Raw genomic sequence first — 84,623 nt, 5'->3', positions numbered from 1 at the left:
CAATTACTTAGACTCTGAGTAGGGGGTGCCGAAGTGGACATCACAGGTGCCGAAGTGGACGTCACTTAGCATAGCCAACCGCTAGAAAAGATCAAGAAAAAGGCAACTCAAATTCTTAAGGATACTAAACAAAAATACGAAGCTAGCCAAATAGATGAAGTTCCAAGCTCTAGCCAGAAGTCATTTATCAGAAGTCGTTTGTTTAAGCGATATCGATCAGCTAAACAGCCGTTGACTCAATGTGCGATCTCATACTTGCTCAAAAACAATTGTAAAATTCCCAAGCAACCCGAAGACCCACAAAAGTTTGCTCAACGGCGGCGTAAATCAGAATTACAAGTCAAACGTATTCAAGAACAACTTGAAGCAAGAATCCCCAAAGGACGAGATTTAACTAGTCAAGCGTGGCTATCAACCCTTTTGACCGCGACTTCTACGGTGCCAAAGGATAACCAAGAGCATAAACGCTGGCAAAGTCGCCTTCTAACCAAACCCCGCACTATACCCTTTCCAATTCTGTTTGAAACTAATGAGGATCTCTCATGGTCCTTAAATTCTAAAGGTCGCCTTTGCGTTCATTTTAATGGTCTCAGAGAACATACCTTCCAGATTTACTGTGATCAGCGACAACTCCCCTGGTTCAAGCGCTTTCTAGAAGATCAACAAACCAAACGCACTAGCAAAAATAAACACTCCAGTGCGCTTTTTACCCTTCGTTCTGCTCGTATTTCCTGGCAAGAAATAGATACTAAGGGCCATCCCTGGGATAACCACTGTCTAACCCTTTCATGTACCGTTGATAAACGCCTCTGGAGCGCAGAAGGCACAGAAGAGGTCCGCCAGGAAAAAGCAGCCGATACCGCTAAAATCCTCACCCGTCTCAATGAAAAAGACAGCCTCTCAAAGACTCAAGTAGCCTATGCCCGACGACTTACTTCAACTTTAGAAAGGCTAGAAAGTTCTTTTGACCGTCCCAGTCAGCCCCGCTATCAAGGACAATCTCAAATCATTGTCGGTCTCAGCTTAGGCTGGGATTCACCCTTAACCCTGGCTATTTGGAAATCCGATACACAGGAAATCTTAGTTTATCGAAGTCTTCGACAGCTATTAGCTAAAGACTATCCCCTCTTTCTCAAGCAACGACGAGAGCAACAAAAGCAATCCCATCAACGCCATAAAGCCCAATGTCAAGGCAAAGGGAACCAGTTTGGAACATCTAACTTAGGACAGCATATAGACCGATGGCTGGCAAAAGCTGTGGTTAAGACGGCTAAACAATACGATGCGGGCAGCATTGCCATTCCATCACTAGACAACATTCGAGACATTTTACAAACAGAAATTGATGCTAGAGCTGAGCAAAAAATTCCAGGATATGTAGAAGCCCAAAAGCGCTATACCAAACAATACAAGAAAAATATCCACAAATGGAGCTATGGCAGACTGCTGGACCAAATCACCAGCAAAGCTAGCCAGGAGAACCTTGCAATAGAAAAATCTAAACAACCACTATCAGGGACTTCCCAAGCAAAAGCTAAATCCGTTGCGATTAATGCTTACGAATCGAGAAATATAGTACATTAGAACCATAAAGCCTTATAATTGCTCTAACAATTCTTGTACTTTGAAAACTGAATCTCTAATAGCGCCGCGACTCATGCTCTGCCTCTGAGTCGTGTTAAATAAGGGTTAGTTTGACTGCCAGAAGGCAGTTTTGCTTTCTGACCCTAGTAGCTGCTCACCCTGATGCTGTCGGATAAGAAGCTTAGGCTTCTTAGAAGAGATTAAGTCTGATAGAACATTGCTTTCCTATTATGACGTAGGTGCGCTCCCAGCAACAAGGGCGCGGATATACTGCTGTAGTGGCTACTGAATCACCTCCGATCAAGGGGGAACCCGCCCCCATTCTTACTTTCAGCGTATCTGAAAGTGACATATCCTAGCGACGATTCGCGCAAGCATGAAACCCTTTATTTATAGGGGTTTATGATTCTTGCCATATTCGAGCAAATGGACTTACGAACAAAATCCAGGACGGCACAACCGATCCGCGCAAACATAGTCTGTAATGCTTATTACAAAAGGCTTTCAAATGCGTGGGGTCGCAAAACCTTACCCTGGCCAGGGTGGGTTGAAAGTGAAGCTAACCGACTACCCTGCAACCGACAAAGCGTCGCAAAACCTTACCCTGGCCAGGGTGGGTTGAAAGCACCCAGGTCGCCCGCAATGAGGCATACTCTAGGTGTCGCAAAACCTTACCCTGGCCAGGGTGGGTTGAAAGTCATCACTCTTATCAAAGAGATATTCGTAATACATGTCGCAAAACCTTACCCTGGCCAGGGTGGGTTGAAAGGAAGTGACCAGCGCAGGCGGCGCAACAACCTACACGTCGCAAAACCTTACCCTGGCCAGGGTGGGTTGAAAGTGGACAGAAGGATATTGCACCTGCAGTTGAACGCCCAGGTCGCAAAACCTTACCCTGGCCAGGGTGGGTTGAAAGAGATGATCAAATTGAGGAAAGCTACGACCTAATCCGTCGCAAAACCATACCCTGGCCAGGGTGGGTTGAAAGAATTCGTTCTAACTGGAGAACAGCAATGCCTTTCGTCGCAAAACCATACCCTGGCCAGGGTGGGTTGAAAGATCTGTTGGGGCTCCTTCTATTGGTTTGCTTAGCCGTCGCAAAACCATACCCTGGCCAGGGTGGGTTGAAAGACCGTAACCCAATGCAACAGAGATACTTTAGCCGAGGTCGCAAAACCATACCCTGGCCAGGGTGGGTTGAAATTGAACGATTTTAATATGTGGATATAATTGGCGGGTTGAAAGAGAGCGCATCGTTGACAACGATCAATGCGCCTGCTGAGTGGGATTTACTCCCGTATTGTTAGTAAATCGGATTACGATAAAGCGATTAAGCCTATGCATTTATTGAGTTTCAGAACATCCAAAGCAGTCACCTTTTCAAGTAGGAATCGTTTGCGTAAGTTTTTGGGTAGTCAATAAAAATGGAATTATTTTGGGTAGAATCTGCGCTAGGAAAAGAGTGGTACATAGATTGGGGCTTCTGCTTCATGGGTTACCTCAAATAAGGGGAGATCTGTATGACTCGTGATATCCCTGAGCCCACCTTTATTGAATTTGAGCAAACAGCGACCAACCCAGGGCGATTAGTCGAAGATTTGGGTTGGCAGCGGGTAGTAGAGTTTTTGCGATCCCGTGAACTATCCTCCAGTACCCTCAAAGCCTATGAACGGCAGCTGAAGCTCTTCTACACCTGGACCCAGAACAGCGATTGGCATAACATCACCCACCGAGACATTGACCGCTACAAGCAGCACCTGAAAAGCCGCCCCAGTAAGCGCGGGGGGACACTCTCTCCAACGACAATTAATCAGGCCCTGGCCACCTTAAAGAGTTTTTTTAAGTGGCTCACCGTCAAGGACTATATCACCCGTAATCCCACCCTCACCATTGAATTTCTCAAAGAACCTGCTAAACCCCCTCGGGATTTAGCTGAAACTCAGGTTAATCGACTATTTGAGTCCCTGGTCTATCGGGGAGATTCCGAAGTGCGAGACCGGGCAATTCTCCAGGTACTTAGCCATGGGTTAAGGGCTAGAGAGGTCTGTGGTCTGGATATCAGCGACTATGATGGACGGCGATTGAAGGTACGTGAAGCAAAGTGGGGCAGTGATGGCCTGGTCCCTCTGAAACCAGCCGCGATCTCCGCCTTAGATAGCTATTTGGGATGGTTAATACGCAATGGGTTTACCGCTAGCAAGGAAACTCCCTTATTTATCAGTTTGTCTAATAACAGTCGGGGGAAACGTCTGGGCTACAGTGGCATCTATGACCTGGTTAAGGATTTGGCTAAAGCCAGTGAGTTAGACGACATCCATCCCCACCGCATGAGACATACCTTTGCTACCTCACTCGTAGCAGCTGGCATGAATCCGTTGTTGGCTAAGCGAGCTGTCCGCATCCGTTCTGACAAGATTTTTGCCAGGTATAGTGACCGTGCCTTAGATATAAAAATGGAAGAAGCTTTTAAAGAGATTTATGGTGGCCTTGAAGAGTCGTGATTCTTTAAACTCACGTTGTGGGCACAGCCAAAAACGTAGAAACATATTCATTAAGACTTTGGAGCTCATAATAGAGTTGTGTTAGCCTGTAGTTATGCATTGACTATAATCTGTAAGCTATTTTGAAAGCTTTACTTTCGACCACAACAATACGTGAATAGTCTTGGACGACAACAATTAGTTTCGATGACACTAATTAGTCCCCGACGACAATAACGTGTCACTAATTCCAATTAAATGGACGTAACTGGATTCGAACCAGTGACCTCATCGATGTCAACGATGCGCTCTAACCAACTGAGCTATACGTCCTCAACGGCTTATAAGCATAACATAGCAACTCCAGGTGGAGCAACGCATTTTTAGAAAGATTGCAGAATATAGTCCCAAGGACGTACCAGTGTGACCTCATCGATGCGCTCTAGCCAGCTTAGGGTTGCCGAGTGACTGCCAAGGGGAGAAGACCGAATCATGGGAGCTGCTAAATTCATCTACGATAAGTCAGGATGTAGAGGACGGCTGAATTATGAACTGGCAAGAGGTGGCGGGCAATTGGCTATTAGTACCGCCCAATCCAGTGGGAATTATTCATTTTCTGGGGGGGGCCTTTGTGGCGGCGGCCCCCAGTGTCACCTATGGTTGGCTGTTGGAAAACCTCTACCACCATGGCTACATCATTGTGGCGACGCCCTTTATCAATACGTTTGACCACGGCGCGATCGCAACCGAAGTGCTCACCACCTTCGACCATGCCATGATATACCTGCGGCGCCAGGTCATCGGCGACCGCCACTTTCCCATCTATGGCATGGGCCACAGCATGGGGTGCAAAGTCCACTTGCTCATCGCCAGCCTGTACCGCGTAGACCGGGTCGGCAATATCCTCATCTCATTTAATAACTACCCCGCCCGCAAATCCATTCCCCTGCTAGAACAGTTTGTTCAGTTCGCCCCCGATTTTGACGTAGAGTTTACCCCCAGCCCCATACAAACATTAGATTTAGTCCGCGATCGCTACACCGTAGGGCGCAATCTGCTGATCAAATTTCGAAAAGACACCATCGACCAAACCTACAACCTCAGCGATGTGCTCCACCAGCGCTTTCCGCAGCACACCGCCATCCAAATCCTCAAAGGCACCCACACCACCCCCATCGCTCAAGATGTCCGGTGGCAGCCCGGCTCATCCTTTACCGCATTTGATGCCATCGGCCAGTTTGTAAAACAAGAGTTCTACAGAGACCTAGAACAGCTCAAAGAAACCGTAGTGCGGTGGCTCGGCTAAACGAATCCCAATTTTTAGCGTTAACGCGCCCCAAGTCTAATTAGAAACGACCACCTTAGATTTCCGCCTACTGCAGGACGACGGATTTAATATTTGTTGTTAGTGTAAATAAAATTCTTTTGCTCTATCCTATGCTGCTTCGTCTGCTCACCCTTGGAACTGTCTCATTTTTACTCATCTCATCAGGCCAGCTGGTGTGGGCCAATGTGCCGAGTGTGTTGGCCCAGGCAGAGGCAGAAACGATAGAGCCGGAGGCTGACGATGCCGCAGAAACCACCGCGCCAGAAGTTGTTCCTGCAGCAGAAAACACGGAGTCTGAGCCATCTGGTGAACAGGTGGGAGAAGAATCCCTAGACGCCGTGGATCAGCTGATATTGACGGGCCTAAGTCAATATGAAAATCGAGACCTGGCGGCGGCTAAAACCACATTAGAACAGGCACTGACGGCGGCCCGTGACAATGAAAACCAACCCCAGGAGGCCTTTACCCTCACGATGCTGTCGGTGATCACCGTCAATCAAGCCGATTATAATTCGGCCGCAGACTATGGCCAGCAGGCCACCACCGCCCTAGAGGGGGTGGACGATCCGCAGTCAGCGGTGGTGGCCCTCAATGTCCAAGCGCGAGCGGCCCAGGGGTTAGGCAACTTATCGGAGGCGGTTACCTACGGCCAAGAGGCCCTGCAGCTGGCGGAAAGCATTGAATTCGATTCGGGCAAGCTAAACTCCCTACACATTTTGGCCACCACCTTTGCCGCTGTGGACCAATACCCCCTCGCCTTAGAGGCGGCCCAGCAGGCGATTCCCCTAGCCCAGCAAGAACGAGACGGGGACATCCTGCTCAGTTCCCTGAATGTGGCTAGCTCTTCCCTGTTGGCCCTGGATGAGCATGAAACGGCACTGACGGCGGCGGAAGATGCGCTCAATATTGCCACCCAGCTAGAAAATGACCGGGGCCGTGCCTTTGCCCTAAATCATCAAGGCATTGCCCACTATCATCTGTCGAACCTAGATAAGGCGATTGAGCTGCAAACGGAAGCGCTCAAGCTAGCCGAAGACCTGGGGGTGGTCGATGTTCAGTTTACGGCGCTATATACCTTGGCCCTGGCTCATTACGACCAGGATGACGTGGATACGGCGATTAAGTTTTATCAGCAACGCCTGGACCTGAGCCGCGACGTGGAGGCCCTAGGGGCTGAACTGCAGTCGTTGCTGTGGCTTGGTTCGGCCTATTTGGATAGTGAACAATATCAGGCTGCGATCGCATCGTTTAATGAGCTATTAGACCTGTCTAAAGATCGTAACCAACCCCTATTCCAACGCTGGGGGCTATCGGGGTTAGGATTTGCCCATTTTCAATTAGCAGACTATCCCGTGGCCCAAGGACATTTCGAGCAAGCGTTAGAGCTATCCCAAACCATTGGCGACCGTGGGGCCGAATTTGAATTTCTGAATTTATTGGCCGAAGTACACCAGGCGCAGAATAATACCGAACAGGCCCAGACCTATGCCACTCAGGCCGAAGAACTACGCTCAGAAGTAGAGGCTGAAGCCAACGACGAAACCGACGAATAACTCTCACCCGTCGATAATAATTTAACAACAAGGAGAGGCTGGAGATAATGATTATCTCCAGCCTCTCCTTGTCAAGTAGTTATTTAATAACTGTTACCTAAAGTACTCACCCCTACAATTATTTCGGTTACTTTACTAACTTTATTTTGTTGCAGCCGTTGAAATATATTTATACTCAAGGCTGTTTGAAACGTCGTCTTCGAACATTTTTTGGATAGTATGCAAGTTTAAAATTTGGTTAGAGCAAAGATCATAATCGGAACAGATTAGGTCAGTGGTGCATTGGGCTGCCCTGGGCCTAGTTTCCGTAAGTTGTTATGGAACTCTTAAATCTGGAAGTGAGAACCGTGGATCTGCTTTTCGTAGACGACTTGCAAACCGCTGAAATTTATTGATGAATCAAGGAGTGTTAGGTTCAATGGCCCAGGTCATTATTGGTGAAAATGAGGGGATCGAGTCAGCGCTACGTCGCTTTAAACGACAGGTATCAAGGGCCGATATCTTTTCAGATATCAAGAAGAAACGTTATTTTGAAACTCCTATTGAAAAAGCTAAACGCAAAGCAATTGCCCGTCGTCGTAAACGTCGCTTTAAGACGAGTAGCTAATGTGACCAACAAGTCCGGGCAGCGGGCGCTTTAAGACGAGCACTTAACGCCAACATTAACTGGTCAGCGGGCGCTTTAAGACGAGTAGCTAATGACCAACAAGTCCGGGCAGCGGGCGCTGCAAGACGAGCACTTAACGCCACATTAATTGGTCAGCGGGCGCTTCAAGACGAGCACCTAGGGCAACCCTATAACAGCAACGGGGTGACGAAGAGTATCTTCGTCACCCCGTTGCCATAGTAAAAGCTTGTGCCTTTAAGCGGCGTTGCCTAGCATAATCCACCCCTTATAGGCGGTTTAGAAATAAGGTTTTTTCATATGTCCTAACTGTACTCCGCCTAAGTCTTTAGGAACGTGCGTGAAATCACATATTTTTAAGTTTCATGTCACAGGTTTTCTGTTATATGACAACAAATCCTTTTGATATGGTTGTTTCGGTTAAGTCGCCACGACAAATAAATTGTGGCAATTGCCGATATCGAGTGATCTCGGTGTCTGAAAATGGTCAATTTCGCCTGCTCGGCCTGGTCAAAATATTACTGTTCGTACAGTTCTAGGGGCAGACCATCGGGGTCCTGAAAAAATGTAAACCGTTTGCCCGTTAGTTCATCGACGCGTACGGGTTCAACGCTAATTTCATGGTGCTGTAGGTGGTCAATGCACTCGGTTAAATTGTCCACAGCCAGGGCTAAATGACGTAACCCGCAAGCTTCTGGACGAGTCGGGCGCTGGGGCGGATTGGGAAAGGAAAATAGCTCAATTTGGGCATTGCCTATGTGCAGATCCAGCTTGTAGGAACGGCGCTGCTCACGCCAGGTTTCGCAGATGATCTTGGCCCCTAGAATTTCACTGTAAAAGTGTTTAGAACGCCCGTAGTCCGAGCAAATGATGGCGATATGGTGAATGGCATTGATGCGCATGGTCAGCAGTCTCCATGGGTTAGTTTTGGTTAGCTTTGTCAACCCCATTTTTAGGATTATTGGCAAAACCTGACTTTAAAGAGCGTCTATCTACGACGATTCGTTCCAATCATTTTTTTTGATTGCATCGCCATGTCATTTGATGGTTTCCCCTGCTAACTTAGAGATGGCTTAAAAATGCTTGGTGCATTAAACAATCACAGCTAACTTGGCAATATTCCCCGATCCTGCGCGGTCGGGGTTTCACTTTTTTGGGACATATTCATCCCCCACCGCGGTCTGCAGCCACAGGCTGGTGTTGTTATCGATGCATTGGGGAGTGCCGTCAGGGGTGGTAGCGCTAAATGTTTGGATATAGCGCTGTACCTGGGGGGGAAGTTCTGGAAAATCGAATAGGGCATCGCCGCCGGCAATGCCGGCCCAGAAGTTACGAAGTATGTGGGCATACTGCTCTGCTTCGGTGGGCTCTAGATGTAGGGGGCGGCTGGTGAGCAGCTTCATCATAAAGGGAAAGGATCGATCCCCCATCCATTTTTGGGAGGTGGCTTGTAATGTGGGCCAGTCGGGCACGGCTTCAATCCGTTGGGAGGTGATGTCTAACCGATAATCGCTGCCATGGGTGGTGAGTTCGCAAAGACGATAGGGGTGCGGGTAGCTGACCAATGACCCGGTGGTAATTTCGTAGAGCCCATCGGCCTGGGCCACATCTTGCACATGCAGGTGCCCGGTAAACATTAGGGGCACATTCGCGGCCTGTAGTCGCCGGGTGAGTTCGGGGGCGTTGTTGACCATGTAGCGCTGCCCCATGCGGCTGCCAGACTGGCGGGGCAGGTGTTCTAGGGCATTGTGATGCAGCATCACCAAGGTTAGCTGATCCCTTAGCCCAGCTAGCTGGTCGTCGAGCCACTCTAGCTGGGCTGGGTCTAGGCAGCCGGTGTACAGGGGCTCACCATTGGGGTCAAACCCGTTGGAGTTGAGGCCAATGAGATGCAGCCCCGGCTTTAGCTGGTGGTGGTAGTAGGGCTGCTGGGGGTTGGTGTAGCCAAAGGCCTGATATAAGTGGACAAATTCGTCGATGGAAACGGTGCGATCGCAACCATCTCGCCTCACCACATCATGGTTTCCCGGCACCACATAGACCGGAAATGGCAACTGTCCCAGACGCTGAATCAACCACTCATGGTTTTCCCGTTCCCCATGCTGCACCAAATCCCCCGGCAGCAGCAAAAAATCAATGCCCACCTGTTCCAGGTGATCCAAAATTTGCTCCAATGCTGGAATGCTCACCTCAACTAGGTGAAAACGGGAAGGAGAATCCCATATGGTATGGGGTAAGGCAATGTGCAGATCGCTCACCACCGCAAAACGCGCCAGAATGGCCATAGGAGTTGATAAAGTAGGTAGTCGTTGGGCACTCTCGTCTAGCCTAGCCCCATACCTACGGGGTTTGCCAACCCTAACTCTGTTTCACCATGTCCCGTGTGCGCCAACACGTTAATCCCCTTAATATCCGATACAGCAAGCCAGTGACCCCACCGGCCTGGTCGGATATATTTGCCCACCCCACCCAGCCCCTTCACATCGACATCGGCTGTGCCAAGGGCTATTTCATTCGAGATATGGCCCAGCTGTGTCCAGACTGGAATTTCCTCGGTCTAGAAATTCGAGAGCCGCTGGTGGAACAGTCCTTAAAACACCTGGATCAGCTGGGGTTAAATAACCTGCATATGCTGTTCTGCAACGCTAACAACTCACTGCAGCCCTTACTTACAAGCCTGCCTCAGCCCCCCCAGCGGGTCAGTATTCAATTTCCCGATCCTTGGTTTAAAAAACGCCATCAAAAACGACGGGTGGTGCAGCCCCAGCTCGTGGCGGACCTGGCCGAGTTTATGTTGCCAGGGGCCTGGGTGTGGCTACAGTCAGATGTGGAAACCCTAGCTGAAGACATGGTGCTAACCTTTGCCGAAAATCCACATTTTCAGCGCTCCTTTGAGCCTCCCCATCCCTCACCCCCCGGCATAAACGGGCCCTGGCTAGCGGACAACCCCCTACCGGCGATGACCGACCGCGAACGGGTCACCCTAGACCAGGGGAAACCGGTATATAGGGCGCTGTTTATCAAGACCTAGAGCTGATATTTCCTCCAGGCCGATGCTCAACGGCTAACCAAGGCCTATTCGGCAATGGTCAAGTTATAGCGGTGGCGACCTGCCTGGTCAAACGAACCGACCCACACCTGGTAGGTGCCCTTGGAAAAGGGTCCACGGACTTCGGCATCACGGCTTTGGCGGGTGGCATTATCATTGCAATGAATCATGCCCGGTCCCTGCACCAGGATGGTGGTATCGGCGCCACCACTGTCCACAGCCATGGTTAACTGATTAAAGTCTTGCTCTAGGGTGACGATATAGTCGGGGGTGCGATCGGCGTAGCCCAAGCAAAATTCACCGTTGCTGTCACGGCTCGCAATATTGGCTAAGCCATAGGAGCCCACGGTTTCTCCACTAAGTTGAGTCGAGGCAAATCCTAAGGCCAGCTTCATTTCACCGGCCTGGGCGGCGGCGGCTAAAACTAGGGGCAATGCTACACCCGCTAATTTCAAGAACGTTGATTTCAACATGGTTGTACCTCAGGATCACACACAGGGGGAAAAAGTCATCATAGACGTCCATTACGGCTAGGCTATCAACGGGTCAGAAGACTTTACTCTCTTGGGACAAATTAAGGAGAGTGTTGCCACCTTAGTCTATGGAACGATGATCAGGGTCTAAAGCTAGATAGCTTTAAGGTATCGACTTTGTTGTTCGATTAAAACCAGATGATGACGCTTTTCAATACTGGTACAATCCTGCCATCATCAGGACAAAAATCAAAAATTAACAATGTTTTTTGATTGTTATATCCCCTGGGTTAGAGAGAAAAACCGCTCAAATTACCAAGAAGGGTGAAATGTTTGCCCAACAGCCGATAAAGTCGTTTTTTTCCATTGTTTTCTCGGCCTACAAGGTTGTTATGGCAACGCACACCATGGCGTATATTAATGGCTCATCAGATTTGGCATACCCCATGGCTGGGGTTATTCATTTTGGTCGTTGGCCGCAATATAGCCCCAGCTGTAGGCGGTGGGTCCAATGGACTGGTGTACGGTAAATTCAGTCACCGGCACATAGTAGTACGAGTCAAAATAAGCTTCAGACGTGGGCCATTCCCAGGGGCTAGGGTTCATTTCCGGGGCAAATTTTTTAATCGCCTCTTCCCAGTTGCCCGCATGGCCATTGGGATTTTGAACATCCATGGGGCCATAGACGGTAATTCCCGGCGGCGGTTCTTGCCCGGTGACGCGCACGTCAGCCATGAGCGGCATCTTAGGATTGCGATGCCCCAAACCGATGGTATACATCATGTTGCTTGGGTTGGCCCCGGCCGCGAACTGGGTGGCCAAAATGCCAAACCTGAGGTACGCTTCATCCCCCGTCAGACTGTGGGCATGGAACAGGGCCCGGGTTTTGGGGGTGGTCATAGAGCCCCAGCCAATGGCACTTTTGGGATCCGCATTCCACTTAAAGCCAGTACTTTCAATACTGTCCATATCTTTTTTAGCCGCCCGTAAAATGGCATCTATGGCGTTTTTCCGCACTGCTTCATTCACCGGACGTTGGGTGCGGCCATAGACAAATGCACTGTGGCTCTGGTCGTAGTGGCCGTGGGACGAAATCACGGCATCTGCGTTTTGAAACACCGTGGTGTTTAGAAATAGCTGATGCCATTTATCGTCGCCCGTGAGGCGATAGAGTTCGGCGGCGGCTAGGTTACGGTTGGAGCCAATAATTTCATGCTGTTCTTCGGTGGCGTTGGCTAGTTCTGCTTCGGCCCAGTCCATGGCTCGAATAGCACTGTCGCGATAGGTTTTGGCCAATGCCTTATCGTAGTTTTCTAATACGTAGGCAGCGCGGGCGGCCACATTGGCATAGAAATAGCTGGACCAAATGCCAGGACCGTACACCATCACATCCAGAGATTCTTGCCAACTGCCCTGGCCCTTTTTGGGATGCTCCGCGGATTCAATCCCCCCGGGGATGCCCCCAGCTTCTGTTTGTAAACGGCGAAATACATCCAACCCCCATAGGGCTTCATCTAAAATGTCGGGCAGGTTGTTGTTGGATTCTGGCAGGTTGAGCTTAAGGTCACCAAAATAGTCTGGATGGAGTTCCAGCAGTTCTAGAAACGACCGGCTCACATGCAGGTGTGGAATGCGTCGGTCCCAATCTCCGGCATCCATCCATCCGCCCCAAGCATTGGACACTTCCTGATCGGTTTTGGTATTAACCAACGATTCAAAGGCACTGGGGGCCTGATTCCCATAGAGAAAGCCCATGCGCGTCTCCATCAGCGGCACCGTGGATTGATGGACCACCATGCCATCCTCTGGATGGAACGATCTTGGCCGCTGGTAGTTCGTGTAGGGGGCCTCTAGGGCAATGCCGCTACGCTGGTGGTACATGCCTCGAGCAGAGACAAAAAAGCCGTCGCGCCAGGTATTTTCGCCAATTTCAAATTCGTAGGACGTGCCTACGCCATCGACGTAAATTTGGTACTGGCCCGCCACTGAAAAGTCGCTAAAGTCCATGATGAAGACATCGGTCTCATTATGGTTGCGTCCCTGGGAGTCGCGATAGTCTTTTGATTGGGACAGTTTGGTTTGGCCTTCGTATACCTTGTCTCCCGTGGCCACATCAATCAGCCAGAAGGGTTTGTTTTCTTCATAGTTCACCCCACCGCCATTGCCCATCCAGGTCGATAGAAATGCCACCTTGGCTGGGTCATCGGGGTCAAATCCCAGGTGGGAGATCTGGACAGCTTCGCTACGGGTTTGCTCTGGCTTATATATAAATGTAGTATTCTGTATTCCCTTTTTGCCAAAGTTGATTTTGTAGGTTTCCCCCACCACCAGGTCTTCGGGCAGTTCTAGATATAGGGTGTGCACCATGGGCCATTCAAACTTCCAGGAGGCCGTTTCGGCCATGGCCCGGATATTGCTTTTGCGATAGATATTTTTGGGTGTCAGCTTGGTGCGATCGCTGGTAATAACTTTGTAGCCTTTTAAGCTATCCACACAGTCGGTGTTGAGCTTTGGCCCCACATATTGATCGGCCAGCCAAATCGTATTGGGAACGTCGGGAACCAATTGACCGAGGGCTTTGCCCTGGCGCCATACCCAACCGTGGCGCTTGACGTTATCCCCAGGCTCGGCTTCGTAGGCAACCTGTTTACCCCGTATCAGTTCACCGGTTTCGATCCGTAAGGCCACGATATTTTTGCTTACGGTGTAAACATGGGTAACTGGGATAGTTAAATTGGCAGCATCGGCCGTCGAGGCGATACTGGCAACGGTGGTTTGATTGACTGAGCTGATGTTGGCACTACACTGGCCACCGTTAGTCCAACCAAGTAGAAATGAGAGAAGGGTTTCTAACATCGAAATACTTACGGGGTGGACGTTTAAAAATGGGTGCTGACACACACAATCTATGTGTCAAGTTTTATTATTGCAAAGTTCCCATTCGTTTCTAACAGCCGTAGTATTCGTCTTCAGGATAAATGCGTAAGTTTTATCAGTAGGCTTATACAAGGGTGCGATCGCCCACTGACTTACCAGGTTGCCCAGGGCTGGTTACCGCGCCTGTTGGGATAAGTTAAACGGCCCCCTTCAGCCCCTATGGGCCTGTTAAAAATTAAAATCATGGCCCTGGGCATTTACATGGCTGAAAAAGTTTTGCCGACTGAACCCGTGCAGTCGTTTCTTACCGGCTCCTAGGTTCATAAATTAGGAATACAGAGCTTTTTATGATCACAATCAGTAATTTGTCGTGATATTCCGCTCAATAAGTTGTTCAATCTATTAACGCCTCCGCATTAGTGCCTCAACTGCGGTTAAAAATTTGACAGACAGGGAGCCTTGCAGACTCAGCGAACTGTCTATTTAGAATTAGCGAATTTTGTTTTCAGGCATAATCTACATTAGTTGGGACCTATGGAAAGTAATATATTGGCAATCGTGCGCAAAGAAGTTGCAAGTAGCATCGTCGATAAATTGGTCGCATTAAGGGGCTATGACTATGCAGATGATGAGCAACGGTCAAATGCAATCAATAATTTTGCCCAATTGCTTAAAGTCAACCAAGAAGGTGTGCTCTTCAAAAGTTGCCTAATGTTAGTTCAACAAATTTCTATCAATCAGCCGTTTATTAACCAAGAACGGCTCAATGAATTTATTGCCGAGTGCCTGACCGCGCCATCTCGGTGCAAGACACCGGTTATTTATGGAAGGGCAGCTCAGGAACTCGAGAAATTGCACCGCATGTAACACACTGGCTTCAAATCCCATATTCAGAATTACCCTCTGGGGATGATTAAAAATTCTGTAAGCTTTTACCCACAAAGGGTTTAGACTCTACGAATAGTAAAGATTTTAGTAAATTTAGCCCTGCCCCAAACACTATTGGGTGGCTGCTTTTTTGCTCAAAGCTCTCCTAAGCAGCAGCATTAAATACATTTTTATTTAGCCACTATCAATACTCTCTTTTTCATCTACTATGGCCAACGTCCCAAGGGCGTTGGCTGTAGCTATTGAGCACATTATCCAAAGCCAATGTGGCCAACGCTATATAATTGGGCGTCCAGCGCTAAAAGAAATTTAAATGGCCCCATCTGTACTCCATGTTGTTGCCTATGCGGTGGTTGAGCAACAAAAACTGCTCACGGTGCGCAAAAAGAATACCCAGAAGTTTATGTTTCCAGGGGGCAAGTTCCAACCTGGCGAAAGTGCCGAGGCGGCCATTTACCGGGAAGTCAGGGAAGAACTAAGCTGTGAGATTGATGCCCATACCTTTCGGCCCTTGGGGGAGTTTGTTACCATCGCCGCCAATGAAGCCAACACCCAGCTAGTGGCAACAGTTTTTCAAGGGGGGTTGTTGGGCACCCCCACCGCCTCTAGCGAAATTGCCGAACTGCAATGGATCCCTATCCTGGCCCAGGACTATGCCATTGAGCTAGCCCCATTGCTAACGGACTGCGTTTTGCCCCGCCTTAGGCAGAGATTTTAACCCCCTGTAGGGCACAGCGTGCCCCCACAGACCTGACGGCCTACTGGCCAGCCTTATAAAACGGTTTCTTTACCACGGTGGCAAGCACTGTCTTTTGTCGAATTTGCACATTCACCACGGCCCCTACTTTGGCCATCTCCACTGGCACATAGGCCAGGGCCACCGGATAGCCCAAGGTGGGCGACAGGGTGCCGCTGGTGACAATGCCGACGGTTTCTTCGTTGTGCACAATGGGGTAGTCGTGGCGGGCAATATTGCGTCCTTCTAGCTGCAGCCCGACCAAACGCCGGGTAACGCCATCGGCTTTTTGCTTAGCCAGCACATCGCGGCCGATAAACTCTGACACCTTATCCAGGTGCACCAACCAGCCCAGCCCCCCTTCTAAGGGGGTGGTTTCGTCACTAATGTCTTGACCATAGAGGGCCATGGCCGCCTCTAGCCGCAGGGTGTCCCGTGCCCCTAGGCCACAGGGTTCTGCCCCCTGTTCTTGCAAGGCCTGCCAAATGGGGGCCGCTGCCGCCGCATCCACCATTACTTCAAAGCCATCTTCGCCGGTGTAGCCAGTGCGGGCTAAAAAGGCTGGATGGCCCAGCACGGTGCCACGGATATGGTTGTAGCGGGGGATGGCGCTGAGGTCAGTATCCGTTAGCCGCTGTAGGGTTTCCACAGCCTTGGGCCCTTGGACGGCAATAAGTCCCTGGTCCTGGGAGTTGTCCTGAAGGTCCACGTCGGTTAGGTGTTCTAGCAACCAGGCTTTGTCTTTGTCGGTGGTGGCGGCATTGACGATTAGGGTGACCTGGTTGTCGCCTTCGTCGTACACAATGAGGTCGTCGATAATGCCGCCCTGGGGATTGAGCAGAACTGTATATTGGGCTTTGCCTGGCACTAGTTTGCCCAGGTTAGATGGGACCAGTTGCTGCAGCGATCGCAACACGTTATCCCCCCGCAGGACAAACTTGCCCATGTGGGAAATATCAAAAATCCCCACCCCTGTACGTACGGCCCCATGCTCTTGTTTAATCCCGCTAAACTGCACCGGCATATCCCAGCCCGAAAAGGCAGTCATGCGAGCATTCGCTTGAACACATAAATCGTAAAGTGGAGTACGGAGCAGACCCATGGCAAAAGCTCAGGCTTAGTAAGACGGCATATTTCATCCTACTCTTTTCAGGAATGAAATTATTTCTAGTTACGGGCATACTTAGGACTCCTGGGTAAAACGCTCAGGTGCAGGGGGTTCGACTATGCCATCTATCCACTTATCGTCCTGGCTAATCCATCAGGTGCGATTACTGTTTGGTCCACGTCACTTGTCCGCCATGTCCCAACCAACCCATCGCTTTGTTCTGTTTGGTACAGAGTTTAGTGGAGGAAGACTAGTCATTGATTTACTGCGGCGAGTGGCAGACGCTCGCCATGGTCCCCTGCCCAGTAACTGGAAGGTGGAATCGCTACTAGCGCACCGCCACTTTTTTCCCTTGCGCCATATCCAGCATCACCAATTGGCCTGCCCCGACTACGCCTTTGGGTTTAAGCTATCGGCCGCCGACCTAATCGCCACCCACCAAATGTCTGAGCCCCATCGATTTATGGAACTGCTCCATAAACAGGGATATAAGGTGATTCACCTACAGCGTCGAGACCTTATGCGCCATGGCATTGCCGTCCTTAAGGCCCAGCAACCCAAAGTCCAAACCATTAACCCCACCGAACTGATTGCCACCCTCAAACATCTAGATGAGCAACGGGTAGCGGAAGCGGCCATGGTGGCCATGGTGCCCCACCTAACCATTACCTATGAAACGGATCTGTTAGACCCCAATGTTTATAAGGCGACGGCCGAGCGGCTGTGCCATTTCCTGGATCTAAAGCAGCGACAACGGGCGCAATATCCGGTGAAGCTGGTGCACCGGAGCATTACGGATTTAATGACAAATTACGATGAGGTACAAGCGGCCCTAAAGCAATCGGATTATGCCTACGTTTTGACCGGAGCTTCGGCCAAACTAGTGATGTAGTGGCAGTCAGCCTAGGGGGCTGTGGGCTTTTTACCCGGGTTCGCCATCGCCGCCATCGCATTTCGCCGCCACATATTCGGCTTTATCCGCCGCAGTGCCGATGCCGGAAACCGCTGGTTCCACTCTGCTTCAGTCAGTTGGGCCAACTCCTCCAGTTGGGGGGCCACATTCCCCGCATAGGGCTCAAATTCCGCCACATCCGTCGGCTGGGCAAAGCGCTGATTCCAGGGACACACGTCCTGGCAAATATCGCAGCCCGCCACCCAGTTGTTGAGGTTGGCCGCAACGGTCTCGGGCAGCTGTTCGCTGCGATTTTCAATGGTGTGGTAGGCAATGCAGCGGTCCGCATCCACCACCCCCGGAGCCCGAATCGCCTGGGTGGGGCAGGCGTCTAAACAGCGGGTGCAGGTGCCGCAGTGGCTGGTGTGGGGCTTGGAAGCGGGCAGCTCTAGGTTGGTCAGAATTTCCCCTAAAAAGACCCAGGAACCATAGTCGCGGGTGATCACATTACCGTTTTTGGCCACCCAGCCGATGCCCGCTTCCTGGGCCCAAAATTTATCTTGCACCGGCCCCGTATCGGCATAGTAGCGGGCCAAAATGCCCTCACCCTGCAGCCACAGGCATAGCTGCTTCAGCTTTTTGTGCATCACCCGGTGATAGTCTCGCCCCCAGCCATAGCGGGCAATTTTGCCATGGTCATTGCCCCCGGGCCGCTGGTGGGGGGTGTAGTAGTTGAGGGCCACGCAAATCAGCGATCGCACCTCCGGCATCACCCGACGAATGTTTTGCCGTTTAGGGTTTGCCATCCAGCCCATGTCGGCCTGGTACCCCTGGTGCAGCCAGTCCTGCAGACGACTTTCCATGGCCTGCTCCGGGGCCGTGGGCTCGGGGGGGACCGCCACAATGCCAAAGCGATGAAACCCCAATGCTTCGATCCGTTGGTCTAGATCCTTTAGCAATACGTCTCGGGCAGGGGGGGATTGATTCAAGAAATCTGACATTGCATTACCACGCGCACCTGACGACGAAAACCATGGCGTTCTTCATGGTTCACAATGGCACGAATGCTTGGAGTGTAGTTGCCCGGAACAACAATTTCAAACCCCAGGCGGCGGTAAAACGGAATCGTCCACGGCACATGGCGAAATGTGGTCAGGGTCACCGTCGATAAAGATTGCTCCCAGGCCGCGGCCATCACGTGCTTCATTAAAGCAGAGCCAATGCCTTGGCGCCCATAGCCGGGGGCCACATCCAGCTCCACCACAAAAAAGCCATTAACCAAACGCTCCACCACCACAAACCCCTTGGGTAGCGGATCCTTTGGCCAGGGCGAGACCGCCACCCAAAGATGCTGTTGGCATTGAGCCCGGTGCAGAAAATCAATGGGAACAATGTCTTCCAGGTTTTCTGGAGTCAGACCCAGCTGCGACAAATAGGGCAAATATCGTTGGGCCGCCGCCCTTTCAATTGGGGGTAAATGGGCAATGTCGGCGGCAGTGGCCAAACGAATGGAGTAACCCATAACTGGAAAAACACCAGAGGCAGTGACGGTTTTGCTGATGTGGGGACAGGGTCCAGCGGAAACGCTCAGCTACCGTTAAATATCGTTTTTGCGGTGGATAGCCACTGATCGAGCATTGAGTCTAAGCTATTGCCCTGAGGCTCAATGGACTCCGCCGTAGCCACCAATTCCTCAAACCAGTCTATGGCCGATATCTGGGGTGGGGCCTGGAATTCTTCAAGGGGAATTTCACCCGGGTTGGTTAGTTCAGGCTGAATCGGTAGGGCCTGGGCCTCCAGCTCCTGATTGGCCGGCGCTGCAGGTACAGCCAGTGCGGCGGATAGGCCAACACCGAACACGATGGCGAGACCCATGAGGCTAACTAAGGTGGACTTAACCCACCGGGCGGGGCTAATTGCTATTTTCATGACCCTGGTTTGCAGTTGCTGATTTCAAGGATGAACCGAGCCGTAAACCTGGCTATGGATCCAAAATTCGACAGATGAAAGTGTACCAAAAAGATAGTAATCTGCCCTTTTTTATTTTTCCAGACCAAATTGCCAGCTTTACTCGAACGTTGAACCGTCGATGGCTCTATTTATGATCTCCTTCCAAAGGTAAAAGCAGATTTCCTTATTAATAAAAGAATAATGCTGCTTTTTTTGACATATTGTTGCGAAGTTTTTACATCATCTTCAAAGTTGTTCATCAAAGGGGCGCCCTGGGTAATTTTGGTTCCAATATTTTTTGCCCAGAGAACGATGCCTAAAACTCAAAAATACGATGAAGTTATGGGGGGTTAGGGGCCATCATTGCTGATGAAAGTGCCGTAAACCCTGGGGTCTCCAGGTAAAGGATTGACAAAATATACACGCTATTTTGTCGCTAAATTATCGATAATTCTTTTTGGATTGCAAAAAATATTCTGTTATTTAAGTGTTGTTTGGTAGCACAATATACTTTCTGAAGGGGGGCAACCGTGAATACTGAACCCGACGACAACATTAGGTTTCTAGGGTTCCGGTTTAACGGTAGATCACCTTTCATAGGTTGTTTTTGTGTTAATCGTCTGGTCCGAGAGAAGCCGCCAGTTTTTTGGTACACGGCGGGATAAAAGCCCGGGAGAAGTCATTTTGCAGGTTTTGCCTGCTGCGATTTCTTCCGGGCTTTTGATGTTGTTGCTTTTTGCTACTGTGGGTGGCTTGTGGTTTGCCGGCAGTATCCCAAAGCCTGACGGTCTTTTCCGTATTGAGTTGGTTTTGTCGTTTAGTTTTTAGCGTTACACGTCGACATCATGAGTGATACGCCTACATTTCGTAATCCTGCTGACTCCGAGGCAAATCGTGCCTTGGAACGGGAGGCTCAGCTTCCCCTCACCGGTTGGCAACAGGAGGTTTCCCAAGGGTTAGAGTATGGCCTGGAGGCCGCCGCCAGCATTCGCGATCGCACCATTCCCACCTTCTCCCGGGGCGAGCTGCCCCACTATGCCGGCATCAACACCTTTCTCAAAGCCCCCTACATTGAAGATGTGCGCAAAGTAGGCAACTACGACATCGCCATTATGGGGGTGCCCCACGATTCCGGTACCACCTACCGCCCCGGCACCCGCTTTGGTCCCCAGGGCATCCGGCGCATTTCCGCCCTCTACACCCCCTACAACTTCGAAATGGGGATCGACCTGCGCGAACAAATTACCCTCTGCGATGTGGGGGACATTTTCACCATCCCCGCCAACAACGAAAAATCCTTTGACCAAATTTCTAAAGGCGTAGCCCACGTATTTAGTTCCGGCGCCTTCCCCATCATTCTCGGTGGCGACCATTCCATCGGGTTCCCCACCGTGCGCGGCGTATGTCGCCATCTCGGCGACAAAAAAGTCGGCATCATCCACTTCGATCGCCATGTGGATACCCAAGAGACCGATCTAGACGAACGCATGCACACCTGTCCTTGGTTCCATGCCACCAATATGAAAAATGCCCCCGCCAAAAACCTAGTGCAGCTAGGTATTGGCGGCTGGCAGGTGCCTCGCCAGGGGGTGAAAGTCTGTCGCGAGCGGGCCACCAACATCCTCACCGTCACCGACATTACCGAAATGGGGCTGGATGCCGCCGCCGACTTTGCCCTGGAGCGAGCCCTAGACGGCACCGACTGCGTCTACATCAGTTTCGACATTGACTGTATCGATGCTGGATTTGTCCCCGGTACCGGCTGGCCCGAACCCGGTGGGTTGTTGCCGCGGGAAGCCCTATATTTGCTAGGCAAAATCATTCGCAGTGCCCCAGTGTGTGGCCTAGAAATTGTAGAGGTATCCCCCCCCTACGACATCAGCGACATGACCTCCCTGATGGCCACCCGGGTAATTTGCGATGCCATGGCCCACCTGGTGCAGTCGGGTCAGCTGCCCCGCAGCAGTACCCCAGATTACATCCATGCCGAAGCCAATATGGATGTTGGCAGTGGCTGGCAGTAGGGGACGGTGAATCATGCACGAAACCGATATGACCAAAGCCTTAATTGGCACAATTCGAGACTGGTGGGATGCACAGCCAGAAAAACCGACGGTTCAAAAAGTTCACCTGATTGTTGGCACCTTTACCTGTGTAGAACCCGCTAGCCTACAGTTTGCCTTTGATGTGCAAACCCAGGGCACCTTCCTCGATGGGGCGGAGCTAGCGATCAAAGATGTGCCCTTGGTGGCCCACTGCCACACCTGCCATGCCGACTATCAGCCGGAGCTGGGCAGCCAATATGCCTGTCCCAGCTGCCATAGCCCCATGGAAGACATCCGCTCCGGCCGCGAATTGAAAATTGACCGACTGGAATGCGTTGCGGCTTGAAATGGCCATTATTTTGCAGAGGTGGGCCATGCCCACCCCGTTACCCATTGCCCGGTGGGCCATGCCCACCGTCTCCAATATGCACCAAACCTTTGACGCCGCCATCGAAATGAACCTGCTCCATGCCAATCAACGGGGGGCAGACCATAACCGCGCCCACTTTGATCAATGGGGCATTACCTGTATCAACCTGATGAGTAGCCCAGGGGCGGGTAAAACTCAACTTTTAGAAGCCACCCTCAAAAGCCTAGAGAATCTCCAAGTTGCCGTCATTGAAGGCGATATGACCACTGAATTAGATGCGGAACGCCTGCGTCAACACGGTGTTCCCGTCGTCGCCATCAACACCGGTCGCTCCTGTCATCTAGATTCAAAAATGGTTGCTGGCGGGATTCAACAGCTGCAGCAACACGATCCACAGAGCCTGGACTTGGTAGTCGTTGAAAACGTTGGAAATTTAGTCTGTCCGGCTGAATTTGAAGTGGGAGAGCATGCTAAGGTCGCCTTGCTCAGTGTTACCGAAGGGGAGGATAAACCGCTTAAGTATCCGGTGATGTTTCGAGAAGCGGACTGTTTGTTAATTACGAAAACCGATTTAGTGCCCCATTTGGACGTTGACCTTGCCCAAATTGAGGCCAATGTTCGGCAAATTAATCCCACGGTGGCCATCTTCCATGTGTCTGCAAAGACAGGGGAAGGGCTAGATGCGTGGTGTAACTGGCTGCAGCAAGCAGTGACTGTTCAATCAAACCGTTTACAGCTCACAGTATGACGATCTTAAGTCCTGTATAAAACAGAACAACTACTAGCTTGCAAAAATGTTCAACGATTTTTTCAGTTTATGAGGTACGTAATGCGACGACAACGATTTTTATCTACCTGCCTGGCCTTTGCCTTTGGTTTAGTGGTTGCTGTGGGCTGTGCCAGTAATGCACCGGAAACCGGCTCAGAACCGTCGGCTCCTGAGGTTGCCGCAGCAGATGCAGCACCGTTAGTCATTGGGTATAGCAACTGGCCTGGTTGGTTACCCTGGGCAGTTGCCGAAGAGAAAGGACTGTTTGCGGAGAATGGGGCTAATGTGGAGCTCAAGTGGTTTGATGGCTACTTGGCATCCATGGAAGCCTTTGCCGCTGGGCAGCTGGATGGCAATGGGCAGACCCTGAACGATACGATTTCGTTTGCCGCCGATGCCGCCAATGGGGAAGTGGCTGTGTTGGTGAACGATAACTCTGCCGGGAATGACAAAGTTATTGTCGCCGAGGGGATTAATAGCGTTGCCGATCTAAAGGGTAAAACCGTTGCCCTAGAAGAAGGGGTGGTGGGCGACTTTATGCTTACCCAGGCCTTGGAAGATGCGGGTATGTCTCGCTCGGACATTACGATCAAGAATTTAGAAACGGGGGCTGCTGCCGCTGCTTTTGCTTCTGGACAGGTGGATGCCGTTGCCGCATGGCCTCCCTTTTGGGGGATTGCCCTGGAGCGAGAAGGCAGTAAAGAGCTATTGTCGTCGAAGGATTACCCTGGGGCGATTCCTGACCTGTTGGTCATGAGCCAAAAGGTGATTGATGAACAGCCTGAACAAGTTCAAGCGATGGTCAATACCTGGTTTGCGACGTTAGATTACATCGCTAAAAATCCAGAGGAATCCAACAAAATCATGGCCGCTCGCTCGGGGGTAACTGTTGAAGAATACGAAAACTTTAAAGCAGGCACTCGGATTTTCACCGTTGAAGAGAACTTGGAAGCCTTTAGCGCCGGGGATGGCATGAAACATATGCCCTTCGCGTCTCAAAAGATGAATGACTTTATGGTGGATGTGGGCTTTATCGAAGCGGGGCCCGACGATCTCGGGGCCATCTTGGATGACAGTTTTGTTAAAGCCTATGCAGAGGGGTCTTAGATAGTTTCCGTCGGGGCATGCCATGGCATGCCCCGACCAGGCATCCGGTCTGTTTATATATATGCGTCTTAGAAAAATGACCCAGGCGTCCGAACTAGACGAGTTTCAGCCAACGACTAAAAGCCTTAAGCCCACTGTTTTTTGGCGTATTGCAGAAGATATTCCCGATAATCTTAACTGGTTGCTGATTGCGGTTTCGGTGGTGGTGCCCCTAACGGTGTGGTGGCTGGCGTCCAACTATGCGGACGTGAATCCGAAGTTCTTGCCTAGCCCCCAGGATGTGACGGTCGCATTTCAACGGCTGTGGGAAAAAGGATTTGTCACTCAAGATATTCTGGCCAGCTTTGGACGGGTGGCCGTCGGGTTTACCCTGGCGGCCATTGTGTCGGTGCCCCTGGGCATTAGCATGGGGGCCTTTGCCAGTATTCGCGCCATGATGGAGCCGATTATTGGCATTCTGCGGTATATGCCGGCCCCGGCATTTATTCCGCTTTTGATCATTTATTTGGGTCTGAATGAAGAACCCAAAATCGCCCTTATTTTTATTGGCACCGTATTCTATAACACCCTAATGATTATGGATGCGGTGAAATTTGTTCCCAAGGATCTGATTGAGACCACATATACGTTGGGGGGGAATCGCTGGCAGGTGCTGAGGTCGGTGATTATGCCCTATGTTATTCCCAATATTATTGATACGTTTCGCATTAACGTTGCCGCCTCTTGGAACCTGGTGGTGATTGCTGAGCTGGTGGCGGCGGAAGAAGGCCTGGGAAAACGGATTTTGTTGGCCCAGCGGTTTTTCAAAACCGATGAGATTTTTGCTTGCTTAATTATGCTGGGGGTGATTGGCTTCGCCCTGGATTTGGTCTTTCGTTGGGTGCTCAGAATCAGTTGTAAGTGGGCGTTTGATTAGTCATGCATCTTGAAATTTCTAAGCTATATAAGCAGTTCCCAACGGAACAAGGTCCGCTCTTGGCCCTGAAAGACATCAATATGCATGTGGACACCGGTGAACTGGTGTGTGCCGTGGGGGCCTCGGGTTCGGGCAAGTCAACTTTGTTGCGCCTGGTTGCTGGGCTAGACACCCCCACCGGTGGCGAGATTACGGTGGATTATGAGCGGGTTACGGGGCCTGGGGCTGACCGGGGCATGGTGTTTCAGAAGTACACCCTTTACCCTTGGATGACGGTGCAGCAAAATGTGGAGTTTGGCCTGAAGCTACAGGGCATGGCTAAGCAACAGCGCCGGGAACGGGCTAGCTACTATTTGGATGTGGTGGGTCTGACTAAGTTTGCTAAGTCACTGCCTAAGGAATTGTCGGGGGGGATGAAGCAGCGGGTTGCGATCGCACGTGCCCTGGCCTGTCACCCCAAAATTCTACTGATGGACGAACCCTTTGGCGCCCTGGATGTGCAAACCAAAGAAGCCATGCAGCTATTTTTGTTGGATCTTTGGAAGCGCACCCGCTGCACTATTTTAATGATCACCCACGACGTGGAAGAAGCCGTTTTCCTCTCCCAGCGGGTATATGTCATGACCGCTCGCCCCGGCACCATTCAGCGCGAGATTACCGTGGACCTGCCAGACAAGCGCACCTATGCCATGAAGCGAGAGCATCAGTTTCAAGCCTATAAACATGAAATCACTGACCTGTTGCGGGGTAAGCCCGATATGGCCAGCGTTTAGTGTGTCCTCCTTTTTTGAACCTGGGCAATGTTAGCGGAGCAACAACCATCCCCCCAACTGGTGAATCAGCGTGATTTACCCGCCCACTTCCTCCTCAGGGCGGATCATTACACCAACCCGGCCTGGTTGCCGATAGAGAAAAAACATATTTTTCAAAAAACCTGGCTCTACATTGGTGATAGTGCCCAACTGGCAGTGGGACAGGTGTGGGCCAAGCAGGTAGTGGGGCAGCCGGTGGTGATTACGTGCTTGGGGCCCGGTGAGTTCAAAGCGTTCCATAATGTGTGTCCCCATCGGGCGTCGCTGCTGTGTAACCAAACCGGCATCCACAGCCAAAAACATCTGGTGTGTCCCTACCATGCCTGGGTGTACGATTTGCACGGCAACCTGGTGGGCGCCCCCGCCCAGCCAAAATTTTCAGATACGTTTAAGCCAGAAAATTACCCCCTCTCACCCATTCGTCTGGAATCCTGGAGTGGGTTCCTGTTTATTTGTTTTAGCGATGATGCACCCTCGCTCCATGACTTTTTGGGCAGCATTCCCCAGCATTTGGGGCACCACCGTCGAGGCCAAACCCGGTTGTTGCTAAGCCAGCGCCAGGTGGTGAATTGCAACTGGAAAAACTTCCACGACAATACCCTGTGTGATTACCATGTTGCGATCGCGCATCGCCATACCCTCCACAAAGTCCAGGGGCCGATCAAACACTATTCACACCACCTGGAAACCTACACCAACTGTCTACGCACCCCAGTCACCCCCGATTGGCAAGCCGAAAATACGGCCCTCCCCGATTTACCAAAGCTAAGCCAGACAGCATTCTTCACCTATGGCATTTTCCCCAATCTCCATTTGCTGGGTCTTCCCAACGGGATGCTTGCCTGGCTCTACATCGCCCCCTTGACCAGCAACACCTGCGAACTGCGCTCAGAAGTCTACGGCATTCCCGAGCTCAGCCCATCCATAGCTACCCTAAAGGCTGATTTTGATGCCTTTACATCGGAGGATATTATCCTTACCGAAAATGTTCAAAAGGGCTATGCTAGCGGGGCTTACACCCCTGGCCCCGTAAATCAGCTAGAAGCCCGAATCGTACATCAGCAACAGTTGATTTTGGATTTTATCAGTCAAACATCTAACCCCACCCACTAACCCCACCCACTAAGGTCTAAAGATGGGGGCATAGTAATTGGGGCCCATCAGCCCATGGGCCCCAATTACGAATCTTGAAAAGGCTGTGAGCAAACCAATCAATAGCCTTAAGATTTTTTCCATAGCTTCTCAGCCAGCCTTCAGAAAGAACCTGTACCTTCAAACCTGTACCTTCAAATATGAAATCGACCAGGAGCAATAAATATGGCAGTTGAGTACGACCTTGTAGTTATCGGTGGCGGTTCTGCCGGGTTAGTGGCCGCTAGTGCCGGAGCCCAGCTCAATGCCCGCATTGCCCTAGTTGAAAAACATCTCCTAGGTGGGGACTGTCTACACTATGGCTGTGTACCCAGCAAATCCCTGATCCATGCCGGGCAGGTCGCCCACCATGTGCGCACCGGGTCCAAGTTTGGCATTTACACCGACCCACCCACCATTAAATTCGAAGAAGCCATCAACCACGTCCAAAATGTCATCGGCGTCATTCAAGAACACGACTCCACCGAACGCTTCGAAGCCCTTGGCGTCGACGTATTCTACGGTTCAGGCAAATTCACCGACGCCCGCACCTTTGAGATCAATGGCAAGCAGCTTAAAGGGCGCAATTTCCTGATTTCCACCGGTTCTCGCCCCGCACTCCCACCCATCGAAGGGCTCAAAGCAGCCGGCTTTTTGACCAACGAACAGGTCTTTTCCCTGAAAGAACGGCCCGACTCCCTGGCCGTAATTGGCGCTGGCCCCATCGGATGCGAGCTGGGCCAATCCTTTGCCCGCCTAGGGGCAGAGGTGACCATTGTCGCCAGTCGCCAGCAGATCATGCCAAAGGAAGAACCTGAAGCGGCGGCAGTGGTCCAAAAGCAGTTGGAATCCGAAGGTATCCGAGTCCTAACCCAAAGTCGGGCCCAGAAAGTGGAAGTCATCGACGGCAAAAAACACCTCTACGTAGGTGATCAAGTTGTCATTGTCGACGAGATTTTACTATCCACGGGCCGCGTGCCTAATGTGGAATCCCTAGGGTTGGATGCGGCCGGTGTTGAGGTGGGCAAAACTGGAGTCAACGTTAACGAAAAGCTCCAGACAAATGTGAAGCATATCTACGGCGCAGGGGATGTGATTGGGGGCTACCAATTTACCCACGTTGCCGGCTATGAAGCCGCCGTAGTCATTCAAAATGCGCTGTTTCTACCCACCAAAAAAGCAGACTATCGAGTTATTCCCTGGGCCACATTTACGGAACCTGAACTGGCCCGCGTAGGCTTAACCGAAGATCAGGCACGGCAGCGCTATGGCGACGATGTGGCCGTACTTAAGCACGACTTTAAAGATGTGGATCGGGCATTGGCGGAAGCGGCAGGGTATGGGTTTGCCAAATTTATCACCCGCAAAAATGGAGAAATTTTAGGCGCACACATTGTCGGCCCCCATGCGGGAGAGCTGATCCACGAAGTCGTGCTAGCAATGAGCTACAAAATGAAAATCGGTGCCATCAAAAGCATCATCCATGTTTATCCAACGCTGTCGGAAATCAATGCAAAGACCGCTTTGCAACTGACTAAACAGAGCTACGCCAAAAATGATCGACTACAAAATATACTTCGTCGTTTCTTTAACTGGCGGCGCTCCCTAGTTTAATGGGGAGAGGGGCGACAGCCAATATACTACTCACTAGTCACGGCGCTTAGTGTCGAAATCGCTTTATCAGTGTGATCACCGTCATCTTCACTGTAATTTTACTGGGTTACTATCAGCTTCATAGTTCCCAATCAGCGCATCTACTGAGTTTTAAGAGGGTTGCCCCATGCCTTTCATACCATTGTTCATCGTAATTAGTATCTTTTTAGCAACTAGTAAAATTCTGCAGCCCAATCAACAGCAGTTTCAGCCCGCTTCTAAAGATTATGACGACGATCGCATGTTAAATCAGGCTCTGATTGACTACATTGCTCGGGAATCACGCAGTCAGTCCAGGTCTGATTATGGCGATAAAAATCGTTCGAAAGGATCAAGACAAGGATCAAGTCATCGCAAGCATAGCCAACTCAAAAGATAAGCCTCAATAATCTTTTGTAGCGGTGTGGCTATCCTAGACCTTTAGCTAGGATAGCCACATTATTTCTATAAACTAATTCACCTTTTGCAGTGAAAACCCATCATTGATAACGAAACACCATTTACATTGGTCTAGCTTTTAAGCAATTTGATTTGAGTGCTTTGATCCGTTGGTATCGCAGACGGCTGAATGCTTAAGCCACCTGCGATACACATAACCTGTGCCCCTGGGGCCCTTTCGCAATTGTGAGATCGCTATACCGTGCATGACCACGCTCGGTAGTTTTTTTAATAACTGCAGGTGTTGTGCAGGGTTAAGCCCCAATGGAGTAACGCTGGTGTTCTTTTTGCCTATAGCCACGGCCCACTTCCCATCAACAATTGTTTAATTAATCTAAAGCTATTCCATGCACAAAAGATTTCTGTAGTTACCTTAGAAGATTGTTGTTTTGATGTGTGTTTACACTTAGAAATATTGGTCAAAAACTTTATGGTTCAAAGGATTAGCGGGTTTTCAACTTTTGTCTAAACTACTGAAAATGTCTTTGCAAAAATCTCATGCTGTCATAGGTACATGCACGGTTTTTTCTTAGGCTAGTCTATTTTAGAAAATAGAAAGGGAATACAGGTGTGGGACACTAGCGCTCCCTGCATATTTGTTTAAAATAAGATTTTAGTAGCTACTTAGTTTCGCATCTTTCACTCTAAGAGAAACTGATGGATGAGTCTTTCATTAGAGCTTTTTCATCAGAGCTTTGAATCTAGTGTCTCGATGGAAGACAATAGCATATAGGCCATTGGACTGCAGCACATTAGACCAGTTATTCGTATGACACTCACTAACCTTGCAATCAAGCCATTAGCTTCAAAATCCCATAAAACATGGGGAAGACGTCTGGGCATTATGGCCCTTGCTGCCATGTTGGGAGTAGTATCTTTTCCGGCTGTCTCCCATGGAGCCGATGATGAGGAAGTTCGTCAAGGATTGCCTGGCAGACGCATTAGTGGAGCATCCCGACTACCGTCATCTGCCTGTGCCCAAAACGCAGAGCCTTTGGTGGCGATTGTGCCTGAAACTAATTTGGGCAAAACGGCTGTAGATAAGCCAACGCTATGGCTAAGTGTGCCTGATGTGGCCAGTTCTAAACAGTTGGAGTTTTATTTGTTTGACTCCCAAGACGATATTATTTATCAAACAACAGTTATGGTTGAGCCAACTACCGATTTGGTAGGCCTAGACTTAAGTACCATGGCTAATGCGCCGACCCTAGAAGTTAATAGTCGGTATCGCTGGGCAGCATCCATTGTTTGTAACCCTGATAACCGTTCAGAAAATATTTCTGTAGAAGGCTGGGTTGACCGAGTAGCAGCTTCCAGCATGGAGGATCATATTCTTTGGTATGACCGCCTTGGGTTATTGGTAGAACAGCTACAAACCCAGCCACAAAATCAAGATGTATTAAGCCAGTGGCAGAGGCTAATGGCCTCAGCTAGACTAGAGCAGATTGTTCCACTCTCTGTGGATGCTAGCTCCGTAGACGTCACATCAACGGGTGAGTCCTAATCAACATAGGCCGTGCCCATCGCTTAGAACTGTACAACCCTTGAATGGTTCTCTAACCAGTATTTATGGGCAGGTTGCAATCAGTTGATTACAATTTTTTGCTGCATATTGGTGCTGCTGGTTTAGCGATCGTCCTTGTGGGTTTAGTTGAGCGTTCTGATGCTCAGGTAGTGCCGGCCCAGGATGCGATTGAGACTCAAGTTGTTCAACAGGGGCAGCGGTTTACCATTTCGGGCGGTACACCGACAGATAGTTCCAAACTTTTATTCCACAGCTTTGAACAATTTAATTTAGAGGATGCTAACACGGCTGAATTCCTTGTGAATTCAAATGTTGAAACTATTGTTAGCCGAATTACCAATGGTTTGCCCTCTAAAATTAGTGGTTTGATTGCAGTTAGTGGTGCCCCAGCTAGCCTGTACTTAATGAACCCAGCGGGGGTGCTGTTTGGTGCGGGCGCCGGGCTTAATCTAGGGGGCGATTTTATAACCCTGACGGCGGAACGGCTCGATTTTACCCACGGTTCGTTTGGCCTCGTGGGATATCCTGGCAATGTGCAGGGGAATGTATTAGAAATACATTTTGACCCCTATGGTCCTAGCTCCATTATCAATTTAGGCGATCTTAGGGTTGGCAATAGTAATGCCTTAGCTTTGATGGGCCATAGGGTCATTAACCAGGGGACACTGAGTGGGGGCGAAATTACCCTGGCTGCGGTGGGTCATCATCCCCAGGTAAGTTTAGGAAACGGCATTGCGTATACGCTTCCAGCGGCAATGGAAACGGTTTCTCCTTGGTTATTGCCAAACCGGGTGGAACATGCAACAGCGATGGAAGTCGATGGCAACGGCATGCTCCAATTAACGGGGGCGCAGTCTCTATCTGAGTTATCTCCAGGGACAGTCTTTGTTGGTGGCAATCTAACGACTAGCGGTAGTGACAGTAAAATTCAGGTATTAGGCGATTTTGTTGCTACAGCAGGCGCTACAGTACGGGCTGAACATGGCGGGACGATTTTAATTGGGGGCGATTACCAGGGGCGAGGGCCTTTGCCAACGGCTCAAACGACGGTAGTTGATGCTGCATCCAGCCTGCGGGCGGATGGCCAGATAGGCCATCCACAAACCGGCGGTCAGGTGGTGGTGTGGGCCGATGGGAGCACTCGGTTTCTAGGTAATGTGAGTGCCCGAGGCACCCAGGCTGGCGGTAGTGTGGAAATTTCGGGAAAACAGCACCTTTATTTCGATGGTCAGGTGGATTTGCGATCGCAGGGCACCCCAGGCACCCTATTACTCGATCCTGAAAATATTGAAATTCGTGCAGGGACAGATCCTGGAGGAGACAATAACCCAGGAATTCTCTACGAAAACACCCTAGAAACATCAATTACGGGTAACCCTAATTTAGTTATCCAGGCCGATGACAACATTACCATCAACCCATTAAGTGACGGTGTCCTTAACTTCCCAGGCAGTATTCGTTTTTTGGCAGATGCCGATAATGATGGCCAGGGAAGCTTTGCCATGGACCCTAACGATCAGTTGCGCACGGTAGGGCAAGCTATTGAAATTACCGCCGCTAACATCACTGTTGGCGACCTAAATACCAGTGCATTTTCAACCATTGACAATAATCTTGACGGCGGGGACATCAACTTAACTGCCACCCAAGGGGATATTGTGGCAGGCAACCTGAACAGCTCAGCCCGAGCCCCCTTGAACAACAATGGCAATGGTGGCAGCATAACCCTGTCAGCATTTGACGATATCGACGTTAAAGATATTCAGACAACAACCAATCAGATTTTAAACAACAATGGTAGAGCTGGAGACATCAGTCTGCTTGCTGAAACAGGCACTATTAATGCCGGTAATCTCAGCACAGCAATTTCTAGCAGCAGCAATACGGGTGCGGGTGGTGATATTAGCCTTAGGGCTGACGGCAATATTTTTACAGACAGCGTTGACTCCTCCATTAACGTCAATGCCAGTAACACCGAAAATGCCGGTGAGGTTTCGCTGACAAGTTTGACCGCCAATATTGAAACCGGGTCCATTGCCACAGACACAAACGCAGGTGAAACCAACCGTGGCAATGGTGGGGGCATTGCCATCAATGCTCCCCAGGGAACCATTCGCAGTCAACAATTAACATCCACAGCTCAAAGTCCTGATTTAGTAGAGCCCCAGGGAGGAGATGTTCGGCTCACTTCCATTGGCGATATTGTTGTCGATTTTATCGATGCATCGGCCCAAGGAAACGGTGGCAATATTGCCATTGCTAACCAACGATTTTTCCAGGCCCTTGACCGTATCCCCAATACCGATGTTAGCCTTCTGACCACGGGGGATAGTACTATCCGCTTAGCCTACAATAGCGCCTCCACAACTCCGTTTTTAGTGGGCGATAGCAGCATTCATGGCACCTCAGGCAGTCTGGTAACCGATGTAGATCAGCTAATTGGCCCCCAAAGCATTACTCAATCAGTTAGCTTCGATACCATTCAGCTGATTAACGCATTTCAGGTACCATCGCCTGATTCTCCGACGGTGGGCACAGAAACACCAAACATAACCACCCCCGCTTTGGCAACGGAAGATCCCCGTGCCAACACAAATGAGCTATTGCGAGAAAATAATGTTTTAGAGTTGGATAACAACGGCACCAGCGCTAACAGCGGCGAAGAACAAGACAACGTTCTCAATGCCAATAGCGAAGAATCGATTTTGGTGCAGATAGATAATACTTTTTCCGGTGAGTTTGCCAGGGCATTAAATTTACCCATGCCGGCTTCACCCACCTTAAGCATCCTGCAAGAAACCTTGCAAGAAGTGGCGCGCACTCAAGGTATTACCCCTGGCATCATGTACGTGCGCCTCAACAACAATCGTCTAGAACTGCTATTAATGAGTGGTGACGGTCCTCCGGTATATCACCCCGTAGATGTCACAGCTGTAGAGGTGCAATCTGTAATCGATGACTTGCACCGCACAGTCATGAACCCCCTATTGCGCCCTGCCCAATATTTGCCCCCCGCTCAGCAGCTTTACGATTGGTTAATTCGCCCCATGGTCGATGATCTGGAGATGGCTAATATTGACCACATCGGTTTCGTCCTAGATGCAGGCCTACGGTCCCTACCCATGGCAGCCTTGCACGATGGCGAACAATTTTTGATTGAGCAATATAGCATTGGTCTGTTACCCAGCGCTGGACTTACCGATTTAAGTCCTCCCCAGCAGGTGTTAAATCAGAACGATAGGACAAAGACTGATTCTGTTCTAGCCATGGGGATTGCGGATTTTACTCACCAGGCCGATTTAGAAGCCGTGCCTCTGGAACTGGAGTTGGCCGTTCAAGCCACAGGAGATAATTATTACCTCGACCACGAAACCACCCTCGCAGCCCTGCATCACCAGTTAGAGAAAAATCGCTTCACCAGTATGCATTTAGCTACCCATGCGGTGTTTGAAGCCGGTAATTTAGAAAATTCCTATGTGCAACTGTGGGACCGTAGCATTAGTTTGACCGAATTACAGGCACTCCCTCTGGATGCCATTGATTTTTTGATTTTAAGCGCCTGTGCCACAGCCCTGGGGGATGCCGATGCTGAGTTCGGTTTTGCTGGCTTGGCGGTTAAAGTGGGCGTGCGTACGGCATTGGCGAGTCTTTGGTCCATCAGTGATGAAGGCACCCTGGGGCTGATGGCAGAATTTTATCAAGCACTTGGGGCTACGCCCAGCCGTAGTGCCGCCCTGCGCCAGGCTCAGATCGCCATGCTGCGAGGAGACGTTGGTGTGCACCATGGGCAAGTTTACGGCCATGGAAATCGGGATATTGGCTATTTACCTGGGTTAGATGCCAGTGGAAGCTGGAATTTTAGTCATCCGGCCTATTGGTCTGGTTTTACTATGATTGGGAATCCTTGGTAAGCATGGTTGTGCGTGCAAATGTTCGTCACTCTAAATCTAGTTGACTGCCTAATTGGTAGGGGGACCCATTGCACTTTGGTCACTTTTATCGTCGAGTTTTTGGTTCTATAAAGTTGCGGCTTTGGCGACAGTTGCAGCGTTATGGGTATGTCCTCATTGCTGTGGGGATAGCGCTGCTGATCATAGGTCTGCGCCAGCTTGGGGGATTACAGGGGGCGGAGTTAAAAGCCTTTGACCGTCAGGTGCGCCATCACACCTCTAAGGATGGGCTATCTGAAGTGGTGGTGGTGGGGATTACGGAGACTGATATTCGCTCCTACAACCGTTGGCCCCTCAGCGATGGGACAGTGGCTGAGTTGTTGGCGAAATTGCAAACCTATGACCCTAAAGTCATTGGCCTGGATATCTATCGCGATATTGAACATCCACCGGGCCAAGGACGTCTCCAACGGCAGTTGGCGAAGGAGAATGTCTATGGTGTATATGATTTAGGCATTGGTGTTGACCCAGATAGCAGCAGTCCGGCCCCCATAGGAATGACGCCGGATCGTACTGGGTTTGCCGACTTTGTGGCCGATACGGATGGGGTGGTTCGACGCAATTTTATGTTTGCGTCTGTTAAACCGGATGATTTTTATTCCCTGGGGTTAAGGGTCAGTCTTCACGTTCTGCGAGATCGATATGGTCCTAATATTTTTGATCCCAAAGGCACGGGTTTAAACATTGCGGGCCAACTCTTTCCCACCTTGGATGCCAATACGGGGGGGTATCAAAATGAAGATATGGCCGGTTACCAGGTGCTGCTGCAATATAAAACCCAAAATGATGGGATTCGGCAGGTGTCCCTAAGGAATGTTTTGGATGATCAGGTGGATCCTGCTTGGTTCAAGGACAAAGTGGTGCTGATTGGGACGGTTGCCCCTAGCATTAAAGATATCTTTTTTACGCCGTTCACTAGGAATAGTAGCTCTGTGGGCATGACACCGGGTGTTGTCATTCATGCCCATGTGGTCAACCAAATTTTGTCGATTGTAGAGAAAAAGTATTCCCTGATTTGGACCTGGAACCAATGGCAAGAAAAGTGCTGGATCTTGCTTTGGTGTTTGATTGGTGGGGGGTTGGCCTGGCATATTCAGAGTTTGGTGCGTTTGCTGCTGACTAGCGCGATCGCAATGCTTACCCTGACTGCCATTGGCTGGGGGCTATTCGCCTTAGATGGCTGGATTCCGACGATTCCTCCAGCATTGGGCTTTTCCCTAGTTGCCAGTGCCACCATTGCCTATCAGGTGTTTTACCGCACTTTCTACGACTCCCTCACGAGCCTGCCCAACCGATTTTCCAGCATCAAACAATTACAGCATCACCTCGATCAGCAAAATGATAGCAAGGCCATGGTGGCCTTGCTACTAATCGACTTAGGCCGGTTTAAGGCGGTCAATGAAAGCCTCGGAGAAAAGGTAGCGGACCGACTACTGCAAATTGTTGCGGAGCGCATTGTGTACCATCTGCCGAAAGCCTCGGTAGCCAGGGTCGGTAGCGACCAGTTTATCGCGATTTTACCCTCCATCCACCATCCCCAAACAGCCACCGACATCACTGAGCACCTGCGCTCGAACTTGATGGATTCCATCTCTATCAATGGCAACCCCGTCAAAACAACCATTAGCATTGGCATCGCCTTTCACCCTAAAGGGAAAAACTATCCTGCCCATGCCCTGTTGCAAGACGCTTACCATGCCCTTGGTAAAGCTAAAAATAAAGGACGTAACTCTCAGGCAATCTTTCAAGAAGATATGCGGACCCATTCCGTATCGCAGTTTCAGTTGGAAATGGATTTACGCGATGCCGGAGAGGATCAACAGTTTCAGCTATATTACCAGCCAATTCTAGACCTCAATATCGGTAAAATTGCCGGATTTGAGGCGTTGATTCGATGGCAACATCCAAACCGAGGGCTGGTGCCCCCCATTGAATTTATCGAGATTGCTGAAGACACAGGCATGATTTTAGCCATGGGAGAATGGATCCTGAAGGAGGCCTGCTCTCAAGTACAACAGTGGCAGCAACAGTTTCCCCAACAGCCCCCTTTATTTATTGGCGTTAACCTTTCCAGTCGTCAATTTTTACAACCAAATTTAGCCACAACCATTGCAAATATTGTGCACCACTATCGGTTAGACCCCCGAGGATTAAAGTTAGAGCTAACAGAAAGTGTGGCGATGAACGACGTGGACTCGGCTATTCAACAGCTAACCTATTTGAAGGATGAGGGATTGCACATTAGCTTAGATGACTTTGGCACTGGCTATTCTTCCCTTAGCTACTTACATCGATTGCCCATCGACTCCCTCAAAATTGATAAATCATTTGTTGATCGTATGGAAACAAACCAGGAAAACGAGAATATTGTTGGCACAATTGTTACCCTTGCCCAGCGCCTTAATCTAGACATCGTTGCGGAAGGTGTTGAAACCATCGACCAGGCAAGACTTTTGAAAGGATTGCAATGTCAATATGCCCAGGGATACTATTTCTCCAAACCTGTGCCCAGAAACCAAGCAACAAAATTACTTTCGCAAAACAAAATTTGGCAAATCGATGATGTCTAATGAAAACATTCATTCTCAACCTTACCCCTAGCGGATTTAGTCACTACAAAACGCTCCCTGTGCAAGTTTGGCCAATTTAGTTATAAACTAATTGGGCTAATTGATTTGAACAGTCTACTATTGGTTTCTATTGATCTATTCTGCGGTTGGTGGTCTCTGCATATGGTCTGGGTGACACGGTGGTCGTTTCGTTTATGATGTTGCCCCAACTGTTTAAAGCGGGGACTTGTTATCGGTAGGTTGTATTAGGGCTATATATTTATGAAATCTCTTGGCCGTCACATTTTAGTCGAGTTCCACGGTTGCTCTTCCGAAATTCTCAATGATGTTCCTCGCATTGAGTCGAGCATGGTTAATGCTGCCAAAGAAGCAGGCGCTACCATTATTAGTTCCGTATTTCATCATTTTTCTCCCTTCGGAGTATCCGGGGTGGTGGTGATCCAGGAAAGTCATTTGGCAATTCACACCTGGCCCGAATATCGCTATGCAGCAGTAGACCTATTCACCTGCGGTGATTCCGTTAATCCATGGACATCTTATAAAATTCTCAAACAGGCATTCCAGGCAGAACATGGTTCCGCGGTCGAAATCAATCGAGGCCAGCTGGATCTTCTCGAAAAGGCCAGTATTGAATTGGGAGAACTGCGGGAGGATGCCACCCAGCAGTTAGTGGTACCTAAATATAGCCGTAGCGTATGGTTTACCGATCGCAATGAGAATATGGCTCTGTCCATTCGCCATAAGGGAGACTGTTTATTTCGCGAAAAATCACCCTATCAAACCGTTGAAGTATTTGACACCTTTGAGTATGGTAAGCTCCTGGCCGTTGATAAAATGGTCATGTGTAGCGAAAAGGATGAGAAAGGCTACCATGAGATGATTATTCATGTGCCCATGGTGGCCCAGCCGGATGTTAAAGATGTGCTGGTCATTGGCGGTGGTGACGGTGGCAGTATTCGGGAAATTCTGCGCTATGACCAAGTTAACAACGTCACCATGGTTGAAATTGATGAGGCGGTTGTCCGAGCGTCAAAGGAATTTTTGCCTAGCCTATCATCAGCGTTTGATCATCCCAAGCTCAAGCTAATTATTGATGATGGCATTGAGTATGTGAAACAGGCCTCTGCCGATAGTTTTGACATGATTGTTGTTGACTCATCGGACCCGGTGGGGCCTGCAGAAGGGTTGTTTTCTAAAGCTTTTTATCAGGATGTGTACCGTTGCCTCCGGCCGGGGGGCGTGATGACGGCTCAAAGTGAATCTCCCCACTTTAATCAGAAGGCATTTGTTGAACTCAACCACTGTTTACAGGATATCTTTAATCCTGATAGTGTCTTTTGCTATCTGGCATTTATTCCCACCTATCCTACGGGCATGTGGAGCTTTACCTACTGTACAAAGGATGGTAAACATCCATTAGAAGATTTTGATCGACAGCGATCGCAGGATATGGCCCAGATGTTTAATTTGCAGTATTACAACAGTGATATTCATAGTGCTGCATTTTGTTTGCCTACATTTATTCGCAACATGTTAGAAAAATAAGGCATTGAGGCAGAGTATGGCAAAACGGTCTAACCCCAAACGGAAAGGTGCTTATTCCCCATGCAGCATTGCCGAGCGAATTGCGAATTTTGACCCCGGGGGGGTGGGAGCAGTTAATGGCAATGTGTTTGGGTTTCCCCATGACTATGCCCACGCCAGCACTGTGGTGATTGGAGTGCCCTGGGATGTGACTACGTCCTATCAAGATGGAACCTGCCAGGGGCCAGCGGCCATTTTGCGGGCATCTCCCCAACTAGACTTTTATGATTTTGATCATCCTGAGGCGTGGCGACAGGGTATCTATATGTTGCCAATTCCAGCATGGCTATTGGCCCAAAATAAACGATTAAGGCCAGATGCGATCGCAGTCATTCGGGGTGCAGAACAAGGCATTAGCCCTGACGAGGCTCCGGAGCTAGGGGCCGCTTTAAGCCGCGTTAACCAGGGCTGCGACACCATGACCCGCTGGGTTCAATATCAAACCCAGGTTGCCCTAGACCAAAATAAAAAAGTCATCGTTATCGGTGGCGATCACAGTGTGCCCCTAGGCACCTTCAGGGCATTAGCTCAGCAATATGCTGATTTTGGCATTCTCCATGTGGATGCCCATGGAGATCTTCGCCATGCCTATGAAGGCTTTCAACAATCCCACGCCTCTATTATGTTTAATGCCCTGCAATTAGCTCAGATTTCTAAACTGGTGCAGGTGGGGATTCGCGATATTTCCCATGGTGAAATCAATTTAATACAACAATATGACGGCCGCATTGTTACCTATTTAGATACACAGATAAAACGCGCTACCTACGCGGGGCAGGGCTGGTTACAGCAGTGTCAGGCCATCGTGCGCCACCTGCCACAGCACGTCTACATTAGCTGTGATGTAGATGGCCTAGACCCTAAACTATGTCCCCACACCGGCACCCCAGTCCCCGGTGGGTTGAACCTGGAAGAAGTCTATTGCCTCTGGCGCGAAGTTGTTCGCAGTGGCCGCCACATTGTTGGCTGCGACATTTGTGAAACGGGCAACCACGAGTGGGATGGCAACGTAAGTGCCCGCATCCTGTACAAGCTATTTAGCCTAATGAATATGACAGTGGTCAGCAAGTAGACATCTAGCCAGGGCTATGAATCTTCTGATTGTGGCTGTTGAGCACAGTAGTTTTTGATGTCTGCAGGAGCCTTAGTATTGGTGCGGCGATAGCCTTCTAACCACTTGCAGCCTTGACTCAGCAAGAGATCTAACTCTTCCCGTAGATCCAAACTCCACAACAACAGTCGTTTATCTTCGCCCACCGTGGCCAATAATTCTTGGTCACGGCTGATGCTTAGGTGGTTGACCCGCCCTTCGTGTCCCCTCAGGGTCGTTAAGAGGGTTCCATCCATGTTCCATAGCTTGACCGTATGGTCATAGCTGCCGGTGGCAATTAAGTTCTTCTCTGGATTGTCTGGATTTTCACTAAACTGAACAGTCACCACCCCATCTTGGTGGGCCGCCAACGTATAAAGTAATTCACCAGAAGTATGCCAAATTTTAGCGGTGTTGTCGGAACTGGCGGTGGCGATAGTCTCCCCATCAGGGCTATAGGTCACCTCATGGATCCACCCCCGGTGGCCTTCCAAACGGTCTAGCTCTTCCCCCTCCAGCGTCCAGCGTCGGACAAAATGCTCCCACCCAGAACTGGCTAAGATTTTGCCGTCAGGGCTAAAGGCCAGACTCAACACATCCTTATCTAAATCCGGGATTTCGGTCACCAAGGTGCCATCTAATTTCCAAATGCGAATGGTGCGATCCGCAGCGCCAGTGGCTAGCAATTGACCATCGGGGCTAAAGGCTAAGGCATAAACAGGCCCCTTATGATCCGCCAGGGTGGTTAACACCTTGCCCTCACTATTCCAGAGTTTGACGGTGTAATCTGAGCTGGCGGATGCCAGGGTTTTGCCATCTGGGCTATAGGCGAGTTTCCAAATAACTGATGTGTGTCCCTTAAGCGCCTTTAGGGCTTTACCTTCTCGGTTCCACAGTCGAATAGTATTGTCGGCTCCGGCCGAGGCAATGGTCCCACCGTCTGGAGAAAAAACAACACTGTATACGCTTTCCTGGTGGTCCCGTAGCGAAGTAATTAGGGGTCGATCCAATTCCCATAGACGAATGGTGCGATCGCCCCCACCGGAGACCAGCTGATGGTCATCTTTTGAACCATTAAGGCTAATAAAGTCAACGCTGTGGATCTGAGCCGTGTGGCCATATACCGTGGTAATCGGTTCTCCTTTCAGCGTCCAAGTTTTAATGGTTTTATCCCAGCTGGCCGATGCCAAATATTTACCATCCGGACTAAAGCCCACATCATAAACCAGCGTGTTGTGGCCGCGAATGTCCCGAATCGATTCCCCCGTACTTTTCCAAAGACGCACAGTCTCATCCCAGCTAGCCGATGCCAGCATAGAGCTGTCGGGGCTAAAGGCAATGCCCTTTACCTGGGCCCTATGTCCCCGAAGGGTCTTCAAAAATTTACCGTCAGAGGTGTACAACCGCAGGGTGCTGTCATCTGCCCCCGTAGCCAACAGCTTACCATCGGGGCTAAACTCCACCGCCCGCACCGAAGCAATATGCTGCGTCAAGGTTTTTAAGGGAGTCCCATCCTTTTTCCAAAGGCGCACTGTTTTATCTTCACTAGCCGAAGCAATGATCTGACCATTGTGGGAAAAAGCGAGGTCAGTAACCGGATCGTCGCTGTGCCGTATGGTGGTAAACTTTCGCCGTTGTGGTTCTATTTGCCACAGCTCAATATCACCATTTTCTAAACCGATAGCTAACTGTTTCCCATCGGGGCTAAAGGCGACGCTGAGAACTTGAGTTTCGTCTACAACAAACGGATCTCCTAGCTGGCTACCATCCGGATTCCACAGCCGGGCCGAGCCATCTGCACTGGCCGAGGCAATCATCTTGCCATCTTTACGGATAGCCGTATCCCAAATAATGCCATCGTGTCCGTCAAATCGATTGCTTTCTCGTACCCAAAAAACTGCTTGTTGCAGAACCGTAATGACATCAACATGGAGTGCGTCTAGTTCCGAGACCATAGCATTTTCAGGCTTGTCTTCAGCTTTAGCCGCACCTCTTTTAGCCGTAGTTTTTTCCTCTTCTGCCTTAATCTCGCTTTCCTTAGCCCTAAGTGCGATGCCGGCATTCATAGCCTCTAGAAGCGCCTCAAAAGGCTGATCCGATTCAAACAAAGCCTCAGATGTTTCTGTGAGGGCTAAAGTTTGTTGTATTTCTGCCCTTTGTTGCTGTCTAGTGGCTCGTTCTTGTGCAGTTAGTGCTTTAGATTCTTGTTGTCTAGCATAGAGGCCCGCGCCGATGGCAATCACGGATATCAAACTAATCAACCCCATACCAACCCTCTGCAGTCGGATAGCTGAGCGCTGTCGACGAATTTCTTCAGAGGCAGATGCTGTGACAAAGTCCTGCTGCAGACTGGTGGGTTGGGGAGATTTATCCTTCGCCTCCAGCAACCAACTTTCTGTCTCTCGCCGGGCCTTGCCGCGCAGCAAAAGACTCTCGTCTCGATCTTGCTGATCCCATTCCAGGGCCTGAACCAAGAGCCGGGTGTGGAATCGCAGGTAGGCTGGATCGTTCTCTAGGGCCCGCAGCAGGGTACTAAAATTAGAATTAAAGTCATTCTTTTTGCTATTAAAATCAATCCACTGCACCGATGCTAAGGCAGGATGTAACTCCTTAGTATTGATGGGGCGATGCAATACCGTCAGCATACGCTTATTGAGGCTTTGGGCATACTCTACTTCTTCCGCACAATAGGGTGACTGAATAGAGCGAGGAGAGATAATAAACAAAAAGTGATCGGCGCTTTCAATCCCATTAAAAATTTCTTCCTTAAAATTAGCCGCACCAGCAACAATACTCTCTTGATCAAACCAGGTGGTCTTTCCCTGTAGCTGAAGAGCGTCATTGAGCTGTCGAGCAAAGTCAGAATCTGCCCGTGAATAGGAAACAAACACATCAATAGATTGATTGGGAGGCTGTCTCAGACTTTCTTGAATAAAGTCTTCCTGCAGCGTCAGAGGCTTTTGCTCTCCATGCTTGCGGGCCACCTTAAGCCAGGCTTCGGCATGGCTGAGATTATATCCCCTAATCAACAAACTAGGATTTTGCTGATTTTGCTGCCATTTTAGGGCTTTTACCAGTAAATGCTTATGCTGATGGAAGTAATCACTGTCCTCTTGTAAAAGCTTTACCAGCTTGTCAACATCCTTTTGATAGGCGACATTATCCCCCTCTGCATTATTGGAAAAATCAATAAACTGCAGTGACCTTAAGTCATCTGCCATGGTGTCCAAATCCACTGGACGCATCTTCAAGGGAATGATTTGTTTATTGAGTTGACGAGCGTACTCTAATTCCTGCTGACAAAATTTAGACGCTAGGGAATCTGGTGAAATCAGGTACACCATCCGACTAGCTTCTTCAATACCTTTGTTAATAGCGGCCTGAAAGTCACCGCTGACTCGAATATCTGTGCGGTTAATCCAGGTGGTAAATCCTTCACGCATTAAGGAACTACGCACTTGATCCATAAGTGCCCTATCCTTTTCGGAGTAGGACAGAAATACATCGGTCATAAGACCGTTGCCATTTTTAATGCTTTCGCAAATAAATTCGCATTGCAGCTCCGTCGGTTGGCAGGGTGCCTGCTCTTCAGTGAACTTTTGTTTTAGCCACTGCTCCGCCCGAATCCGGTTTTGACCAACTAGCAAATATTGAACCTGTCTTTGATGCCGCTGCCACACAAGTGCTTGGGATAACAAAGCCGTATGCTGTTCTACGTAATCTTGCTGACGTTCAAAAATGGTCAGCAAACCCTGGAATGAAGTTTGAAAATCATCCACACCCTCGCGGAAGTACACCCAATTGATTTTGCTGATAATGGGATGCATGTTGGGAAAGCTGGAATGGAGCCCATTAGCCTGGTAGTCTTTCCAATCGGCATCTGTGCCCTGGGGATTGCGCTGCTGCCAAATATCTTTGTCAATGGCTTCCACATGTAGCAGTGGAATAATACGCTTCCCCAACCGGAGCGCATGCTCGATTTCCAAACGGCAGTAGGCGGAGTTAACAGAGTGGGGCGCAATCACAAACAGAAAGTTTTTGCTGCGCTCAATGCCGTCATCAATTTGATTTTGATAGTCCACTCCTAGGGGAATGTCATCAAAGTCAAACCACACCTCTAGACCTTGATCGATCAGGCATTGATTTAACTTACTGGCAAATCCTTTACTATCGGCCCTTCCATAGGAAATAAAAGCATCCTGGAGGATAGTTGTAGCTGATGACATGGGATTTCAAGAAGCATTCCAGAACGTTCACCAAATCAGCAACAGCTGGTAGATGTGCTGATACATATTAAGCACATTGTGCCTTGACAAGGGTGCTATTTTTTACATTGATAGCGTGTTTGCTAGAAAACTCAACATTAGTCGAGTAATCTCTAAAGTGCTTTAACACATATAAAGGTTAGGGGAACTTTACTAGGTTATTTCCGTAGAGCATCGCCAGATTATGGATATCTATAAATTTCCCATCAAACATATTTTTCCTGTCATGCTGGCTGAAAATTGATAGACCCACTCTTGTACTGCCTTTCAGTACTCTCTTTATTGGCTACTGCAATGGCAGATCCGTAGCATTGATGATGTACGGCAGAGCCAAGCTATATATGCATTAGATAGTTGATGCGCCTGAAGTGATATCCAATGATTGCAGCGGGTATAGCAGCAATCATTTTTGGCCCAATGCCCCGTCTCGTATCGTTATCAAAGATACAAAACAAGGCAGAATGACAAGGCGCCCTACACGTTAGTGGGTAATTGGCTTTAAAGAAGAGTACGCCATTTCTATGAATTAGAACTTTTTGGTCACACTATTGATTTATCTCCCATCAGAATCCTCACACGATCAAGAAAAAAATTAAAGCCGCCTATGTACAAATCAAGCTTCAATACCAGGGATTATACGGAGCTCATTTCTTAAAGATTTTTCATCTTTCAGGAGATTCACCCACAGTTCAAAACCTTTTTATGAAGTGCATTCAAAGATGTTCTAGCTTGTATGTTTTTTCCCTATATGCAACGGCTAAAAACAACTTTTAAGCGACTGAGCAAACATCAACCACATGGTTAAAGCATGTTCTCGTATACGTATAACTACAATGGTCTAATGGGGCAAAAAATAGGAACATGTACGTAAGACTGCATACATCAACTGCGGTCATCTCCACAGTTTCGGAGCATGTGGAGAGCAAGAGTCCAGCTTAAGAACCTGTGAAATATAGTCTTCTTGTTTGATTTACAATCATGACCGTATCTACGTTCTACCAAACTGTTGTGGCTACTGGACTGGGTAGCCTGCTCGCATGGAATTTGGGCGCAATACCCAGTTTGGCCAATGCCGCTCACCAGTCTAATGATTCTCCTATCCAGGGGTTGCCAGGGCGTCGCCTAGGGGGGGGTACTCGCGGAGGTGGGTCTGTCGCACCGCCCTCCATGAATCAGATGCCTCTAACTGCCCTAATGCCTGAAACTAACCTGGGTGTCACAACAGCGGCTCATCCTTGCTTTCTGTTTTACCTACCCAATGCTGAAAATGTGCGAGAGGTGGAATACGTCCTACGAAATGAAGCCGACGAACTCGTATATGAAACAACCGTAGCTGTTGCTTCTGATTCAGGTATTTTTAGCATCGATCTAGCGAGTGTAGAGGGTTTAGCGCCACTCACAATCGATGAAAATTATCACTGGTATTTCTCTATTGTTGCGGAGGATCGGGCATATGATGTTTCTGTAGATGGATGGACCCGTCGAGTGAATTTAGAAACATGGCTGGCAGGGCGAGATTCAACCTCTGACCTAGCGTCTAAATTAGGGACGGCTGCTCCGTTAGAAAAGGCTCGATTGCTATATCAAGAAGCCTATCTGTGGCATGATGCCGCCCTAATTTTAGAAGAGCTGTATCAGGCAAATCCTCAAGATGAAGCAGTGGCTACCGAGTGGGCCAGCTTACTTGCAGCCGTTAACCTGCCTAACTTAACGTCAGCCTCAACAGTCAGGCTTTCTGCAATGGCCATATTCAATTAATTGCAGTGATTGCATCGGAAATCATTTTTCCCATCCAGCTATTAGTCGTTTCAGTACACAATACATTAGACCCATGATGCGAACTTACATACCGATTGGATTAGTCTTAGCTAGCACCCTAGGAGTGTTTGGCAATAGTTATGCCACGGCCCAAACGGCGAGAGAGTCCATAACGGTTGCCACTTGGCCCACCAATGACTGGTCTTTTTGGCCCGACAATGATGACCAAGCCCCCAAGCGTACGGTAAGTGGGGCTTCCCGTGATAGCTGTTCCAATCACCAAACAACAGCTTTGGTACCCACATCTCAATATGGCCTGACCAGCAAATCATATCCTGAAGTGCTAGTGGCAACGACTGCGAATACGCCTCGTCAAGCTTTATTTACCGTTCAATCCGAAGATAGCTATTACTATGAGACATATTTGGAACTACCAGAGACCCCCGGCATTGTCAGTATTAGCTTGCCAGAAGATGCACCTGCTTTAGCGGCAAATGAATTATATCAGTGGTCACTGATTATGATGTGTAACGACCAGCTGCGGCCTGATAGCCCATCCATGCATGGGTGGATTCAGTTACAGTCAGAAGATCCGGCCATTACGGCCGATGTGTCCATGGAACAAGCCGTTGCCTATCGCAACAACTATCTGTGGTACGACATGATTGCCATGCTAGCGGATCTCAAGCGGCAGCGGCCTAACGACCAATCTGTTCATGAGGCTTGGCAAAGTATTTTAGCCGGGGCTAATCTAACCTCTGTGGCCAACACTCCCGTCCTTGAGTAACGGCAGGCTGAATTGGCGGTGTATTTATGCAGGGGCGCTCTTCCTCGGGAGGATTGTATGGGTCCGATCCATACGGTGAGTCAACCTTGCAGATCGGTTGCTAAATCAGCAACGGCTATTTAGGCCTGATATGTTTGCATATTTGCGGATTACCCACATTTATTTGGGTAATCCATTTTAGTTTAAGGGCTTGTTAAAAATTAAAATCATGGTCTTGTTCCTTGAAATCATGACTTAACAAGCCTTTTTGGATTTTAAACTGTGAAGTAGTTTTTTAACAGCGCCTAAGCGTCTTGAGGGTAGGCCCAATGTGGTGGATTGGCCAGTAATGCTTCAGCTTTTTCTGAGGGTACGGGCCTGGAGAAAAAATAGCCTTGGCCGTATTCACAGTTCCAGGTTTTCAGCTTTTCAGCCTGAGCCGCTGTTTCAATACCTTCAGCAATAACGTCCATTTGTAAGCTGTGGCTCAAGGAAATAATTGTTTTCACAATGGCTTCGTTGTCTGATGCATCATGCATGCGCATGACAAAGGAGCGATCTACTTTAAGGGTATCCACGGGAAAACGATGTAGATAGCTCAAGGAAGAATACCCGGTGCCAAAATCATCAATACCCACCTTAATATTTATTTTTTTAAGACTCAGCAGCCCGTTTACCGATACTTCCACATCGTCCATGACCACACTCTCGGTGAGTTCTAATTTGAGGCTATGGGGTAGTAGGTCCACATCTTCGATAATTTTTTGAATGTTCTCAATCAGGTGAGGATCTCGAAACTGACGACCGGACAGGTTAACGCTAATAAATAAAGGAGTAGTAGCTTGGGGATAGGCCTGGTTCCAAAGCTGATTTTGACGACAGGCTTCTTTAAGTACCCAGTAGCCCAGGGGAACGATCAGGCCATTCTCTTCTGCTAAGGGGATAAAATCTCCGGGATAGATCAAACCCTTTTTGGGATGTTGCCATCGCACCAATGCCTCAAAGCCTTGGATTTTTCCGCTTTCAAGATGGATCAGGGGTTGATAGTGTAACCGTAGCTGATTTTGTTCAATCGCTTGGGGCAGATCTGAGTTGAGCGAAAATAACGTTGCGGACTGGGTGCGCATTTGGGCAGAGAATATTTCATAGCACGCTTTGCCCATGGACTTTGCTCGATACATGGCCATTTGGGCATCGCGCACGATGGCTTCGGCTTGCTTATGGCTACCCGCCTCGCTCATGGCGATGCCAATGCTAGCGGTCAATCGAAGATTTTGTCGTTTGAATGTAATCGGTCGCGAGATATTTTCTTGCATTCTGTCGGCTAGCTGAGAGGCTAATTTCAGGTTAGGACATTGTTTTAATACAACAACAAAATCGTCTCCATCTAGCTTGGCCAGCTTACTTTTAGAGGGTAGGCTGGCCCGCAATCGAGCCGTGATAATCCGTAATAGCTCGTCTCCGGCGGCACGTCCGAAATTTTCATTAATCAGTGTAAACTGATCGATGTCGATAAATAAAACAGCTATATTTATTTCTGCTTGTGCTTGTTTGCCTTTGAGCAGCTTTTCCAGATTTCGCATAAAGAATGTGCGATTGGAGAGGCCGGTTAATTCGTCAAAAAAGCTGCGATAAAACTCTTTGTAGACTAGGGCAATGGTGCCGGCCATGCTAAAGCTCAACAGCGGCATGGCACAGGGAATCCAAATGCCTTGGGTGAGGCTAAAAAGGGCAATAATGGAGATGCTACAGACACTTACAAGGCTGATGGCACTCAGAATTCTAGGCCGATCAAAACGGTAGATTAAGATGCTGCCGGCGAGGGCCCATAGGCCAATCCAAATAATTTCTATAAAATCTGGCCAAAACCGATAAAGGGAGCGTTCACCCAATGTGGCACTGATGATTTGACTCGTTAGATGGGCGTGCACAACCACGCCAGGCATCACTAGTTGGTTGGCTTCAGATGAACCATAGGGGGTATAGAAATAGTCTTTTTCGCTGAGGGCCGTAGTCCCAATTAAGACAATTTTATTGTTGATCCAGGCAGGGTCAAAATTGTTGTCTAGGATATCACTGATGGAAATTCTTTGAGCTGGCAAGTGGGGGGTGCGATATCTTAGGAGTAATTGATATCCTCCATTGTCAATGCCTTGGTAGGCTCCGGCATTAGCGCGAAGTCGCTTAAATTCTGTATTTCCTAAAGAGACAGCATTTGATGAAATTTCTAGCTCAGGGGAAATTTCTGGATGTTTTTTGGCTAGATAGAGTTGACTGAGGCGGAGGGATAGGGAGTAGTATTCTATTTCTCCCACCGTGGCAAACAGAAAATTTCGTCGCACGATGCCATCTGGATCGACGACGAAATCATTGAATCCTATTTGGTCTCTGGGCACGCCTTTGGGGGCTGGAACATGATAGGTATCTGGCCCACCTAATTTTTCGATGGAGATAACATTCGTTCTTTGTAGTTGTTGTTTGAGCAGTTTCTCGCCGGGGGGATGGTGAAAATCTCGATAGAGATCTAGACCAACGGCGGCGGGGTGATGCTGTTGTAGCTGGGATAGTAGGCGACCAATGAGCTCATCGCTGAAGGGCCAAGTTTGATGACGTTGGATATCACTTTCGGTGATTTCTACAATCAGAATGCGAGGATCGGGGGCAATGGCACGGTGCGATCGCAAAAACCAATCATAAATCGCCAACTCCAGCGGCTGGGACAACCCCAGTTGTCGCATACCCACCATGGTCCCCGTAACCACACAGGCAATTAATAACAGTGGCCATTGCCTGCGCCCCTTGGCAAACGGATAGGCCTTGAAAGGCACTTTAGCTGCCAAATAAATTTTCTTCAGGAGCACTAGGGACACAATCGAGGGCAAACAGTATCAGCGACCCCAGATTGCCCCCCCATAGGCGGGCAATAACGTTTTCACCCTGGCGCCTAGCCAAATTGGCACCTAGGCAAATTAGTACCTAGGCAAATTGGCACCTTAGGCAATCCCCCCTGAACCAGCGGCCCGATATGCTAGATGTATCGCCCTTAAAACCTTAGACTATGTCAACTGCCCCTACGCCCCTGACCCTGTTGCTCACCCCAGAAGTCCTAGACCGGCTGCGCACCTATCAACGGCAACAAGACATTACCTCAGTTTCCGAAGCCATCCTGACCATTGTGCACACCCATTTAGGCATTAGCGACAAACCCACACCGCCTTTTTCCAACAGCGCATCGATTTACGACGGTGTAGAAGATGGCCCCTGCGAAGTGCTCGGCGAATATCTCGATGCATAATGGCATCACCCCAGGGCATCCCACAAAAGCTTAGACGCCATCACAAAACACACCACCGCCACCACCGGGCGAATCAACCCGGCCCCCTTGGCCAGAACAATTCTGGCCCCAATAGACGAGCCAATCACCTGCCCCGCCAGCATCACCAGCCCCACCCCCCAATACACCTGGCCAAAAACAAGAAAATACAGCAGCGAGGATACATTGCTGGTGCAGTTAAGCACTTTTGTTTGGGCGGTGGCCTTAGTTAGATTGTGGCCCCGTAAACTCACCAGCGATAGCACCATAAACATGCCCGTGCCCGGACCAAAAAAGCCATCATAAAACCCCAATAGGGGGGCGATAAACCCAGCAAAAGGCCCGTGGGCCAACCGTTGTTTTTGGTCCGTGGTCCCCAGGGTGGGGGATAGGGCAAAATAGCCCCCCATGGCAATTAGCAAAAATGGAATAATCGCATTGAGGGCAGTGCTATTGATTTGCAGCACCAGCCAAACGCCCAACACCGCCCCCAGAAAGGTCATCCAAACCGTGAGCTGAATATCGCCTAGGCGCACGATTTGCTTACGCGCAAAATAGACGGACGCCACCAAGGTGCCGCCGCTGCCCTGCAATTTATTCGTAGCCAGGGCCACCGCAGGCGGTACGCCCACCATCAACAGTGTCGGCAGCACAATTAGGCCACCACCGCCCGCAATGGTATCCACACAGCCCGCCGCCATGGCCACCACAAACAACAGGGCCACCAAATCAAAGGTTAGGGGCATATTATTCTCCGAAAGCTGAATAAACTCGCAAAAGTCTGTAGGATAAGCAAAGCTACCTCATTTACCCTTCAAAGCAGGCCAATAAATAGATTCCATGGCCATGACTACCGACCCTCCCCGCGAAGCATTTATCCCTTATCCCCGTAAGGACATCATTAAATTGTGCCTGAGCGATGGGCATCTGACCGACGAAACCGCCAAGGAATTTGCCGCATTTTGCGAAATTCTAACCGCGTTTTACCACTTCAAATTCCATAGCACCCTGGACACCATTAAAGAGAACTACAGGGTGTTCAACCCCAATGCCGAGATCCAGCCCCTATACGAAACGTCCTTGCAGGACTACGAAGCCATGGGGCGTAGCCTGATGCAGGCATTTAAGCGCACCCTAGACCAGGCCAACTATTACCCAGTGCCTGAGGCCACCATTCAACAAGCACTCAATAGCCGCACCCTAATCAACCTGAAAACCGATGTGGATTTCAACGATTTTGAGCAGGTGCTCTGCTACTGCCGGGGGGATATTAACCAAACCATTAAAACCAAGAAATTTTTCTTCTGGGAAGCAGAACAAACCGTCGATATTCTAGAACGCTTAGTTTTGCTAATCCAGTTTAAGGGGGAGCGCTATTTCCAAGCAAAGGAAAAGCAGACTAAGCGAAAACGGGGCCAAGCAGAACGCAAGTTTGTCCCCGGCAAAATGTATGTCTATTTTTACAAAAATATTCCCAAATTTGATCTAGATTTATTGTTTCCCAATGTCAAAACCAGCATGACCCTGCGGGATCAGCTGATGCTGGCGGTGCCAGCCATTGGGGCCGCTATTCCTGTGTTGTTAAAGGCGCTGCCCAATATTTTGATTTTAGTGGCCGCTATTTTACTCACCCTCAATGCCGGGTCGGCGCTAGAATCCATCGATGTGGAGGAAGAACAGGCCCGCAACATTATGCCGGTGCTGGTGGCGACCCTCACCTTTGTGATTGCGTTAGGGGGCTTTGGCGTAAAACAATATAGCCAGTATAAAAACAAAAAGATAAAGTTCCAAAAGGACGTGACCGATACGTTGTTTTTTAACAACCTGGCCAATAACGCTAGCGTGTTTCAAATGCTGGTGGACATTGCCGAAGAGGAAGAATGCAAGGAAATTATTCTGGTGTATTACCATTTGCTCACCAGCGCAGAACCTCTGACGCCCCAAGCCCTTGATGCCAAGGTTGAGAAATGGATGGTGGAGAAAACGGGGACGGCGATCAATTTTGATATTGCAGGGCCGCTAAAGAACTTGCAGGGGCTGCGGGGATATGTGGGCGGTGTGGAGAAACCGTTAATGGACTATGACGACCAGGGGCGGTGTCGGTTGTTGTCGTTAAAGGATTCTATGGCGGTGTTGGATTATCTTTGGGACAATGCGTTTGATTATAGTGAGGGCTGAGCGCTCAAACCTATTTGATGCGGTGGAATCGCATCTTGAGCACGGCCCACCTTGGACTGAAAGTTCCAAGGCTAATTGAATCAAAACCCACTAAAGGGGGTAGAGGATCTGTGAAAGCTCCAAGTACAGAGCTATTAAGCGAATCTTGTCCCTTTAGTGGACAGCCTTCAATTAGCGTTGGGTTTTTAACCTAACGTGGGTTATAAGCTCAAAACCGATCTGGTGCAAGATCGCAGGCATAAAAAAAGAGGCAAGAAGTTACCTTGCCTCAAAACTAAATGCCATGGGATACAAGTAAATTCTATTTACTTGTTCAACAGCTTCTTCTAAAAAAACTACTTGATAAACAGCATTTCCTGGTAAGTGGGCAACGGCCAAAACTCATCAGAAATTTCACTTTCTAGCGTATCTACATATTCGCGCACATCATCCATCAAGGGACGTAGGGTGCTGGCACAGTAAGCCATGTGCTCACCAGCACCGCCAAAATCATGAGTCCCAAGGGCTTCACTCAATTTGGCAACAGTACTGGCCATGCCATTGGTCAGCTCCGCAATTTTTTCAGCGCTTCCCTTTTCCAGGGTGACGCCTAAGCCTTCCAAGCTTGAAATTGTAGACGACAGCTTAGCTAAGTAATCAACAGCGGCTGGATAGATCTTGGTCTTAGCCATTTCAATCACTAGCTTACATTCCACCTCAATGGAGAGAATATATTGCTCGGCATAGACCTCAAAACGACTTTCCAACTCAACCGGTGTCAATACACCTGTCTTTTGGAAAAGGTCGCCAATGTACTCCTCTTGCAACACCGGTAGGGCATCAGCTGTGGTAGGTAGGTTTGCCAAGCCCCGCTCTTCAACCGCCATTTTGTGCCACTCTTCGGAGTACCCGTTACCGCCAAAGACCACGGCACCATGTTGCTCCATCACCTCCTTGAGTACAGTGAGAATTGCGGTATTGAGTTCTGCCCCTCCCGAGAGTTCGGCCTCTAGGCGATTGCCGACCCAATCTAGGGAATCGGCCAGCATAGTATTTAGGACGATTAGGGGACCAGACACCGACTGGTTTGAACCGACTGCGCGAAATTCAAAGCGGTTGCCGGTAAAGGCAAAGGGCGAGGTACGGTTGCGATCGCCCGCATCTTTAGTCAAATAGGGCAGCACGTCTACACCGAGATCCATCACCCCTTTCTTTTTAGAGTCAGTTATGGAGCCGGTCTTGATTTGCTCAAAGACTTCTTCAAGCTGGGTGCCTAAATACACTGACATAATGGCCGGTGGTGCTTCGTTGGCCCCGAGGCGATGGTCGTTGCTGGCGGTGGCAATGGCTGCCCGCATCAGTGGTCCATACTTATGTACACCTCGAATTACAGCACCGCAGAACACCAAAAACTGGGCGTTCTCGTGGGGAGAATCACCGGGGTCCAGCAGGTTACCCTGGGTCGAGTTGCCCACTGACCAGTTGACGTGTTTACCAGATCCATTGATGCCCGCAAAGGGTTTCTCATGGAGTAAGCACATAAAGCCATGCTTTTTCGCCGTGTGGCGCAACACGGTCATAATCATCTGCTGGTGGTCGCTAGCCACGTTAGCCGCTTCAAAATAGGGGGCAATTTCAAACTGCCCTGGTGCTACTTCATTGTGGCGAGTTTTGGCAGGAATCCCTAGCTTATAGAGGGTTTCCTCCACATCCTGCATAAATACCTGCACCCGCTCTGGAATGGCCCCAAAGTAGTGATCGTCAAATTCTTGTCCCTTGGCGGGAGCCTTACCAAACAGGGTGCGTCCAGCCAACAGCAGATCGGGACGCTGGGTAGCAAAGTTAGCATCAATTAAGAAATATTCTTGCTCAGCACCACAGCTGGAGTTGACATGGGCAACATCCGTATTGCCCAAAAGCTTTAAAACCTTACTAGCGGCTTTGTCCATCGCCGCAATAGACCGCAACAGCGGCACTTTCTTATCCAGCGCTTCCCCCGTCCAAGAAACAAATACCGTGGGAATGCATAGGGTGGAGCCGTTATCCGTATCCATGATATAGGCCGGGCTGGTCACATCCCATGCGGTATAGCCTCGGGCCTCAAAGGTGCCACGGATACCACCATTGGGGAATGAAGAGCCGTCTGGCTCACCCTGAACCAATAGCTTGCCAGAAAATTCTGAAATGACCGTGCCGTCCCCTTGGGGCGCAATAAACCCGTCATGCTTCTCAGCAGTCTGGTTCGTCATGGGATAAAACACGTGGGCATAGTAGAGCGCGCCCTTAGATATGGCCCAATCTCTCATCGCCGTAGCGACCGCATCAGCCACCGAGGGATCTAATTTCTCCCCAGTCACAATTGTTTTTTTAATCGACTTAAAAACACCCTTGGGCAGAGTGGCCTTCATTTTAGGAAGGTTAAAGACATTGTCTGCCCAAATCTCTTCAAGGCTTGCCGGTGCCTTGGGGGGTAGCGGCTCCCGATTGACAATTTGACTAATGGCTTGAACCCGACCTGCATTTCCGCTCATAATTCCTTTATGGGGGACCAACTGTCTGATGGTACTGAACCCACCCACTTGAAATAGACAACAGAGATACCAAACGCCAACTATCTAGGGCTAATTGGGGCTAATTATTCCCTTGTATTCTTTATGCAACCCATAAAGTTCTTTCGATTCAAGAACTTGTCGAGCATTGACGACAATTGTGTGGTAAAGGTCTTTCTAAAAAAAGAGCGTTTCTGATTTCCAGAAATGGCGTTACAAAGACAGAAACCCTAACCATTGCCCCTAAGGTCTAGGGTCTTGGTGATGACACCTTGAACCCTATGGCGCAATAACGTTTGGACCTAAGCCTTTGTAACACCTCAAGCAAAGGAGTAATATTTTTGCATAATGCTTGATTGACATAGCGTAGGAGCAACAACGATGCGTTGCTGTACGACAAACTACAGTTAGCAAGAACTGGGTGGTTATACATGATGCCTACCGATATCTTTGTCAGGGATACCCTACCCAAGCTCCAGCAAATGTATGGATTCATTTATAACCACCTCAGCTAAGGATCAAGAAACCTATGAACGCATGGCTAACGCGATCGCATTTATTCGTCAGCATCACTTGGAGCAGCCTAATTTAGCCACCATTGCCCAGCATGTAGGCCTGAGTGACTATCACTTCCAACGGTTGTTTACCCAATGGGCCGGCATTAGTCCCAAACGGTTTTCCCAGTACTTAACCTTAAACTACGCAAAATCTAAAATTGCTGAGACCAATAGTCTTTTAGACCTAACCATGGACTCAGGCCTATCTAGCCCTGGACGTCTCCATGATTTATTTGTCACCTTAGAAGCGATGTCTCCCGGTGAATATAAGTCCGCAGGCGCTGGTTTACAGATTCGCTATGGTATTCACAATTCTCCGTTTGGAGATTGTCTCATTGCCATGACTGATCGGGGAATTTGTAATTTACACTTCCTTGATAACCCTAATCAGGCAGTGGCTGAACAACAGTTAAAAACAGAATGGCCGAATGCCACCATTAGGTATGAACAAAAGGCAACCGAGCATATTTGTGACCAAATCTTCCATAGGGCCAATCGATCTCCCCTAACGCTCCATGTCAAAGGAACAAACTTTCAAATTCAAGTATGGCAGGCCCTATTGAAAATTCCCTTGGGTGGACTGGCCACCTATCAAGGATTAGCAAAGTCCATGGGGAAACCCACAGCCGCCCGAGCCATCGGTAATGCTGTGGGACGCAATCCTGTCGGCTATCTCATCCCCTGCCACCGAGTGATTCGTGGTTCGGGTGAGCTTGGTGGTTATCGCTGGGGCCTGGATCGTAAAACTGTTCTGGTCGGTTGGGAAGCTAGTCAAATCGAGGCGCAATCCGCTTTCCTTAGAAACCCGGTTTCTGGAAAGTGCGGAACCTAGTGCATGACTTTTGCCTTAGAAACCGGGTTTCTGAGAGGGTTGCTGGAAAAACTGGTTTCTACCTACGGCTTAAACACCTGATTAATCTCAGCATTCATCAGGGCCACCTGAGGATCCCGCTGAATCGCTTCAAAATACTTAGCCGCCAGGGGCGTCGACGAATTCTCATTGGGCTTCATCATCAGCCGTCCCTTTTCCAACAAAATCGCCGCCGTCTCCTCGGGGTTCTCTGGAGGTTCTTTCGCCGTTAGAAACTCATCAATTTGCACAATAAACTGGGAAATGGGCCGCAGCCAACTAAACGCATCATCCCCAATCACCAACTGAAAAAATTCACCCTTATTTTTAATCGGGCCGTTGGTCTGTTCGTAGCGGATACGCTCCGATTCCAACAATAATTTGTGTAGTTGCAGCAGTTGATTACGAAAATGTTTAAGCCGTTGTTGATTAGAATCGGTGGAAGCAGCGGTCATAGTAATGCAATATCAGCAGTGCTTTATTCACCTTATCGCGTTTGCCTAACCGCCGTGATTGGATTGTAGGGCTATCCACATCAACCCCGGCCATTTCTATTAACTTGCTGTAGCCGCCGTCCATTCTTGGCAACTGACGTTAGAATCATCCCTAGCGTTCTAGACGGTTCCATGTTTACTCGTCCTCCCCGCCTTTCCAAGCGTAGCCGCTCCCGTAAATCTGATCGAAAAACTCGCAACTTTAGGCCGCTGCAGCCGTTGCGGATTTGGTCTTTATTTTCCATGACCCTGTTAGGGGCCGGTTTAGTGGTGGGCTCGGTGACGGCCTATGGGCTGTGGCGCACCGGGGATCAGTTTATGGATGGGGTGCAGCTGATGTTCACCCCTAAACCACCGGAAGATAAGGTGGATACGCGCACCCTGGTGGTGAATCAGGTGCAGGGCGCTAGCGAATTAACCACAGCCATTTTTTCCATGGAGGCGGTGGTGCCTACGGAGAGTAACCGCACCGTAGGTAACTATGTGATTGGGCAGACGAATTTGCTATACGTGGCCCATGGGGAAGTGCGCGCGGGCATCGACCTGTCGGCGCTGACGGAGGAGAATATTGAGGTGGTGGATGGTGCGGGGGAGTTGCCCCCCCGGCTGACGGTGACGCTGCCGGCCCCGAAAATTTTGGATAGTAAGCTGGATGTGAGCCGGTCTAAGGTCTATGACTATAGTCGGGGCTTTTTGAACCTGGGCCCCGATCGGGCACCGGAACTGCAAACCCTGGCCCAGCAGGAGGCCCTAAAGCGCATTCGTGAGGGGGCCTGTGATGAAGGCATTTTGAATATGGCCAGCGAACGGGCGGAGGTGACGATTCGCCAGCTGTTGAACCCGTTGGGCTACGACGATTTGACGGTGAAGGTGACGGCACCCGAGGGATGTTCTTAAGGGAGTTTTGGGTTTTGGACCGTGTTTTTTGAGCTATCAGGTAAGGGAGCAGAATTAGGAAATCGGAATTAGGAAATTAAAGTTCCGAACTTCGAATTCAACCTTCCGAACTCTGAACTCCGAACTTCGAATTCAACCTTCCGAACTCCGAATTCAATATGATTGAGCTATACCAGTTTGAGGCGTCCCACTATTGTGAAAAGGTGCGGCTGGTTTTGGATTATAAACAGCTGGACTATAGGACGGTGGAGGTAACGCCGGGGGTGGGCCAGGTGGACCTGTATCGGCTGTCGGGTCAGCGCCAGGTGCCGGTGATTAAGGATGGGGCAACGGTGGTGGCGGATTCTACTGCGATCGCACTCTACCTGGATAAGACCTATCCTGAACGGCCTGTGCTGCCTGGGGACGATGCGATCCGGGGTCTTTGCATGATGTTGGAAGACTGGGCGGATGAGTCCATTGGCCCCAATGGGCGCAAGGCCATGATCGGTGCCTTTAGCCAGCATCCAAGCTTTCGGACGGCGCTGTTGCCGGCCTCGACACCGGATGTGGTGAAAACCTTGGTGGGGGCGGTGCCGGGGGATGTGCTAAATCTGTTGGGAACGGGCATTGGCTTTGGGCCGGATGATATTAAGTCGGCGACGTTGAGCCTGCAGCAGGCCCTATCTTCGATTTGTGGGGTGCTGTCGGAGCATCCCTATATGGTGAGCGGTGAACCGACACTGGCGGATTTTGCGATCGCTGGGATTTCCATGTATTTAAAGTTTCCGACCCAACAATATGTGGACCTGCCGGCGGGTCTGTGTGGGAAGGGGGTGCCGGGGCTGGCGGACAATCCTGAGTATGAGCGGTTTTGGGCCTGGCGGGACCGGCTGTATGCGGATTATCGAAAGGTGCGATCGGGGCCACCGAGCGATCCGGGGAGTGGTCCGGTAAAGATTGGCATTGATTGATTTGATGCTGCCCTAACTACATATCAGCTGGCAAAGCCCTATAAAATGTAGAGCGCAGTTTGCGCGATGCTATGAGCCCCGATACTACGTTTCAATCGCTGCTTGGGTCTGGTCAGGTGGTGCCTTGGTCTCAGGTCGATGCCCCTCAAACTGAGGGCACCAATGACCCTCGATTTGAGGGTACTGAAGATCTGTGTATTATTTATCCAGAGTCGGTGGAACAGCTTTCGGCGGTGGTGCGCACCTGCTATGAACGGCGGTGGCGCATGGTTAGCTGTGGCCAGCGGACTAAGCTGCATTGGGGCGGTAGCCGGCTAAAGGATGTGGATGTGGTGATCAGCACGGCGCGGCTAAATCGGCTGTTGGATCACTGGATAGAGGATTTTACGACACGGGTGGAAGCGGGCCTTGGGTTTGCTGATTTGCAGTCCCAGCTGGGGTTGGAGAACCAGTTTTGGCCGGTGGATCCGCTCTATGGCGACCGGGCCACCATTGGGGGCATTGTGGCCACCGCCAATGGGGGTAGCTTGCGCCAGCGCTATGGCAGCGTCCGGGATACGGTGATTGGGGTGCAGTTTGTGCGCTACGACGGCGAGGTGGTCAAGGCCGGGGGCCGGGTGGTGAAAAATGTGGCGGGCTACGATCTGATGAAGCTGATGACCGGGGCCTATGGCAGCCTGGGGATTTTGAGCCAGGTGAATCTGCGGCTATATCCGGTGGCGGCGGTTTCGCAAACGGTGGTGCTGTCTGGGGCGGCGGATGAGATCGCGGAGGCCGCATTGCAAACCCGTCTCCAGGGCATTACCCCGGTGGCCATGGACCTGATTGGGGCCAGCAATGGTATGCGGCTGGTGGGGCGGTTTCAAGGCATTGCCGCTGGCGTAGACGAACAGGTGGAGCGGTTTCAGGCCATTGCCCAGGCGGCCGGTCTAGAAAGTAGTGCGGTGGAAGACAGTACGTTCTGGGCATCGCTGGCGCTGCAGTTGGCCAGCCCTAGCAAACTGTTGTGCAAAGTTGGCATCTTGCCCACCGAGCTGGTGCCGCTGTTGCAACTGTTGGCAGAGGTATCGGCGGATAATTGGCTGGCCCGCTTGCACAATGCCAGTGGGTTGGGGCTCATTGCCCTCAGTGCCGAGGCCCCTAATATTATTGATATTTTAAATAAGGTGCGATCGCATTGCTCTAATCACAAGGGCTATCTAACGGTTTTGCAAGCTCCAAATTCTTTAACGTTTGAGCCCTGGGGCTATACGGGCAATGCCCTGGGGATGATGAAAGCGATCAAGCAGCAGTTTGATCCCCACGATTTGTTAAATTCGGGGCGATTTGTGGGAGGAATTTAATTTTTTGGGTACATTCCCGCTTTGCGTACGTTCCCGCATAGAATAGTCAGGTCTGTTCGCGCCTAAAGTTTTGTGAAATTATTCGTTTACCACACGCCTGAAGAAACGCCGGTTGATAGCTTGCCTGCCTGCGCGATCGCTATTGATGTCCTCAGGGCAACCACCACCATGGCAGCCGCGTTTGCAGCAGGTGCTGAAGCGATTGAGGCCTTTAGTGACCTAGACAAGCTGGTTCAAGCGAGTGAAGAATATCCGCCAGAAAAACGACTGCTTGCCGGAGAACGCGGCGGTCAACGGGTGGATGGTTTTGACTTAGGCAATTCTCCCCGCGATCACTCTCCTGAGCAAACCGCGGGTCGTCGATTATTTATGAGCACCACCAACGGCACCCGGTGTTTGCAGCGAATTCAAATGGCCCCCAGCGTCATGACCGCTGCCCTAACCACTCGCCAGGCGGTGGTGGAAAAGCTATTGAGTAAGCAACCCGAAACAGTCTGGCTCGTCGGGTCTGGCTGGGAAGGCACCTATTCCCTAGAGGATACGGTGTGCGCCGGGGCAATTATCCACAGTCTGATGGCCGCCACGGGGCAATCTTTTGGGGACTGCATTGGCAATGACTCTGCCATCGCTGCCGTCGCCCTTTACGAGCGTTGGCAAGATCGGATGCTGGAGCTAATGCACACTGCCAGCCACGGTCAGCGCCTGCTGCGGCTCAACAACACCGCCGATTTAGAATACTGTGCCCGCTTAGACGTGATGGATATTGTGCCAGAACAGGAACGTCCAGGGGTGTTAGTTACCCCATAGGCCGTTGGCCCGATCCACCCTAACCTTTGTTGCCCCCAGTTCCACTGAGCGCTGTAGGGCAGCAGCCACCTTTAGGGAGTAGACGCTCTCTGCTGGGGTAACATACAGTTGTCGTTCCCTCAGCAAATAATCGACGACCCGTTGGGTATCTTTGTGGAATAGGCCCTGCCGGGGCGCAGCGCTAATGATTTGTTCCCCTTGGGCTGTGGTTAAACAACCTTGATTCCCATCAAATACCAGGCAACCTCGATCTCCCCTCACCTCTATATAGCGACTGCGCTGCCACACACCTTCCCCCTTGCCGTAGGTTAGCTCTGCTAAGGTGCCATTGCAAAACATCAGTTGCGCACTGTATAAACATCGATAAAAATATCGAGTGTCTGGCGGTTGCACACCGCCCTGACAGACAACAGTTTCCACCGGTCCCAACAAATTTGTTAAACGCTGAATGCGTGATAGGGCCGCCATCATAGGAAATCCCAACAACTCTAGGCAATAACTCCATTTGTGGGGGGCCGACTGTTTGGGTGCGAGGGTGCGATAGTTAACGTAGTGAGGTATGCCCACCGCCGCCAGATGCTCCTGCATAGCCACGTGCAGCCCGCCAATCAATTCAATATGTTCCACATGCAACAGCCGCTGACGTTGTTGTGCCAGGGCCATTAGCTGGGTTGCATGGCTGACATCTAAGGCCAGGGGGTATTCCACAACAACATGCTTATGATGTTCCAGGGCTTGCTGCACAAGCGCCCCATGGTCTGCATTAACCGTGCAGATAAAAACGAGGTGCAAGTCTGGTTCGCGCCATAGATCGTCCACATGGGAAAGTACATCCACCTGATATTTTTGACCCAGTTGCTGGACGCGCTCGGCATGGCGACTCACGATTTTGGTCAATTTAATGCCGGGGATTGCCCCTAGGGCTTCCGCCCGTTTGCGTGCCGCAAAACCAGTTCCAATGATGGCTGCATGGATGGTCATAAGCTAATTGAGGGATGCATGAACCAGGTTTTCAGAATAAACCCTGATGACTTTAAATCCGTAGTATCTTTAATTTTTGCCCCATTGCCGACCTGTTTAAACCAAATTTGCCTATCCCAAAAATGCTTCGGTCTCTCCTGCCTTTATAACAGCAGAAACAAATAATAAAGTGAGAATAACTATCAATAAACCAGGCTCTAAATAAACCATAAGTTTTTGTTATAAAAAGATTGATTACAAGCAATCTAACTGATGGCTTATGGAATGATTGTGGTTTCCAGTTAGATGTCAATGCCCTATACAGCAAAGAGTTCAGCTTTTACTATCAATATTCTCCAACGCTCGTCATCATAAGCAAAAGCAGTGGCAATGGCTAAGTTCGATTATTAAAACCATTCAGCAATAGCTTAGAAAAGTAGCGAAGCAGAATCATTTTCTCGTACTATCGAAAAAGAAGTTAGTTCAATAGATACCTTACGGACACTGTTTGTAAGGTATCTATTGAAGCTATCTAGACTAAATTACTAGAATTGTAGAGAGGATATTGACATGGCAACCTATAAGGTTACTCTGATCACCGATGGCAACAGCACCACAATTGAAGTTGATGAAGACGATACTATTCTTGATGCTGCAAACGACGGTGATGAAGTAGATGATCTTCCCTTCTCTTGCAGTGCGGGTGCTTGTTCCACCTGTGCAGGTAAAATCACCGCTGGTACTGTAGATCAAGAAGACCAGTCCTTCTTGGATGATGACCAAATCGAAGCTGGCTTTGTCCTAACCTGTGTAGCCAAGCCCACTTCTGACTGCACCATCGTTACCCATCAGGAAGAAGAGCTTTACTAAACCGTGCCATTGGATTCTATTTGCGCCACATGAGTCATGTAGAATCCATGGTCATTGAAAAAATGGGACAGGTTATCTAGGTAGCTTTTCCCATTTTTTCGTTTAGGGCTTGTTAAAAAATAAAGTCATGGCTTTGTTCATGGAAATCATGGCTTAACAAGCTTGTCAGGATTAAACCGTGAAGTAGTGTCTTAACAGCTCCTTAGCGATCGCAATATTTTAAGTCTAAAGACTGCATTACATAAGCTACTGATTTTGTTCCATATCTCTAGGAACAGAAAATATAATTTTTTCTAATCAACCTTCGATTTACTGATAATTTAACTTGAGTATCGTAGGCTACGTTAAGGCATTTTATTGAAATGTGATACGGCGTAAAGAGCGCAGTTTACGTCGTATTTTCCAAGCCTGTGGCCATCGTCCAAATCATCTTGCAGTCTGAGCTACGTCTGGTTTGCTACGCCAAAAGTTCCAGTCGTAATCATTAAAACAATCCAGGCTCCATAACCCATAAGTAAAACCGTATAAAAACTGTTGATTCAATTATAAATACCGTTCTTCTAGGCTTGTGAAAAGTGGCACAGAACCATAATTTTCCCTTAGTATCAAAAACGATGTTGAATTCCCATAGCTTCCTACCGCTGATTGCTCAATAGGAACTATTGAGGAGCAACAGTTTTTACAACAACCGCAATCTTAGAGGACGATTTCATGGCAACCTACAAGGTTACTCTAATTAATGAGTCTGAAGATCTAAACACCACTATTGAAGTCGCTGAAGACGAGTATATTTTGGATGCCGCTGAGGAGAAGGGGCTTGATCTTCCTTACTCCTGTCGTGCAGGGGCTTGCTCCACCTGTGCTGGGAAGCTGACTGCAGGCACTGTTGATCAGTCCGATCAGTCTTTCTTAGACGATGACCAGATCGAAGCTGGGTTTGTTTTAACCTGTGTTTGCTACCCCACTTCTGACTGTACTATCGAAACCCACAAGGAAGAATCCCTTTACTAAGCTGTTTAGCCGATTAATCACCGTTCTCTAATGGCGTTTGACCCAATTGGCTGTTCATTAGTATTGATTAAATCAGTGGCGGGGATCTGACATGTCAGATCCCCGCCACTGATTTAGGAGTCATTTTCGTTAGCCTTAGGGTAACGAAAATGCTGGTTCTTGGGTCTTGTTGCTTTCTGTGGTGTCTAGGTCGGTAGTTGCTGTTGTTTCAGGCTCTTGCCAAAACACAATATCGTTGCTGATGGGGAGCAATTGGGTATTGGGATAGTAAAACTGAAGAATGCGCTGGTAGGGCCAACCGTTTTCTCCGAGGCGATAGGATCCGGTTTGGCTCATGCCTACGCCATGGCCAAAGCCCCCACCCACAAAGGTGTAGCCTTTAACTACGGGAGGGCTGGGTTGCTGGGTGGGGGTGCTGGCGGTTGGGTTGTTTTTATTGGTTTGCTTGGCATCTTTTTTATCGTTTTTAACCTCTTCGTACCACGGCTCTAGGTAAAAGAACTGGCTGCGGGGAGGAATTAGGGCGCTGACAACTTCGTTTTTATGGAGTTCAAAGTCCCCCACATCGGTGTTAACCAATAGGGTTTGCACTCGTCCTGTCTGGGATCGTTCAGTAACGGTCAGTCCAGTCACGGCTTTGAGATTCGCCAGGGGATTTTTGCGATTGGTTAGATATTCTTTTACCCCTGCGGTGATCTCTTTAAAGGTGCCTGAGCGTTTCCAACGAAAGGTGGGCCAGTCATCTTCATTGAATCGATTCTTGAGATTGATAAAGGCGCGAAAGTTGTTTTCCTCGGAGAGGGGACGGGCGGCAAGGTCCCAGCTAATGGCGAGGGAGTCGATAACGGGTTGGAGATAGGGACGGTCAAAGCCGTTCCAAACATCGCTAAAGCGAGCGGTAACACCGCCGGTGGTGGAGGAATAGAGGGCGTCGATGAGTTCACCGTTGTAGGTGAGTACCTGGCCGTTGGTGACTGCGATCGCACGGTCTGCCCGCGCCACGGCGCCGCTAAGGCCGCGATAGACCTGGCATTGGGTATCGGCGCAAAGCTCATAGTTATCAATGGCAAACCGCCGCAGATTGCGCAGGGCATAGGTGCGGGCCAATACGGCCTGGGCTTCTACGGCGGTTTGGGGCGCGCTAGGGCCAATTTCGTGGGGGACGACACCGCGCAAATAGAGCTCAATGGGCACCTGGTTGACCAAGGTATAGGTGCCATAGGCATTGGGCTGTAGTTTAAAATCTCCCCCAAACAGTTTCTTCGAACCGCCATTCTCAGCAATTTGCACCCGGCGGTTGGCACTAGTGATGCGGAATACATCTCGATTGTAGCGATAGCCATTGGCAATAAAGGCGGCCTTGGGGCTTTCGGTGAGCACACGACTATCGATAAACGTATTGGTGTGGCCCGCTTTGTGCAAGCTTTCTAGCAGCAGGCGACGCAGCATGGGGGTGTTGTAATTTTCCCGCTTGGCCCAAACCTGCCAGGTATTGGGCTGGGCCAATTCTGCCTCAATGCCCTGTTGCCGCCATTGGTTAGCACTTTCTTCGGCACTCTCAAAACTACGGTGGCTACTGAGGACAACCCATTCTTGCAACACCGGTTGGGCCAGAGACTCGGCCCCCACCTCTAGGACCAACTGATTGGTTGTCAGGGTTTGGGGTTGGCCACCGGTTTCAAACTGAACGGTGAGGGTATCGCCCGCGAGGGGGGTTAACACTAACTTGTCTTTGGCTTCTTCCCCAAAGCGCTGGATCAGGCCAATCTGAATTTCGGGGTTGAGCGGTGCCTGCCCCATGGCTTTGCTGGGCAAAATTGCCAGCAATCCAACCGCCATGAGGACTGCATGTTTTTTCCAGGTACCCGACAACCAACCGTTAGCCAAAACCATATGTCCATCTACAGTTACCCCCAAACCATAGCCCAAACGTTGGGCAACGGCTTTGGTAATTTGTAGGACTTTTTCAACTGGCCTCAAGGAAGAGACACCCCGGCTTTTCTCCCCACCAGAGGTAATCAAAAAAGGTTGCAAGTCGAAGTCGTTATGAGTATGATTAAGGGGTCCAGAGACCGTAACCCTAAAATTTTGCTGATGTCGCCGTTAGGCATGCTAACCCTGGCATCAATGACTGGTTGCCCCAGCGTAAAAACATTCTTAGGGTCGGCCTACTAAGGGTAGGTGCTATCTATAATTGCTGGACCGCTTTCTATTTTGTGAAAAGGCCCCTTTTGCAAAAGGACCCTGGCCCCAAGGTTTATCTTGTTTCTCACCTCTAACCGTTAGGAGATTAGTTATGGCTGCATCAACGCTCCCCATCAACATTGGCATTAGTGATGAGCATCGTCGCGCGATCGCAGATGGTCTATCCCGTACGTTGGCAGACACTTACACGCTCTATCTCAAAACCCACAATTTCCATTGGAATGTGACCGGCCCCATGTTCCAAACCCTGCACCTGATGTTTGAGACCCAATACAACGAATTGGCCTTGGCCGTAGATGCGATCGCAGAGCGCATTCGCGCCCTAGGGTTTCCGGCCCCTGGCACCTATAGCGAATACGCTAAACTCAGCTCCATTAGCGAAACCCCAGGGGTACCCACCGCAGAAGAAATGATTACGCTGTTGGTCGAAGGCCAAGAGGCCGTTGCCCGCACCGCCCGCGAAGTCTTTGCCATTGCGGATGAGGCCAATGATGAGCCCACGGCGGACCTACTAACCCAGCGGCTACAAATCCATGAGAAAAATGCATGGATGTTGCGTAGCCTGTTGCAGTAGTCTCTGATCCGATCTACTTCATTTAAAACCAGTGGCCAGTGAGGAATACCTGTTTCTCACTGGCCACTGGCTTTCTGGGCGTTTAAGTCTTGGGAATGCCGGACAGAATGTGGGGGCAAACCGACAACAAACCTAGGACTGGTGCAAAAACGGTAGTACAAACCACAGGGGTGCTTTTTCCTCCAGGGTTACCCGAGCGGTTGCATGCATTCCCGCCAGGGGAATCATGCTCATGCTACTGGCGGACCACTTGTAGCCACTGGCCGTATCGGGGTCGGGGGTTAGATCAATTAATACTTCAATCGTACTGGGGGCACTTGGATCTTCTAGTTGGCGCACCCCTTCTAGGGTGGTCACCATGGGCACCGATAGCTGCTTGACCGTCCCTTCAATGCCGCCGGGGGCTTGCTTATTTCCCTCCACAGCCGGGATCAGCAGCACATCCATCCCCGGTTCTATTTGGGCCAATTCCCCAGCCGGAAAATGCGCCACACCAATTAACTCATTACTATCATTTTCGGCATAGGCCAAAATAGCATGGCTGCTGGTGGTCACCGGGATACGTCCTTCGCACCCCCACACAATAGCGGCCCCCAACAGGCCCCCGACGGTAATGAGGGGTAACCAGCTGCGGGGCGAAACAATTTTCATCAGCTGGTCAAGTTGTTCCGGTGAAGATAGCCGTTCCAGCGCTTCTTGCCGAAAAATACTACTGTCTCCCATGGGATTTTCTCACCTCACTGAACAACTTAAATTTAATGTATTAACTGCCCAATTGTAACCATAGGGATTATGGATTAGAACATCCCTAGTCTAATACTCTATAAACGGGGGCTAAAATCCTCACTTCTCTTAATGTTTTCTGGTGCTGCAACTGGGGATAGTTTCACCTTAAAAATTTACTTACCTTGAAAATCCATGTAGTAAGTAAGTCTTAAGGTTCGGTTTATCTTTCTAGTCTGCAACTGTCAGAATGCCCCTAGCAGTAGAGCTGGTTAACTGACAAAACGTTCGAAACCCTTGTTCTGCCGTGGGTTAGGTTAGCACTAGTGTAGCCTAACGTAACCATTGCTGGTGTTGGGTTTCACTGGATTTCATACAACCTACACAAGGAACTTTTGTTAGCCCGTGAGCGCCGATTACTGGCTAGGTAAAAAATAACTAAGACTCACATTGTCCTGAACCACATGGAGCACGCTCAGGAGATTCTCAGGATTGCCGGGGAATTGTTCAGGTTTCGGATAAATCACCCCTGCATATCTTAATAGAATCTTAGGAAGTACTTCAAAGCCGAGCAAATCATTAGAAGTTCATGAGAATCTTACAAAACCACTTCCATTTTGAAAAAGTCTCGATATGATGAAAGAGTCCTGTAGCAGACACAATCTGTTGGACAAGATTTTGTTGTTTTAAAATCGAGGTTAATTTCATGGAAGAGCAAAATAAGAATGCTTCCGATCAGCAACTGTCTGACGAGCAACTAGAGAACGTTGCCGGTGGCAACAAGCTACAAGAGCAGCGTCTTGAGCACCTAGACAACCAGTCCAAAGCTGTTAAGGATATCCAGGCCGAGCGTCTAGACCAGCTAGACAACCAGTCTAAGTAAGATTTCATTGAGAATGTCGTAGCTGATATTTGTTGAGAGCTACGGTATTTTTTTAAGATATTTATCCTGCCTTTTTTATAGATTGGCAGGATATTTTTTTGGCTATGGGGATTTCTTAAAAGATTTTTTTTCGAAATATTGCTGGTGTTCTTCGGTGGCTAGCCAGTAGGCTGATGCAGCAACAATTTGGGTCACAATGGGCTGGCTGTAGTTGCTGGTCATGGCCCGTTTAGACTGTTGTGCCAGCTGTTGTTGTTGATCGGTGTGATAAAAAATCACTGACCGATATTGTTCTCCCCGGTCGGCACCTTGGCGGTTGAGGCTGGTGGGGTCGTGCATGTGCCAGAACGTTTCTAGCAATGTTCCATAGGTGATCAGGCTAGGATCGTATTGGATTTGTGCCACTTCCGCATGGCCGGTGATGCGGGAAAGTACATCTAGGTAACAAGGGTTTTCGAAATGCCCCCCCATGTAGCCGACGGAGGTGCTGCTCACCCCCTTTAGCTGACGAAAGGCGTTCTCGGTGCCCCAGAAACATCCGGCGCCAAAGGTGGCTAGTAGACTCGCATCCATAGAGTGTTTTTGGTTTTAGAGTTGACGTTCAGTGCGCCGCACACCACACTACTTAAGCCTTTATAATTGACGTTCAATGCGCCGCACACCACACTATTTAAGCCTTTAGAGCTGACGTTCGGTGCGCCGCACACCAGACTACTTAAGCATTTAGAGTTGACGTTCGATGCGCAGCATACGGCGATACGATAGCCACCCGGCGATGACCATGGCGATCGCAAACCCGCTTAGAAATATAATATGGTCCCCGGCGGCTTCATTGGCCATGGTCAGGGTGAGGGCTTCGGTCATATGGAAAATGGGGTTAAACCGGGCTAAGCGCAACAAACTATCGGGAAAAATCGAGGTGGGCATAAACGCCCCGCCCAGGATCAGCAGCGGCACCCCAAAGGCCGCCACCAGGGCATTGACATCTTCTGTGCGGCGGGCAAACTGGGTGCCTAAAATAAACCCCACCCCCACATAGGCCAGGATGCTGAGCAAAATAATCCATATGGCCAGGGGCCAGGACCCCGAAAACGTGGCCCCCAAGCTCAGGGCGATCGCAAATACCAATAAAGCCTGACCCACACCAATGGCGCTGTGGGCCAAAACAATGCCCAAAAAGTAGGACACCCCCCGCAGGGGGGAAAGAAATAACCGTTTCAGCGTTTTTTGCTCCCGTTCCGCCACCACGGTGGCAACACTGCCCCCCAGGCAGCTAAAAAATAGGGCCGCCCCCACCAGGGTGGGCGGTGCCACCACCGCCAAAGCACCCGCCAGATCTAGCTGGGCGCGTTCTGCGGTAATGGCCCCATTGAGAAATAGCAACAGGGTGGGAAAAATGGCCCAAAAAATCAGGCTGCGGCGACGGCGCACCAGCTCTAGCAAAATCCGCTGGGCCACCGCCGTCGTTTCCTGCCAATAGTTTCCCTTCAAATTGATCATGGATAGTCTAGAACGGTCCCCTGATGGTTTAAGATTTGTATCAAATTTGTTTTATATCAGATTTTAATTTTTGCCCTTAATGGCTTGTCCCCTTAATCTTTTCTAAGTTTCCAAGCCGTTTTATAAATCAGCCCCCATACTAAGTTCCTCATAACGTAGCCGTAATCTTGGCCGATTGACCAACATGGTGGGCAATGTCCCCCCATCCGACTAAATAGATGGAGGACAGTTAATTTCCATCTATTTAGAGGAGGTCTCCGTATACAAAAATGGGCGCGCCCAGCATCGGCAAACCACCGCTGCATGGAGCTTTCCCCGCCTCTAAATCAGCTTTTTCACCCCACTAGCGCTCACCGATTACGTTCCATTTCCTTAATGAATCCATTTCCCGAAACCTGGCAAACCCCCGACATTTCACGCCGGAGTGCGATCAAGCTATTAGGAGCCGGAGCCGTAGGCGGCACCCTAGGCTATACCCGCTTGGCCAAACCCAAACCCTCCCTGCACCAAGTAGATCGGTTAGAGTTACCCCAAACCGTAGGCCGCAACACCAGTGCCGTGGTGGTGGGCGGCGGTTTAGCTGGCTTAGCGACGGCCTATGAGCTGAGCAAACGCGGCGTGGCCGTGACCCTGGTGGAGCGCGCGCCCCAGCTCGGGGGCAAAATTGCCAGCTGGCCGATCCAAGTGGGGGACCATGAGCTCCGCATGGAGCATGGATTCCATGGCTTTTTTCCCCAGTATTACAACCTATTTAGCCTGGTGGATGAGCTCAAGGCCCAGGATAATTTCCAGTCTTTGAACTTTTACGCGGTGCTGTACAAAAATGGCTATCAGCCCGAGGCGTTTTATCCCAGCAATGCCGCCTTTCCTTGGAACATTGTGGATCTGGCCATTTCGTCAGACAACCGGCTGAAGTGGGGAATTAATTTGGCCAACCTGAAGCATTTGGAAGTGTTTCGGGAGATTACTAGCTTCCGCATGCCCCAAACCTATGAAAGATTAGATCATCTTTCGGTGGATGAATGGGGCCAGGGCCAGTTTCCTCAAGGGCTGTACGATCTGTACTTTTTGCCCTTTGCCAAGTCCAGTTTGAATGCCCCGGACGTGCTCAGCGCTGGGGAACTGATGCAGTTTTTCCATTTTTACTTTTTTGGTAACCCGGAGGGGCTGGCCTTTAATGGCACCTGTGAAGACATGGGCCGCTGTTTAGTGGATCCCCTCAGCGAGGCGATTGAGGCTAATGGCGGGCGCATTCTCACCGGGGTGACCGTCAGCCAGGTGAACTGGGCTGAGGACAAAATCGCCAGCCTGGACTATCAAATGGGCAATATCGCCGCGAATCCGGTGCCGTTTTGGTGCGATCTCAATCCCCTACTCAGCACCGAAACCACCGACTACTATGGCGCTGGCGATCGGCTGTATGTGGTCAACAAAAATAGCGACCGGGCCATTTCCCTCACCTGCACCCACCAGGGCTGCAGCGTGAACAAAGAGGTCGCCGAAACAGGTAAAGGATTTATCTGCCCCTGCCACGGTGCCGCCTACGATGCCCAGGGCAAGGTACTAAGCGGTCCCGCCCAGGAAAATTTGGCCCAGTTTAAAGTACTTAAGCGGGAGCCCGAGCGGATTCAGCTCATGGCCGCCAACCCCGGCAACAAGACCAATGCCCAGGCCCATAGCCTAACGGCGGACTACTATATTTTTGCCGCCGATATTCCCGGCATCAAAAATCTCTTTGCCCTTTCCCAGGGGGACGCCAATCCCGTTGTCCTCACCCAGGTCGATCAGCTACAGGTGGCCGACCCCTTTGCCGTTGGTCGCTTTTGGCTAGACCGCGATTTTGAATGGGAGCAAAGCTGGTTTACCTCTCTCTCTGGCTATGACCTCACCGATAGTATTACCCTATACCACAAGGTGCAGGGGGACTATGCCCAATGGGCCGAAGACACCGGCGGCAGTGTGGTTGAGCTCCATGCCTACTGCTACAAAGAAAAAGTATTTCCCACCCAGCAGGCCCTACTGGACACCTTTCGGCGAGAGCTCCAGGAGATTGTCCCAGAGCTAGCAGGGGCAACCATTTTGCACCAGGAACTGGTCAACCAAAAAAACTTTGCCGGATTCCCCCCCGGCAGCTATCCCAACCGTCCCACCAGCGCCACCGCCGTTTCCAATTTGATGTTTGCCGGAGACTGGGTAAAAATGCCGTTTCCCTGTGGTTTGATGGAACGGGCCATCAGCAGCGGTTTGTTAGCCGCCAACGAGATACTACAAAGGGAAGGTGCCGCCCGTCGGCCATTGATGTCGGTTAACCCAGAAGGCGTATTTAAAGTTTAGGACAGCTTTGAGAGAGAGATGGGGCTAGCAATCGAGGCGTGCAAATAGTGACTCTACATGCAGCTAATGGCCCATTTTGACACATCCCAGGCCAGCGCCATTGTGCGAGTTCAGTCTCAGCCCCTGGTCAGGCACTGGGGCAGCGGTGGCAACAAGGGAGCCAGGTTATTTCGCCACCGAACTAATGGCAAAGTCGGCGAAATCAACGTAGGTGGCTTGGGGGGTGGCCCAGGAGCTATCGCCGCCGCCAAAAAACGTGGAAAAGAAAATACCGTCAATTTTTAGGGACCTGGTCGTGCGAAAACCAACCCCTGCCTGGTTCACCACCAGGTCGCCATTCACCCACAGCCGCAGGTAACCATCGGCCCGTTTGGGATGGTTGAGCCGCACCTCCTGATCGATGCGATACCAGGTGCCGGGCAAAAATTGCCAGGTGCCTAGGCCCAGGGAGGTGCCATAGTTTTGACTGGTGGGTAAATGGGCGTAGACCTCCCCCTGGCCATTTTGTCGCCACATCAGGCGGGTGGAAAATCCGTCGGTGCCGTCCACACGGTTGCCGTCGCTGGCACCGATGCCGCCAAATAGCCCCGGCAGTTTGCCCCCTTTAACAAAGTTGAAGTCCTCGGCAAACCGCACATGGTAGGTGAGCCGCAGCCGATCTTCGCCGGGTAAAAACAGATCGCTATAGAACTGGGCTCCCCCCAGGGGGGTATCGGTGTTGCGCGAGACAGACGGGCTGGCGCTACCGGTAGGGTAGTGGACCCGCAGGATGTGGTCAAAGGTCTGGCCGTCGGGGAGGATTTCGATGTTGTCACGGCCCCAGGACTTATCTTCCCGTGGTTCCCAGTTGGTTTGCCAATCGGCCTGGGATAAGTCGCTTTGCCACAGTTGGGCGTTGCTAGATTGGGCGTCGGCGGGCGCGATCGCACTGGGGGCCTCCAACGACTGACAGCCGGTGGACAGCAGCACCATGGCGGTGGCTAGGGTTAGGCCTAGGGTGGAACCTCGGGGAGTTTCTGATAAAGATGGGGGCATCGTACAGACCTCGGAGTTTCTATTTTTAAGTTTCTCTACGGGTGGGGGCGCGCTAGGGTGTAGGTTAGTGAGTCCAGCCCTTGATGTCTCTATGGATACTTCAACGGTTCCAACCGTTCCGGTTACTACGCCCAAATCTCCACATTCCCAGGACGCCATTCGCCGGGCGCCGATTAACCCCAACCATTGGTATGTGGTAGCCCACAGCAGCGAACTGACCGATAAACCCATGGCCGTGGTGCTGTGGCAGCAGCAGATCGTCTTGTATCGCACGCGCCAAACTGTTTGTGCCCTGGAAGACCGATGTCCCCACCGACAGGTAAAGCTAAGCCGCGGTCAGGTGCAGGGCGATCTCATTGAATGTGTTTATCACGGCTGGCAATTTAATGACAGCGGAAACTGCGTAGACGTTCCCTATTTGCAAGCCAACCAAAAGCTGCCCAACTGTCGTTTGCGATGCTACCCGGTGCGGGAACAGGATGGATTTATTTGGCTGTTTCCTGGGGATGCGGCCCTGGCGGATGACACCCCCCTGTTGGGGCTACCGGAATGGGACCAGCTTAATTATATCGCCTCCTACACGGTGATCGACACCCAGGCCCATTTCTCATTTTTGATCGAGAACCTGATGGACATGTACCACGGGCGGCTACACGACGACCTCCAGGCCTGGGCCAACCCCGTTCTCAATACCCTCGAGGCCACCCCCCAGCGGGTCGATGCCCACTATAGGGCAGAGACTTACTACAAAATCGACAAAATTTACTCCGTGGGCCAGCTGTTTATTCCAGCCATGCGCAAATTGCGCCCCACCAATTTAGACGTTAGCTATGTCTATCCCCACTGGCAGTCGGTTCTGGGGAAAGACTTTAAAATTTACTGTTTGTTTTGCCCTGTGGGCGAAACAAACACCCGGGCCTATTTGGTCCATTTTGTTTCCCTGGGGGCATTTCATCGGTTGCACAAGCTGCCGGTGCGATTTCGGCGATTTGTAAAAAACCGGTTGTTTAATGCGGCGCGGGGTTTGTTAGTGGGGTTGGTGAAGCAGGATGTGGCCATGGTGGAAGATGAACAACGGGCCTTTGACCAAATGCCCCAGCGCAAAGGGCCAGAATATAACCGAGCGGTGATTAAGGTGCAACAGCTGATTCAACATCAGGCCGCCCAGCGGTAGGGCCTGGTAAAAAAACAAACAGGGCAGTGGCCCAGGGGGCCATAAACGGCCCTGGGTAGGCCATCCCCCTGGGGTAGCAAAATTTACAAAAACGCCAACCATTCCCTTACACTGTGACTCATCCCCACCGCTAGAGGAGTGTGAATTAGTGACCTATTGCTTAGGTATATCGGTAAAAGAAGGGCTGGTGCTGGCCGCCGATTCTCGCACCAATGCGGGGGTGGACTATATCTCTTCCTACCAAAAGCTATTTGACTTTTCCCTGCCCGGAGAGCGCGTGCTGGTGGCCTGCACCTCGGGGAATTTATCGGTGACCCAGGCGGTTGTGCACGAGCTGGGGCAAGACATTAAAATGGGGGCGAGTGAATCTCTCCATTCTATTTCTACGATGTATGCTGTGGCCCGCTACATTGGCCAAAAGATTCGCAACATTCAAAAGGAAGATCGCACCTGGCTCGACCAGGATGGCATTAAGTTTCAGTGCAACTTTTTGGTGGGGGGGCAGCTGCCGGGAGAACCGCCGGAGGTGTATCTGATCTACAGCCAGGGCAACTGCATCCAGGCCACGCCGGAAACGCCCTTTTTGCAAATTGGGGAAACAAAGTATGGCAAACCGATTTTAGATCGCACCATTACCTATGATTCTTCGCTGGATGCGATCGCAAAATGTGCCCTGTTGTCCATCGATTCCACCATGCGGTCCAACATTTCCGTCGGTCCCCCCATCAACATGGTGCTCTACGAGGCCGACAGCTACGAAATCCGCCATCGGGTGCAGCTCCAGTCCAGCGATCCCTACTTGGCCAAGATTCGCAAATATTGGGAAAGCACCCTGCGGGAAGCCACCCAAAATATGCCCGAACCAGAATGGAATCGCGTATCGATTGATGCCGAGCCAGACTTTTCCCTTGAGTAGGGTTTGCCATTGAGCCTTGGCGGCCATGCTGTGGGGAATGCGCCCCCGCAAGGCTAGGGCGCTGTTGAACTTTTTTATAATCGGGCGTTGTTGTTGGCGGGGGCCAAACAACAGAATAAGCCGGGATACCGTCTGCACGATAATGTGCGGTATTTGAGTAAGCGGTTGATCCAGAGCCCAGTGGAGCCCAAGGTGCCGGGGGTGGGGCCATGGGGCCAGAGCTTGTGGTTTTGTACGTTACTTCAAACGAAACAGTTGGCTGTTTTGCAAAAAAGATTCTATTGCAGCTGATAGGTCAGTAGGTAGCTGCCCATTTTTTGGCAGCCCCAACCCCTACTGCAACGCCCCCAGCCCTACCCCCCAAAGCCAACCCCTAAACAGTCCCAGTCCAAAACCGCAGACTACTAAATTTAAACCATAAAGTGTAGCGATCGCACTAAAAACAGTAGCCATCGCTACACTTTATGGTTTATGTTAATTTTTAAATATTGCATCTAAATAAAAATCGTTACCGCATCTACCATGAAAGGCTATTTCTCCGCCCTTGCTGACCGAGACCTGCGTCCTGGCGCTGTTAAAGTCGCTCTCTTCGTCGGCACCGTTCTGTTTACCATTAACCACGGTCCCGCCCTGGCCAATGGCAAAATGACCCCCAGCCGCTGGTTGGCCGGACTGCTCACCTACGGCATTCCCTATTCCGTCAATATCCACGGTCAGTATGCCTACCGCAAAAAGCAGTCCGCCTCGTAAGTCCTGGTAGAGTTTTCGGCCCCTACCACTGGTGCAGCCCCAGCGCCTTTTCAATCTGGCCCAACCGCCGCGCCTGGTCCCAATAGATCGAGTCCATATTGTTGCCCAAACCCGGCGCATCTAAATACCCCGTATCTGGATCAATAAATGCCCGCGATCGCGCCCAGCGGATCCGTTCCACATCGTTCATGGGCAGCTGCTTCGCCTCAAAGAGCCAGTCAATATAGCCCCGATCCAACGCTGCCAACGGTGCCTGGTTGGCCAGGTCAATGCCGTTTAGTTCCTCTAGCAGCGTCAGTTTAATTTGTTTTTTCTTGGCCTGGTTCCGCAGGGCCAAGGCCTGGCGCTGTAGTCGGCTTAGCTGCTTACGATCCGCATCGGCGGGCGACGTTGCCCCATGCTGATACGAAAAACTACCCAGGTTCCACACCCCGTTGCCCGGATCCACATGGCCATAGTAGGCACTGGTATAACCACCATTGGGCGTGCGCGTTCCCTCCGCACTACCCACCGCCTTGGCCACCAGCGAAACCGTATTCCCGGCAAATAGCTGGTTCAACGGATGGTCAGCAATATCCCCCAACAAAGAAAGCGATGCCGCCTCTCTTCGGGAGGGCAAACCAAATGTCAGGGCCACATTCCCAGAAGGCTGGGCCAAACGCCCCTGGTCCACCGTTGTGGCAGGAACAGCGTCCAGGCCAAAGTCCAACGCCACCGGTTTGGCCTGGGCCGCCAGGGGCGCAATTAAAGTTAGGGCAATACCAAAAAGCAGCTCCGTAACAGATTTGATGTACATGGGAGTTGTCTCCTAACGCGAAATCACTCTGATAGCGAACGTAATGTTGGCTGAGCGGAGTCGAAGCCAACGTGGCTCTCACAAAAAATGATCAAAAGAAAAGCCAAAACCTAAGCCAGTTGAGATCTCCCATCCCCTCTTGGGAGGGGCTCCGGGGTGGGTTTCGCCCCATGGCACTAACGGTCAACCCACCCCGCCCAAGGAGCACCCCTCCGAGGAGGAGATTGTCGGCACATTGCTAATAACGTTTCCTTCTACTACCTGGCCAACATTTGCTCAACAAACTTGGGCGAGGGTTCCACAATGGCCCAGGTGCCGTCCGGCTGTCGCCGCAGCATGGAAAACACCAGCTGCCCCGCCGAGCCAATGGCGCTGCCTTCCCTGTGGTGACCCAGCTGTGCCTGCCGCACACCGCACAGGCGAAACAAATAGGCGGGCACATCGCCACTGGACACCAACACACAGTTAGACTTGTTCACCGGGGTGGCTTCGACCGTGCCGTCGAAGGGCATGTGGATATTGTCGCCCCGCAGGTTTAGGGTAATGTCCCCTAGACCGCTGCTAACGGTGTAGCCCGCCACTTCGGTACCCACCGCCAGGGGCCAACTTTGGTGCAGCGTCAGGGTGCGGGTGTGGTCACTGGCGCGGCTGCAGCCGACACTAAGCAACGCCAGCAGCCCCACCAGTGCTCGACATTTATTGCTGAAAGCTAAAGGCATAACCGGCATATTCGTTTCCTTCGTACAGTAGAACCAACCAAGTTTTGGGATCAAAGGCGAGGGGATAGGCTTCTCGCTGGGCGCTGATGCCGTCCCGAAGTTCTAGGTCGGCCAGCTGGCAGTAGGGCTCTGCCACAATGGCTTTTACCTTACTTTGTTCAGCCCGCTCAGGCACGGTGAGTAAATCGGCCAGTTCCTGACGCGATAGGACAACGCTGGGTTCAACAATCCGGCGACAGTCCGATTTGCCATTGGTGGCCGAGGCTTGAAACCTTGTGCCCATGATAAATAACAAACCGATGGCGGCCAGCCCCCAACCGGCACCCACCAAACCCCAGGTGGGCTCTTTGGGGGGCCATTCTTTAATGGGCCAACGGTGCAAAACTGATTGAAGTGGTTTTGGTAGCTGCGCGTGCCATTGCTTTTTCTTTGCTTTGCGACGTTTGGTACGTGGCATGTGAAATCTCCCGGCTGTGGATGGAATAGACGTGCTCGTTCTGTTTAGAAGAAGATGCTCATGTTGTTTTCTCTTCTGTCTATGGACTACTACAAAACCGTTCTTCTATATTCCACCACACTATTCCTAAAATGTGTTGTTTTTGTTTCCCGCCAGTTGTGCAACAGGTTGGTTTACGTAGTGGCTTGGGCTAAGTTGCGGATCCCTGGATCGGGGGTGTTAATTTTGTTGCACAAATATTGCCGTATTGAATTTTGCAAAAAATAAAATCGATCGTCGTCGCAAAGAGCATTGTTGATCCCCCCCATCTTCCCGTGGGACACTGCATGCAATGCCCACCACGGGAAGCTTACGCAGTTCGGCCTCTACACCTGTTAAACGATTCCAGCTCTACCCGAGCTGGATAAAAAGATATTTTGTAGGCCAATTTGCGTAAATCATCCCTCACTTTCCAGGATCGGTAAACCGCTAGCTTGGTTCGGTGCCACAGGTTAATTATGCAATAAATCGATTAATCACTTCGGGAAACCGAATCTATTGCCCAGGAGAACCGTATAGCGGTGTTTTTTTAGCAAAGGAAAGACTCTTTAGGTGGGGTAATCTCATCTTTTTTTTGGCCGATGAGTCTTCCATAATCAAATTGTTGAAAAGCGCAGCAAGAGACTACAACGATGAAGACGGCAACCATTTCCCACGCTACTTACAGCACGTTTGTGGAACAGGTAAAGGCGCAAAAGGTGCAGCGAGTGACCTTGAGGCCGAACCGGATTGAGTATGTGCTCAAACCGACGTTTGGGTTTAAGCGCTTTTACACCCATCGCCCGGCGGGCAACACGGACGATATTCCGGGCATGCTGCGTCAGCACCAGGTGGATCTGGTGACGCCCCCGGACAATGCCAGTGCGGTGGCGGGGCTGATGGGGTTGTTGCTGTCTACTGGGGCGTTGATGGGCACCCTGGCCTGGGCGCTAAAAAATAGCCCGGCGGGTAGTGGGGTGGGTAAAACCAAGGCGAGAACCTATGGCCCCACCCCAACTGCGGCCAAGCGGGGCGAACGGGCCGGTGTCACCTTTGCCGATGTGGCTGGGGTGGACGAGGCCAAACAAGAACTAAAAGAGGTGGTGGATTTTCTCCAGGATGGGGCGAAGTATCGCCAGATTGGGGCCAAGCTGCCGAAGGGGGTGTTGCTGGTGGGGCCACCGGGAACCGGCAAAACCCTATTGGCCAAGGCGGTGGCTGGCGAGGCCAATGTGCCCTTTTTGAGTGTGGCGGCATCGGAATTTGTGGAGCTGTATGTGGGGGTGGGGGCCTCTCGGGTGCGAGACTTGTTTAATAAGGCGAAAAAGCAGGCCCCCTGTATTGTGTTTATTGATGAGCTGGACGCCATTGGCAAGTCTCGCGGTGGCGGCGGTCCCCACAGCGGCAATGACGAGCGGGAACAAACCCTGAACCAACTGCTGACGGAAATGGATGGCTTTGATGAGAACAGCGGTGTGATTTTAATTGGGGCCACAAACCGCCCGGAGATTTTGGACCCGGCGCTAAAACGGGCGGGCCGGTTTGACCGGCAGGTGCTGGTGGATCGTCCGGACCGCAACGGTCGGTTGGAGATTCTGCGGGTGCATGCCCGCCAGGTGTCGATGGCGGAAGATGTGAACCTGGGGGACATTGCCACCCAAACCTCTGGCTTTGTGGGGGCGGATCTGGCCAACCTAATTAATGAAGCGGCACTGCTGGCGGCCCGTAACAATCGGCAGGCGGTGATGATGGCCGATATTCGTGAGGCCATGGAGCGGGTGATTGCGGGATTGGAGCTGCGATCGCGCATTCTATCGCCCATGGAGCGGCAAACTGTTGCCTACCACGAAGTGGGCCATGCCATTGTCGGTGCCCTGATGCCCGGTGCCACCCAGGTGGCCAAAATCTCCATTGTGCCTCGGGGCAAGGGGGCCTTGGGCTACACCATGCAAACCCCGGCGGAAGACCGCTACCTGATGCTAGAGGACGAACTGCGGGGACAGCTGGCCACCCTATTGGGGGGTAGGGCCGCCGAAGAAGTCGTCTTTGGCAAAGTCTCGTCCGGGGCCAGCGACGACATCCAGAAAGCCACAGACCTAGCCGAGCGCGCCGTCACCCAATATGGCATGGCCCCCGACCTAGGCCCCATCGCCTTTGCCAATACCCAGTCAGACTTTCTCGGTAGCGATCGCACCCGCCGACCCATGGGGGGTGAAGTAGCCGCCGAGATTGATCGATTGGTGAAGCAGTCCATCCACCAGGCCCATGGGGTGGCCAAGGCCGTGCTCATGCTCAACCGCGATCTGCTGGATCAAATGACCCAGATATTGTTGACCGAAGATGTATTAGAAGGGGAAACCCTCCAAGCCATGCTAGCCCAGGCCCAGGCTCCAGTGAATACCCAGATCTGGCTTGCTAAAGGGCAAATGGCCTAAAGGTTCTGCACCAGCGGCAGTCTGTATGGCAATATCTTAAGCAGGGGTCCCAGGCTCCTGCTTTTTCCATGCTGATTTAGGGGTGACCGAGTAATGGCCTTAACGGTTGATGCCAATCCATCTAAAACAGACATGGAGTATGTGCGCGATAGCCTAACCGCCTATAACAACCGCTTCATTGACGATGAATATCACTACTTCTGCTTTACCGTCAAAAATGAGGCCGATGACATTATTGGTGGCACAGAGGGATGTGTTACCTGGGGCCGATTGCACATTGGCAACCTCTGGGTCACCGAAAACTATCGACACCAGGGAGCAGGCAGCCAGCTAATGGCCGTAGTCGAAGCATTAGCCAGACAACGACATTGTCGAGGCATCGACGTGGACACCTTTAGTTTTCAGTCCCCCGGCTTTTACGAAAAACTAGGCTTTACCAAAATGGGTGAGATTCCAGACTTTCAAAACGACCACCACCGCATGTTTTATAGCAAACGGCTGTAAACAGCCTATCCAGCCACGGGCCCTTTCACCCATCGCCACCAGGGCCATTATTTTTCCGCAATCCCCTAACTGTAACAACAATAACGTTTTCCCATGACCCTAGCACACAGCGGCGGCAGTAGCATGGCCATAAAACAAAAATAAAGTATGATCGGGCTGTTGGGGTAGCCCATGGCTCAACGCCCACACACAAGCGGATCTGTTAATACCAGCCGGTTAAAACAACGAATCTTGTTCAAAAAAACATACCGATTTTGCAATGCCCTTTTCTGAGCCTTGCAAAATCGGGCTATGACTATCTGCAGCAACGATCCTACATAAACTAATATGCGCATTCTTTTAGCACTTTATGCTGCCATTGTTCTAGGCCTGGCTCTCTGGCCCTATAAATTTGTTATCCCCTGCAGCACCTGTATTAATGGTGCTGCATTAAATATAGATAACCATAGCCTCGAATTTCAACGACCTGGCTTGGTTAGAAGCATTACTCCCCCCCATGATTTGCCCCAGCAGCTCGACCAAGGGTTAACCATCGAAGCCTGGTTAGCCTCTACAAAAGACAACCAATTCGGCCCAGCGCGCATTATCACCTATTCCCAGGACCCATTGCACCGCAACTTTAGCTTAGGCCAACACGGCAATGACTTAGTCTTTCGCATGCGCACCGCCCATACCCATCCCACCGGCATCAGCCAACCCATTACGGCCGCCAATGTGTTCACCGCCAAACAACGGCAGCATGTCGTTGTCAGCTATGACTTTTCCAACTGTCAGATTTATGTAAATGGAAAACTTCAGGCACAATCTGATGCCCTTACCGGGGATTTTTCCAACTGGGATGCTGACTATCCACTGTTATTGGGCAATGAGCGCACAGGAGACCGTCCCTGGCTGGGGCGTATTGAACAGTTGACCCTATACCAGGGACCGATGTCAGCGACAGAAGTAGCTGACCATTACCAGGCGCGTCCCCAGCGCAGGAATGCGGTCACAGCATTTACCTTTTCGGATGGGCAAGATGGCTTGATTCAGGATGAAGGCCAAATGCAACCGACTGTTGCCATGGAAGTGCCAAGGGTATACACAAATGAAGGTAAGCCTTCGTTTTTATCGCCAAAGCGACGGTTTCTTAAGGATTTTATAAGTAATTTTATAATTTTCCTGCCCTTGGGGCTGCTGGTTTTCTTAGTGTTATCCAAGTCAAGCACATCGGTCGTCAAAAACCTGGTCACCACCTGCTTGATTCTGCTGCTCTATGGCCTAGCCACCGAAGTATTTCAATACTACGTAGCCGGTAGAACTTCGGCTTTCTTCGATCTAACTAGCTGTGTTCTTGGCGGCATCGTCGGTAGCTGCATTGGCTGGCGTAATGGTTTTCTCAAAAAGCTTTGACATACGAAGAAACTCTCAAACTTGTTCAGAACGAACATTTTTTCGAACATTCCTCAACGTTTAAAAGAGTTTCGACTAAAGTTTTACTTCTATGTCTTTATCTACGGATCTATCGTAAATAACAATACTTTTCAAAGCCCAAAACCCTATCTATGACTGAATACCCTCTACCTAAGCCCCATGGACTTACCCCAACACCTCTGGAGTTTAATTGACTGAAATTACGCAGAATTTTTTTGCATTTTGAGGCTATCTTTATTGTTATTCCAAGCAATATTAAATTAGGGTAAAGATGACTCTTTGGTCAACAACTTTTGAGTACAAGAGCGCTTAACTATGTGTATTACATATTCATAAGACACCGCTGTTGCCTTTAGCTTACTTCCAGGCTATGGGCTGGTTAAAAATTAAAATCGTGGTCTTGTCCACTGAAATTATGGCTGAACAAGCCTTTTCGGATTAAACCGTGAAGTAGTTTCTTAACGGCTCCTATGGGACAAGTGTCTTATATTAAGAACCTGTCAGCACCCTTTTAAGTTACAGGCTGTGGAGCGCATCTAACGGTCATCTACGCCCTGATCAGATATTTCTCCTTTGAAAATAGTCATGATACAGACAAAAGATCAGCAGGACTATCCTATTTGTGAGATCAGAATTCCTACCTATAGGCGTCCCCATTCACTACAAAGAGCTCTGGAGAGTCTCCAGAATCAGACCTATCCATTTTGGAGGGCTGTTGTTTTAGACAACTCCCCGGATAAGGAAGCTGAGGCTGTGGTGGAGGAACTGCAAGACCAAAGAATTGTTTACTATCATCATCCTAAAAATATTGGTGGCACTAGGAATATTGATCTAGCGCTGTATCCTCAGAATATTTTGGGCGGGAAATATGCTTGCTCACTAGAGGATGATAATTATTTATTCCCCAGCTGTCTCCAGGAAAATATTGACATACTACAACGCGAAAATGTCAGTATTTTATTGAGGAACCAAGAAATCAGGATGGATGGTGAGGACGGGGTATCCCAGTCAACCGGCGAAACCACCCGCGATAAATGGTTCCAACGGGGGATCTACAGCCCCTTAGAGCTATACGCGTCTCTCTTTTTCTGTGAAGGGCTATCCAATGGCGGTCTGTTTTGGGATACGGAAACCATTAGAACAGATTTCACCTTGGGGGATTGTGCCGTTAAAGATGCTTGGTATCAAGAGATTTTAAGAACCCTAAGGGTGGTTGAACCAATTTACTTTGAACCCACCGTTGGCAGTGCCTATACGGTGCTAGGAGACTATCAAGCCGCCGGTCGTGGCAGTCAACTGCCGAAGTTTTTGGCAACGCCGGCAAAGAACAATCGAGCGACCCAAGCCATTTTGCGCTATATGCTGAAGCTGTATGGCAAAGATCTGGTGGAAAAAGCTGACGTGATTGCAAACTACAGTGACGAAAATTTTGTCGCTTTCGAATATCAGCTACTAAATGCACTGTACACCGAGCATTCGTTCCAAACGATACGCCGGCGACATCAGCTGCTGCTGCTAGGCAAAAATGCCTGTCGACGACTGTTCTTTAAGCAACATTTTGATGCTGTCCTAAAGCAGATGCCATGGCCCAGCCACTACCCTATTCTGGTGGAGTTAAAGCTGCGCCCCATGGCCGTACAGCGCTATGAACAGCCGCCATTGGCTATTCCAGTAGCCTAAACGCAACAAACGCAGTTTCCCGAGCAAGATGATTGCCTGGACATAAGGGAGTTCGGAAGCCGGAAGTCGGAAAAACAGTACATATTCCGAACTCCTAATTCCGAACTCCCAATTCCTATTCCTCCTGGTGCTGGTTATTTATTCCAGCACCAGGGAAGTTTGGTTTGGTCAAATCCGATCGTCACTGGATGGGCTTGGGGGTGGCTACGCTGGCGAAACTGCCGTTCCCGTAGGTCAGCTTCTAACTTTTCCAGGGCGATTATTTCCAGTTCCATGGTGGACGATGCGGGGGCCCTTAAGATTAAGGCTTGGGCCGATTGCAATTGGGCGTGGGCGGCTTCGTAATTGCCCCTGTCGACCAGTTCAATGGCTTTCTTCTTGGCCCTGGCCCCTAGCATCAAGGCAACCTGTTGCTGAACTTCGGGATTGTTAGCCCCCCGTTGGAGCGTGGGGGGGGCGACCATGGGCAACCGTAGGGGCACCCGTAGAGATTTCGATTCTGTGGTTTCACCGTCGCACCAGGACAGCCGAAAATAACAAAGGTCTGTCTGTTGGTGAAGGGCCTCAACCTTGAGTTGAACAACCACATTGAACGGATATCCGGCCACTAAATTTGGCAATTTGAAGCGTCCCTGGGGGTTGAGGTCAAAATCATTGAGGACATCTTCAACGTCCACATCTCCCTGGGGTTCAATACCCAGGGTTACCGCCTGCCCGAAGGTGGCCACCAGTGCCTGGACTTCTTTTTTGAAGATTATAGGGAGATGATGGGGGGAATTAAGATGGTAATAGTTACCGCCGCCGCCCCTGGCCATGGTTTTTAGCAGGTTGTCGCTGAAGTCGTTGCCCAGACCCACTGTTGTTGTGCTGATGCGAGATTGGGCCAGGTTTTCAACATGGGAAACAATTGTTTTCTGGTTCGTAATCCCCCGATTTGTTCTACCATCTGAGAGCAAAATCACTCGATTGATGGTATCGGACTGGCTGTTTTTGTTGACTTCATTCACACCTTCAATCCATCCGGCATGGAGGTTTGTCCCCTGGCCTAGTCGAATCGTTTGAATTTTGTTGATGATCTCATATTTATGGCTGCAAAATGTGCTGGGCAACAGGGTTTGTGCCGTCTGATCAAATGTATGAATACTAATGCGATCGCTGGGGGTGAGTTCCTGCACAATTTGGCGAGCCGCCGCTTTGGCATAGACCAACCGCTCTTTGAACGCCATGGAGCTAGAGCAGTCAATCACAACTGCTAAATTCAGCCGAGGTCGTTGTCGTTGACGATCTGATGGGGGCGGTATAATTTTTACCAGAACATCTAGCGTGGTGGCCTGTCCTAAGCTAATTGCATCAGGTAAAGAAGTTAGTTCAATGTAAGGTGAACCCATCAAAACGCTCCCTGAAAACAGACGTAGCTTTATAGTCTAATCCGTGAAAATTGGTTGTGTTGCCTGG

The 84,623-nt window shown here is 50.2% G+C and carries 66 protein-coding genes, 1 tRNA gene, 1 CRISPR repeat array and 1 riboswitch; of the genes, 43 read left to right on the top strand and 24 right to left on the bottom strand.

The window, feature by feature from the left end; all coding sequences use genetic code 11:
• Positions 1-90 precede the first annotated feature (90 nt).
• The gene (cas12k, locus tag IXB28_RS15140; RefSeq protein WP_326521068.1) at positions 91-1,584 is read left to right on the top strand and encodes a type V CRISPR-associated protein Cas12k; all 1,494 of its coding nucleotides are present in this window, start codon (positions 91-93) and stop codon (positions 1,582-1,584) included.
• A gap of 517 nt (positions 1,585-2,101) precedes the next feature.
• Positions 2,102-2,788: a CRISPR direct-repeat array (repeat unit 37 nt; unit sequence GTCGCAAAACCTTACCCTGGCCAGGGTGGGTTGAAAG).
• A 316-nt stretch (positions 2,789-3,104) separates the two neighbouring features.
• Positions 3,105-4,085 carry a tyrosine-type recombinase/integrase gene (locus IXB28_RS15135; protein ID WP_215619439.1) on the top strand — a complete coding sequence of 327 codons (981 nt, stop codon included), beginning with the start codon at positions 3,105-3,107 and terminating at the stop codon, positions 4,083-4,085.
• A 238-nt stretch (positions 4,086-4,323) separates the two neighbouring features.
• On the opposite strand, the gene IXB28_RS15130 is transcribed toward IXB28_RS15135, so the two are convergent.
• A tRNA-Val gene (locus tag IXB28_RS15130) sits at positions 4,324-4,397 on the bottom strand.
• A gap of 214 nt (positions 4,398-4,611) precedes the next feature.
• Here IXB28_RS15130 and IXB28_RS15125 point away from each other — a divergent pair.
• From IXB28_RS15125 to rpsU, 3 genes are all read left to right on the top strand, one after another.
• Positions 4,612-5,370 carry a DUF1350 family protein gene (locus IXB28_RS15125; protein WP_215619438.1) on the top strand — a complete coding sequence of 253 codons (759 nt, stop codon included), beginning with the start codon at positions 4,612-4,614 and terminating at the stop codon, positions 5,368-5,370.
• A gap of 131 nt (positions 5,371-5,501) precedes the next feature.
• Positions 5,502-6,944 carry a tetratricopeptide repeat protein gene (locus IXB28_RS15120; RefSeq protein ID WP_215619437.1) on the top strand — a complete coding sequence of 481 codons (1,443 nt, stop codon included), beginning with the start codon at positions 5,502-5,504 and terminating at the stop codon, positions 6,942-6,944.
• Positions 6,945-7,362: 418 nt separating this feature from the next.
• Positions 7,363-7,551 carry a 30S ribosomal protein S21 gene (rpsU, locus tag IXB28_RS15115; protein ID WP_215619436.1) on the top strand — a complete coding sequence of 63 codons (189 nt, stop codon included), beginning with the start codon at positions 7,363-7,365 and terminating at the stop codon, positions 7,549-7,551.
• 536 nt (positions 7,552-8,087) lie between these two features.
• On the opposite strand, the gene gloA2 is transcribed toward rpsU, so the two are convergent.
• Both gloA2 and IXB28_RS15105 read right to left on the bottom strand, forming a co-directional pair.
• Positions 8,088-8,471, bottom strand: coding sequence for an SMU1112c/YaeR family gloxylase I-like metalloprotein (gene gloA2 / locus IXB28_RS15110; RefSeq protein WP_215619435.1), 384 nt, complete (start codon positions 8,469-8,471; stop codon positions 8,088-8,090).
• Between the two features lie 243 nt (positions 8,472-8,714).
• The gene (locus IXB28_RS15105) at positions 8,715-9,854 is read right to left on the bottom strand and encodes a metallophosphoesterase family protein (RefSeq protein WP_215619434.1); all 1,140 of its coding nucleotides are present in this window, start codon (positions 9,852-9,854) and stop codon (positions 8,715-8,717) included.
• Between the two features lie 89 nt (positions 9,855-9,943).
• Between IXB28_RS15105 and trmB the strand changes: the two genes are divergently transcribed.
• The gene (gene trmB / locus IXB28_RS15100; protein WP_215619433.1) at positions 9,944-10,600 is read left to right on the top strand and encodes a tRNA (guanosine(46)-N7)-methyltransferase TrmB; all 657 of its coding nucleotides are present in this window, start codon (positions 9,944-9,946) and stop codon (positions 10,598-10,600) included.
• Between the two features lie 44 nt (positions 10,601-10,644).
• On the opposite strand, the gene IXB28_RS15095 is transcribed toward trmB, so the two are convergent.
• Together IXB28_RS15095 and IXB28_RS15090 are read right to left on the bottom strand one after the other, a co-directional pair.
• Entirely contained in the window at positions 10,645-11,091 is a 447-nt protein-coding gene (locus tag IXB28_RS15095) for a hypothetical protein (protein ID WP_215619432.1), read from the bottom strand.
• Positions 11,092-11,547: 456 nt separating this feature from the next.
• Positions 11,548-13,947 carry a glycoside hydrolase family 9 protein gene (locus IXB28_RS15090; protein ID WP_215619431.1) on the bottom strand — a complete coding sequence of 800 codons (2,400 nt, stop codon included), beginning with the start codon at positions 13,945-13,947 and terminating at the stop codon, positions 11,548-11,550.
• Between the two features lie 555 nt (positions 13,948-14,502).
• Here IXB28_RS15090 and IXB28_RS15085 point away from each other — a divergent pair.
• Both IXB28_RS15085 and IXB28_RS15080 read left to right on the top strand, forming a co-directional pair.
• Positions 14,503-14,835, top strand: coding sequence for a hypothetical protein (locus IXB28_RS15085; RefSeq protein ID WP_215619430.1), 333 nt, complete (start codon positions 14,503-14,505; stop codon positions 14,833-14,835).
• 334 nt (positions 14,836-15,169) lie between these two features.
• Complete coding sequence (locus tag IXB28_RS15080; protein WP_215619429.1) at positions 15,170-15,574, top strand: NUDIX hydrolase; 405 nt, start codon at positions 15,170-15,172, stop codon at positions 15,572-15,574.
• Positions 15,575-15,614: 40 nt separating this feature from the next.
• Here the strand turns inward: IXB28_RS15080 and gcvT are convergent, their stop codons facing one another.
• The gene (gcvT, locus tag IXB28_RS15075) at positions 15,615-16,694 is read right to left on the bottom strand and encodes a glycine cleavage system aminomethyltransferase GcvT (RefSeq protein WP_215619428.1); all 1,080 of its coding nucleotides are present in this window, start codon (positions 16,692-16,694) and stop codon (positions 15,615-15,617) included.
• A gap of 124 nt (positions 16,695-16,818) precedes the next feature.
• Between gcvT and IXB28_RS15070 the strand changes: the two genes are divergently transcribed.
• Positions 16,819-17,592: a hypothetical protein gene (locus IXB28_RS15070; RefSeq protein ID WP_215619427.1), complete on the top strand. Its 774-nt coding sequence runs from the start codon at positions 16,819-16,821 to the stop codon at positions 17,590-17,592.
• 11 nt (positions 17,593-17,603) lie between these two features.
• Here IXB28_RS15070 and queG read toward each other — a convergent pair whose 3' ends face one another.
• The 3 genes from queG to IXB28_RS15055 all read right to left on the bottom strand — a co-directional run bounded on the left by queG (position 17,604) and on the right by IXB28_RS15055 (position 19,521).
• Positions 17,604-18,593 (bottom strand): tRNA epoxyqueuosine(34) reductase QueG, encoded by a 990-nt coding sequence (queG, locus tag IXB28_RS15065; protein ID WP_215619426.1) that lies wholly within the window; start codon positions 18,591-18,593, stop codon positions 17,604-17,606.
• Complete coding sequence (locus IXB28_RS15060) at positions 18,578-19,114, bottom strand: GNAT family N-acetyltransferase (RefSeq protein WP_215619425.1); 537 nt, start codon at positions 19,112-19,114, stop codon at positions 18,578-18,580. Before IXB28_RS15060 ends, queG begins: the two co-directional genes overlap by 16 nt.
• A 65-nt stretch (positions 19,115-19,179) precedes the next feature.
• Positions 19,180-19,521 (bottom strand): hypothetical protein, encoded by a 342-nt coding sequence (locus IXB28_RS15055; protein ID WP_215619424.1) that lies wholly within the window; start codon positions 19,519-19,521, stop codon positions 19,180-19,182.
• A gap of 573 nt (positions 19,522-20,094) precedes the next feature.
• A riboswitch (guanidine-I (ykkC/yxkD leader) is annotated at positions 20,095-20,220 on the top strand.
• A 167-nt stretch (positions 20,221-20,387) separates the two neighbouring features.
• Here IXB28_RS15055 and IXB28_RS15045 point away from each other — a divergent pair.
• The 13 genes from IXB28_RS15045 to IXB28_RS14985 all read left to right on the top strand — a co-directional run bounded on the left by IXB28_RS15045 (position 20,388) and on the right by IXB28_RS14985 (position 39,484).
• The gene (locus IXB28_RS15045; protein ID WP_215619422.1) at positions 20,388-21,566 is read left to right on the top strand and encodes an agmatinase family protein; all 1,179 of its coding nucleotides are present in this window, start codon (positions 20,388-20,390) and stop codon (positions 21,564-21,566) included.
• 13 nt (positions 21,567-21,579) lie between these two features.
• Positions 21,580-21,933, top strand: coding sequence for a hydrogenase maturation nickel metallochaperone HypA (hypA, locus tag IXB28_RS15040; RefSeq protein ID WP_215619421.1), 354 nt, complete (start codon positions 21,580-21,582; stop codon positions 21,931-21,933).
• Between the two features lie 79 nt (positions 21,934-22,012).
• Positions 22,013-22,705 (top strand): hydrogenase nickel incorporation protein HypB, encoded by a 693-nt coding sequence (gene hypB / locus IXB28_RS15035; RefSeq protein WP_215619447.1) that lies wholly within the window; start codon positions 22,013-22,015, stop codon positions 22,703-22,705.
• An 81-nt stretch (positions 22,706-22,786) separates the two neighbouring features.
• Positions 22,787-23,833 carry an ABC transporter substrate-binding protein gene (locus IXB28_RS15030; RefSeq protein WP_215619420.1) on the top strand — a complete coding sequence of 349 codons (1,047 nt, stop codon included), beginning with the start codon at positions 22,787-22,789 and terminating at the stop codon, positions 23,831-23,833.
• Positions 23,834-23,909: 76 nt separating this feature from the next.
• Complete coding sequence (locus IXB28_RS15025; RefSeq protein WP_215619446.1) at positions 23,910-24,749, top strand: ABC transporter permease; 840 nt, start codon at positions 23,910-23,912, stop codon at positions 24,747-24,749.
• Between the two features lie 2 nt (positions 24,750-24,751).
• Positions 24,752-25,522 carry an ABC transporter ATP-binding protein gene (locus IXB28_RS15020; protein WP_215619419.1) on the top strand — a complete coding sequence of 257 codons (771 nt, stop codon included), beginning with the start codon at positions 24,752-24,754 and terminating at the stop codon, positions 25,520-25,522.
• A gap of 27 nt (positions 25,523-25,549) precedes the next feature.
• Complete coding sequence (locus tag IXB28_RS15015; protein WP_215619418.1) at positions 25,550-26,674, top strand: aromatic ring-hydroxylating oxygenase subunit alpha; 1,125 nt, start codon at positions 25,550-25,552, stop codon at positions 26,672-26,674.
• A 204-nt stretch (positions 26,675-26,878) separates the two neighbouring features.
• A complete protein-coding gene (locus IXB28_RS15010) occupies positions 26,879-28,306 on the top strand; it encodes a dihydrolipoyl dehydrogenase family protein (protein WP_215619417.1) in 1,428 nt (475 codons plus the stop codon).
• Positions 28,307-29,627: 1,321 nt separating this feature from the next.
• Positions 29,628-30,287, top strand: coding sequence for a DUF928 domain-containing protein (locus IXB28_RS15005; protein ID WP_215619416.1), 660 nt, complete (start codon positions 29,628-29,630; stop codon positions 30,285-30,287).
• A gap of 65 nt (positions 30,288-30,352) precedes the next feature.
• The gene (locus IXB28_RS15000) at positions 30,353-34,219 is read left to right on the top strand and encodes a CHAT domain-containing protein (protein ID WP_215619415.1); all 3,867 of its coding nucleotides are present in this window, start codon (positions 30,353-30,355) and stop codon (positions 34,217-34,219) included.
• 68 nt (positions 34,220-34,287) lie between these two features.
• The gene (locus tag IXB28_RS14995) at positions 34,288-36,828 is read left to right on the top strand and encodes an EAL domain-containing protein (RefSeq protein WP_215619414.1); all 2,541 of its coding nucleotides are present in this window, start codon (positions 34,288-34,290) and stop codon (positions 36,826-36,828) included.
• A 261-nt stretch (positions 36,829-37,089) separates the two neighbouring features.
• On the top strand, positions 37,090-38,373 hold the full coding sequence (gene speE, locus IXB28_RS14990) for a polyamine aminopropyltransferase (RefSeq protein WP_215619413.1): 1,284 nt from the start codon (positions 37,090-37,092) through the stop codon (positions 38,371-38,373).
• A 16-nt stretch (positions 38,374-38,389) separates the two neighbouring features.
• Positions 38,390-39,484 carry an agmatinase family protein gene (locus IXB28_RS14985; RefSeq protein WP_215619412.1) on the top strand — a complete coding sequence of 365 codons (1,095 nt, stop codon included), beginning with the start codon at positions 38,390-38,392 and terminating at the stop codon, positions 39,482-39,484.
• 14 nt (positions 39,485-39,498) lie between these two features.
• Here the strand turns inward: IXB28_RS14985 and IXB28_RS14980 are convergent, their stop codons facing one another.
• Positions 39,499-43,728: a TIR domain-containing protein gene (locus IXB28_RS14980; protein WP_215619411.1), complete on the bottom strand. Its 4,230-nt coding sequence runs from the start codon at positions 43,726-43,728 to the stop codon at positions 39,499-39,501.
• 1,017 nt (positions 43,729-44,745) lie between these two features.
• On the opposite strand from IXB28_RS14980, the gene IXB28_RS14975 reads away from it, so the two are divergent.
• Both IXB28_RS14975 and IXB28_RS14970 read left to right on the top strand, forming a co-directional pair.
• Complete coding sequence (locus tag IXB28_RS14975; RefSeq protein WP_215619410.1) at positions 44,746-45,525, top strand: DUF928 domain-containing protein; 780 nt, start codon at positions 44,746-44,748, stop codon at positions 45,523-45,525.
• Positions 45,526-45,598: 73 nt separating this feature from the next.
• Positions 45,599-46,312 carry a DUF928 domain-containing protein gene (locus tag IXB28_RS14970; protein ID WP_215619409.1) on the top strand — a complete coding sequence of 238 codons (714 nt, stop codon included), beginning with the start codon at positions 45,599-45,601 and terminating at the stop codon, positions 46,310-46,312.
• A 284-nt stretch (positions 46,313-46,596) separates the two neighbouring features.
• Here IXB28_RS14970 and IXB28_RS14965 read toward each other — a convergent pair whose 3' ends face one another.
• On the bottom strand, positions 46,597-49,131 hold the full coding sequence (locus tag IXB28_RS14965) for an EAL domain-containing protein (protein WP_215619408.1): 2,535 nt from the start codon (positions 49,129-49,131) through the stop codon (positions 46,597-46,599).
• A 218-nt stretch (positions 49,132-49,349) separates the two neighbouring features.
• On the opposite strand from IXB28_RS14965, the gene IXB28_RS14960 reads away from it, so the two are divergent.
• Positions 49,350-49,586: a hypothetical protein gene (locus IXB28_RS14960; RefSeq protein ID WP_215619407.1), complete on the top strand. Its 237-nt coding sequence runs from the start codon at positions 49,350-49,352 to the stop codon at positions 49,584-49,586.
• A 5-nt stretch (positions 49,587-49,591) separates the two neighbouring features.
• Here the strand turns inward: IXB28_RS14960 and IXB28_RS14955 are convergent, their stop codons facing one another.
• Entirely contained in the window at positions 49,592-50,350 is a 759-nt protein-coding gene (locus IXB28_RS14955) for a TSUP family transporter (RefSeq protein ID WP_215619406.1), read from the bottom strand.
• Between the two features lie 100 nt (positions 50,351-50,450).
• On the opposite strand from IXB28_RS14955, the gene IXB28_RS14950 reads away from it, so the two are divergent.
• The gene (locus IXB28_RS14950) at positions 50,451-51,782 is read left to right on the top strand and encodes a TMEM143 family protein (protein ID WP_215619405.1); all 1,332 of its coding nucleotides are present in this window, start codon (positions 50,451-50,453) and stop codon (positions 51,780-51,782) included.
• A gap of 335 nt (positions 51,783-52,117) precedes the next feature.
• On the opposite strand, the gene IXB28_RS14945 is transcribed toward IXB28_RS14950, so the two are convergent.
• Positions 52,118-54,292, bottom strand: a complete 2,175-nt coding sequence (locus IXB28_RS14945) for a glutamine synthetase III family protein (protein WP_215619404.1) — start codon at positions 54,290-54,292, stop codon at positions 52,118-52,120.
• A 504-nt stretch (positions 54,293-54,796) separates the two neighbouring features.
• On the opposite strand from IXB28_RS14945, the gene IXB28_RS14940 reads away from it, so the two are divergent.
• Positions 54,797-55,699: a bifunctional helix-turn-helix domain-containing protein/methylated-DNA--[protein]-cysteine S-methyltransferase gene (locus IXB28_RS14940; RefSeq protein WP_215619403.1), complete on the top strand. Its 903-nt coding sequence runs from the start codon at positions 54,797-54,799 to the stop codon at positions 55,697-55,699.
• A gap of 62 nt (positions 55,700-55,761) precedes the next feature.
• Here IXB28_RS14940 and IXB28_RS14935 read toward each other — a convergent pair whose 3' ends face one another.
• Positions 55,762-56,172, bottom strand: coding sequence for a hypothetical protein (locus IXB28_RS14935; protein WP_215619402.1), 411 nt, complete (start codon positions 56,170-56,172; stop codon positions 55,762-55,764).
• Positions 56,173-56,343: 171 nt separating this feature from the next.
• On the opposite strand from IXB28_RS14935, the gene IXB28_RS14930 reads away from it, so the two are divergent.
• The 4 genes from IXB28_RS14930 to IXB28_RS14915 all read left to right on the top strand — a co-directional run bounded on the left by IXB28_RS14930 (position 56,344) and on the right by IXB28_RS14915 (position 60,211).
• Positions 56,344-57,108 (top strand): DUF4230 domain-containing protein, encoded by a 765-nt coding sequence (locus IXB28_RS14930; RefSeq protein WP_215619401.1) that lies wholly within the window; start codon positions 56,344-56,346, stop codon positions 57,106-57,108.
• A gap of 158 nt (positions 57,109-57,266) precedes the next feature.
• On the top strand, positions 57,267-58,061 hold the full coding sequence (locus IXB28_RS14925; RefSeq protein WP_215619400.1) for a glutathione S-transferase family protein: 795 nt from the start codon (positions 57,267-57,269) through the stop codon (positions 58,059-58,061).
• A gap of 71 nt (positions 58,062-58,132) precedes the next feature.
• A complete protein-coding gene (locus IXB28_RS14920) occupies positions 58,133-59,404 on the top strand; it encodes an FAD-binding oxidoreductase (RefSeq protein WP_215619399.1) in 1,272 nt (423 codons plus the stop codon).
• Positions 59,405-59,476: 72 nt separating this feature from the next.
• Entirely contained in the window at positions 59,477-60,211 is a 735-nt protein-coding gene (locus IXB28_RS14915; protein WP_215619398.1) for a 2-phosphosulfolactate phosphatase family protein, read from the top strand.
• Here the strand turns inward: IXB28_RS14915 and IXB28_RS14910 are convergent.
• The gene (locus tag IXB28_RS14910; RefSeq protein ID WP_215619397.1) at positions 60,197-61,192 is read right to left on the bottom strand and encodes a Gfo/Idh/MocA family protein; all 996 of its coding nucleotides are present in this window, start codon (positions 61,190-61,192) and stop codon (positions 60,197-60,199) included. The genes IXB28_RS14915 and IXB28_RS14910 overlap by 15 nt on opposite strands.
• A gap of 549 nt (positions 61,193-61,741) precedes the next feature.
• On the opposite strand from IXB28_RS14910, the gene IXB28_RS14905 reads away from it, so the two are divergent.
• Together IXB28_RS14905 and IXB28_RS14900 are read left to right on the top strand one after the other, a co-directional pair.
• A complete protein-coding gene (locus tag IXB28_RS14905; RefSeq protein WP_215619396.1) occupies positions 61,742-62,041 on the top strand; it encodes a 2Fe-2S iron-sulfur cluster-binding protein in 300 nt (99 codons plus the stop codon).
• Positions 62,042-62,752: 711 nt separating this feature from the next.
• Entirely contained in the window at positions 62,753-63,052 is a 300-nt protein-coding gene (locus IXB28_RS14900; RefSeq protein WP_215619395.1) for a ferredoxin, read from the top strand.
• 135 nt (positions 63,053-63,187) lie between these two features.
• On the opposite strand, the gene IXB28_RS14895 is transcribed toward IXB28_RS14900, so the two are convergent.
• Positions 63,188-64,891 (bottom strand): SpoIID/LytB domain-containing protein, encoded by a 1,704-nt coding sequence (locus tag IXB28_RS14895; protein WP_456085726.1) that lies wholly within the window; start codon positions 64,889-64,891, stop codon positions 63,188-63,190.
• Between the two features lie 457 nt (positions 64,892-65,348).
• Between IXB28_RS14895 and IXB28_RS14890 the strand changes: the two genes are divergently transcribed.
• Positions 65,349-65,831, top strand: a complete 483-nt coding sequence (locus tag IXB28_RS14890; RefSeq protein WP_215619394.1) for a Dps family protein — start codon at positions 65,349-65,351, stop codon at positions 65,829-65,831.
• Between the two features lie 132 nt (positions 65,832-65,963).
• Here the strand turns inward: IXB28_RS14890 and IXB28_RS14885 are convergent, their stop codons facing one another.
• A complete protein-coding gene (locus IXB28_RS14885) occupies positions 65,964-66,554 on the bottom strand; it encodes a hypothetical protein (protein ID WP_215619393.1) in 591 nt (196 codons plus the stop codon).
• A gap of 706 nt (positions 66,555-67,260) precedes the next feature.
• On the opposite strand from IXB28_RS14885, the gene IXB28_RS14880 reads away from it, so the two are divergent.
• Positions 67,261-67,437, top strand: a complete 177-nt coding sequence (locus IXB28_RS14880; RefSeq protein ID WP_215619392.1) for a hypothetical protein — start codon at positions 67,261-67,263, stop codon at positions 67,435-67,437.
• Between the two features lie 102 nt (positions 67,438-67,539).
• Here IXB28_RS14880 and msrA read toward each other — a convergent pair whose 3' ends face one another.
• Together msrA and IXB28_RS14870 are read right to left on the bottom strand one after the other, a co-directional pair.
• Complete coding sequence (gene msrA, locus IXB28_RS14875) at positions 67,540-68,010, bottom strand: peptide-methionine (S)-S-oxide reductase MsrA (protein ID WP_215619391.1); 471 nt, start codon at positions 68,008-68,010, stop codon at positions 67,540-67,542.
• 150 nt (positions 68,011-68,160) lie between these two features.
• The gene (locus tag IXB28_RS14870) at positions 68,161-68,937 is read right to left on the bottom strand and encodes an ABC transporter permease (protein ID WP_215619390.1); all 777 of its coding nucleotides are present in this window, start codon (positions 68,935-68,937) and stop codon (positions 68,161-68,163) included.
• Between the two features lie 375 nt (positions 68,938-69,312).
• On the opposite strand from IXB28_RS14870, the gene IXB28_RS14865 reads away from it, so the two are divergent.
• Positions 69,313-71,271 (top strand): FAD-dependent oxidoreductase, encoded by a 1,959-nt coding sequence (locus IXB28_RS14865; RefSeq protein ID WP_215619389.1) that lies wholly within the window; start codon positions 69,313-69,315, stop codon positions 71,269-71,271.
• 165 nt (positions 71,272-71,436) lie between these two features.
• Here the strand turns inward: IXB28_RS14865 and IXB28_RS14860 are convergent, their stop codons facing one another.
• Entirely contained in the window at positions 71,437-72,306 is an 870-nt protein-coding gene (locus IXB28_RS14860) for a polysaccharide lyase (RefSeq protein WP_215619388.1), read from the bottom strand.
• 91 nt (positions 72,307-72,397) lie between these two features.
• Here IXB28_RS14860 and IXB28_RS14855 point away from each other — a divergent pair, with 91 nt between their 5' ends.
• The 3 genes from IXB28_RS14855 (at position 72,398) to nrtS (ending at position 75,146) form a co-directional block, all read left to right on the top strand.
• Entirely contained in the window at positions 72,398-73,480 is a 1,083-nt protein-coding gene (locus IXB28_RS14855; protein ID WP_215619444.1) for an aromatic ring-hydroxylating dioxygenase subunit alpha, read from the top strand.
• A gap of 148 nt (positions 73,481-73,628) precedes the next feature.
• Positions 73,629-74,396, top strand: a complete 768-nt coding sequence (locus tag IXB28_RS14850; RefSeq protein WP_215619387.1) for a proteasome-type protease — start codon at positions 73,629-73,631, stop codon at positions 74,394-74,396.
• Between the two features lie 522 nt (positions 74,397-74,918).
• Positions 74,919-75,146 carry a nitrate/nitrite transporter NrtS gene (gene nrtS / locus IXB28_RS14845; protein ID WP_215619386.1) on the top strand — a complete coding sequence of 76 codons (228 nt, stop codon included), beginning with the start codon at positions 74,919-74,921 and terminating at the stop codon, positions 75,144-75,146.
• 22 nt (positions 75,147-75,168) lie between these two features.
• Here the strand turns inward: nrtS and IXB28_RS14840 are convergent, their stop codons facing one another.
• From IXB28_RS14840 to IXB28_RS14830, 3 genes are all read right to left on the bottom strand, one after another.
• The gene (locus tag IXB28_RS14840; RefSeq protein WP_246559809.1) at positions 75,169-75,942 is read right to left on the bottom strand and encodes a hypothetical protein; all 774 of its coding nucleotides are present in this window, start codon (positions 75,940-75,942) and stop codon (positions 75,169-75,171) included.
• Between the two features lie 257 nt (positions 75,943-76,199).
• Positions 76,200-76,661, bottom strand: coding sequence for a hypothetical protein (locus tag IXB28_RS14835; RefSeq protein WP_215619385.1), 462 nt, complete (start codon positions 76,659-76,661; stop codon positions 76,200-76,202).
• Positions 76,639-77,118, bottom strand: a complete 480-nt coding sequence (locus IXB28_RS14830; protein WP_215619384.1) for a hypothetical protein — start codon at positions 77,116-77,118, stop codon at positions 76,639-76,641. Before IXB28_RS14830 ends, IXB28_RS14835 begins: the two co-directional genes overlap by 23 nt.
• Before the next feature lie 671 nt (positions 77,119-77,789).
• On the opposite strand from IXB28_RS14830, the gene ftsH reads away from it, so the two are divergent.
• From ftsH to IXB28_RS14810, 4 genes are all read left to right on the top strand, one after another.
• On the top strand, positions 77,790-79,571 hold the full coding sequence (ftsH, locus tag IXB28_RS14825) for an ATP-dependent zinc metalloprotease FtsH (RefSeq protein WP_215619383.1): 1,782 nt from the start codon (positions 77,790-77,792) through the stop codon (positions 79,569-79,571).
• 93 nt (positions 79,572-79,664) lie between these two features.
• Positions 79,665-80,075 carry a GNAT family N-acetyltransferase gene (locus tag IXB28_RS14820; protein WP_215619382.1) on the top strand — a complete coding sequence of 137 codons (411 nt, stop codon included), beginning with the start codon at positions 79,665-79,667 and terminating at the stop codon, positions 80,073-80,075.
• A gap of 327 nt (positions 80,076-80,402) precedes the next feature.
• Positions 80,403-81,467 carry a VanZ family protein gene (locus IXB28_RS14815; RefSeq protein ID WP_215619381.1) on the top strand — a complete coding sequence of 355 codons (1,065 nt, stop codon included), beginning with the start codon at positions 80,403-80,405 and terminating at the stop codon, positions 81,465-81,467.
• 606 nt (positions 81,468-82,073) lie between these two features.
• The gene (locus IXB28_RS14810) at positions 82,074-83,168 is read left to right on the top strand and encodes a glycosyltransferase family 2 protein (protein ID WP_215619380.1); all 1,095 of its coding nucleotides are present in this window, start codon (positions 82,074-82,076) and stop codon (positions 83,166-83,168) included.
• Between the two features lie 134 nt (positions 83,169-83,302).
• On the opposite strand, the gene IXB28_RS14805 is transcribed toward IXB28_RS14810, so the two are convergent.
• Positions 83,303-84,556: a vWA domain-containing protein gene (locus IXB28_RS14805; RefSeq protein WP_215619379.1), complete on the bottom strand. Its 1,254-nt coding sequence runs from the start codon at positions 84,554-84,556 to the stop codon at positions 83,303-83,305.
• Positions 84,557-84,623 lie beyond the last annotated feature (67 nt).

The organism is Leptothoe kymatousa TAU-MAC 1615 (genome assembly GCF_018739865.1).
GTDB lineage: Bacteria > Cyanobacteriota > Cyanobacteriia > Phormidesmidales > Phormidesmidaceae > Leptothoe > Leptothoe kymatousa.
This window is presented reverse-complemented; position numbering and strand designations above follow the sequence as displayed.

What these genes read in the sequence shown, in the direction of transcription:
- IXB28_RS15000 (WP_215619415.1), top strand. Translation starts at nt 30,353, where the DNA reads ATGGGCAGGTTGCAATCAGTTGATTACAATTTTTTGCTGCATATTGGT.
- IXB28_RS14935 (WP_215619402.1), bottom strand. Translation starts at nt 56,172, where the DNA reads ATGACCGCTGCTTCCACCGATTCTAATCAACAACGGCTTAAACATTTT.
- IXB28_RS15085 (WP_215619430.1), top strand. Translation starts at nt 14,503, where the DNA reads ATGGAAAGTAATATATTGGCAATCGTGCGCAAAGAAGTTGCAAGTAGC.
- IXB28_RS14805 (WP_215619379.1), bottom strand. Translation starts at nt 84,556, where the DNA reads ATGGGTTCACCTTACATTGAACTAACTTCTTTACCTGATGCAATTAGC.
- IXB28_RS14830 (WP_215619384.1), bottom strand. Translation starts at nt 77,118, where the DNA reads ATGCCACGTACCAAACGTCGCAAAGCAAAGAAAAAGCAATGGCACGCG.
- nrtS (WP_215619386.1), top strand. Translation starts at nt 74,919, where the DNA reads ATGAAAGGCTATTTCTCCGCCCTTGCTGACCGAGACCTGCGTCCTGGC.
- IXB28_RS14940 (WP_215619403.1), top strand. Translation starts at nt 54,797, where the DNA reads ATGGATTCATTTATAACCACCTCAGCTAAGGATCAAGAAACCTATGAA.
- IXB28_RS15135 (WP_215619439.1), top strand. Translation starts at nt 3,105, where the DNA reads ATGACTCGTGATATCCCTGAGCCCACCTTTATTGAATTTGAGCAAACA.
- IXB28_RS14895 (WP_456085726.1), bottom strand. Translation starts at nt 64,891, where the DNA reads ATGGCGGTTGGATTGCTGGCAATTTTGCCCAGCAAAGCCATGGGGCAG.
- IXB28_RS14975 (WP_215619410.1), top strand. Translation starts at nt 44,746, where the DNA reads ATGACCGTATCTACGTTCTACCAAACTGTTGTGGCTACTGGACTGGGT.
- IXB28_RS14815 (WP_215619381.1), top strand. Translation starts at nt 80,403, where the DNA reads ATGCGCATTCTTTTAGCACTTTATGCTGCCATTGTTCTAGGCCTGGCT.
- IXB28_RS14870 (WP_215619390.1), bottom strand. Translation starts at nt 68,937, where the DNA reads ATGATCAATTTGAAGGGAAACTATTGGCAGGAAACGACGGCGGTGGCC.
- IXB28_RS14985 (WP_215619412.1), top strand. Translation starts at nt 38,390, where the DNA reads ATGGCAAAACGGTCTAACCCCAAACGGAAAGGTGCTTATTCCCCATGC.
- IXB28_RS15020 (WP_215619419.1), top strand. Translation starts at nt 24,752, where the DNA reads ATGCATCTTGAAATTTCTAAGCTATATAAGCAGTTCCCAACGGAACAA.
- IXB28_RS15055 (WP_215619424.1), bottom strand. Translation starts at nt 19,521, where the DNA reads ATGAAAATAGCAATTAGCCCCGCCCGGTGGGTTAAGTCCACCTTAGTT.
- IXB28_RS15025 (WP_215619446.1), top strand. Translation starts at nt 23,910, where the DNA reads ATGACCCAGGCGTCCGAACTAGACGAGTTTCAGCCAACGACTAAAAGC.
- IXB28_RS14905 (WP_215619396.1), top strand. Translation starts at nt 61,742, where the DNA reads ATGGCAACCTATAAGGTTACTCTGATCACCGATGGCAACAGCACCACA.
- IXB28_RS15045 (WP_215619422.1), top strand. Translation starts at nt 20,388, where the DNA reads ATGAGTGATACGCCTACATTTCGTAATCCTGCTGACTCCGAGGCAAAT.
- IXB28_RS15010 (WP_215619417.1), top strand. Translation starts at nt 26,879, where the DNA reads ATGGCAGTTGAGTACGACCTTGTAGTTATCGGTGGCGGTTCTGCCGGG.
- IXB28_RS15125 (WP_215619438.1), top strand. Translation starts at nt 4,612, where the DNA reads ATGAACTGGCAAGAGGTGGCGGGCAATTGGCTATTAGTACCGCCCAAT.
- IXB28_RS15105 (WP_215619434.1), bottom strand. Translation starts at nt 9,854, where the DNA reads ATGGCCATTCTGGCGCGTTTTGCGGTGGTGAGCGATCTGCACATTGCC.
- speE (WP_215619413.1), top strand. Translation starts at nt 37,090, where the DNA reads ATGAAATCTCTTGGCCGTCACATTTTAGTCGAGTTCCACGGTTGCTCT.
- IXB28_RS14925 (WP_215619400.1), top strand. Translation starts at nt 57,267, where the DNA reads ATGATTGAGCTATACCAGTTTGAGGCGTCCCACTATTGTGAAAAGGTG.
- IXB28_RS14880 (WP_215619392.1), top strand. Translation starts at nt 67,261, where the DNA reads ATGGAAGAGCAAAATAAGAATGCTTCCGATCAGCAACTGTCTGACGAG.
- ftsH (WP_215619383.1), top strand. Translation starts at nt 77,790, where the DNA reads ATGAAGACGGCAACCATTTCCCACGCTACTTACAGCACGTTTGTGGAA.
- trmB (WP_215619433.1), top strand. Translation starts at nt 9,944, where the DNA reads ATGTCCCGTGTGCGCCAACACGTTAATCCCCTTAATATCCGATACAGC.
- IXB28_RS14960 (WP_215619407.1), top strand. Translation starts at nt 49,350, where the DNA reads ATGTCAACTGCCCCTACGCCCCTGACCCTGTTGCTCACCCCAGAAGTC.
- IXB28_RS14810 (WP_215619380.1), top strand. Translation starts at nt 82,074, where the DNA reads ATGATACAGACAAAAGATCAGCAGGACTATCCTATTTGTGAGATCAGA.
- IXB28_RS14970 (WP_215619409.1), top strand. Translation starts at nt 45,599, where the DNA reads ATGATGCGAACTTACATACCGATTGGATTAGTCTTAGCTAGCACCCTA.
- IXB28_RS15060 (WP_215619425.1), bottom strand. Translation starts at nt 19,114, where the DNA reads ATGGGTTACTCCATTCGTTTGGCCACTGCCGCCGACATTGCCCATTTA.
- IXB28_RS15090 (WP_215619431.1), bottom strand. Translation starts at nt 13,947, where the DNA reads ATGTTAGAAACCCTTCTCTCATTTCTACTTGGTTGGACTAACGGTGGC.
- gloA2 (WP_215619435.1), bottom strand. Translation starts at nt 8,471, where the DNA reads ATGCGCATCAATGCCATTCACCATATCGCCATCATTTGCTCGGACTAC.
- IXB28_RS14840 (WP_246559809.1), bottom strand. Translation starts at nt 75,942, where the DNA reads ATGTACATCAAATCTGTTACGGAGCTGCTTTTTGGTATTGCCCTAACT.
- IXB28_RS15005 (WP_215619416.1), top strand. Translation starts at nt 29,628, where the DNA reads ATGGCCCTTGCTGCCATGTTGGGAGTAGTATCTTTTCCGGCTGTCTCC.
- IXB28_RS14955 (WP_215619406.1), bottom strand. Translation starts at nt 50,350, where the DNA reads ATGCCCCTAACCTTTGATTTGGTGGCCCTGTTGTTTGTGGTGGCCATG.
- IXB28_RS14865 (WP_215619389.1), top strand. Translation starts at nt 69,313, where the DNA reads ATGAATCCATTTCCCGAAACCTGGCAAACCCCCGACATTTCACGCCGG.
- IXB28_RS15080 (WP_215619429.1), top strand. Translation starts at nt 15,170, where the DNA reads ATGGCCCCATCTGTACTCCATGTTGTTGCCTATGCGGTGGTTGAGCAA.
- hypA (WP_215619421.1), top strand. Translation starts at nt 21,580, where the DNA reads ATGCACGAAACCGATATGACCAAAGCCTTAATTGGCACAATTCGAGAC.
- IXB28_RS14860 (WP_215619388.1), bottom strand. Translation starts at nt 72,306, where the DNA reads ATGCCCCCATCTTTATCAGAAACTCCCCGAGGTTCCACCCTAGGCCTA.
- IXB28_RS15120 (WP_215619437.1), top strand. Translation starts at nt 5,502, where the DNA reads ATGCTGCTTCGTCTGCTCACCCTTGGAACTGTCTCATTTTTACTCATC.
- msrA (WP_215619391.1), bottom strand. Translation starts at nt 68,010, where the DNA reads ATGGATGCGAGTCTACTAGCCACCTTTGGCGCCGGATGTTTCTGGGGC.
- IXB28_RS14900 (WP_215619395.1), top strand. Translation starts at nt 62,753, where the DNA reads ATGGCAACCTACAAGGTTACTCTAATTAATGAGTCTGAAGATCTAAAC.
- IXB28_RS14920 (WP_215619399.1), top strand. Translation starts at nt 58,133, where the DNA reads ATGAGCCCCGATACTACGTTTCAATCGCTGCTTGGGTCTGGTCAGGTG.
- IXB28_RS15095 (WP_215619432.1), bottom strand. Translation starts at nt 11,091, where the DNA reads ATGTTGAAATCAACGTTCTTGAAATTAGCGGGTGTAGCATTGCCCCTA.
- IXB28_RS14835 (WP_215619385.1), bottom strand. Translation starts at nt 76,661, where the DNA reads ATGCCTTTAGCTTTCAGCAATAAATGTCGAGCACTGGTGGGGCTGCTG.
- queG (WP_215619426.1), bottom strand. Translation starts at nt 18,593, where the DNA reads ATGTCAGATTTCTTGAATCAATCCCCCCCTGCCCGAGACGTATTGCTA.
- IXB28_RS14910 (WP_215619397.1), bottom strand. Translation starts at nt 61,192, where the DNA reads ATGACCATCCATGCAGCCATCATTGGAACTGGTTTTGCGGCACGCAAA.
- gcvT (WP_215619428.1), bottom strand. Translation starts at nt 16,694, where the DNA reads ATGGGTCTGCTCCGTACTCCACTTTACGATTTATGTGTTCAAGCGAAT.
- IXB28_RS15030 (WP_215619420.1), top strand. Translation starts at nt 22,787, where the DNA reads ATGCGACGACAACGATTTTTATCTACCTGCCTGGCCTTTGCCTTTGGT.
- rpsU (WP_215619436.1), top strand. Translation starts at nt 7,363, where the DNA reads ATGGCCCAGGTCATTATTGGTGAAAATGAGGGGATCGAGTCAGCGCTA.
- IXB28_RS14885 (WP_215619393.1), bottom strand. Translation starts at nt 66,554, where the DNA reads ATGGGAGACAGTAGTATTTTTCGGCAAGAAGCGCTGGAACGGCTATCT.
- IXB28_RS15070 (WP_215619427.1), top strand. Translation starts at nt 16,819, where the DNA reads ATGCCATCTATCCACTTATCGTCCTGGCTAATCCATCAGGTGCGATTA.
- hypB (WP_215619447.1), top strand. Translation starts at nt 22,013, where the DNA reads ATGCACCAAACCTTTGACGCCGCCATCGAAATGAACCTGCTCCATGCC.
- IXB28_RS15015 (WP_215619418.1), top strand. Translation starts at nt 25,550, where the DNA reads ATGTTAGCGGAGCAACAACCATCCCCCCAACTGGTGAATCAGCGTGAT.
- IXB28_RS14930 (WP_215619401.1), top strand. Translation starts at nt 56,344, where the DNA reads ATGTTTACTCGTCCTCCCCGCCTTTCCAAGCGTAGCCGCTCCCGTAAA.
- IXB28_RS14855 (WP_215619444.1), top strand. Translation starts at nt 72,398, where the DNA reads ATGGATACTTCAACGGTTCCAACCGTTCCGGTTACTACGCCCAAATCT.
- IXB28_RS14890 (WP_215619394.1), top strand. Translation starts at nt 65,349, where the DNA reads ATGGCTGCATCAACGCTCCCCATCAACATTGGCATTAGTGATGAGCAT.
- IXB28_RS14950 (WP_215619405.1), top strand. Translation starts at nt 50,451, where the DNA reads ATGACTACCGACCCTCCCCGCGAAGCATTTATCCCTTATCCCCGTAAG.
- IXB28_RS14945 (WP_215619404.1), bottom strand. Translation starts at nt 54,292, where the DNA reads ATGAGCGGAAATGCAGGTCGGGTTCAAGCCATTAGTCAAATTGTCAAT.
- IXB28_RS14820 (WP_215619382.1), top strand. Translation starts at nt 79,665, where the DNA reads ATGGCCTTAACGGTTGATGCCAATCCATCTAAAACAGACATGGAGTAT.
- IXB28_RS14980 (WP_215619411.1), bottom strand. Translation starts at nt 43,728, where the DNA reads ATGTCATCAGCTACAACTATCCTCCAGGATGCTTTTATTTCCTATGGA.